General features: G+C 62.6%; 110 protein-coding genes, 3 tRNA genes, 1 pseudogene and 1 riboswitch (2 of these 115 cut by a window edge). Of the genes and pseudogenes, 50 read left to right on the top strand and 64 right to left on the bottom strand.

Going from position 1 to position 112778, the window contains the following annotated elements; all coding sequences use genetic code 11:
- The 6 genes from rnr to rpmG form a co-directional block, all read left to right on the top strand.
- Positions 1–878, top strand: partial view of a ribonuclease R gene (gene rnr, locus EN850_RS19470; RefSeq protein ID WP_136092046.1) — the end only. Its footprint begins 1429 nt before the window's first position; the window shows 878 of its 2307 coding nt (coding positions 1430–2307); its start codon lies off the left edge, out of view; it ends in the stop codon at positions 876–878.
- Positions 878–1312: a DUF983 domain-containing protein gene (locus EN850_RS19465; RefSeq protein ID WP_135864396.1), complete on the top strand. Its 435-nt coding sequence runs from the start codon at positions 878–880 to the stop codon at positions 1310–1312. The genes rnr and EN850_RS19465 overlap by 1 nt, the downstream gene beginning before the upstream one ends.
- A gap of 73 nt (positions 1313–1385) precedes the next feature.
- Complete coding sequence (locus EN850_RS19460) at positions 1386–2126, top strand: NUDIX hydrolase (RefSeq protein WP_135864394.1); 741 nt, start codon at positions 1386–1388, stop codon at positions 2124–2126.
- Positions 2127–2228: 102 nt separating this feature from the next.
- Complete coding sequence (locus EN850_RS19455; RefSeq protein WP_135928627.1) at positions 2229–3407, top strand: MFS transporter; 1179 nt, start codon at positions 2229–2231, stop codon at positions 3405–3407.
- A 111-nt stretch (positions 3408–3518) separates the two neighbouring features.
- On the top strand, positions 3519–3977 hold the full coding sequence (locus tag EN850_RS19450) for a hypothetical protein (RefSeq protein ID WP_135928626.1): 459 nt from the start codon (positions 3519–3521) through the stop codon (positions 3975–3977).
- Between the two features lie 155 nt (positions 3978–4132).
- On the top strand, positions 4133–4300 hold the full coding sequence (gene rpmG, locus EN850_RS19445) for a 50S ribosomal protein L33 (protein WP_006201775.1): 168 nt from the start codon (positions 4133–4135) through the stop codon (positions 4298–4300).
- A gap of 122 nt (positions 4301–4422) precedes the next feature.
- Here the strand turns inward: rpmG and ugpC are convergent, their stop codons facing one another.
- From ugpC to EN850_RS19395, 9 genes are all read right to left on the bottom strand, one after another.
- Positions 4423–5490, bottom strand: a complete 1068-nt coding sequence (gene ugpC, locus EN850_RS19440; protein WP_135915806.1) for a sn-glycerol-3-phosphate ABC transporter ATP-binding protein UgpC — start codon at positions 5488–5490, stop codon at positions 4423–4425.
- 3 nt (positions 5491–5493) lie between these two features.
- Complete coding sequence (locus EN850_RS19435) at positions 5494–6342, bottom strand: carbohydrate ABC transporter permease (protein WP_135864390.1); 849 nt, start codon at positions 6340–6342, stop codon at positions 5494–5496.
- Positions 6342–7265, bottom strand: coding sequence for a sugar ABC transporter permease (locus EN850_RS19430; RefSeq protein ID WP_127872594.1), 924 nt, complete (start codon positions 7263–7265; stop codon positions 6342–6344). Before EN850_RS19430 ends, EN850_RS19435 begins: the two co-directional genes overlap by 1 nt.
- A gap of 185 nt (positions 7266–7450) precedes the next feature.
- Positions 7451–8728, bottom strand: coding sequence for a sugar ABC transporter substrate-binding protein (locus tag EN850_RS19425; protein WP_135880492.1), 1278 nt, complete (start codon positions 8726–8728; stop codon positions 7451–7453).
- Between the two features lie 29 nt (positions 8729–8757).
- Complete coding sequence (locus tag EN850_RS19420; RefSeq protein ID WP_135880493.1) at positions 8758–9945, bottom strand: PLP-dependent transferase; 1188 nt, start codon at positions 9943–9945, stop codon at positions 8758–8760.
- Positions 9942–10676 carry a FadR/GntR family transcriptional regulator gene (locus EN850_RS19415; protein WP_127872597.1) on the bottom strand — a complete coding sequence of 245 codons (735 nt, stop codon included), beginning with the start codon at positions 10674–10676 and terminating at the stop codon, positions 9942–9944. The genes EN850_RS19420 and EN850_RS19415 overlap by 4 nt, the downstream gene beginning before the upstream one ends.
- 105 nt (positions 10677–10781) lie before the next feature.
- Positions 10782–12320: an FAD-dependent monooxygenase gene (locus tag EN850_RS19410; RefSeq protein ID WP_127278637.1), complete on the bottom strand. Its 1539-nt coding sequence runs from the start codon at positions 12318–12320 to the stop codon at positions 10782–10784.
- Positions 12321–12873: 553 nt separating this feature from the next.
- The gene (locus EN850_RS19400) at positions 12874–14247 is read right to left on the bottom strand and encodes a PleD family two-component system response regulator (RefSeq protein WP_136092045.1); all 1374 of its coding nucleotides are present in this window, start codon (positions 14245–14247) and stop codon (positions 12874–12876) included.
- A 33-nt stretch (positions 14248–14280) separates the two neighbouring features.
- Entirely contained in the window at positions 14281–14652 is a 372-nt protein-coding gene (locus EN850_RS19395; RefSeq protein ID WP_006334976.1) for a response regulator, read from the bottom strand.
- A gap of 247 nt (positions 14653–14899) precedes the next feature.
- On the opposite strand from EN850_RS19395, the gene EN850_RS19390 reads away from it, so the two are divergent.
- Both EN850_RS19390 and EN850_RS19385 read left to right on the top strand, forming a co-directional pair.
- On the top strand, positions 14900–15199 hold the full coding sequence (locus tag EN850_RS19390; protein WP_135915802.1) for a DUF3572 domain-containing protein: 300 nt from the start codon (positions 14900–14902) through the stop codon (positions 15197–15199).
- Complete coding sequence (locus EN850_RS19385; RefSeq protein WP_136092044.1) at positions 15196–15858, top strand: hypothetical protein; 663 nt, start codon at positions 15196–15198, stop codon at positions 15856–15858. Before EN850_RS19390 ends, EN850_RS19385 begins: the two co-directional genes overlap by 4 nt.
- Positions 15859–15894: 36 nt before the next feature.
- Here EN850_RS19385 and EN850_RS19380 read toward each other — a convergent pair whose 3' ends face one another.
- The 3 genes from EN850_RS19380 to EN850_RS19370 all read right to left on the bottom strand — a co-directional run bounded on the left by EN850_RS19380 (position 15895) and on the right by EN850_RS19370 (position 19808).
- Positions 15895–17484 carry a hypothetical protein gene (locus EN850_RS19380; protein ID WP_136092184.1) on the bottom strand — a complete coding sequence of 530 codons (1590 nt, stop codon included), beginning with the start codon at positions 17482–17484 and terminating at the stop codon, positions 15895–15897.
- A gap of 190 nt (positions 17485–17674) precedes the next feature.
- Entirely contained in the window at positions 17675–19147 is a 1473-nt protein-coding gene (locus EN850_RS19375; RefSeq protein ID WP_136092043.1) for a hypothetical protein, read from the bottom strand.
- Between the two features lie 85 nt (positions 19148–19232).
- A complete protein-coding gene (locus EN850_RS19370; RefSeq protein WP_136092042.1) occupies positions 19233–19808 on the bottom strand; it encodes a GNAT family N-acetyltransferase in 576 nt (191 codons plus the stop codon).
- 65 nt (positions 19809–19873) lie between these two features.
- On the opposite strand from EN850_RS19370, the gene EN850_RS19365 reads away from it, so the two are divergent.
- A complete protein-coding gene (locus EN850_RS19365) occupies positions 19874–21202 on the top strand; it encodes a DNA polymerase IV (protein WP_136092041.1) in 1329 nt (442 codons plus the stop codon).
- Positions 21203–21208: 6 nt separating this feature from the next.
- On the opposite strand, the gene EN850_RS19360 is transcribed toward EN850_RS19365, so the two are convergent.
- Positions 21209–21715: a hypothetical protein gene (locus EN850_RS19360; protein WP_135864383.1), complete on the bottom strand. Its 507-nt coding sequence runs from the start codon at positions 21713–21715 to the stop codon at positions 21209–21211.
- A gap of 186 nt (positions 21716–21901) precedes the next feature.
- Between EN850_RS19360 and EN850_RS19355 the strand changes: the two genes are divergently transcribed.
- The gene (locus EN850_RS19355; protein WP_127872604.1) at positions 21902–22783 is read left to right on the top strand and encodes a DMT family transporter; all 882 of its coding nucleotides are present in this window, start codon (positions 21902–21904) and stop codon (positions 22781–22783) included.
- A gap of 12 nt (positions 22784–22795) precedes the next feature.
- On the opposite strand, the gene EN850_RS19350 is transcribed toward EN850_RS19355, so the two are convergent.
- The 3 genes from EN850_RS19350 to EN850_RS19340 all read right to left on the bottom strand — a co-directional run bounded on the left by EN850_RS19350 (position 22796) and on the right by EN850_RS19340 (position 29311).
- On the bottom strand, positions 22796–23599 hold the full coding sequence (locus EN850_RS19350; RefSeq protein WP_135880500.1) for a potassium channel family protein: 804 nt from the start codon (positions 23597–23599) through the stop codon (positions 22796–22798).
- 64 nt (positions 23600–23663) lie between these two features.
- Positions 23664–27191, bottom strand: a complete 3528-nt coding sequence (dnaE, locus tag EN850_RS19345; protein WP_135921494.1) for a DNA polymerase III subunit alpha — start codon at positions 27189–27191, stop codon at positions 23664–23666.
- A gap of 107 nt (positions 27192–27298) precedes the next feature.
- Positions 27299–29311 carry an acetyl/propionyl/methylcrotonyl-CoA carboxylase subunit alpha gene (locus EN850_RS19340; RefSeq protein ID WP_136092040.1) on the bottom strand — a complete coding sequence of 671 codons (2013 nt, stop codon included), beginning with the start codon at positions 29309–29311 and terminating at the stop codon, positions 27299–27301.
- 243 nt (positions 29312–29554) lie between these two features.
- Between EN850_RS19340 and EN850_RS19335 the strand changes: the two genes are divergently transcribed.
- The 8 genes from EN850_RS19335 (at position 29555) to EN850_RS19300 (ending at position 34977) form a co-directional block, all read left to right on the top strand.
- Positions 29555–30682, top strand: a complete 1128-nt coding sequence (locus tag EN850_RS19335; RefSeq protein ID WP_135880503.1) for an S-(hydroxymethyl)glutathione dehydrogenase/class III alcohol dehydrogenase — start codon at positions 29555–29557, stop codon at positions 30680–30682.
- The gene (locus EN850_RS19330; RefSeq protein WP_135919493.1) at positions 30679–30930 is read left to right on the top strand and encodes a hypothetical protein; all 252 of its coding nucleotides are present in this window, start codon (positions 30679–30681) and stop codon (positions 30928–30930) included. Before EN850_RS19335 ends, EN850_RS19330 begins: the two co-directional genes overlap by 4 nt.
- Before the next feature lie 27 nt (positions 30931–30957).
- Complete coding sequence (gene gfa / locus EN850_RS19325) at positions 30958–31527, top strand: S-(hydroxymethyl)glutathione synthase (RefSeq protein WP_136092039.1); 570 nt, start codon at positions 30958–30960, stop codon at positions 31525–31527.
- Between the two features lie 65 nt (positions 31528–31592).
- Entirely contained in the window at positions 31593–32060 is a 468-nt protein-coding gene (locus tag EN850_RS19320; protein WP_135928615.1) for a YaiI/YqxD family protein, read from the top strand.
- Positions 32061–32090: 30 nt separating this feature from the next.
- Positions 32091–32768 carry a DUF1345 domain-containing protein gene (locus tag EN850_RS19315; protein ID WP_136092038.1) on the top strand — a complete coding sequence of 226 codons (678 nt, stop codon included), beginning with the start codon at positions 32091–32093 and terminating at the stop codon, positions 32766–32768.
- A gap of 97 nt (positions 32769–32865) precedes the next feature.
- Complete coding sequence (locus EN850_RS19310) at positions 32866–33747, top strand: cytochrome b/b6 domain-containing protein (RefSeq protein ID WP_136092037.1); 882 nt, start codon at positions 32866–32868, stop codon at positions 33745–33747.
- 1 nt (position 33748) lies between these two features.
- Positions 33749–34540 (top strand): molybdopterin-binding protein, encoded by a 792-nt coding sequence (locus tag EN850_RS19305; protein WP_135915793.1) that lies wholly within the window; start codon positions 33749–33751, stop codon positions 34538–34540.
- Entirely contained in the window at positions 34540–34977 is a 438-nt protein-coding gene (locus EN850_RS19300; protein ID WP_189591173.1) for a GNAT family N-acetyltransferase, read from the top strand. The genes EN850_RS19305 and EN850_RS19300 overlap by 1 nt, the downstream gene beginning before the upstream one ends.
- Here EN850_RS19300 and EN850_RS19295 read toward each other — a convergent pair.
- Positions 34974–35975, bottom strand: coding sequence for a hypothetical protein (locus EN850_RS19295; RefSeq protein WP_136092036.1), 1002 nt, complete (start codon positions 35973–35975; stop codon positions 34974–34976). The two genes, EN850_RS19300 and EN850_RS19295, sit on opposite strands and share 4 nt — an antisense overlap.
- A gap of 249 nt (positions 35976–36224) precedes the next feature.
- Positions 36225–36311, top strand: a riboswitch (glycine riboswitch).
- A gap of 149 nt (positions 36312–36460) precedes the next feature.
- Between EN850_RS19295 and gcvT the strand changes: the two genes are divergently transcribed.
- The 3 genes from gcvT to gcvP are packed head-to-tail and all read left to right on the top strand — an operon-like array spanning position 36461 to position 40761.
- Positions 36461–37558 carry a glycine cleavage system aminomethyltransferase GcvT gene (gcvT, locus tag EN850_RS19290; protein ID WP_136092035.1) on the top strand — a complete coding sequence of 366 codons (1098 nt, stop codon included), beginning with the start codon at positions 36461–36463 and terminating at the stop codon, positions 37556–37558.
- A gap of 5 nt (positions 37559–37563) precedes the next feature.
- Complete coding sequence (gene gcvH, locus EN850_RS19285; protein WP_135915790.1) at positions 37564–37932, top strand: glycine cleavage system protein GcvH; 369 nt, start codon at positions 37564–37566, stop codon at positions 37930–37932.
- An 18-nt stretch (positions 37933–37950) separates the two neighbouring features.
- On the top strand, positions 37951–40761 hold the full coding sequence (gcvP, locus tag EN850_RS19280; protein ID WP_136092034.1) for an aminomethyl-transferring glycine dehydrogenase: 2811 nt from the start codon (positions 37951–37953) through the stop codon (positions 40759–40761).
- Here gcvP and EN850_RS19275 read toward each other — a convergent pair whose 3' ends face one another.
- The 10 genes from EN850_RS19275 to cpaB form a co-directional block, all read right to left on the bottom strand.
- Positions 40762–41937 carry a GGDEF domain-containing protein gene (locus EN850_RS19275; RefSeq protein ID WP_136092033.1) on the bottom strand — a complete coding sequence of 392 codons (1176 nt, stop codon included), beginning with the start codon at positions 41935–41937 and terminating at the stop codon, positions 40762–40764.
- Positions 41938–42110: 173 nt separating this feature from the next.
- Positions 42111–42584, bottom strand: a complete 474-nt coding sequence (locus EN850_RS19270) for a hypothetical protein (RefSeq protein WP_127279842.1) — start codon at positions 42582–42584, stop codon at positions 42111–42113.
- A gap of 152 nt (positions 42585–42736) precedes the next feature.
- Positions 42737–43570: a hypothetical protein gene (locus EN850_RS19265; protein ID WP_189591171.1), complete on the bottom strand. Its 834-nt coding sequence runs from the start codon at positions 43568–43570 to the stop codon at positions 42737–42739.
- A gap of 76 nt (positions 43571–43646) precedes the next feature.
- A complete protein-coding gene (locus EN850_RS19260; protein ID WP_127279841.1) occupies positions 43647–44609 on the bottom strand; it encodes a type II secretion system F family protein in 963 nt (320 codons plus the stop codon).
- Between the two features lies 1 nt (position 44610).
- Positions 44611–45576: a type II secretion system F family protein gene (locus tag EN850_RS19255; RefSeq protein WP_127279840.1), complete on the bottom strand. Its 966-nt coding sequence runs from the start codon at positions 45574–45576 to the stop codon at positions 44611–44613.
- A 5-nt stretch (positions 45577–45581) separates the two neighbouring features.
- Positions 45582–47003, bottom strand: a complete 1422-nt coding sequence (locus EN850_RS19250) for a CpaF family protein (RefSeq protein WP_127872618.1) — start codon at positions 47001–47003, stop codon at positions 45582–45584.
- A complete protein-coding gene (locus EN850_RS19245; RefSeq protein WP_127280813.1) occupies positions 47000–48208 on the bottom strand; it encodes a response regulator in 1209 nt (402 codons plus the stop codon). The genes EN850_RS19250 and EN850_RS19245 overlap by 4 nt, the downstream gene beginning before the upstream one ends.
- A 33-nt stretch (positions 48209–48241) precedes the next feature.
- The gene (locus EN850_RS19240; RefSeq protein WP_127280814.1) at positions 48242–48511 is read right to left on the bottom strand and encodes a hypothetical protein; all 270 of its coding nucleotides are present in this window, start codon (positions 48509–48511) and stop codon (positions 48242–48244) included.
- A 4-nt stretch (positions 48512–48515) separates the two neighbouring features.
- Complete coding sequence (locus EN850_RS19235) at positions 48516–49901, bottom strand: type II and III secretion system protein family protein (RefSeq protein ID WP_245512062.1); 1386 nt, start codon at positions 49899–49901, stop codon at positions 48516–48518.
- Positions 49902–49991: 90 nt separating this feature from the next.
- On the bottom strand, positions 49992–50897 hold the full coding sequence (gene cpaB, locus EN850_RS19230; RefSeq protein WP_127872724.1) for a Flp pilus assembly protein CpaB: 906 nt from the start codon (positions 50895–50897) through the stop codon (positions 49992–49994).
- Between the two features lie 259 nt (positions 50898–51156).
- On the opposite strand from cpaB, the gene parE reads away from it, so the two are divergent.
- Positions 51157–53214: a DNA topoisomerase IV subunit B gene (gene parE, locus EN850_RS19225; protein WP_127872620.1), complete on the top strand. Its 2058-nt coding sequence runs from the start codon at positions 51157–51159 to the stop codon at positions 53212–53214.
- Between the two features lie 44 nt (positions 53215–53258).
- On the top strand, positions 53259–55328 hold the full coding sequence (locus EN850_RS19220) for an FUSC family protein (protein WP_136092032.1): 2070 nt from the start codon (positions 53259–53261) through the stop codon (positions 55326–55328).
- On the opposite strand, the gene EN850_RS19215 is transcribed toward EN850_RS19220, so the two are convergent.
- Positions 55325–56449 (bottom strand): DUF2336 domain-containing protein, encoded by a 1125-nt coding sequence (locus EN850_RS19215; protein WP_136092031.1) that lies wholly within the window; start codon positions 56447–56449, stop codon positions 55325–55327. The genes EN850_RS19220 and EN850_RS19215 overlap by 4 nt on opposite strands.
- A gap of 151 nt (positions 56450–56600) precedes the next feature.
- On the opposite strand from EN850_RS19215, the gene EN850_RS19210 reads away from it, so the two are divergent.
- Positions 56601–57053, top strand: coding sequence for a MaoC family dehydratase (locus EN850_RS19210; RefSeq protein ID WP_056572267.1), 453 nt, complete (start codon positions 56601–56603; stop codon positions 57051–57053).
- Positions 57053–57934 carry a CoA ester lyase gene (locus EN850_RS19205; protein WP_135880658.1) on the top strand — a complete coding sequence of 294 codons (882 nt, stop codon included), beginning with the start codon at positions 57053–57055 and terminating at the stop codon, positions 57932–57934. The genes EN850_RS19210 and EN850_RS19205 overlap by 1 nt, the downstream gene beginning before the upstream one ends.
- A gap of 3 nt (positions 57935–57937) precedes the next feature.
- Here the strand turns inward: EN850_RS19205 and EN850_RS19200 are convergent, their stop codons facing one another.
- Complete coding sequence (locus EN850_RS19200; protein WP_127277448.1) at positions 57938–58546, bottom strand: flavin reductase family protein; 609 nt, start codon at positions 58544–58546, stop codon at positions 57938–57940.
- The gene (locus EN850_RS19195) at positions 58546–59130 is read right to left on the bottom strand and encodes a nitroreductase (protein WP_127277445.1); all 585 of its coding nucleotides are present in this window, start codon (positions 59128–59130) and stop codon (positions 58546–58548) included. The genes EN850_RS19200 and EN850_RS19195 overlap by 1 nt, the downstream gene beginning before the upstream one ends.
- A gap of 154 nt (positions 59131–59284) precedes the next feature.
- Between EN850_RS19195 and EN850_RS19190 the strand changes: the two genes are divergently transcribed.
- Positions 59285–60247 (top strand): hypothetical protein, encoded by a 963-nt coding sequence (locus tag EN850_RS19190; protein WP_127277443.1) that lies wholly within the window; start codon positions 59285–59287, stop codon positions 60245–60247.
- A 102-nt stretch (positions 60248–60349) separates the two neighbouring features.
- Here EN850_RS19190 and EN850_RS19185 read toward each other — a convergent pair whose 3' ends face one another.
- Together EN850_RS19185 and thrS are read right to left on the bottom strand one after the other, a co-directional pair.
- Entirely contained in the window at positions 60350–61288 is a 939-nt protein-coding gene (locus tag EN850_RS19185; RefSeq protein ID WP_136092030.1) for a GNAT family N-acetyltransferase, read from the bottom strand.
- An 85-nt stretch (positions 61289–61373) separates the two neighbouring features.
- Positions 61374–63350, bottom strand: coding sequence for a threonine--tRNA ligase (gene thrS / locus EN850_RS19180; protein ID WP_135864357.1), 1977 nt, complete (start codon positions 63348–63350; stop codon positions 61374–61376).
- Positions 63351–63436: 86 nt separating this feature from the next.
- On the opposite strand from thrS, the gene EN850_RS19175 reads away from it, so the two are divergent.
- Positions 63437–64456 (top strand): SAM-dependent methyltransferase, encoded by a 1020-nt coding sequence (locus tag EN850_RS19175; protein WP_246689251.1) that lies wholly within the window; start codon positions 63437–63439, stop codon positions 64454–64456.
- Between the two features lie 81 nt (positions 64457–64537).
- Here EN850_RS19175 and blaOXA read toward each other — a convergent pair whose 3' ends face one another.
- Together blaOXA and yidD are read right to left on the bottom strand one after the other, a co-directional pair.
- Positions 64538–65356, bottom strand: a complete 819-nt coding sequence (gene blaOXA / locus EN850_RS19170; protein WP_136092029.1) for a class D beta-lactamase — start codon at positions 65354–65356, stop codon at positions 64538–64540.
- 147 nt (positions 65357–65503) lie between these two features.
- Complete coding sequence (gene yidD, locus EN850_RS19165) at positions 65504–65878, bottom strand: membrane protein insertion efficiency factor YidD (RefSeq protein WP_127872627.1); 375 nt, start codon at positions 65876–65878, stop codon at positions 65504–65506.
- Between the two features lie 325 nt (positions 65879–66203).
- On the opposite strand from yidD, the gene EN850_RS19160 reads away from it, so the two are divergent.
- Entirely contained in the window at positions 66204–67121 is a 918-nt protein-coding gene (locus EN850_RS19160; protein WP_136092028.1) for a LysR substrate-binding domain-containing protein, read from the top strand.
- A gap of 22 nt (positions 67122–67143) precedes the next feature.
- Here EN850_RS19160 and EN850_RS19155 read toward each other — a convergent pair whose 3' ends face one another.
- Both EN850_RS19155 and EN850_RS19150 read right to left on the bottom strand, forming a co-directional pair.
- Positions 67144–67557 carry a cell envelope integrity protein TolA gene (locus EN850_RS19155; protein ID WP_136092027.1) on the bottom strand — a complete coding sequence of 138 codons (414 nt, stop codon included), beginning with the start codon at positions 67555–67557 and terminating at the stop codon, positions 67144–67146.
- Positions 67558–67628: 71 nt separating this feature from the next.
- A complete protein-coding gene (locus EN850_RS19150; RefSeq protein ID WP_127277427.1) occupies positions 67629–68075 on the bottom strand; it encodes an iron-sulfur cluster assembly scaffold protein in 447 nt (148 codons plus the stop codon).
- 240 nt (positions 68076–68315) lie between these two features.
- On the opposite strand from EN850_RS19150, the gene folE reads away from it, so the two are divergent.
- From folE to EN850_RS19130, 4 genes are all read left to right on the top strand, one after another.
- On the top strand, positions 68316–68951 hold the full coding sequence (gene folE / locus EN850_RS19145) for a GTP cyclohydrolase I FolE (RefSeq protein ID WP_127277424.1): 636 nt from the start codon (positions 68316–68318) through the stop codon (positions 68949–68951).
- A 42-nt stretch (positions 68952–68993) separates the two neighbouring features.
- Positions 68994–69455 carry a phosphoribosyl-AMP cyclohydrolase gene (gene hisI, locus EN850_RS19140; RefSeq protein WP_127277422.1) on the top strand — a complete coding sequence of 154 codons (462 nt, stop codon included), beginning with the start codon at positions 68994–68996 and terminating at the stop codon, positions 69453–69455.
- Between the two features lie 84 nt (positions 69456–69539).
- Complete coding sequence (locus EN850_RS19135) at positions 69540–70511, top strand: patatin family protein (protein WP_136092026.1); 972 nt, start codon at positions 69540–69542, stop codon at positions 70509–70511.
- An 87-nt stretch (positions 70512–70598) separates the two neighbouring features.
- Positions 70599–71081, top strand: a complete 483-nt coding sequence (locus EN850_RS19130; protein ID WP_246689250.1) for a dihydrofolate reductase family protein — start codon at positions 70599–70601, stop codon at positions 71079–71081.
- 94 nt (positions 71082–71175) lie between these two features.
- On the opposite strand, the gene recJ is transcribed toward EN850_RS19130, so the two are convergent.
- The 8 genes from recJ to EN850_RS19090 form a co-directional block, all read right to left on the bottom strand.
- Complete coding sequence (recJ, locus tag EN850_RS19125) at positions 71176–72957, bottom strand: single-stranded-DNA-specific exonuclease RecJ (protein WP_135864349.1); 1782 nt, start codon at positions 72955–72957, stop codon at positions 71176–71178.
- Positions 72958–73137: 180 nt separating this feature from the next.
- Positions 73138–73359 (bottom strand): DUF6434 domain-containing protein, encoded by a 222-nt coding sequence (locus tag EN850_RS19120; protein WP_127872633.1) that lies wholly within the window; start codon positions 73357–73359, stop codon positions 73138–73140.
- Between the two features lie 72 nt (positions 73360–73431).
- Positions 73432–74415, bottom strand: coding sequence for a class II fructose-bisphosphatase (glpX, locus tag EN850_RS19115; protein ID WP_136092025.1), 984 nt, complete (start codon positions 74413–74415; stop codon positions 73432–73434).
- Positions 74416–74617: 202 nt separating this feature from the next.
- Positions 74618–74785 (bottom strand): Thivi_2564 family membrane protein, encoded by a 168-nt coding sequence (locus tag EN850_RS19110; protein ID WP_081295122.1) that lies wholly within the window; start codon positions 74783–74785, stop codon positions 74618–74620.
- A gap of 66 nt (positions 74786–74851) precedes the next feature.
- On the bottom strand, positions 74852–75208 hold the full coding sequence (locus EN850_RS19105; RefSeq protein ID WP_127280821.1) for a hypothetical protein: 357 nt from the start codon (positions 75206–75208) through the stop codon (positions 74852–74854).
- Between the two features lie 118 nt (positions 75209–75326).
- Positions 75327–76640 (bottom strand): homoserine dehydrogenase, encoded by a 1314-nt coding sequence (locus EN850_RS19100; protein WP_127280820.1) that lies wholly within the window; start codon positions 76638–76640, stop codon positions 75327–75329.
- A gap of 37 nt (positions 76641–76677) precedes the next feature.
- Entirely contained in the window at positions 76678–77895 is a 1218-nt protein-coding gene (locus EN850_RS19095; RefSeq protein WP_127872635.1) for an LL-diaminopimelate aminotransferase, read from the bottom strand.
- A 62-nt stretch (positions 77896–77957) separates the two neighbouring features.
- Entirely contained in the window at positions 77958–78350 is a 393-nt protein-coding gene (locus EN850_RS19090) for a hypothetical protein (RefSeq protein ID WP_135880520.1), read from the bottom strand.
- A 98-nt stretch (positions 78351–78448) separates the two neighbouring features.
- Between EN850_RS19090 and phaC the strand changes: the two genes are divergently transcribed.
- From phaC to EN850_RS19065, 5 genes are all read left to right on the top strand, one after another.
- Entirely contained in the window at positions 78449–80284 is a 1836-nt protein-coding gene (gene phaC, locus EN850_RS19085) for a class I poly(R)-hydroxyalkanoic acid synthase (RefSeq protein ID WP_127279868.1), read from the top strand.
- 215 nt (positions 80285–80499) lie between these two features.
- Complete coding sequence (locus EN850_RS19080; RefSeq protein ID WP_136092024.1) at positions 80500–81744, top strand: YcbK family protein; 1245 nt, start codon at positions 80500–80502, stop codon at positions 81742–81744.
- A 285-nt stretch (positions 81745–82029) separates the two neighbouring features.
- Positions 82030–82104: transfer RNA gene (locus EN850_RS19075), tRNA-Glu, on the top strand.
- 626 nt (positions 82105–82730) lie between these two features.
- On the top strand, positions 82731–83552 hold the full coding sequence (locus EN850_RS19070; protein ID WP_245520682.1) for a sterol desaturase family protein: 822 nt from the start codon (positions 82731–82733) through the stop codon (positions 83550–83552).
- Positions 83553–84079: 527 nt separating this feature from the next.
- Complete coding sequence (locus EN850_RS19065) at positions 84080–85219, top strand: hypothetical protein (RefSeq protein WP_136092023.1); 1140 nt, start codon at positions 84080–84082, stop codon at positions 85217–85219.
- A gap of 97 nt (positions 85220–85316) precedes the next feature.
- Here EN850_RS19065 and EN850_RS19060 read toward each other — a convergent pair.
- The 8 genes from EN850_RS19060 to EN850_RS19025 all read right to left on the bottom strand — a co-directional run bounded on the left by EN850_RS19060 (position 85317) and on the right by EN850_RS19025 (position 89640).
- Positions 85317–85392 (bottom strand) — tRNA-Cys (locus EN850_RS19060).
- 133 nt (positions 85393–85525) lie between these two features.
- Positions 85526–85930 (bottom strand): TadE/TadG family type IV pilus assembly protein, encoded by a 405-nt coding sequence (locus EN850_RS19055; protein WP_135921474.1) that lies wholly within the window; start codon positions 85928–85930, stop codon positions 85526–85528.
- Positions 85920–86369 carry a TadE/TadG family type IV pilus assembly protein gene (locus EN850_RS19050; protein WP_127276692.1) on the bottom strand — a complete coding sequence of 150 codons (450 nt, stop codon included), beginning with the start codon at positions 86367–86369 and terminating at the stop codon, positions 85920–85922. Before EN850_RS19050 ends, EN850_RS19055 begins: the two co-directional genes overlap by 11 nt.
- Positions 86366–87604 (bottom strand): pilus assembly protein TadG-related protein, encoded by a 1239-nt coding sequence (locus EN850_RS19045; protein ID WP_167531455.1) that lies wholly within the window; start codon positions 87602–87604, stop codon positions 86366–86368. Before EN850_RS19045 ends, EN850_RS19050 begins: the two co-directional genes overlap by 4 nt.
- 344 nt (positions 87605–87948) lie before the next feature.
- The gene (locus tag EN850_RS19040; protein ID WP_127276698.1) at positions 87949–88212 is read right to left on the bottom strand and encodes a DUF6074 family protein; all 264 of its coding nucleotides are present in this window, start codon (positions 88210–88212) and stop codon (positions 87949–87951) included.
- 166 nt (positions 88213–88378) lie between these two features.
- Entirely contained in the window at positions 88379–88675 is a 297-nt protein-coding gene (locus EN850_RS19035; protein ID WP_127276690.1) for a DUF982 domain-containing protein, read from the bottom strand.
- A gap of 191 nt (positions 88676–88866) precedes the next feature.
- Positions 88867–89106, bottom strand: a complete 240-nt coding sequence (locus EN850_RS19030; protein ID WP_136092022.1) for a hypothetical protein — start codon at positions 89104–89106, stop codon at positions 88867–88869.
- A 111-nt stretch (positions 89107–89217) separates the two neighbouring features.
- Positions 89218–89640 (bottom strand): hypothetical protein, encoded by a 423-nt coding sequence (locus tag EN850_RS19025; RefSeq protein WP_127872641.1) that lies wholly within the window; start codon positions 89638–89640, stop codon positions 89218–89220.
- A 200-nt stretch (positions 89641–89840) separates the two neighbouring features.
- On the opposite strand from EN850_RS19025, the gene map reads away from it, so the two are divergent.
- The 8 genes from map (at position 89841) to EN850_RS18985 (ending at position 97196) form a co-directional block, all read left to right on the top strand.
- A complete protein-coding gene (map, locus tag EN850_RS19020; protein WP_136092021.1) occupies positions 89841–90668 on the top strand; it encodes a type I methionyl aminopeptidase in 828 nt (275 codons plus the stop codon).
- Between the two features lie 445 nt (positions 90669–91113).
- Positions 91114–91875, top strand: a complete 762-nt coding sequence (gene radC, locus EN850_RS19015; protein WP_127276682.1) for a DNA repair protein RadC — start codon at positions 91114–91116, stop codon at positions 91873–91875.
- 151 nt (positions 91876–92026) lie between these two features.
- The gene (locus tag EN850_RS19010; RefSeq protein ID WP_136092020.1) at positions 92027–92905 is read left to right on the top strand and encodes a cytochrome c oxidase subunit II; all 879 of its coding nucleotides are present in this window, start codon (positions 92027–92029) and stop codon (positions 92903–92905) included.
- Between the two features lie 20 nt (positions 92906–92925).
- Positions 92926–94695 carry a cytochrome c oxidase subunit I gene (locus tag EN850_RS19005; protein ID WP_136092019.1) on the top strand — a complete coding sequence of 590 codons (1770 nt, stop codon included), beginning with the start codon at positions 92926–92928 and terminating at the stop codon, positions 94693–94695.
- Entirely contained in the window at positions 94692–95396 is a 705-nt protein-coding gene (locus EN850_RS19000; RefSeq protein WP_136092018.1) for a cytochrome c oxidase subunit 3, read from the top strand. Before EN850_RS19005 ends, EN850_RS19000 begins: the two co-directional genes overlap by 4 nt.
- A gap of 13 nt (positions 95397–95409) precedes the next feature.
- Positions 95410–96129 (top strand): heme-copper oxidase subunit III family protein, encoded by a 720-nt coding sequence (locus EN850_RS18995; protein WP_136092017.1) that lies wholly within the window; start codon positions 95410–95412, stop codon positions 96127–96129.
- A gap of 9 nt (positions 96130–96138) precedes the next feature.
- Entirely contained in the window at positions 96139–96540 is a 402-nt protein-coding gene (locus EN850_RS18990; protein WP_136092016.1) for a cytochrome C oxidase subunit IV family protein, read from the top strand.
- A gap of 182 nt (positions 96541–96722) precedes the next feature.
- Positions 96723–97196, top strand: coding sequence for an aminoacyl-tRNA deacylase (locus tag EN850_RS18985; RefSeq protein ID WP_127276669.1), 474 nt, complete (start codon positions 96723–96725; stop codon positions 97194–97196).
- A 55-nt stretch (positions 97197–97251) separates the two neighbouring features.
- Here the strand turns inward: EN850_RS18985 and EN850_RS18980 are convergent, their stop codons facing one another.
- From EN850_RS18980 to tig, 5 genes are all read right to left on the bottom strand, one after another.
- Positions 97252–98064: a DUF2189 domain-containing protein gene (locus tag EN850_RS18980; protein WP_127276667.1), complete on the bottom strand. Its 813-nt coding sequence runs from the start codon at positions 98062–98064 to the stop codon at positions 97252–97254.
- Between the two features lie 481 nt (positions 98065–98545).
- Positions 98546–99481 (bottom strand): heme o synthase, encoded by a 936-nt coding sequence (locus EN850_RS18975; RefSeq protein ID WP_136092015.1) that lies wholly within the window; start codon positions 99479–99481, stop codon positions 98546–98548.
- Between the two features lie 22 nt (positions 99482–99503).
- Positions 99504–99884, bottom strand: a complete 381-nt coding sequence (locus EN850_RS18970) for a cytochrome c family protein (protein ID WP_135880525.1) — start codon at positions 99882–99884, stop codon at positions 99504–99506.
- A 285-nt stretch (positions 99885–100169) separates the two neighbouring features.
- Positions 100170–100694: a hypothetical protein gene (locus tag EN850_RS18965; RefSeq protein ID WP_167531454.1), complete on the bottom strand. Its 525-nt coding sequence runs from the start codon at positions 100692–100694 to the stop codon at positions 100170–100172.
- A gap of 151 nt (positions 100695–100845) precedes the next feature.
- The gene (gene tig / locus EN850_RS18960) at positions 100846–102321 is read right to left on the bottom strand and encodes a trigger factor (RefSeq protein WP_127872647.1); all 1476 of its coding nucleotides are present in this window, start codon (positions 102319–102321) and stop codon (positions 100846–100848) included.
- A 359-nt stretch (positions 102322–102680) separates the two neighbouring features.
- Between tig and EN850_RS18955 the strand changes: the two genes are divergently transcribed.
- Positions 102681–102763: transfer RNA gene (locus EN850_RS18955), tRNA-Leu, on the top strand.
- A 110-nt stretch (positions 102764–102873) separates the two neighbouring features.
- On the opposite strand, the gene EN850_RS18950 is transcribed toward EN850_RS18955, so the two are convergent.
- Together EN850_RS18950 and EN850_RS18945 are read right to left on the bottom strand one after the other, a co-directional pair.
- Positions 102874–103458: a GDYXXLXY domain-containing protein gene (locus tag EN850_RS18950; protein ID WP_135880526.1), complete on the bottom strand. Its 585-nt coding sequence runs from the start codon at positions 103456–103458 to the stop codon at positions 102874–102876.
- Positions 103455–104573: a DUF2157 domain-containing protein gene (locus tag EN850_RS18945; RefSeq protein ID WP_135880527.1), complete on the bottom strand. Its 1119-nt coding sequence runs from the start codon at positions 104571–104573 to the stop codon at positions 103455–103457. The genes EN850_RS18950 and EN850_RS18945 overlap by 4 nt, the downstream gene beginning before the upstream one ends.
- A 234-nt stretch (positions 104574–104807) precedes the next feature.
- Here EN850_RS18945 and EN850_RS18940 point away from each other — a divergent pair, with 234 nt between their 5' ends.
- From EN850_RS18940 to trmFO, 3 genes are all read left to right on the top strand, one after another.
- Entirely contained in the window at positions 104808–104948 is a 141-nt protein-coding gene (locus tag EN850_RS18940) for a DUF1127 domain-containing protein (RefSeq protein ID WP_136092014.1), read from the top strand.
- 49 nt (positions 104949–104997) lie between these two features.
- Positions 104998–105138: a DUF1127 domain-containing protein gene (locus tag EN850_RS18935; protein WP_135904405.1), complete on the top strand. Its 141-nt coding sequence runs from the start codon at positions 104998–105000 to the stop codon at positions 105136–105138.
- A 570-nt stretch (positions 105139–105708) separates the two neighbouring features.
- Positions 105709–107121 carry a methylenetetrahydrofolate--tRNA-(uracil(54)-C(5))-methyltransferase (FADH(2)-oxidizing) TrmFO gene (gene trmFO / locus EN850_RS18930; RefSeq protein ID WP_136092013.1) on the top strand — a complete coding sequence of 471 codons (1413 nt, stop codon included), beginning with the start codon at positions 105709–105711 and terminating at the stop codon, positions 107119–107121.
- A 29-nt stretch (positions 107122–107150) separates the two neighbouring features.
- Here the strand turns inward: trmFO and EN850_RS18925 are convergent.
- The 5 genes and pseudogenes from EN850_RS18925 to yajC form a co-directional block, all read right to left on the bottom strand.
- A pseudogene (locus EN850_RS18925) lies at positions 107151–107459 on the bottom strand (sterol desaturase family protein); the annotation flags it as partial.
- Between the two features lie 130 nt (positions 107460–107589).
- Positions 107590–108438, bottom strand: coding sequence for a phytoene/squalene synthase family protein (locus EN850_RS18920; RefSeq protein ID WP_189591169.1), 849 nt, complete (start codon positions 108436–108438; stop codon positions 107590–107592).
- 1 nt (position 108439) lies between these two features.
- The gene (locus tag EN850_RS18915) at positions 108440–108832 is read right to left on the bottom strand and encodes an Mth938-like domain-containing protein (RefSeq protein ID WP_127872650.1); all 393 of its coding nucleotides are present in this window, start codon (positions 108830–108832) and stop codon (positions 108440–108442) included.
- A gap of 26 nt (positions 108833–108858) precedes the next feature.
- Complete coding sequence (gene secDF / locus EN850_RS18910) at positions 108859–111408, bottom strand: protein translocase subunit SecDF (RefSeq protein ID WP_135866843.1); 2550 nt, start codon at positions 111406–111408, stop codon at positions 108859–108861.
- Between the two features lie 51 nt (positions 111409–111459).
- On the bottom strand, positions 111460–111801 hold the full coding sequence (gene yajC / locus EN850_RS18905; protein WP_010909882.1) for a preprotein translocase subunit YajC: 342 nt from the start codon (positions 111799–111801) through the stop codon (positions 111460–111462).
- Between the two features lie 289 nt (positions 111802–112090).
- Between yajC and EN850_RS18900 the strand changes: the two genes are divergently transcribed.
- A protein-coding gene (locus EN850_RS18900) for an ATP-binding protein (RefSeq protein WP_127872652.1) crosses the window boundary here: on the top strand, positions 112091–112778 show its 5' portion. It continues 203 nt past the right edge of the window; only the first 688 of its 891 coding nucleotides appear in the window; its start codon is at positions 112091–112093; the stop codon falls past the right edge of the window.

Below are 112778 nucleotides of genomic sequence, written 5' to 3'. Positions count from 1 at the left end.
AAGAGTTCATGATCCAGGCCAATGTCGCCGCGGCCGAAACGCTGGAGGGCAAAAAGCAGGCGCTGGTCTACCGCATTCACGACGCGCCGTCGCTGGCCAAGCAGGAATCGCTGCGCGAATTCCTGCAGACGCTTAGCCTGTCGCTGGCACGCGGCGCCCAGATGCGGCCCAGCCAGTTCAACGGCATCCTGGACCGCGTACGCGGCGCCGACAATGAGGCGCTGGTCAACGAAGTGGTGCTGCGCTCGCAGAGCCAGGCCGAATATTCACCCAAGAACATCGGCCATTTCGGCCTCAACCTCAGGCGCTACGCGCATTTCACCTCGCCGATCCGCCGCTACGCGGACCTGATCGTCCATCGTGGGCTTATTGCCGCACTCGGTCTTGGACCCGGAGGACTGACGCAAGACGAGGAGGCGCGCCTCGAAGACGTTGCGGTGCTGATCTCCGGCACGGAACGGCGCGCAATGGCTGCCGAGCGCGACACGGTCGACCGGCTGATCTCCGCCTACCTCGCGGAGCGCATCGACGACCGCTTCGACGCCCGCATCTCCGGCGTCACCAAATCAGGACTTTTTGTCCAATTGCCGCAATATGGCGCCGATGGTTTCATCCCGGTGTCAACTCTGGGCGGCGATTACTATATATACGACGAAACGGCCCGCTCCCTGTTCGGAGAACGCTCGGGCAAAGGCTACCAACTCGCTGATCGTGTCGAGGTCCGGCTCGTCGAGGTGGCGCCAATGGCCGGAGCGATGCGCTTCGAGATGTTGACCGACCCAAAGCCCCTGCCAGGCTCCAGCAGGTCGTTTCACAAGGCTAAGGGCCGCGCCCGTGCGTCGCAATCGCGACCGGGGTCGCGCGGCAGGAGACGATGATGGAACAACAGGTTTTTGGCGGCGAACATCACTCGGGCCGGATTGCCCGGCCATTGTGGACGGCGATGAAGCGCGGCCTCTTGGGCCGCTGCCCGAATTGCGGCGAAGGCAAGCTGTTCCGCGGCTTCACCAAGACCGTCGAAACCTGCAGTGTCTGCGGCGAGGAGATTCATCACCATCGCGCCGACGATTTGCCCGCCTATCTCGTCATCGTCATCGTCGGCCACATCGTGCTCGGCGCCTTCATGGGTGTCGAGGCGACCTCGACGCTCTCCACCTGGCAACACATCCTCATCTGGGTGCCCTTGACCATCCTTCTCTCGATCGCGTTGCTGCAGCCTGTCAAAGGCGCCGTCATCGGATTGCAATGGGCGTTCTATATGCACGGATTTGGTGGCGAAAAGGATGTGATCGAGCCGCATCCCGGGGCCTGAGGTGTTGGCTGGCGCAACATGCCAATCGTTAAGGCCACTTTCGCATGCAAGAAGTTTCCGCTAGGTCCCGCGCATGGAAGCTATGACCAAGGCGGACGTCGACAAGATCGACAAGGGCCTGGCCGTGCATGACGGCCGGCCCCTGCGTCCGCGTGATGCCGCGACGCTCATCCTGCTCGACCGCAAAGGCGACGACGTCCTGGTGCTGATGGGACGCCGCCACGCCGCGCACGCCTTCATGCCAGGGAAATTCGTTTTCCCGGGCGGCCGTACCGACCCTGCCGACAGCCGCATCCCGACGGCGACCGCCCTTAACCAGCACGAAGAAGCCAAGCTGACGGCCGGCCCCGGCCGCACCAGCCACGCCCGAGCCCGTGCCATCGCTTTGTCGGCGGTCCGCGAAACCTATGAGGAAGCCGGCCTGCTGATCGGCCGCAAAGGCGCCTTTGCGACGACCAGGCGCGACTGGCAGGGTTTCGTCGAACATGGCGTGGCACCGTCGCTGGAGGCGTTGCGCTTCGTCGCGCGCGCCATCACGCCGCCGAACCGGGTGCGCCGATTCGACACCCGCTTCTTCAGCGCCTGGCGTGGCGACGTCGCCATCGAATTGCCCGATGGCGGCCCGACCAACGAGCTGGAGGAACTGGTCTGGCTGCCGCTCGCCAAGGCCAAGCAGGCTGATATACCCGACATCACCCGAATGATCCTGGACGAGTTGGAAAGGCGGCTCGCCCACGATCCGCTGCTGCGTCCGGGTGGCCCCGTCCCCTTCTACCGGCTTGTCCGCAACCGCTTCACCCGCGAACTTCTCTAGAGCAATTCCAGGAAAAGTGTGACCCGGTTTTCCCGGGACAAGAGCGAAGCACTTGCCCTTGGGAATTGCGTAAGATCAAACAGACAGAGTATTCAGCATCTCATGACGGTCGATACCCAACCACAGGGCGACGAACGCGTACACTGGCTGCCGATGGTGGCGGCGATCTCGTCGATCAGCGTCGTCGGCATTGCCATCGGCCTCGGCATGCCGCTGCTCAGCGTCATCCTGGAAACACGCGGCCATTCGGCCTCGATGATCGGCCTCAACACGGCCGTCGCCGGCCTGGCCTCGATCGCCGGGGCGCCGCTCGCCACGCCGCTCGCCATGCGCTTTGGCGTCGCCTGGACCATGATCGCCATGATTGCTACCGGCGCGCTGGCTTTCGTCGGTTTCCATTTCGCGCCTGATTTCTGGATGTGGTTTCCGCTGCGCGTCGTGCTGCACATCGCGCTGACGGTGCTGTTCATCCTGTCGGAATTCTGGATCAGCACATCAGCACCGCCGCACCGGCGCGGCCTTGTGCTTGGCATCTACGCCACCGTCCTGTCGCTCGGCTTTGCCGCAGGGCCGTGGCTGTTCGCCCATCTCGGCAGTTCCGGCTTCAGGCCGTTTGGCGTCATCATCGCCCTGGTGACGCTCGCCGCCATACCGGTTCTGGCCGCCCGCAACGAAAGCCCTACCATCGTGGCGGAGAGCGAGACCAGCCACTTCCTGCGCTACATCTGGCTGGTGCCGACCGCGACTTTCGCCGTGCTGGTGTTCGGCGCGGTCGAGACCGGCGGCTTCGCGCTGTTCCCGGTCTATGGCAACCGCATCGGATATTCCGAGGCCGACGCGGCGTTGCTGCTGACCATGATCGGCCTTGGCAATGTGCTGTTGCAGATCCCGATCGGCATGATCAGCGACCGCGTCTCGGACCGGCGCTATCTGCTGCTCGCCTGTGCCACGGTTGGTCTCGTCGGCACGATATTCATGCCGTTCTTTGCCGCGAACTGGCATTTGATGGCAGCGCTTCTCTTCGTCTGGGGCGGTGTCGTTGCTGCCATGTACACGATCGGTCTTGCCCATCTCGGTTCGCAGCTCTCCGGCCACGAACTGGCGTCGGCCAATGCTGCTTTCGTGCTGTGCTATGGCGTCGGCATGGTGCTTGGGCCGCAGGCGATCGGCATCGGCATGGACAGTTTCGGGCCTTCCGGCTTCGGCTGGTCGCTCGGCCTTTTCTTCGCCGCCTACATCGCCCTGGTCTGCTTCAGGCTCGTTCGCAAGATCCTGCTGTAGAGCCCAACCCGTCGCTTATCGGCACCGCCCAGCGACAGGCTGCTGACAGAACCGTGTCAGCAGCCACCGGTTAAAAGGGTGTCCTAAAACACCTGAACCGAGGACACTCCGATGATCGACAGCGGCTTTGAAACCACTTCGCTGCGAATGACCCTCCTGCTGCTCGTCAGCTTCCAGGCTCCGGCTGCCGACGTCGACCGCATCATGGACGCGGTTGTGGCGATCGCACCGCTTGCCATGGGCAAGTATGACCGCAATGCCTATCAGTCGGCGCACGGCATCGAGCGCTACAGGCCCCTTGAAGGGGCAGCGGCCGGCGCCGAAACCGAATTGCGCCGCCGTCCGGGCACGGTCGAGGTTTCCTTCGAATTGCCCGACGACCAGGCGCTGGCGGCCCGCGTCGTCGAGGCGATTTTCCAGGCCCATTCCTATCAGGAGCCGGTGATCCGCATCCAGCCGATCCTTGCCAGCCGCTCCAAGGGGCTGGACGACCGCGCCAATCCGAATCGCTGGTGGAACACGACCGGAGACTGGAAGAAGGTCGCGGTATCGGAGGCGCAAACCGTCTGATTTATGCATACCGGGCAGCTTGAGCGGGCCACATCGGGTCCACCGGGCTTGACTTTCCAGGCACGTTCTTTATGTGTCGCGCCAAGTTTCCCGCGTCCGGGTGTTTTCCCCGTGCTCCAGCGGCCAAAACTCCACGAACATAACGGACTGAGATCATGGCCAAAGCCGCAAACATCAAGATCAAGCTTCTGTCGACCGCCGACACCGGTTTCTTCTACGTCACCAGCAAGAACAGCCGTACCAAGACCGACAAGCTGTCGTTCCGCAAGTACGACCCGGTCGCCAAGAAGCACGTCGAATTCAAGGAAACCAAGATCAAGTAATCTGGGTTTCCCTCTGGAATGCAAAAACGCCGCCCGATGGGCGGCGTTTTTGTTTGCAAGGCGGAAGGCTACGGCTGGGTGCGCTCAGCCCGGCTGAATTCATTCAGCCTGACTGAATTCATTCAGCCGATACGGTCGCCGCTTTCCCTGTCAAACAGATGCAGCGACGCCGGATCGGCCGCCAGCCGCACGACGTCGCCGGGTTTCACGCCCGCGCGGCCCATGGCAAAGACGCAAAGCTGCTGGCCGGCCAGCTTGACATAGAACTGCGTCGACAGGCCGAGCGGCTCCACCACACCGACTTCGCCTTGCAGCGCACCGTCATCGGCCAGCCTTATATGCTCGGGCCGCAGGCCGACGGTGATGACGTCGCCATCCCCGAGCGGCAATCCGTCCGGCAACCGAAGCTTCTGGCCATCGGACAATACGGCGTCCATCTTGCCGCCCTTCTCCACCACCGCCGGCAGGAAATTCATGCCCGGCGAGCCGATGAAGCCGGCGACGAACATGTTGGCCGGCCGGTCATAGAGATCGAGCGGCGCGCCGACCTGCTGGATCAGCCCGTCATGCATGACGACGATGCGGTCGGCCATGGTCATCGCCTCGATCTGGTCGTGGGTGACGTAGACCGAAGTGGTCTTCAATTGCTGGTGCAGGGCCTTGATCTCGGCGCGCATGTGGACGCGCAGCTTGGCGTCGAGGTTCGACAGCGGCTCGTCGAAGAGAAAAACCTTGGGATCGCGCACGATGGCGCGGCCCATGGCGACACGCTGCCGCTGGCCACCTGACAATTGCCTGGGCAGGCGTTGCAGGAACGTATCCAGCCCCAGCCGCTTGGCAGCACCATCGACGCGAGCATCGATCGCCGGCTTCTCGGCCTTTCGCAACATCAGGCTGAAGCCCATGTTCTTCGATACGTCCATATGCGGATAGAGCGCATAGGACTGGAACACCATGGCGATGTCGCGATCCTTCGGCGCGACATCGTTGACCAGCCGCTCGCCGATGCGGATTTCGCCGCCGGAGGCCTCCTCCAGCCCGGCGATCATCCGCAAAAGCGTGGACTTGCCGCAACCTGACGGTCCGACCAGCACGACGAACTCGCCGTCGGCGATCTCGAGATCGACCGCATGCAGGACGCGCACGGCGCCGTAATCCTTGCGAACCTTTTCGAGCGTGACAGAGGCCATCGATCATCCTTTGACGGCGCCGGCGGTCAGGCCGGTGACGAGATAGCGTTGCAGGAAGGCGAAGAAGATGCAGACCGGGATCAGCGCCAGGATCGACGCCGCCATCATCTGCCCCCAGTCGACGGCAAACTTGCCGATGAAGGTGAGCAGGCCGACGGCGAAGGTCTTCTGGTCGTCGCTGGAAATCAGCATCAGCGCGAACAGAAGCTCGCTCCATGCCGCGGTGAAGACGAAGCCCAGTGTCGCGCCCATGCCTGGCAGGGTCAGCGGCACGATCACCCGGCGCATTGCCTGCGCACGCGTGCAGCCGTCGATCATCGCCGCCTCTTCGAGGTCCTTCGGGATGCCGTCGAAGAAGGACTGCATCAGGAAGGTGGCGAAGGCAGTGTTGAAGGCGGTGTAGATGATGATCAGCCCGGTCAGACTGTTGATCAGGCCGATCTGGCCCATCACGCGGTAGATCGGCGGAATGACCATCACCAGCGGAAAGGTCTGGGTCAAAAGCAGCATCAGCGCCAGCGCCGCCTTGCCGCGAAAGGTGAAGCGCGACATGGCGTAGCCGGCAAGCGTGGCGATCACCGTCACCAGGGCAGCCGTCGACACCGAGACGATGACGCTGTTGATGAAATAGCGCGGGAAATCGGTGGCTTCGAGCACGGTGATGAAGTTCTGTAGCGTCATGTGCGACGGCCAGAAGGTTATGCCTTCGGAATAGAGAAGCCGCTCCGGCGTGACCGAGATCTTCAGCGTCCAGTAGATCGGGAACAGTGCGAAGACCACATAGGCCGCGATTGCCGCGTAGAGACCGACGCCGCCGAAAAACCGTTGTGAAGCAGAGCGTCCCGCGATCATCAGACGTGCCTCACAAGCGAGCGGCGGATGGCGATCAGCGCAATCGCATAGGCGATAAGCAGGACGAGCAGCAGCACGGCCACAGCCGAGGCATAGCCCTTGTCCAGCGACTTGAAGGCGCTGACATAGATGTAGACCGGCACCGTGTTGGTCGAGCCGGCCGGCCCGCCCTCGGTCATGACGAAGATCAGGTCGGCGAAGGTGGCGATCCAGATCGTGCGCAGCATCACCGTGATGGCTATGGTCGGCGCCAGGAACGGCAGCGTCACCTTGGTGAAGCGTTGCCAGGGCGAAGCGCCGTCGATCGCCGCCGCCTCATGCAGCTCCGAGGGAATCGACTTCAGCGCCGCCAGCAGCGTGATGGCGAAGAACGGAATGCCGAACCAGACATTGGCGACGATCGGCCCCCACATGGCGGTGGCCGGATCGGAAAGCACGTTGGTCGGCTCGGCTTTCAGCCCCAAGGCGAACAGCCAGTGCGGCAGCGGACCGATGATCGGGTTGAACAGCCAGGCCCAGGTCAGGCCCGACAGGAAGGACGGCACCGCCCAGGGCAGGAAGACCAGCGCCTGCACCGCCTTGCGGCCTGGGAACGGCTTGTCGAGCAGCAGCGCCAGGCCAAGGCCGAGGAAGAATTGGAAGAACAGGCTGGCGACCGTCCACCACAGCGTGTTGACCAGCGCCTGCCCCAGCACCTGGTCCGAAAACATCGCCTGATACTGCCCGAGCCCGACATATTCCGACTTGAAGGCGGAGAACTTGCGGAAGGAATAGCTGATGCCGATGACCAGCGGCACGAGCAGCACCACGACCAGCAGGATGATCGCCGGGCTGAGATAGAGCCAGGGCTCGATGGCAGCGTGTGTGAGCCACTTACGTCGCGGCTTGCCGACAGATCGTATTTCGGACACGGCATAGGTCATTGGCTGTGGAACGTCCTTTGGGAGCGCGGCGTTGGCGACAAGCGTCCTTCTCCCCGTTCAACGGGGAGAAGATGCCGGCAGGCAGATCACGGGCGGCGCCAGCTTCTGAGAACTCAGCGCTGCCCCTCATCTGGCCCTGTCGGGCCACCTTCTCCCCGTGAACGGGGAGAAGGAAAAGCCTGCGCTTACTTCTTGTTCTTCGCCAGCCAGTCCTGCTGCTCCTTGGTCAGGAAGGCAGCCCACTGGTCGGCGACGTCCTTGGCCGTCTTCTGGCCGAGCAGCACTTCCTGGAAGTTCTTGATCGCCACCTGGTCGACGAAGTTGCCAAGGTTTTCGAGGTGCGTCGGCGGCGTCACCATCTCATATTTGGCGCCGTCGCTCAGTTCGGTGAACCAGCCCTTGAACTGCTCGGTCTTGAAGTGGGCGTCCTGGTCGGCGCCCTTGTGGATCGGGATGACGCCGACTTCCTTGGCCCATTCCAGATTGTCCTTCGGCGAGAGCAGCGTCGCCATCAACTTCCAGGCATCATCCTTGTGCTGCGAGTTGGCGAACATCGCCCAGCCGGCATAGCCCAGCGTCGGATAGGACTTGCCGCTCGGCCCGGTCGGCATCGGCGCCACGGCGAAGTCGTCGGCGCTCATCTTGTCGGCGATGCCGAGCAGCGCGTCCGGATCCTGGTTGAGCATGGCGCAGGTGCCGGAATAGAAGCCGGTGACCGTTTCGTTGAAACCCCAGCTCACGGCATCCTTCGGCGCCAGGCCGTCCTTGTACATGTCGGCCAGCATCTGCAGGCCCTTGACCGAGCCCTCTTCATTGATGGTCGAGGTGCCGGCCTCGTTGAAATAGCCACCCTTGCCGGCGGCGATGTTCATGAACATGTGCATGCCGTTGAAGGCGCCCGGCCCGCCGCGCAGGCAGTAGCCGTATTTGCCGGGAATGGCCGAGATTTTCTTGGAATCGGCGACGAATTCGTCAAGCGTCGCCGGCGGACCGTCGAGGCCGGCTTGCTTGAACAGCTTCTTGTTCCAGAACAGCGCGTTCACATAGTAGCCGTAGGGGATCATGAACTGGGTGTTGTTGACCGTCGAGCCGAACTGCTTGGCGCGGTCGCCGAGCGTCTTGGCGTCGTCCCACTTGGCCATATAGGGGCCGAGATCCTCGAGCTGAGCGTTGTTGGCGTAAAGCCCCATCCAGCGTTCCGGCATCTCGACCACATCGGGCGTATCGCCGGCCTGCACCATGGTCAGGAATTTTTCAAATGCCTGCCCCCAGGGCAGCGAGACCAGCTCGACCTTGACGCCCGGATTGGCCGCCTCGAACTCGGCAATCTGCTTTTTCAGGAACTCCGTGCGCGGCGGGCTGGTGATGACCTCGACCATTTTCAGGGTCGAATCGGCGAGCGCGCCCCCGGCGGAAATTGCCAGCCCCGCGACGGTGGCAAGCATGACGGTCAGTTTTTTCATGTTCAAGACTCCCATTTTGAACCCGCTTGTTATTTTCTGGCTTTTTCGAAGGCCTGGGCGACATCCGCCCAAAGATCCTCGACACTTTCCAATCCGACATTGAAGCGGATGGTTCGGGGGCTGACGCCGAAGCGCGCCATCGAATTCAGTCCCGGCGTCTGCTCCAGCGACGCCTTGGCCGGCACGACCAGGCTCTCATGCCCACCCCAGCTGACGCCGATGCGGAAATATTTCAACGCGTCGACGAAGACGGGAATGTCGATATCCTCGGTAACTTCGAACGAGAACAACCCGCCATAGCCGGCAAGCGTCGCCTTGCCCGGATGGTTCGAATAGACGGGGTGGTTGACCCGCTCGACATTGCCATGCGCCTTCAGCCGTTCGGCGATGGCGAGCCCGCTCTTCATGTGGTGCGGCAGGCGCAGCGGCAGCGTGCGCAGGCCGCGCAGCAAGAGCCAGGCCTCGAACGGTGACAGCTTGCCGCCGAGATAGGAATAGGTCTGCTCGTTGATGTGTTTGATGTGCGCGGCCGAGCCCGCCACCACGCCGGCAACGGTGTCGCTGTGGCCGCCGAGATATTTCGAGGCCGAGTGCAGCACGAGATCGACGCCGTGCGAGATCGGCTTCTGGAACACCGGCGTCGCCCAGGAATTGTCGATGGTGGTGATGATGCCCTGCTCCTTGGCCAGCCGGGTCAGATGCGGCAGGTCCTGAAGCTCGAACATCATCGAGGTCGGGCTTTCCAGATAAAGCAGCTTTGCGCCGGGCAATGCCGCCGCCACCGCATCCGGGTCCGAGCCGTCGACATAATCGACCTTGATGTTGAGCCGCGGCAGGAGCCGCTCGAACAGCCGGTAGGCATCGCCATAGCAATTGCGTACCGCGACGATGCGCTCGCCCGCCCCGACGAAGGCAAGCACGGTGGCGCTGATCGCTGCCATGCCGCTTGAAAAGCCGCGCGCGGCCTCGGCGCCTTCGAGCGCCGCGACACGCGCCTCGAACTCCATGACCGTCGGATTGTCGCCGCGCGAATAGATCGGCTGCTTTCGCTTGCCGGCAAAGGTATCGGCCATTTCGGCGTAATTGGCGAAGGTGAACAGCGACGTCTGGTAGATAGGCGGCACGACGGCGCCGCCGGGGAACGGTTCATCATGCGCCAAAAGCGTCGCCGCCTCGGCGAGATAGTCTTGATCGAAACCGGCTGGGTGCTCGTTCATCTCAGGTCCGAAAGTTTGAGTTTGGCCGCACCGCGCTTCAGGTCGTCCTCGACGGTGGCGATGAGCTTCAGCGCCTCGCCGCGGGCGCCTTGCGGATCACGCGCGGCGATGCACTCGTAGATGGTGCGGTGATAGGGAAAGCTGGCATGGCCGAAATCGCGCACGCCGAGTGGATGTTCCCAGAAACGGTGGAACAGTTCGTGCATGGCCGCGATGATCTGTTCGAACAGCGGATTGCCGGAGACCCGGTAGATCGCCTGGTGGAATTCCCAGTCCTCTTCCGATGACATGCCGTCTAGGGTGCGAAACGCCTGCTCCATGATATCGAGCTTGCGTTCGATCTCGGCAATGTCGGCGGGGCTTGCCCGCTCGGCGCACAGTGCCGCCGCTTCCGCTTCCAGTGCGCGGCGGATTTCCAGCGTCTGCATCAGGCTGGTGAAATCATTGCCGCCCGCCAGCGTCAGCGGCAGATGCAGCATATCGGGCGATACGGCCGCCTTGAGATAGGTGCCGCTGCCTTGCCGGCGCTCGACCAGGCCCAATCCCTCCCACCGCGTCAGCGCCTCGCGCACCGTGTTGCGGCTGACCTTGAGCCGTTCGGCCAGGATGCGCTCGGTCGGCAGTCGCTCACCAGGCTGCAAGGCCTCGGCGCGGACGAAGCCCACCAATGCCTTCAGCACGGCGTCGTCGCGCGCCGTCGTCTGAATGGGTGGCAGGCTGTTCTGGTCCACACTTCCTCCAAGTGGTCCAATGGTCCAACCAATTTCTGCATAGATGGAGCCTCCTGTCAATCGCTTGTCAGGAGGCAGCCGCCTTCAGCCTGTGGAAGCCAGCCTTCAGTCCGTGGAAGAGTGTGACGCGCTGCGTTCGGAAGGACACCCGGCTGCGGCAGCCGGTCCGAACCATCTGGTCAGCGCATCGGCCAATCCCTGTGGAGTCCCAACTCCTACCCAGGCCACATATCCATCGGGCCGGATCAAAACCGCGTCGGGCGCAGCGACCGTTCCGAGTACGGGAAGCTCCCAGGCACCGGCATACCTGGCGTCGATCTGCCGGATCCGGCCGGCCGAAGGCGCACTGTCCAGTCTGCCTGGTTCACCGAAATGGAGGAGCACCGGCCGCGCGTCGTGCAGCAAGGTAAACAGCCGCAACGGCCCGTTGGCGGTGAGCAGATCGAGGTCGGGCATTCGCCGCCCAAGCAGCGCGTGCCCTTCCCCGAGGTCGTAGTGGACACCCAGGCCGGACATCTCGGCGGCGATTCGTTTGCGTGGCCCGTCCATGGCGAGCAGTTCGGCAAACGTGTCGCCCAGAGCCTTGGTGCGGTCGTCCCTGCGACGAAGCGCGACCTGCGCCATCGCATTGCGCAGCACGCGGGCGGCAACCGGATGGCGTTCGGCATGGTAGCTGTCGAGCAGGCTTTCAGGGGACGTCGCCTTGACCACCTGGGCCAGCTTCCATCCCAGGTTCACCGCGTCCTGCACGCCGATATTGAGGCCCTGTCCGCCCATTGGGGGATGGATGTGCGCAGCATCGCCGGCGAGCAGAATACGTTTGTTGCGGTAAGACGCGGCCTGGCGTGTCATGTCGGTGAACCGGGAAATCCAGGTCGGATTGTGGACCCCGTAATCGGTGCCGTAAACCGCGACAAGCGCCTCGCTGAGATCGCGCAGCGTAGGTTCGCCGCCAATGGTCAGATGCCTCTCGGTCAACACCACACCCACGCGGTCGCTTTCTTCAATCTTGCCTATCGCATGAATACCGTAGGCGTCGCTGCGAAAGCCCCATGCAGGTTCCTCAGACATCTCGACGTCGGCGATCATCCAGCTCATCGTCGGATCCCACCCGTCGAACGCGATGCCCGCCGCCTTGCGGATGATGCTGCGTCCTCCGTCGCAGCCGACGAGATATTGCGCTCTCAGGCACCGACCACCGGACAGTTCGACGTCGACGCCATCGTCATCCTGTGCGAGGCCCGTGACGTCCTGTCCGCGATAGATCGGCACCCCCAACTGGCTGATCCAGTCGGCCAACAGCCGCTCGATATGGTTTTGCCGCAGCGCCAGCAGATAATTGTGCCGCGTGGGAAAATCGCTGATGTCCAACCGGATCATGTGGAAGCCCACGGACGGCGATAGCTGTCCCTGTGATAAGAACCGGTCGGCAATTCCACGCTGGTCGAGTACCTCGATGGTGCGTGCGTGCAGGCCACCCGCTCGCGAGCCGATGAGTTCCTGGTTGGGCCGCCGCTCGACAATGGCCACATCGACGCCCGCCAATGCGAGTTCGCCACCCAGCATCAACCCGGTCGGACCGCCTCCGGCGATCACCACTGCACGGTCCCGACCTACTTGGCCTCTTGGCAACAATTCCGGCATTCGCCACTCCCGTTTCGGTTAACTTGGGTCGTGGTTTTACGGGAACAGCCAGGTCTTGCCGCAAGCCCCTTGTACGCCATATGTATGAAATGGAGGGGGTAGCCTCTCGCCTTCCCCTCTGCATACGGCAGTGAAAAGGTCGCGCGTTGCGAAGCGATAGAGCGCGAGGTGCCGTTAGAACCCAGGAAAGCGTTCTTCAGATCCTGCCGCGCACAAAAAAGCCCCGGCACTTCCGGGGCTTGGCGCGGAATCCTGATGTCATGTCGGACAAGAGGGGGCCGGTCGGCGTTTGGCAGCGGTACGAGGAGGCCACTATGTGCCAGCGCCGGCCGGCCGACCCCACGGACCCAGGAGATGCGGCGGACCTGAGCATCATGGGGTATTCCTGAGGGACCGAGCCGGCTGTCTACCCTCGTGCCGGCTTCGTCTTGGCCTGCACATTTGCGCAAGAGCTTATGAAAATCAACAGTTTCTTAACCAAGGCTCGCGAATCGCTTGGATTAAGGTAAATGGGTAACCCTGTTGGGTTGACCGGATAATCGGGCCCGGACCGTCAGGCCGCCTTGGCAACGACGCGGTTGCGGCCGCCGCTCTTGGCTTCGTAGAGCGCGAGATCGGCGCGCTTCATCAGCGCGGTCGCCGTATCCACGCCCTTCAGCACCGATGACACGCCAACGCTGACGGTGACCTCGATCGTCTTGCCGTCGGCGCCGATGGCGAAAGGCTTCTGGGCGATTTCGGCACGGATGCGTTCGGCCACCTTCTCGGCCACGGTGCCGTCGGTGTCCGGCATCACCACCACGAACTCCTCGCCGCCGAACCGGCAGGCAAGGTCGATACCCCTGACGTTCTTGCGCAGCCGCCGCGCGAATTCGCGCAGCACCTCGTCGCCGCCATCATGGCCGTGCGCGTCATTGATGGACTTGAAGCGGTCGAGATCGGTGATCATCACCGACAGTGGCCGGCGCCGCGCCACTGCGCGGTCGAACAGCGTCTGCAGATGGCTGTCGAGATAGCGGCGGTTGTGCAGCCCGGTCAGGCCGTCGGTCACGGCCATTTCGATGGTCTGGGTGACGCTGGCGCGCAATTGGTCGTTGTAGCGCTTGCGGCGCACCTGGGTGCGCAGCCGCGCCGTCAGTTCCTGCTGGTCGATCGGCCGCATCAGATAGTCGTTGATGCCGAGTTCGAGCCCTCGGATGAGGCGCTCTTCCTCGCCCTCCTCCGCCAAAAGGATGATCGGCACAAAACGGGTGCGGTCGAGCGAGCGCAGTTGCGAGCAGAGCCTGAGCGGATCGAAATCGGCGAAGGTGGTCGAGATCATCACGCATTCATAGGGCGTTTCGGCGGCCTGGAAGAACCCGGCATGCGGATCACCGGTGACGTCGAGATCGGCACGGTCGCGCAACATCTTCTGGATGCGCTCGACCGACGATTTGCGCTCATCGATCAAAAGTACTTTCGGCGTCGTGTCCTCGGACGCGAAATTGCGGCTCAAAAGTTCCTCGATGCCTATGTTGCGTGTGGTCGAGGCGCGTAGCCGAAGCTCGTCGGTCAGCGACTTCAGGCGGACCAGGCTCTTGACGCGCGTCATCAGTTGCAGGTCGTTGACCGGCTTGGTCAGGAAATCGTCGGCACCGGCCTCCAGCCCGCGCACGCGGTCTGAGACCTGGTCGAGCGCGGTGATCATCACCACCGGAATGTGCGACGTCGCCGGATCGCTCTTCAGCCGCCGGCAGACCTCGAACCCGTCCATATCGGGCATCATCACGTCGAGCAGCACGACATCGACCTTGCCGTTCTCGCAGGTCTCGATCGCGTCGGGCCCGTTGGTGGCGGTCAGCACCTCGAAATATTCGGCCAGCAGCCGGACTTCCAGCAGCCTCACATTGGCAGGGATGTCGTCGACGACGAGGATCCGCGCGGTCATTTCACAAGGCTCCGGCTCGGCTGGAAGGGCACATCAGGCATCGCCCAGATAGGATTTGATGGTTTCGATGAAGCGCGGCACCGAGATCGGCTTCGAAATATAGGCCTCGCAGCCACCCTGGCGGATGCGCTCCTCATCGCCTTTCATCGCGAAGGCAGTCACCGCAATGACCGGGATGACGTGTAAATCATCGTCCTCCTTCAGCCATTTGGTCACTTCCAGCCCCGACACTTCGGGCAGTTGGATATCCATCAGGATAAGGTCCGGCCGGTGCTGGCGCGCCAGGTCGAGCGCCTCGAGACCGTTGCGGGTGCGCACCGTCTCGTAGCCGCTTGCTTCGATGAGGTCCCGAAAGAGCTTCATATTGAGCTCGTTGTCCTCGACGATCATGACCTTCTTAGGCATCGACATCCCGTCCCGGCCGTCCTCCGCCCGGAGGTGGCCGTCATGCGCTCTTTCCTTGAACGCACCAAACCCTGCTTCACTATACGGCAATATGATTGACGAAACGGAAACCCGCGGCCTGCAAAGCAGCACGAATTCCGCCTCGCCTCCCTGCGCGTCCAAAAGGCGCGCCACACTCTAATGGCTTGCCGCAAGCAACTCTTGCCATTACTGCGGGAGAGACTCATTCCACACGCCGAAGGTAGTGATGGCAAACGCAGCGTCAATGCGCGAAGAGGCGGAAACCATTGCCGTGAAGGCATTGGGCTTCGTTGCCGCCGATCCTGAGCTTCTACCGCGTTTTCTGGCGATCACGGGAATAGAGGCGCATTCGATCCGCCGGGCGGCCGGCGAGCCGGGTTTCCTGGCCGGCGTCCTGCAGTTCATTCTCGCCCACGAGCCGACCTTGATGCGTTTTGCCGAGGAAACCGGCACCCCGCCGGCGGCCGTTGGCAAGGCGTTGCGCGCCTTGCCGCTCGGCGATGACAGTCACGAGCGTTCCACATGAGCGACGATCCCGAAACCGCGCGCCAGATCGAGGAGCTGGCGACCGACGACCGGCCGTTGCTGGTGCTCGACGTTGACGACGTCGTGCTCGAATTCATCCGCCCGTTTCCGCATTTCCTCAAGGCACGCGGCTATGGCCTGACACTGGCTTCCTTCCGGCTGACCGGCAACATTGCCGAAACGGCCAGCGGCCGCCTGATCGAACAACCCGAAGTCACTGCACTCCTGGGCGATTTCTTCGACGCGCAAGCTGATTGGCAAAGCATCACCGATGGCGCCGCGGAGGCCCTGACGGGACTTGGAGGTCGCGCGGAAATCATATTGCTGACGGCCATGCCGCACAGGCATCGCGCCGCGCGCCGCGCCCATCTCGATGCGCTGGGACTAGCCTATCCGCTGCTGACCACCGAGATGGCCAAGGGCCCGGCGGTGGCCAGGCTGCGCGGCAAGACCGGGCGGCCCGTGGTCTTCGTCGACGACCAGCCACACAATCTGGCGTCGGTGCGGGAATCGATCGCCGATGCAAATCTCTTCCACCTGATGGCCGACAATTCGCTGCGCGCGTTCCTGCCCCCGGTCTCGGACGATGTCATCGTCGTCCAGGACTGGCACGAAGCCGCGCCGAAGATCGCGAGCGCTCTGGGACTACAGGCGCTTTGACGCAATTCCGGGGGGAATTGCTGGAGGGCTACCCCCTCAAGGGTTCAGCTTGGCCCCTGCTCCGCCATCATCGGTGCCGCCGCTATTGCTGCCTTCGTTAGCGCTACCGCTGTTAGCGCCACCGCCATTGTCATCGCCGCTCTCATCGTCCGTGCCGCCACCATCATCGACACTGTCATCCACCGCCGGATCGGCGGGCTTCAGCATGACGCCGTTGACAGTGACCGAACCGTCGGCCTTGGTGTTGATAGCCCATTCCAGCTTGCCGTCCGGCAGCGTCTTGGCAAAACCCTTCGCCATGAGAGCGACAGGCACGTACTGCCCGACCTCCGGCTCCGCCTTCGCCGCTTCCTGCAGGTGCTCCATGATCTTGTCGAAACCGGCGACATCGACGGTCAGATTTGCATCGGGCTTCTGGCCGAAGGTCGTCATCTCGCCTTCGAGCGCGATCTCCATGTCCTTGTTCTTCACGGTGCTGTGGCCGATGACCACCTTCGGCGTCTTGGCCAGGAAGTCGGCCTTGAGCTGGTCGCCAAACTCGGCCGGCAGCGGCGGATCCTGATTGAGATCAAAGGCTTCGATCGCCTTCTTCGCCATACTGTCGAGATCGATGCTGGCGCCGCCGAAGTTCAGGTCGATATCGGTAGGCAGCAGTGCCACGCTCCAGCTCGGCAAGAGCTGCTGCGGCACGGTCAGCCCCGAAGCCTTGATGCCATAGCTGATCTTGCCATTCTGGGCGACGCCGTCGGAGCCGAACGCTATGCCGAGCTGGGTTGCCCCGAACGTGCCGATCGGGCTGTCGACCGCGAAATCCTTGAAGCCATAGGTTCCGTCGATACGCTCCCACACCGGAAGCGCGGCGAGCAGAAGCGACTTGAGTTGCGCCTGGTTTGCCTTCAGCGTCTTCTCGTCCTCATTGGCCACGGCAAACGCCAGGAGATCGAGCAGGGGCTTGGTTTGGACGCCCTTGCCGCTGGCCTCCACCGACAATTCCGGCGACTTCACGGTAACGGGAAAATTCAACCCGCTCTCGGGATCATTGAATTTTATCGCTTCGACGAAGTTCGCAATCTTTTGCGTCGTCGTGAAATCGACGCCGCCATTGGCTGCCTTGGCCGCGGACAGGGTCGCGGTGCCGGCACCGGCGCTCGCATCCATCTGCTGCTTGGCGTCCTGCGACGACATCGTCATCCCGGCAATCGAACTGGTGGCGCTGCTGAACGCCGCCAGCTTGGGGTCGTAGACGCCGCTGCCCTTGCCGTCCTTGATCGAAAACCGCGTGCTCTGCTTTCCCTCGGGACCGTTGAACTCGAATGAGGCGCTCTGCGAAAAGTCCATCGAGACATCCCAGGACCCGTCGCTGCGCGGCTTGACCAGCAGGGCGTAGGGCGCAAAGTCGAATTTCACCATCTTCTGGTCGGGGAAGGTCGCGGCAAGCGCCTTGAAATCAAACACGATCTTGTAGGCGTCGCCTTCGGCCGAAACCTTCAGGATACCCTTGTCGAGCGCCTGTTTGCCAACATAGCGCGACAGGTCATCGGACAATTGCTTGGCGCCCTGGTTGTCGACGGTCTGGCCGAAAGCAGGTGCGCTGAGCAGAAGCGCGGTAAACGCAATTGGCAACATAGGGTTCACGGGAATTCTCCGTTCGGTCGAAGGCAAAAATCGTTTCGCATCTCTGGTAGGGAAATACCATCCCGACTGCAAGACGATGACAGTCAGGCAATCGGCTTCAACGTCAGCCGCATCAGCGGCCGGCGGATGGTTTCGTCGACGACCAGCCGCACACTCTGGCATCGCTGCAATAATCCAATAATCAAGGATTCAGTTTCGCCCCGCCCTTGCCGCTATCGTCCACGGCCGGATCGGCGGGCTTCAACATACCGCCATTGACCATCACGGAGCCATCAGACCTGGCGTTGATCACCCATTCCATCCGCCCATCCGGCAACATCTTGGCAAATCCTTTGACGGCCAATGCGAAAGGAAAATATCGTGCCGCTTCCGGTTCGGTCTTGGCCGCAGCCTGCAGTGCCGCCACGATCTTGTCATAGCCCGCGACGTCGACGGTCATGGTTGCATCTGGCCGCTGGCCGGGAAAGGTCGCCTCGCCCTCCAGCGCGATCTCGGTGCCGCCATTTTTGATGACGCTGTGGCCCATGATGAATTTTGGCGTGTTGGCCATGAAGTCGGACTTGATCTGATCGCGGAACCCCGCCGGCAGCGGCGGGTTCTTGCTGAGATCGAATGTCTCGATCATCTTTCTGGCCATGCCGTCGAGGTCGATGTTGGCCCCGCCGAATCTCAGATCAAGCTCGGTAGGGAGCACTGCGGCGATCCAGCTCGGTATGACCTCAGGAAAGGTCAAGCCGGAGACCTTGATGGCATAATCGACCTTACCGTTCTGGGCGATGCCATCAGCCCCGAATGCAGTGCTCAGTTCCGCTGCACCCCAATTGCCTGCGTAGGTATCAAACGCAACGTTCTTGAATGTATAGGTCCCGGCCACCCGATCCCACAGCGGCAGCGCGGCGAGCAGAAGCGCTTTGAGCTCGGCTTGGTCGGCTTTCAACCGGGCCTCGTCTTCATGGGCTACGGCGAATGCCAACAGGTCCAGCAACGGCTTCGTCCGCATAGCTTTGGCGGTTACATCCACGACGAGATCCGTCGTCTTGATCGCTCCGACGGCCCGGCCGTCGATTTTGACCGTTTCGACGAAGTCGGCCATCGCTTGTGTCAGATTAAGGTCGACCCCACCGCTCGCCGACTTGCTGGCGCCGAACTTGGAAGTGCCCGCGCCGACGCTGAGGTCCGTTACTTGCCTGGGCATGCGCGAGGTCATCGTCATGCCGGCTATCGAACTGGCACCGCTGGTAAATGCCGCCAGTTCAGGATAATAGGCGCCCGTGAACTTGCCATGCTTGATGACGATCTGCGCGCTTGTCTGGCCACTCGGATCATTTACCTGGACTGACCCGCTGGTCGAAAAATCCGAGGAGACGTCCCAGCCGCCGTCGCCGCGCGGTTTGACCAGCAGCGTGTAAGGCGGGAAATCGAACTTCGGCAGATCCTTCTTCGGTAAGCCCGCTGCGATCGCCTTCAAATCGACGGTGATCTTGTAGGCATCGCCTGCGGTCGAAACCTTCAAAATGCCTTCGTTGAGCAACTGTTTGCCGACATAGCGCGACAGCTCATCGGAGAGCTGCTTTGCGCCCCGATTGTCAACCGCCTGCCCCCAAGCGGGCACGATCACCGCAAAAACAAGCACAACTGGCAGAATACGCCTCACTTCAACTCTCCCTCTTCAGCCCCGATGAGCAGAATCGCTTCACCGCTAGTAAAATACCGGTGCAATCGCAAGATGAGGTTCTCCTCTACAGCATCAGCCGCATCAGCGGCCGACCGGCCTTGCGCTCCACGAGCCTCTCGAACCCGGCCTTCTCGAACACCCCGGATGAGCCGACGAACAGGCCGATCGAGCGCGAATCGCGGGACAGGTCGATCGGACAGGCATCGACAAGCCGTGCCCCGTTCCTGCGGGCGAAATCGATGCCGCCTTCGACGAGGCGGTGCGTAATGCCTCTGCCACGGGCCTTGGCGCGGATGAAAAAGCAGGAGATCGCCCAAACGGCCGGATCGGAGGCGTCGGCGGGTTCGATCGGCGCCGAACCCCTGCCCTTGTTGTTCCATTCGGGCACGTCGGCGCGTGGCCCGATCTGCATCCAGCCAACCGCCTTGCCGTCCTCGAAGGCCAGCAGCCCGGGCGGCGGGCCGGCCTCGATGCGCGCCTTGATGTGATCCTTGTTGCGTTCGCGGCTGCTCTCGCGCCGCGCCGCCGGCGCCAGCCGGAAATGCGTGCACCAGCAGCCGTAGCAGGCGCCCTGCTTGCCGAAAAGGTCCTCGAAATCAGGCCAGAGCTCTGGCGCCAGCGGCACTATGGTCGTGCTCATGCGTTCTCCCCAGGCCAGGCTTGTCGCTGGCCCTGCGCTGTCGTACCATTGCATTTGTTCTCTTTATGTTCGCAGTGATGGCGGCTCCTGTCAACAATCCCGATCACGGTTTTTGTCGTGACTGCCTGACGTTTCAGCGTGGCGAAACGCGCCGCTGCGAACGCTGCGGCAGCCCTCGCCTTGCCCGCCATCCCGAGCTTTACCGGCTGCACCTCGCCCATATCGATTGCGATGCCTTCTACGCGGCGATCGAAAAGCGCGACAATCCCGCGCTCAAGGACAAGCCGCTGATCATCGGCGGCGGCAAACGCGGGGTCGTCTCCACCGCCTGCTATATAGCGCGCATTCGCGGCGTGCGTTCCGCCATGCCGATGTTCAAGGCGCTCGAGGCCTGCCCCGAGGCGGTGGTGATCGCACCCAACATGGAAAAATATGTGCGTGTCGGCCACGAGGTGCGCGCCATGATGCAGGCGTTGACGCCGTTGGTCGAGCCGCTGTCGATCGATGAGGCGTTCCTCGATCTCGCCGGCACCGAGCGGCTGCACGGCCTGCCGCCGGCGGTGGTGCTGGCGCGCTTCGCGCTAGCCGTGGAGAAGGAAATCGGCATCACCGTGTCGGCCGGCCTGTCCTATTGCAAGTTCCTCGCCAAGATTGCATCGGACTTCCGCAAGCCGCGCGGCTTTTCGGTAATTGGCGAGGCCGAGGCGGTCGGCTTCCTGGCAACGCAGCCGGTGACCATGATCTGGGGCGTCGGCAAGGCGTTCAACGCCACGCTGGAACAGGATGGCATCCGCACCATCGGTCAGCTCCAGAAGATGGAGCGTAGCGACCTGATGCGTCGCTACGGGGTGATGGGCGAACGGCTCTACCGGCTTTCGCGCGGTGAGGATGTCCGCCGCGTCGACCCCGACCAGGATGCCAAGAGCGTATCGGCCGAAACCACTTTCGACACCGACATCGCCTCGCTGGACGAGCTGACCTCGGTGCTGAGGGGCCTTTCTGAAAAAGTCTCGGCGCGGCTGAAGAAGTCAGGCATTGCGGGTCGCACCGTGGTGCTGAAGCTGAAGACCCAGGATTTCAAGCTGCGCACGCGCAACCGTCAGCTTGGCGACCCGACCCGGCTCGCGGACCGCATCTTTTCGACCGGCGTGGAGCTTCTTCGCAAGGAGACGGACGGGACAAAATTTCGATTGCTTGGCATCGGCGTCAGCGACCTTTCGGATGACGACAAGGCCGACCCACCGGATCTGGTCGATGTCCAGTCGCGCAAGCGCGCCATGGCCGAAGGCGCCATCGATGCGTTGCGCGACAAATTCGGGCGCAAGGCGGTGCAAACCGGCTACACCTTCGGCAAGGGCCGCGACGCCCATCCGCCGGAGCCGCTTGAGGATTGAACCAGATCAGCTGCGTCGAAGGTCGATGCGGCTGGTCACGACGCTCTTTCCGGTCTTGGGATCACGGTCGACCACGGTCAAAACAATGCCGTCCGCCCCGTTTTTCTGTACGGTAAGCTGCGCGGTGCGGTCGCCATTGACCTCCTTGGCCCAGCGGATGGCGAGGTTTATGGCATTGCCAGAACGATTTCCGTTCAGCTGCGCCGGTCCGGTGCGCGATCCCACATAGACGCCGCTGTATTTGGCGCCGCTGGTCTTCAGACGGGCGCTGATGGCGCGTGTCACCAGGATCAGGCCGCGGCAGTTGCCGTCGAGCGACAGCGAAGACGATGTCGCATCCGATTTGAATGTGCAGGAAACGCTGACCGTCGGCGCCTGCGTCGTCACCTGAACAGTTCCCTTGCCGGCGAAACTGCCCTGGAAGGACTGGAGAAATTTGCTGTCGTCGGCACGCGCGGCAGTGGCCGCGACGAGCAGGCATCCAGCAAGCGCAAACCGCGTGAGTGATGTCATCGAAGGTCTCCTTGTGACTGGGTGGAGGGGCAATCGGCGATGCTCAGGCGGGATCCAGCGACTCAACGCACCTTGCCATGTCAGGTTCCGACAAGACTGTTTTGCAGCAGCGCGCAAAGTCTCTGGCCCAGTCAAATGGGGCGGCTAGTGGTTGCGGCAAAAACCCCGGCTTGCGACATAGCGGACATGGCACCCACCCCTTCGATCCCCAAGGCAGCGTTCTGGATGGCGCTGTCGATCACGTCGTTCCTAGCGATGTCCGTCGCCGGCCGCGCCACCACGGCCGAACTCAACGTCTTCCAGGTGCTGGAACTGCGCTCGGTGATCGGCTTCTTTATCCTCTTGCCGCTGGTGTTTGCGAGCGGCGGGTTTGCGGCGATGCGCACGCAACGTCCCCTCGCCCATCTCGCCCGAAACGTCATCCACTATACCGGGCAGGCGGCATGGCTCTACGCCTTGACCTTGATTCCGCTGGCCGTGCTGATTTCGATCGAATTCACCACACCGATCTGGACGGCTATCCTGGCGGTGACTTTTCTTGGTGAAAGGCTGTCCAGGCCAAAGCTTGCCGCGATCGTGCTGGGCCTGATCGGCGTGGTGGTCATCGTTCGGCCCGGTGTGGGCTCGGTCGATCCGGGCCATCTCGTCGTGCTCGGCGCCGCGGTCTGCTTCGGCATCTCGGTGGTCATGGTCAAATCGCTGACGCGGACGGACAGCGTCGTACGCATCATCTTCTGGATGCTGATCATCCAGTCGGTGGTCGGCCTCGTTCCAGCCCTTTACGAGTGGCGCAACCCGCCACTGCAACTGTGGCCGTGGATCGTGCTGATTGCCTTCACCGGCATGTCGTCCCACTTCTGCATGGCCCGCGCGCTTGGCTATGCCGACGCCACCGTCATTTCGCCGATGGATTTCCTGCGCGTGCCGTTGTCGGCGCTGATCGGCTGGCTGCTCTACAGCGAACAGATCGACGCTTTCACCGCCGGCGGCGCACTGCTCATCCTGATGGGCAACCTGCTCAATCTACAGCGGAAACCGGCAAGGCCGGCGGAAGTGGCCGCTTCGTAAAACCGCCGCCGATCAGTCGCCCTCGTTCGGTATGTTGAGGACGTGTCCGCAGGCCTTGCAGTGCACGGCGTCCGGTTCATGCCGCTGCAACCCGCACTGCGGGCATGGAAAGAACACCTTGGCCGGCCGAAAGATCGCCTGCGCCAGCCTGACGAACAGCGATATGCCGATGATCATGGTGACGATCGCCGTCAGCTTGCCGGCGATGCCCGGCAGCACGATGTCGCCGAAGCCGGTCGTCGTCACGGTCGCGACGGTGAAGTAGAGCGCGTCGATGTAGTTTTCCAGCCCGGCTCCGTTGCGGAAGAAGAACGTGTAGACGAAGCCCGTGATGACAAAGAGAAAGGTCAAAAGATTGATGACCGCGTGGCTTGCCTCGCGCCAGGGTCTCAGGCCGCGCATCTCGAAATGCCGCCAGATCGAACCGCTGCGCGATAGCGACCACAGCCGCAGAATGCGCAGAAAGCCTAGATTTGCGAGCGCCGTCGGCATCAGCAACGTCAGAAGGATGAAGGCATCCACCCAGAAGGTCGGCTGCTTCATCAGGCGCAGCATGTCGTTCGAGGCCAGCAGCCTGGCGCCCAGATCGGCGGCGACGAGGGCCGCCACGGCATAGTCCAGCCACAGAAACGAGGCCGATTGCTGGATGACCGGCGTGGCGATGAAGAAGGCGATGATGGCGAGGTCGATGATGACAGCGACCAGTTGGAACCGGAACGCGGCGGGCGAGCGTCCATGATAGAGCCTGCGCAGCGTGTCGCGCAGCTGTGCCGTCACGGAGAGACCCTGCGGTGCCTTGCTGTCGGCGCCTGTCATGCCGATCGCGACAGCGTGAGCAGCGGATGCCTTCCCTGGGATTGCCGTCCGGCAAGCGCGCAGATCACACCAGTTCCACTTCGACCACGCCCGGCACGGCGCGCATCGCCGAGGCGATCTGCGGCGAGACGCGATAGCCGCCCTGCAAGGCAATTTCGACCTCGCCCTGCGCCTCTTCCTTGATCACGATGATGCTCACCTGGCTTTCACCGCGCTGGGTGAGCTGGGATTGGATGATCGAGGCAGGCCCATCGTTCCGGACGAAAATGCGCAGCGCCTTCTGGATGCGGCTTGCTTCGTCTTCCAGCGATTGGACGGAGTTGATGCGCAGGTTGACACCCTCGGGCCTGTCTTCCGCCGCGACGGTGATGACAACGGAGCGGCCGGCTTCGAGGAGATCGCGGTACTGGGCCAATCCTTCTGAAAACAACACGGCCTCGTACTGGCCGGAGGTGTCGGAAAAGGCCACCACGCCCATCTTGTTGCCGGTGCGCGTCTTGCGCTCCTGCTTGCTGGTAACGGTGCCGGCAAGCCTGCCGGCGGAAGCGCCGCGCTTGACGGCAGCGGAGAACTCCGCCCAGTTCTGCACCCGCATCTTCTGCAGCGCCGCCTTGTACTCGTCGAGCGGATGCGCCGAGAGATAGAAGCCGACGACCTGGAATTCGCGGTGCAGCCGGTCGGCGGCGAGCCACGGATCGGTCGGCGGCAGGTTGAGCGCCTGCGACTGGGCGCCGAGCGAGGCGCCGAAAATATCGGCCTGGCCGGAAACGGCGTTCTGCTGGGCGAGTGACGCCAGCCCCATCATCCGCTCGACGCCAGCCAACATCTGGGCGCGATCGTGGCCGAAGCAGTCGAGCGCGCCGGCCATGATCAGGCTCTCGAAAACCCGCTTGCCGACGATCTTCGGGTCGACCCTCTCGCAGAAATCGGCCAGGCTCTTGAACGGCTTTTCTCCGCGAACGGCGACGATGTGCTCCACCGCGGCGTCGCCGACGCCCTTGAGGGCAGCCATCGAGTAATAGATGCGGTTCTCGCCGACCTCGAAGGCACGAAAACTGGTCATCACCGACGGCGCCAGGACCTCGATGCCGAGGCGCAGCGCATCCTGGCGAAAGTCGGCGAGCTTGTCGGTGTTGCCCATGTCGAGCGTCATCGACGCTGCCAGGAACTCGACCGGATAATGCGCCTTGAGATAGGCGGTCTGGTACGAGACGACAGCGTAGGCGGCCGCGTGCGACTTGTTGAAACCATAGTCGGCGAACTTGGCCAGCAGGTCGAAAATGAAGTCGGCTTGCGGCTTGGCGACGCCGCGCTCGACCGCGCCGGAGACAAAGCGCTCGCGTTGCTTGTCCATCTCGGCGCGGATCTTCTTGCCCATGGCGCGGCGCAGAAGGTCGGCTTCGCCGAGCGAATAGCCGGACAGCTCCTGCGCGATCTGCATCACCTGTTCCTGGTAGACGATGACGCCTTGCGTCTCCTTCACCAGATGGTCGATCTTGGGATGGATCGAGGCCATCTCCTCCTCGCCATGCTTTCTGGCGTTGTAGGTCGGGATGTTTTCCATCGGGCCCGGCCGGTAGAGCGCGACCAGCGCGATGATGTCCTCGATGCAGTCGGGCCGCATGCCGATCAGCGCCTTGCGCATGCCGGCGCTTTCCACCTGGAACACGCCAACCACCTCGCCGCGCGAGAGCATCGCGTAGGTCTCGGGATCGTCGAGCGGGATGGTCGCGAGATCGATGTCGATGCCGCGGCGACGGATCAGCTTTACGGCGGTCTCCAGCACCGTCAGCGTCTTCAGGCCGAGGAAGTCGAACTTCACCAGCCCGGCCTGCTCGACATATTTCATGTTGAACTGGGTGACAGGCATGTCCGAGCGCGGATCGCGGTACATCGGCACCAGTTCCGACAATGGTCGGTCGCCGATGACGATGCCGGCGGCATGCGTTGAGGCATGGCGGTAGAGGCCTTCCAGCTTCTGCGCCATGTCGAGCAGCGTCTGGACGATCGGCTCCTTCTCGGCCTCCTCGGCAAAGCGTGGCTCGTTGGCGATGGCATCGGCGAGCTTGACCGGATTGGCAGGGTTCTGAGGTACCATTTTTGAGAGCTTGTCGACCTGGCCATAGGGCATCTGCAGAACACGGCCGACGTCGCGCAGCACCGCGCGCGCCTGCAGCGTACCGAAGGTGATGATCTGGCCGACCTGGTCGCGGCCGTATTTCTGCTGGACGTAGCGGATCACCTCCTCGCGGCGATCCTGGCAGAAGTCGATGTCGAAATCGGGCATCGACACGCGGTCCGGATTGAGGAAGCGTTCGAACAGCAGTGAGAAACGCAGCGGATCGATGTCGGTGATGGTCGTCGAATAGGCGACCAGCGAACCGGCACCCGAACCACGCCCCGGCCCGACCGGAATGCCTTGTGCCTTCGCCCATTTGATGAAGTCGGCGACGATCAGGAAATAGCCGGGGAATTTCATCTTCTCGATGATGCCAAGCTCGAATTCGAGCCGCTCACGATATTGCTCGACCGTGTAGCCCGGTGTCGGTCCGTGCAGGGCAAGCCGGGCATCGAGCCCTTGGCGCGCCTGGCGGGCCAGTTCCTCGGCCTCGGCCTTTTCGGCGGCGTCCTTGTCGGAGGCATCGCCGCCCGTGAAACGCGGCAGGATCGGGCTACGGGTTTTCGGATAGTAGGAGCAGCGCAACGCGATCTCGACCGTGTTGTCGATCGCTTCCGGCAGGTCGGCGAACAATTTCGCCATGTCGGCCTGGCTGCGCAGAAAATTGTCCGGCGATAGCCGGCGGCGGGTGTCGACGGCGACGACCGAACCTTCGGCGATGGCGATCAACGCATCGTGCGCCTCATACTCGTCGCGCGACGAGAAGAAGGCCTCGTTGGTGGCAACCAGCGGCAATTCATGGGAATAGGCGAGATCGATCGAGGATTTCTCGATCATGCGATCATAACCCGAAACCCGGTCCAGTTCGACATAGAGGCGGTCGCCGAACATCGTCTTGAGCGTGAGCAGGCGTGCCTCGGCGAGATCGCGGCGGTCTTCCTTCAGGGCTATGCCGATCGGACCGCGCGGCCCGCCACTGAGGCAAATCAGGCCGTCACATTGGCCGTCCATCATTTCGGTGGTCAGGTGCACCGCTTCACCGGGCGGTGTTTCGAGGTATACGCGGCTGACCAGCCGGACCAGATTGGAATAGCCGGCTTCGGTGGCCGCGATCAGCACCACCGGCCGCATGTCGGGACCTTGCCGACGGCGATCACGCTGGCCATCGCTGTTTTCGCCGGAGAAGGCGAGAGCGATCTGGCAGCCGATGATCGGCTGGATGCCGTCCTTCACCGCCTTCTGCGCGAACTCCAGCGCGCCGAACAGATTGTTGGTATCGGTGACGGCGATGGCCGGCGCTTCGTCCTTGACGGCATGGCCGACGATCTTGCCGAGTTGCAGCGCGCCTTCCAACAGCGAATAGGCCGAATGCACGCGCAGATGGACGAACGGCCGCGCCGGTATCTCAGGCCGCGCCGCCGCGATCGCGGCTTCGCGCTTCAGGGGGTCGCGTGGAAGTCTGTCATCCGCCATGGTTTTTCGCGCTGCCGAAGGTCTTTGAGTCGATGAGAATGTATTGTCCGGGACCGGGCGATACCAGTCCAGCACAAACGACTACTGACCACAGGCTTCCAGCCCGCTCAGGCGAATTCCATGATCACCGCGTCGACAGCCAGGCTGTCGCCCGGCTTGGCGTTGAGTTTCGACACGACAAGATCGCGCTCGGCGCGCAGAACGTTTTCCATCTTCATGGCCTCGACAACGGCCAAGGTCTCGCCGGCCTTGACCTCCTGGCCCTCGGCAACGGCGATCGACACCACAAGCCCGGGCATCGGGCAAAGCAGCAGTTTCGACGTGTCCGGTGCCACCTTTTCCGGCATCAGCCGTTCAAGCTCGGCGATGCGCGGCAGCATGGCTCGCGCCGTCACCGACATGCCTTTCCAGGCGATGCGCAGGCCATTGGCGACAGGCCGGATCTGGGCGGCGACCCTGTGCTTGCCGACCGTACCGCGCCAGATCAGGTCGCCCGGTCGCCAATCGGACGAAACGGTCAGCGCCTTGCCGCCGTCGATCGACAGGTCGATTTCCATCGGGATGGAAATCATGCCCTCGAGGATCGACGCCGACAAATAGTCTTCGCCGATCTTCACCACCCAATCGCGCTTGAGCGCTCCCGAATGCGGCGCCAGCCGCCCGCCCAGCCGGTCGAGACGGTCGCGGCGCAGCAGTTCCACCGCGGTGGCGATCGACGCCAGCACGGCCTTTTCCTCGCTGTTCGGCACGACGGGGGCAAAACCGTCGGGATATTCCTCAGCTATGAAACCGGTCGATATCGCCCCTTCCCGCCAGCGCGGATGCTGCATCAGTGCCGCCAGGAACGGAATGTTGTGCTCGATGCCGTCGACCACAAAGCTGTCGAGCGCTTCCGACATGGCATCGATTGCCTCGAGCCGGGTCGGTGCCCAGGTACACAGCTTGGCGAGCATCGGGTCGTAGAACATCGAAATCTCCGAGCCTTCGGTGACGCCGGTGTCGTTGCGGATGACGACATCGCCGAACTGCCCCTCCTCCGGCGGCCGATAGCGGGTCAGCCGGCCGATCGATGGCAGAAAATTGCGATAGGGATCCTCGGCATAGAGCCGGCTTTCCACCGCCCAGCCGTTCAGCTTGATGTCGCCCTGCTTCAAGGTCAGCTTTTCGCCGGCGGCGACGCGGATCATCTGCTCGACCAGATCGATGCCGGTGACCAGCTCCGTCACGGGGTGCTCGACCTGCAATCGTGTATTCATTTCAAGGAAATAGAAGTTCTTGTCCTTGTCGACGATGAACTCGACGGTGCCGGCGCTCTGGTAGTCGACGGCCCTGGCCAGCGCCACCGACTGTTCGCCCATGGCCTTGCGCGTCTTGGCATCGAGGAAGGGCGATGGCGCCTCCTCGGCGACCTTCTGGTTGCGCCGCTGAATCGAGCATTCGCGCTCGCCGAGATAGAGGGCGTTGCCATGCGCGTCGGCCAGCACCTGGATCTCGATATGGCGCGGATCGACGACGAATTTCTCGATGAACACCCGGTCGTCCCCGAACGAACTCTTGGCCTCGGAGCGTGCCCGGTCGAACCCGTCGCGTACTTCAGACTGGTCCCAGGCGATGCGCATGCCCTTGCCGCCGCCGCCGGCCGAGGCTTTGATCATGACGGGATAGCCGATCTCGCCAGCGATCTTTTCGGCATGGTCGGCATTTTCTATGACACCGAGCCAGCCGGGCACGGTGGAAACCTTGGCGGCGTTGGCGAACTTCTTCGATTCGATCTTGTCGCCCATCGCCTTGATGGCCTTGGGCTTGGGGCCGATGAATATGATGCCTTCCGCTTCAAGTGCTTCGCAGAACGCGGCTCGCTCGGACAGGAAGCCATAGCCCGGATGCACCGCCTGAGCGCCGGTCGCCTTGCAGGCGGCGATGATCTTTTCCGGCACGAGATAGCTCTGCGCCGCCGGCGATGGCCCGATATGCACCGCCTCGTCGGCCATCTCGACATGCACGGCATTGCGATCGGCATCGGAATAGACGGCGACCGTGGCAATGCCCATCTTGCGCGCCGTCCTGATGACGCGGCAGGCGATCTCGCCACGGTTGGCGATCAGGATCTTGGTGAACATGCGGGCAGAATTCCCCTCCGGCGAACGGTTCAGTTCTATGGACTATGTCGCCATGTCTCAAGTACCGCGATGGACGACATGAAAGCCGCGCCAGCGACGCGCCATTGCGCTCTCTGCCGAACCGGTTGTCGAATGGTGTGCTATCTGCGTCAACAAAGCCGACATTTCGTCTCATCTGACAGTTGATGAGCAGCCCAAAACCTGAAAACTTGGACACAAAAATCGCCTTGGAGGAATTGCCCGATGAAAACCCGCGCCGCAGTCGCTGTCGCCGCCGGAAAGCCGCTGGAGATCATGGAGGTCGACCTCGAGGGACCGCGCGATGGCGAGGTGCTGGTCGAGATCAAGGCGACCGGCATCTGCCACACCGACGAATTCACGCTGTCTGGCGCCGATCCCGAAGGCATTTTCCCGGCCATTCTCGGCCATGAAGGCGCCGGCGTGGTGGTCGATGTCGGCAAGGGCGTCACCTCCGTCAAGAAGGGCGACCATGTCATCCCGCTCTACACGCCCGAATGCCGGCAGTGCCCGTCCTGCCTGTCGCGCAAGACCAATCTGTGCACCGCCATCCGCGCCACGCAGGGGCAAGGCCTGATGCCCGACGGCTCGTCGCGCTTCTCGATCGGCAAGGACAAGATCTTCCACTATATGGGCTGCTCGACCTTCTCCAACTTCACCGTGCTGCCCGAGATCGCGGTCGCCAAGGTCAACCCCGACGCTCCTTTCGACAAGATCTGCTACATCGGCTGTGGCGTGACCACAGGCATCGGTGCGGTCATCAACACCGCCAAGGTCGAGCAAGGGGCCACCGCCGTCGTCTTCGGCCTCGGCGGTATTGGCCTCAATGTCATCCAGGGCCTGAAGCTTGCCGGCGCCGACATGATCATCGGTGTCGATTTGAACAACGACAAGAAGGCCTGGGGCGAGCGCTTCGGCATGACGCATTTCGTCAATCCGAAGGAGATCGAGGGCGACATCGTCCCCCACCTCGTCAACATGACCAAGCGCGGTGCCGACCAGATTGGCGGCGCCGACTATACCTTCGACTGCACCGGCAACACCAAGGTGATGCGCCAGGCGCTGGAGGCTTCGCATCGCGGCTGGGGCAAGTCGGTCGTCATCGGCGTCGCCGGCGCCGGCCAGGAAATCTCGACCAGGCCGTTCCAGCTGGTCACCGGACGCTCCTGGATGGGCACCGCCTTCGGCGGCGCGCGCGGCCGCACCGACGTGCCAAAAATCGTCGACTGGTACATGGACGGCAAGATCCAGATCGATCCGATGATCACCCACACGCTGAAGCTCGAGGACATCAACAGGGGTTTCGACCTCATGCATGAGGGCAAGTCGATCAGGAGCGTGGTGGTTTATTGAAGGAGGTTCGAATTCGCTTCGTCGACCCTGAGAAGTCGACGATCCATCGAATACGGAACTTTGGTGAGGATCTTTGGCGCAGCTTTCGGGAAGAAAAGCGCGTCACGATCAATCTGGAGGAGATCGATCGGGCGCATGATCAGGTCGCTTACCTCGTGCATGGACATTTTCTAAGGAGGAGTCTCACCGAAGTACATCGCCTGCTGAAGGTGCACTTCATGGAAAATGAGGTCGTCATCGAGACATAGTCGAGATGACAAACAGGGAGGAATGAAATGCCTGAGAAACTGCATCACTCGATCGACAACGGCCTGCCAAAGGAGAGCGCATCCTTCTCCGGCGGCACGCTGGTCTGCGCCTGCACCAGCAAGCCGGTGAAGGTTAAGGTGAAGGGCCAGATCGCCCACAACCACGCCTGCGGCTGCACCAAATGCTGGAAGCCCGACGGCGCGATATTCTCCGTGGTTGCGGTGGCCGGCACGGGCGACGTCACGGTCACCGAGAATGGTGACAAGCTCAAAGTGGTCGACCCCTCTGCGCTGATCCAGCGCCATGCCTGCACCGGCTGCGGCGTCCACATGCATGGGCCGGTCGAGCGCGACCATCCGTTCAAGGGCCTGTCCTTCATCCATCCCGAGCGCTTCGAGGAGGACGGCTGGTCGCCTCCGGGCTTCACCGCCTTCGTCTCGTCGATCATCGAATCCGGAGTTGATCCCAAGCGTATGGACGGCATCCGGGCCCGGCTGAAGACAATCGGGCTGGAGCCTTATGACTGCCTCAATCCGGGCCTGATGGATTACGTCGCCACTTGGACGGCCAAGAAGTCCGGCGCGCTGCCCGCCTGACAACTGTGACATTTCAGGTATGGGGCCGGATGCGTTTCCGGCCCCTGCTTGTTTCTGGAGAGACGATGCCCGCACCCGCCATCTACGTCGACGCCGATGCCTGCCCGGTCAAGGCCGAGGTCGAAAAGGTCGCCGGACGCCATGGCGTCATCGTCACTTACGTTTCCAATGGCGGGCTGCGTCCCTCCCGCGACCCGATGATCCGCAATGTCGTGGTGTCCAAGGGCGCCGACGCCGCCGACGACTGGATCGTCGAGAACGCGAAGCCTAACGACATCGTGGTGACGGCGGACATTCCGCTTGCCGCCCGCACGGTGGCGCTCGGCGCGCATGTGCTGGGACCGACCGGGCGGCCCTTCACACCGGAAACGATCGGCATGGCGGTAGCGATGCGGGACCTCAAGCAGCATCTGCGCGAAACCGGCGAAAGCAAGGGCTACAATGCCGCCTTCGCGCCGCAGGACCGCTCGCGGTTCCTCGGCGAACTCGACCGTATCTTGCGGCGCGCGCTGAAATCCGCCACACCGGACTAGCAACAAAGCGCCATCCAGGTGGAGACCGCCATGGCCGCCGAAACCCCGATCGAGAAACCCATGCAGCGCCACATGCTGTTTGCGGTATCGGCGTGTCTCGGTGCGTTTGCGCTGCTTGTGGCGTTGCTGCTGCACGCCCCGCTCGCCTATTCGATCGGCGCCAACGCATTTTTCGCCGCTTACGTCATTCTTGTCGTTAGCCAGATGCCCAAACTCACCGGCAAGTATCTCAGCAAGAATGCACGCGCCACCGATCAGCCGGTGCTGGTCATCTTCGCGGTGACGCTCGTTGTCGTCGGCTTTGCCGTTGTCTCCTTGTTCCTGCTGATCAATCGGAAAGATGGGGATCACCCGATCCAACTCGGCTTCGCGCTGCTGTCGATCCCGCTCGGCTGGTTCACCATCCATGCCATGGCGGCGCTCCACTATGCCCATGTCTACTGGATGGACGGCGATGCGGTCGACGCCGAAACCAAGAAGAAAATCCCGGTCGGCGGCCTGCTGTTTCCGGGCGACAAACGCCCCGAGGGTTGGGACTTCCTCTATTTCTCGACCGTCATCGGCATGACGGCACAGACGGCCGACACAAACATCTCGACGACGCATATGCGTTGTGTCGTGCTTGTCCACTCGGTCCTGTCGTTCTTCTTCAACACCGTCATCGTCGCCGCGGCCGTCAATCTCGCCGTCAGCCTGGGCGGTCCGTAATAAATCCGTGATCGGATGAAACATCGGTTTGGATCGCGACGTATCAGGAGGACAATGAACACGTAGACCAAGCCGAAGGGCCGGGAGACCAGACAAGATGGAATCGGTTGCCAGAAGCCAATCCGAAATTGGACCGGGTGTCCCCGCTTCAAAAGAGAAAACCTTGATCTACCGGCAGTCGCGCTGGACGCGGCTGACACACTGGCTCTGGGCCATCTCATTGTTTTTCATGCTGCTGTCCGGCCTGCAGATTTTCAATGCCCGGCCGCAGCTCTACATCGGCAAGCAATCCGGCTTCGACTACAGCAACACCATTTTCGCCATAGGCGCCGAAAACACCAATGCCGGTCCGCGCGGTTACACCGAAATCTTCGGGCACCGCTTCGACACGACAGGCGTCCTCGGTTGGTCGGGCCCTGCCGGTAACGAGACGGCGCGCGGTTTCCCATCCTGGGCGACGATCCCCTCCTATTATGACCTCGGCACAGCCCGCGTGATCCATTTCTTCTTTGCCTGGATCCTGACCACGACTTTGCTGGTCTGGCTGGTCGCCAGCCTGATCAACGGCCACATTCGCCGCGATCTGGCGCCGCGCCTGGATGACCTCAAACGCTTGCCACAGGACATCGCCAATCACGCCAGGCTCAAATTCCACCACGCGCGCGAATACAACACACTGCAGAAAATGGCCTATGGCGGCGTGCTGTTCGTGCTCTTGCCGCTGATGATCATCACTGGCCTGGCCATGTCGCCGAGCATGGATTCGGTGCTGCCCTTCCTCAACGATCTGCTCGGCGGGCGGCAGACGGCGCGCACTATTCATTTCACCGTCATGGTTCTGCTGGTTGCCTTCTTCATCATTCACATCCTGATGATTCTGGCCGCCGGCCCGATCAATGAGCTGCGTTCAATCATCACCGGCTGGTACCGCACCGATCCTCCCGCGCCTGACAACAACACACCCGAGAGGAGTGCCTGACATGGCAAAATTTGAGATCAGCCGCCGGAAATTCCTCACCGCCGCCAGCCTCGGCGCTTCCGGCATCATGCTGTCGGGTTGCGACGCCTTCGACAGCCAGCTCAGCATCGGCAGCGGCCTGCGCAGTTTCCTCGAAAACGCCAATGGCCTCACTCACAGGGCACAACGGTTGCTCGGCGGCGGCAATTCGCTGGCGCCGGAATTCACCGAAGCCGATATCCGTCAGCCAATGCGGCCGAACGGCGTCACCGCGCCGGATGACGACGCATACAAGGCCCTGCTCGCCAACAACTTCGCCGATTGGCGCCTGGAGGTGTCGGGCCTCGTCGAAAAGCCGCTGTCGCTCACCCGCGAGCAGCTCATGAACATGCCGAGCCGCACCCAGATCACCCGCCATGACTGCGTCGAGGGCTGGAGCTGCATCGCCAAATGGACGGGCACGCCGCTGTCGCTGCTTCTTGACCAGGCGGTGGTCAAGCCGCAGGCGCGCTATGTCATGTTCCACTGCCTCGACACGATCGACCGCAGCCTGTCGGGCGACATCAAATATTACGGGACGATCGACCTGATCGATGCCCGCCATCCCCAGACGATCCTTGCCTATGGCCTGAACGGCAAGCCGCTGCCGGTCGAGAACGGCGCGCCGCTGCGCGTCCGTGTCGAGCGCCAGCTCGGCTACAAGATGCCGAAATATCTCTACAAGATCGAACTGGTCGACGGCTTTGCCAATATTGGCGGCGGCCGCGGCGGCTATTGGGAGGACAACGGCTACGACTGGTACGGCGGGATTTGATGGCCGTCCGCATAGAGGCCGAGCACGATCTGTCGCCCATCGAGTTGAGTTCGCTCGAGGAGCGTCTCCATCGCGACAACCGGCGTATGACGGACCGCGACGACGACCGGGAACTGGCCTTTGTCATCCGTGATGATGCGGGACACGCGATCGGAGTAGCCGCCGGCTATTCCTGGGCGGGCACGTGCGAGCTCACATTGATGTGGATTGACGAGGCTCACCGAGCCCGCGGCCACGCAAGGCGATTGCTCGACGCTTTTGTCGCCGAGGCGGCCGATCGCGGCGTCAAGAAGATCTGGGTCGCCAGCCACGACTTCCAGGCACCAGGCCTGTATGAAAAGGCCGGCTTCGAGCGCATGGCCGAACTGGCGGGATGGCCCGAAGGCCATTCCAACATCATCCTTTGTAAAACGGTAGCGGCGGCCGGCGCGGCTTAGGCAACCTTGTCGAGCAACGGCTTCAGCGCCGGATGGATTTCCGGCGAGGCATGCTTGATCAAAGTCAGCAGTGCACGCTCATTCTCGTACAGAGGCCGGTTCACCCCGATATGTCCGACCAGCCAGCCGGCTTCACCGGCATCGATCGTCTCGGCGCGTCGGGCCAGCGCCTCGGTGGCCCTGTTCTTCGCCTCCCACTCGGTCTCTATGTCGTCAGGTGACCGATAGGCCTCGATAATGCCGGCAAGACCACCGGAGACCATGCGGCTGAAGAAACCGCCGATTTCCGGACCCGCGTGATCGAGGAAGGTTTCGTGGCGCAGCGCCACCTCGCGGGTGGGCGCCTCGTAACCGGCCGAGCACATGACGAAATTGGCGATCGCCTTGACGAACAAGTCGTTCCAGGACGGATCGTTGTTGGCTTGGGCTGTCCGCTCGTTGATCCTGAACAGCACCTCGGCCTCGGCCCGGGTGATGGCGATGTTGCCATCGCCGCCATGGGCATGGAGGATACGGCGAAGAAGCTCGACTTCCGTTTTGGCGATCAGTCCGGGCACCAGCACACCGCCGATCATCAGCGGCCCCTTGCCGTCGACGACCGCGTGGGCGACTTGCTCCAGCGCGTAGACGCAAAGCCGGCTCGGCGATGATTTCGCCTCTTCCAGCACGTGGACCAGCAATTCGAGTTCGGTCCGGCTGTCGACCATGCCGTCGCGCGAAATCGTGCGGACCAGCCAATCGGCATTTTCCTGCGAAATATAGCCCGAGGGCTTTTCCTGGTGGACGATGTAGCCGGTGACCGCCTCGACGAAGAACGGTGCCCATTCCGCGCATTTGTCTCGCGCCGTCTGATCGAGCGCGAACAAGGCCTCGGCTTCGCCCCGGGTCACCACGCCGTCTGCGAACACGTCGCGGCGCAGCATCACGACATCCTCCGCAGCAATCCGGTTCTTCGACGTCAGCCCCGCCACCGGAGCGCTCATGATCAATTCGCCCATCTGTCGTCCCCGTCCGCCCAACGCGTCACATCGGCCTGCTATATCAGGAGTGTCTTGAAAAACCGCCAAATGGCGTGGTTAGCGAAGACTTGTGAGATCAATGTCGACCAAAAGTGTGCAGCGGTTTTGGGAGAACGACATGCATCAACAAAGATCTAAAGCGCGGGACGCGCTTAGATGTCGCTGGGAGGTGACAAGGTGTCGCCGACGGGCTATGGATGGCGCGTCGAGGGCTCAGGGTTTGAGTCCTACCTGTTTGCGGGAGAGAGCAGCGAGAGCTGCCGCCGAAGGGGAAATCGCCCGAAATCTCTCAGGCAAAAGAACCGTAGACGGGAAAGACACTCTGGAAAGTCGGGGCTTGCCCCCGCGCCGAAGGTGTAAGCGCCGCTGACAGAGTTCCGGCTGCGCGAGTCTCTCAGGCTTCAGACAGAGGGGCACGGACTGGTCGCCATCAGCGACCGATTGCGTGCGACTCTGGAGACGACATGACGGGCGACGACAAACACCTTCCCCTCGAAGACATCCATACAGCCGCCGGTGCGCGCTTCGGCGCCTTTGCCGGCTGGTCGATGCCGTTGACCTATCCGGCCGGCGTCATGAAGGAGCATCTTCACACCCGCGAACATGTGGGGCTGTTCGACATCTCGCATATGAAGCTGTTCGAGGTCGGCGGGCCGGAAGCGGCTGCGCTGTTGAGCCGCGCTTGCCCGCTAGACGCCGGCACGCTCGAAATCTCGCAATCCAAGCTGACCTTCTTCCTCAATGAAGCAGCCGGCATTCTGGACGACCTCATCGTGACCAGGCTCGGAGAAGAGCGTTTCATGGTCGTCGCCAATGCCGGCAACGCCATCGCCGATGAAAAGCATCTGCGCGCGCTGGCGGCTGATTTCGATGTGCAGGTCGAGCCGCTCGACCGTGTCTTCCTGGCCATCCAGGGCCCTGAAGCATGGGCCGCCCTTTCCCGCGCAGGCATCGAGACCGGCTCGCTGCTGTTCATGCACGGCGTCGAGCCACGGAAAAACTGGTTCATGAGCCGGTCGGGCTATACCGGCGAGGACGGTTTCGAGATCGGCCTGCCGGAGGCGGACGCACGGGACCTGGTCGCCAAACTGCTCGAGGACGAGCGCGTGCTCTGGATCGGCCTTGCCGCGCGCGACAGCCTTCGGCTCGAAGCCGGCCTCTGCCTGCACGGCCAGGACATCACGCCGGAGACCGACCCGGCCGCGGCGGCGCTGATGTGGGCAATCCCAAGGGATACCAGGGCTTCCGGCGCCTTTATCGGTGCCGACGCCTTGCGCGCCGCCGTGGAGCGGGGCCCGGCGCAAAAGCGCGTTGGGTTGAAGCCCGAAGGCCGCCAGCCGGTACGCGCGGGCGCGGCGCTATTCGACGCCGACGGCAACCCGGTCGGCCATGTCACCTCGGGCGGCTTCGGCCCGTCCGCCGGCCATCCCGTGGCCATGGGCTATGTCACCACATCGTTGGCAAAGACGGGAACGCGAGTTTTCGCCGATGTGCGCGGCACGAAGATCCCAGTCGAAATCAGTTCCCTGCCCTTCACCCCTCATCGCTACCGCAAAGGATGAATTCCATGGCAACAACCTATTTCACATCAGACCACGAATGGCTCCGCGTCGAAGGCGGCACCGCTACCGTCGGCATCACCGATTATGCGCAGGAGCAGCTCGGCGACCTCGTCTTCGTGGAACTGCCGGAAACGGGAAAGAAGCTCGCCAAGGGCGATACCGCCGTCGTGGTCGAATCCGTCAAGGCGGCCTCCGACGTCTACGCGCCGGTCGACGGTGAAGTCACCGAGGCCAACGGCACGCTGTCTTCCGACCCATCACTGGTCAATTCGGCGGCGACCGGCGCCGGCTGGCTGTGGAAGATGAAGCTCGCCAACGAAAGCCAGCTCGCCAGCCTCATGGATGAGGCCGCCTACAAAGCCCATATCGCCTGACATCAGGAACTTGTTGACATGACCGCTGCCCCCTACCCGTTCTCGGCCCGCCACATCGGACCCGGCCTTGCCGACGTTCGAGCCATGCTCACCGTCATCGGTGTTCCCTCGGTGGAGACGCTGATCAGTCAGGCCGTGCCGAGATCGATCCGCCTCGACCAGCCGCTGGGCCTGCCAGCGCCAGCCAGCGAAGCCGAAGCGCTTGCCGAATTGTCCGCGACCATGGCGAAGAACAAAGTGCTGAAGAGCTTCATCGGCGCCGGTTACCACGGCGTCCATGTGCCGCCGGTCATCCAGCGCAATCTGTTCGAGAATCCGGCCTGGTACACCGCCTACACGCCTTACCAGGCCGAGATCAGCCAGGGCCGGCTCGAAATGCTGTTCAACTTCCAGACGCTGGTCACGGAACTGACCGGCCTGCCGGTGGCATCGGCCTCACTGCTCGACGAGGCAACAGCGGTCGCCGAAGCGGTCGGCATTGCGCTGCGCCACCATCGCGACAAGCGCACCAAGGTGGCGCTCGCCGGCAGGCCGCACCCGCAGACACTGGACGTGGTGCGCACCCGCGCCGAGCCGCTCGGCATCGAGATCGACGGCGAGGAGATCGACGACAATACCGCAGCCCTTCTCGTCTCCTGGCCTGACACCTTTGGCGTCTATGGCGACCATAAGGTCGCGATCTCCAAGGCTCGCGCTGCCGGCGCGCTGGTGGTTTTCATCGCCGATCCGCTTGGGCTGACGCTGACCGACGCGCCGGCAAAGCTCGGCGCCGACATTGCGGTCGGCCCGATGCAGCGCTTTGGCGTGCCGATGGGTTTTGGCGGCCCGCACGCCGCCTATTGCGCCGTCTCCGACAAGCTGACGCGGCTGATGCCCGGTCGCCTGGTCGGCCAGTCGACCGACAGCAAGGGCCGGCCGGGCTACCGCCTCGCCTTGCAGACGCGCGAACAGCATATCCGCCGCGACAAGGCGACCTCCAACATCTGCACCGCGCAGGCGCTGCTTGCCAATATGGCGACCGCCTACGCCATCTGGCATGGTCCGGCCGGCTTGCAGGCGATCGCCGGGCGCATCCACGCGCTGGCCAACCGCCTGGCAAGCGGCCTCGAGGCCGCGGGTGTATCGGTGCTCGGCTCCAGCCGTTTCGACACGGTGACGGTGGAGACCAAAGGCAAGGCCGCCCAGATCGCCGCCGCCGCCGAAAAGACCCACCGGCTGCTGCGTGTGCTCGACGCCGACCATGTGGGCATCAGTTTCGACGAAACCTCGACCGATGCCGATCTCGAGGTGATCGCGGCCCTGTTCGACGCCAAGGCTGCTTCGTCCGCCGACAGCACGGTGCCCGGCAAGCCGCGCGGCAACGAGTTTTTGACCCAGCCGGTCTTCCACGAGAACAAGTCGGAAACCGAGATGATGCGCTTCCTGCGCCGGCTGGCCGACAAGGACCTGGCGCTCGACCGCGCCATGATCCCGCTGGGCTCCTGCACCATGAAGCTCAACGCCGCGGCGGAGATGATGCCGGTGAGCTGGCCGGAAATCGCCAACCTGCATCCCTTCGCGCCGGCAGCGCATTCGGCCGGCTACCGCGCCATGATCGGCGAGCTGGAAGGCTGGCTGGCGGAGATCACCGGCTTCGACGCCGTGACCTTGCAGCCCAACGCCGGCAGCCAGGGCGAATATGCCGGGCTGCTGGCCATCCGCGCCTATCACCGCTCGCGCGGTGAGGGTCATCGCACCGTCTGTCTGATCCCCTCTTCCGCGCATGGCACCAATCCGGCGAGTGCCGCGATGGCCGGCATGAGCGTCGTCGTCGTGCGCTGCCTGGAAGACGGCAACATCGACATGGACGATATGCGCGCCAAGGCCAATGAGCATTCCAGGAATCTCGCGGCGCTGATGTTCACCTATCCCTCCACGCATGGCGTCTACGAGGAAGGCGCGCGCCACCTCTGCGCGCTCATCCATGAGCATGGCGGCCAGGTCTATTTCGACGGCGCCAACCTCAACGCGCTGGTCGGACTTGCCCGTCCCGGCGACATTGGCGCCGACGTCTGCCACATGAACCTGCACAAGACCTTCTGCATCCCGCATGGCGGCGGCGGACCGGGCGTCGGTCCGATCGGCGTCAGGGCGCATCTGAAACCCTACCTGCCCGGCCATGTCAGCGAAGGCTCGGCGCATGCCGTGGCCGCCGCCCCGTTCGGCAGCGCTTCCATCCTGCCGATCACCTGGATGTACATCCGCATGATGGGCGCTTCCGGCCTCAAGCAGGCGACCGAGGCGGCGATCGTTTCGGCCAACTACGTGGCGACGCGGCTCGCCCCGCACTTCCCGCTGCTTTACAAGGGCAGGAGCGGTCGTGTCGCCCATGAATGCATCCTCGATACCCGCGTGCTCAAGGAGAGCGCCGGCATCAGTGTCGAGGACATCGCCAAGCGCCTGATCGACTATGGTTTCCACGCGCCGACCATGTCGTTCCCGGTCGCCGGCACGTTGATGGTCGAGCCTACCGAGTCCGAGCCCAAGCGCGAACTCGACCGTTTCTGCGAGGCCATGATCGCCATAGCCGGCGAAGCGGCGAAAGTGGCCAAAGGCGAATGGCCCTTGGCCGACAATCCGCTGGTCAACGCACCGCATACGTCAGCCGAGGCGCTGGCCGGTCAATGGACCCACCCTTACTCGCGCCTGGAGGCGGCCTATCCCGCCGGCGACGCCGACTCAGCGGCAAAGTACTGGCCGCCGGTATCGCGCATCGACAATGTCGCGGGAGACCGCAACCTGGTCTGCTCCTGCCCGCCGCTGTCTGACTATCTGGGCGCGGCCGAATAGCTACGCGGAGCGCAAGGCCGGCTTGACCGGGTCGGCCTTGCCCGTTCTTTTGCGGCTGATGACGCAATTTCGCCCCGCGCGCTTGGCGGCATAGAGCGTGGAGTCTGCCCTGGCCAGCACCTCGTCGAGGGTGTTGCCGTCGGCCTCGCCGAACCCGATCCCGCCGCTGACCGTGCTGCGCAAGGGGCCGAGCGGCGTGGGCACGACTTCCGTGCCGAAAGCGACACCGATCTTGCTGGCAAGATCATAGGCGCGCTCTTCCGTCATGCGCGACATGACGATCGCGAACTCCTCGCCGCCCAGGCGAAAGGCGTCGACCCCGGTCCTGGCATATTTCCTGATGACGGCACCGAAACGGCACAGGACCTGATCCCCGACGGGGTGTCCATAGATGTCGTTCGTCCGTTTGAAGTGATCGAGATCAAACATGACGATCGCCATGAACGGGCCGAAGGTGCGCTCGCCATAAAGCGACGTAAGGCCCCGGCGGTTCATCAGCCCGGTCAACGGATCGGTCATGGTCTCGGCCTTCAGCTCGATCTGCGCCTGCAAATGATGGAGCGAAAGCGTCAACGCGCCGAGGCCGGTCATACAGGCCACCGCCACGACAGAGTTTAGGCGTTCGGCCCAATTGTCGGGCGCGACACCGAGCGTCCATTGCCCTTTGGCCATCAGAACCACGCCGCAAAGGGCAAACGACAGCGCACAGGTGCCGCTCAGGAATGAAACCACCAGCAGGATGCGGCGATCATGACTGCCATTGATCCAGAACATGGCCCCGATCGTCGAGAGCAGAACGGTAACCGTCGCGTAGGTGATCACGAAACCGATACCGTCAAGGCCGATGAAGGTCACGGCCGCACAGACGGCCATGGCTGCAAATGTCGGAGCAATCACACGCCTGTGGTCCGGCACACCGAGATATTGCATGGCCGAAATGCAGATGATCAGAAAACCCAGGCTGAGCAGCGCCAGCGCGATCTGGCAAAGCAGCGGATCGGGCTCCCTGGTATAGCGCCAAAACAGGATCACATGCGCGACGAGCACGAGAATGCCGCATGCCACCGTCAGCACGAATCCGGCCCGCGGCGCGGTCGCCCAGATCGCGAACATGGTGACGCTGAGACAGATGCCCGACAGCGCGGCTGCGAGCAGGAGCGAACTGAAATCCAGCATATCGGGCGGGGGCCTCTCGAGCGTCGGCGGTTGCGCCGCATTCTAGGTCAGCGGCAGCCCTCGGACATGGTTTTCAGGCGATCTCTCGACCCAACCTGCGGATAGGGTTTACAAAGCGTCGATGTCACCTGTGCCGAAACCGCACCCCTGGCCGGCGCGAGGATCAACCGGCATCAGCCCTTGTTGAGCAAGGCAAGGTTGGCGTCGACAACGGTGGGATCGGCCATGCCGGCCTTCGCTTCCAGCAGCAGTGCCCTGGCCTTCGTCTTGTTGCCGCGCAACAATTGCGAATAGCCCATATTGTTGACGATCCGCGGTTTGCGGCCGGCGACTTTCAAAAGCTGGCCATACGCGCGGTCGGCGAAGTCGAAGCGGCCGAGTTCGTCATAGGAAGCGGCAAGCCCCATCCAGGCCTCCGCATTGTCGGCCTTCAATTCGACAGCCTTGCGGAAATGCTGTTCGGCAAGACCATAATTGGCGTCGCGAAACTGTGCCTTGCCTTCCGCCAGGTCGGATGTGTCGACATCTTTGGCAGTCGGCTGGATGGCGGTTGTCTTGGTCGTGTCGACGTTGGTGTTCGTCGTGCACCCGGTGATCATCAGGACGGTTGCCATCGTGGCCACCGCCGCAAATTTTATCTGACGCATGCCCTGCCCCGTCGCCCGATTTGCCGGGTCGTTCTTCAGGGAAAGACACTACAGCACAGCGATTAAGCTTCGGTGCCGAAATGCGGCTAACTTTTAGTGTCCTGAATACCAGCCATTAACCACGGGTCGCGACGCCTCGATACCGCAGGTTCTTACGGCTGGATGGCCCTGAGCTTGCCCGGAACCGGATAGCGGCTGCCGTCATAGCGCAGCCGGTAGGTTCGGTTCACAGGCTTGCCGGGATGAGACTGGCACTCGCCATCCTTGTCGGGGGACGGCTCGTCGGTATCCGTCCGTTCGACCGCGGTGATGTCGCGATAGCCGTAATGTCTCGCCGCACCCATCGCCAGGCTGACCCGACTGGAATGAAAGGATCCCGCGCAATTGGTATCGCCTTCGCCACCATTACCGGCAACGACAAGACCATCGAGCACCATGCGCAGTGCATCGCCGGCGACGGCATAGAGCCGCAGGTCGGTTTCGCTGAAGGGATCGGCCTGCGAATGATTGGCCATCTCGATACGCAGGCCAAAGGCGGTGACACCGGGCGCCAACCCATAGCGGCCGGTATCGAATTCGATCTTGCGGATAGCGATGGCATCGTCGGTTATCAGCCCGGGCTGGAGCAAGCGCTGGCGCACTTGCTTGCTGTTCCTGTCGACGACCAGAAGCTCGATATCGCCAACATGCCCGTCGTCCCTGGATTGGGCGCTGTCGGTCAGCGGCACCGCGACCAGCAGCAGATCGTCATGGGCGGGCCAGATCTTGCAGATCAGGCGGAATGGCGAATCGCTGTCCTGAGGCGCCAAGGCGATGCTGGTGTGGGGCTCGAGCGTGAATGAGGCACCATCGGCGCTCTTGAGAGCCTTCGGATAGGCCTGCTGCACCAACGCGGCGGCATCGCCGCAATCGCCAGCCGCGGCCTGGGCGGGTGACAAGCCCGCCGCGGCGAGGCCCAGCAACAGGGTGGGCAACAGTATTCGCATGGACTTCTCGCTGATTACGGACGTTACAGGTCCCGATTGCGTGCATCTCGCGCGAATCGGTCGCGACCGGCGCGCTTTAGTGACCCGTCATTTTGACGATGATGGGAATGACGGCGATCATCAGCACCACCGGCAGGATGCAGACCACGACCGGCACGGACATCTTTGCCGGCAAGGCGTGCGCCTTCTCCTCGGCCAGCGACATGCGCTTGTGGCGCATTTCATCTGAAAACACCCTGAGCGCGCCCGACAGGCTGGTGCCGAGTTCCTTCGACTGCTGCAGGAGCGTGGCGAAGGAGCGCACCTCGTCCAGGCTGAGGCGATCGGCGAGCGCCTTCAGCGCGTCGTCGAGGCTGCGTCCCGCCCGAAGCTCCAGCGACACGAGCTGCAAATTCTGGCTGAGCGACGGATAGGTCTTGGCGAGTTCTTTCGAAACGCGCTCGACGCCCGCTTCCATGCTCATGCCGGCATCGGAGCAGACGATCATCAGGTCCATGAAATCGGGGAAGCCGTTGCGGTATTCGCGCATCTTTTCCCGAACCTTCTGGGTCAGCACCAGACCCGGCAAGAAATAGCCGGCAGCGCCCGACAGGATGATGAAGGTCCACCGGCTGGTCATGGTAGCGTCCGGGCTGGCCATCCACCGGTTGAGCACGAAGACGGCGAACGTCGTGCCGATCATTGCCGTGAACCGGATGAGGAAGAACATGCCGACGGCGCGCGGCTCCATGTAACCGGCCTGGATGAGCTTCAAACGCAGGCGGGCGACATTTTCCGGGTCGCTCTTGGCGTAGAATTCCTGCGCCCTCTTCACCGCCTTCTCGCGCACGACGCCGCTATTCTTCTTCTGCACCGGTTCGGGCTTGGCCGCCACCGGACCGTGGTCGACCTTGAGCCGGCGCTTAACTTCATTGCGGTCACCCTTCGCCGCCACCATCGGCCAGGCGACCGCGGCGACTCCGACGAGCAGCAAGAGGACCGCAACCGGCATCAGCGAGGCCGGCGCGAGCGAGGCGAGGAATTCGATGACGCTCTGCATGTCAGAACCTGAAGTTCGACATCTTGAACATGATCAGATTGCCCAGCATCAGCCAGGTAACCGAGCCGCCGATCATGTACCACGTCTTCGGCACGCCCCAGACATCGCTGTAATATCCCGGCATCATGGCCATGATGGCGGTGAACAGCAGCGCCGGCACGGCAGTCAAAATGTAGGCCGACAAGCGACCTTCCGTCGAAATCGCGCGCACCTTGCGGCGCAGCTTGCCGCGTTCGCGGATCGTCGTCGACAACCCATCGAGGATTTCGCGCAGATTGCCGCCCGAACTGGTCTGGATCGACACGGCGGTGACGAACAACGGCAGGTCCTCGTGGCCGACCCGGTCGAAAAGCGAGTTCAGCGCCGAGACCAGGTCGGAACCATAGGTGACTTCGTCGGCAATGACGCCGAATTCCGTACCGATCGGATCGGGCATCTCGCGCGACACCATGGCAATCGCCACCGGAACCGGATGACCTGCCTTGAGGCCCCGCGTGATCAGTTCCAGCGCCTCCGGCAACTGCATGCCGAAACGTTTCAGCCGGCGCTTGCGCATGGAGCGCATCGCCATGACCGGCAGCAGCGGCACCAGCACGACGAACAGAATGAGCCCCATCAACAGCGGCAAGCCGCGCGAGATGGCGAACAGAGTCATGGCCATCGCCACGCCGCAGGTGATCATCAGGAATTTCGAGAGTGGCATCACCATGCCCGACTGCGTGCGCAAGGCACGGAACCGGTCCGGCGAGAACAGCGACGTTCCCGCGTCGAGACCGCGCTCCTTGCGCAGTTGGATCAGCACCTGCTCCTGGCTGATCTTGTTTTCCTGAAGTTTCATGCGCCGGTTGATGGCGGTGCGCTTGTCGCTGCGGCCGGCATAGAGCAGGTAGACCGCCTCGGCGACCATGATGCCGGTCAGTGCGGCCCCGGCATAGACGACATAGATCGCGCTGAACCCGTCGAACACCCCGGCTACTCCTGCGGCCGGCCGGGTTCGAAATAGCGTCCCGGAAAGTCGATGCCCATGGCGCGCAGGTCCTCGAGGAAGCGCGGCCGGATCCCGGTTGCCTCGAAGTAGCCGAGAATGCTGCCGTCGGCATCCATGCCGGTGCGCACGAAGCGGAAGATTTCCTGCATCTGGATGACATCACCCTCCATGCCGGTCACCTCGGCGACGCTCGTCACCTTGCGCTTGCCGTCGGAAAGCCGGGTCAATTGGACGATGATGTCGATGGCGCTGGCGATCTGGCTGCGGATCGACTGCACCGTCATCGGCATGCCGGTCATGCCCAGCATCTGCTCGAGGCGTGAAATGGCATCGCGAGGCGTGTTGGCATGGATGGTCGCCATCGACCCTTCATGGCCGGTGTTCATCGCCTGAAGCATGTCGAATGCCTCCTCGCCGCGGCACTCGCCGAGGATGACGCGGTCGGGACGCATGCGCAGCGCGTTCTTGACCAGGTCGCGCTGTTTGAGCTCGCCATGGCCTTCGATGTTGGCCGGGCGCGTTTCCATGCGCGCGACGTGCGGCTGCTGCAATTGAAGCTCCGCCGCGTCCTCGATGGTGATCAGCCGCTCGTCTTCCGGAATGAAGGCCGACAGCGCGTTGAGCATCGTCGTCTTGCCTGTGCCGGTGCCACCCGAAATGATCGTCGTCTTGCGGGCATGCACGGCCGCGGCCAGCACTTCGGCCATGTTCTGCGTGATGGCGCCGAATTCGACCAGCCTGTGCAGGCCAAGCTTGTTCTTGGAGAACTTGCGGATCGACACCAGCGGACCGTCGACGGCCACCGGGCGGATAGCTGCGTTGAAGCGCGAGCCGTCCAGCATGCGTGCGTCGACCATCGGCTGCGATTCGTCGACGCGGCGGCCGACGGCGGCCACGATCTTGTTGACGATTCTGAGCAGATGCGCCTCGTCCTTGAACGGGATGTGGACCTGCTGCAGCTTGCCTTTCTTTTCGACGAAACAGTTCTGGTGGCCGTTGATCAGGATATCGTTGATGTCGGGGTCCTTGAGCAACGGCTCGAGCGGGCCGAGGCCGACCATCTCGTCGACGATATCGTCGACCAGCGCGTCGAGTTCGGCGGTATTGATCGCCATCCGCTCCTGGCGGGTTTTTTCCGATACGAAATCATGCACTTGCCGGCGCATCTCGTCCTTGGGCAAGCGCTCCAGCGCGACGAGGTTGATCTCCTCGAGCAGCATCCGATGGATGCGCACCCGGGCATCGAGCACCTTGTTGGCATTCTTTGCCGGTGCCGCTTCCGGTTTCGCCGGCAAAGCCTTTCGGCTGGTCGGGATAACGACGGCATGATGCGCGACCGGTGTCGATTCCGCCGGTCGCTGCGGGCGGGCGTCGCGATTCTGCAGGGTGGAAAAACGGCTGGTCATCCAGCTTTCCTTTTCAACAGGCCCCTGCCGAAACCGAATAGCGACTTCGACTTGCTCGCGGTCGCCACCGACTCTTCCGGAAGGATGATCTTCTTCAGGTCGTTGACGACATTGGCGTTGGGATCGATCTCGTGCAGCGGCACGCCGCGGTCGACCGCCTCGCGCACCAGCCGGTAGTTGTTGGCGATGCCGCCGACAAAATGCTCGCCAAGGATTTCCTGGACATCCGCCTGCTTGATGCCGTTGTCGAACATCTTCTGCTCGAAACGGTTGACGATCACGTTCGGCTTCACTTCCTTGCCGGCGGTCTCATAGACGGCCTGGATCAGCCGCTGCGTATGGCGCAGGCACGGCACCGTCATTTCAGCAACGATGTAGAGCTTGTTGGAACCGAGCAGCACCGTTTCCGTCCACGGAAACCAGGTGCGCGGCATGTCGATGACGACATTGTCGAAATAGGCCGAGACGAGGTCCAGCATGCGCACCACGACATCGGTCTTGAACGAGCGCATTTCGGCCGGATGGGTCGGCGCCGCCAGCACGCAAAGTCCGCTGGCGTGCTTGGACAGCATCACATCGAGCAGCTGCCGGTCGAGGCGCTCGGGTTGGTTCTCGATTTCGGTGATGTCGAAACGCGGCTCCAGATCGAGATATTCGGCGCAGGCACCTTGCTGGAAATTGAGGTCGACCACACAGGTCGAGGCGCCGCGCGTCACCGAATGATGCAGCTGGAACGCGGTCTGCAGCGCCAGTGTCGTGGTGCCGACGCCGCCGGCGGCGGGCATGAAGGTGTAGATTTGCGACTCGGTGTTTTCCTCGCGGCCGGGTCCCTGCAACGCTCGCACGACCGAACGCACGAGGTCGGCCGTGGTGATCGGCTTGACCAGGAAGTCGGCGACCTTGAGTTGGACCAGGATGCGGACAGCGGCGGCGTTGAACTCCTGCGTGACCACGACCACCGGTGCCTTGCCCTCGAGCCGGCGCATCACACGTTGCAGTGACTCGATTTCTTCCAGCTTCGCCGCATCCATGTCGACGATAACGACGCCGAACTCGGCCTCCTGAACCTCGCCGCGCAGTTCGGTGACGTTCTTCTCGACCGTCATGAGCTGGATGATCTCGGAGGCGGCAAAGGCCGTCTTCGTGTCCTGCGCGAAGGTCCGGTCTGTCGATACGAGCAGGATCTTCTTGGTGCTGTTTGCCATTCTCGCCGCCTGTGAGGTCGATCGCCGTCTGGATCAGTTGCCGGTGGTCGTTTGCGCTGCCTTGGCACCGGCCGCCTGGTCGGGCGTGGCGGCCCCGGCATCGCCACGCTTGGCAGGCACGAGAAGCCTCGTGTTCTGGACGCCGTACTTCCACGGGTCAACCATCTGCATGACGGTGTTGGCGGCCTGCGCCTCACCGGCGGCTGTCGTCACGCCTTCGCTGCGCACATAGTCGTCGCTGGTACAGCCGCTTGCCAAACCGGCAAGAAGCAGTGCGATGCTCGATCTCAGGACCAGACGCATGGCTTCAGTCCTTCGGCAGGTCGAGGAAATGGCCGACTTTGGTCGCGGAAGCGCCCCGCGCAGCGCTGCCGTCAGCCAGCGCCAGCGCACGGTTGGTGTCCGGCGCCTTCACTTCCTCGGTGTTGTTGAGGAAATAGTCGACATTGCTGGCGGGCTGTGTGCCATCGGTCGGCTCAGCCATTTTCTTCGACGGATCGACCGGCTTGACCAGATAGGGCGTGACGATGATGACCAGGTCGGTCTCGCGCCGCTGATAGGATTTCGACGAGAACAGCGACCCCAGCACCGGCATCTTGCCGAGACCGGGTATGCGAGACGTGATGATGTCGTTCTGGGACTGCAGCAGCCCGGCGATCATGAAGCTCTGGCCGTTCTTCAGGTCGACCGAAGTCTTGGCGCGGCGCACGATGAACCCCGGCACCGAAATGTTGCCGATATTGTACGATGCCGACGCATCGATCGAGGAGACTTCCGGCGCGATGTCGAGGCTGACCAATCCGTCCTTCAGCACGGTCGGCGTAAAGTCCAGGCTGACGCCGTAGTTCTTGTAGCTGACGGAGATATTGCCATTGTCTTCGGAAACCGGGATGGGAAATTCGCCGCCGGCGAGAAAGCTCGCCGTTTCGCCGGAGCGAGCAATCAGGTTCGGTTCGGCCAACCTTCGGGCAAGGCCGCGCTCCTCCAGCGCCTTGATGGCGATATCGATCGAGACGCCATTGGACAGCAGCCGGCCGATGATCTCGCCGGTGCCGGCCGCCGGGACCGGGCCTGGATTGATCGAGACGTCGCGACCGCCGAAGCCGTAAGCGAAATTGGCGCTGTATTTCGCGCCCAGATCCTGCCCGGCCTGGCGATTGATCTCGACGAAGCGGACATTGAGCTGGACCTGCTGCGACGAGGAGATATTGACCGAATTGATCACCTCCTCGTTGCCGGAGAAGCGGGTGGCGATCTTGTTTGCCTTTTCGGCGGCGACCGCGTCATCCGCCTCGCCCGAAAGCACCACGCGGCCATTGGCCGAGCCGACCTTGATCTTGGCGTCCGGCACGCTGGCGCGGATGGTGCTCGCCAATTGGTCGGTGTCGAGCGTCACTTCGATGTCGATGGTGCCGACGAGCTGCTTGTTCTCGTCGAACAGCGCAATGCCGGTGGTGCCGAGATTGTTGCCCAGCACATAGAAGGATTTGTCGGTCAGCGGATTGACGTTGGCGATCTCCGGATCGCCGATGACGATCTGGTAGAAGGCCGCGCTCGTCATGATCGTCTTGGGCTTGCCCTTGGCGACCTTGATCGACGCATTCCTGGTCGACGAGACATGGACGATGTCGTTGTCCGCGTTGGCCGCGCCGACGAAGGCGAGCATGCCGCTCGCGGCCAGTGAAGCCGCCATCGCCAAGGCGCGCACCAAACGCAACCGATCCGTCATTCGATATAGGGTATGCATCGCCATTATCCCGTCCCGCCCGGTCCCCACCGGTCTTTACTTCTGATCCCGCGAAGGAACCTTGTATTCCTCGGCCTGCGTGCCGCGTGTCACGATGACCGTCTTGAACTTCGGCTTCTCCGGCTCCTTTGCGACGGCATCGAACAGGGAGCCGGCCGCCGCCTGGGCCTTGGAAGCCACAGATCCGCCGAAGGAAGAGATGGTGGTGACGCCGTTCTTGCCGTCGCCGCCTTCGCTGGCGGAGCGCAGCGAAAGCGACAGCGTGCCGACGGTGCGGGCCAGCGCCACTTTCTGCGCGCCGTCGCTCGTCACCTCGATGGTCACGGAATTGGCCACCTGCGGCGTCGTCTGGCGCTCGTCGGCGCCCTGCCCGACGCTCAGCACCTTGGCGTCGGCAACGACGATTTCCGAGGTGATGGTCGAACCGGCCGCGCCTTGCGCGTTCTTGGCGACTTCCTGGATTTCGCCGGCATCGCGGGTCAGCACGACATCGACCCGGTCGCCCGGCGTGACGAAGCCGCCGACGCCGGCGATCTCGTCGGTGCGGATGGTGACCGCCCGCATTCCGGGCGTCAGCATATTGGACAGCGTCGCGCGGCCGTTCGGTCCGGACAGCTTGGTGAGCAGCACCGGCTCGTTGACCTCGATCGGCGACAGCACGACCCGGCCACCTTCGCCGAGCAACCCGTCGATGGTCGCAAAGGCGCCCTGCGGCAGGGAATCCTGCGGCCACGGGATTTCGCTGAGTTTGGTGCGATCGAGCTCCATGCCATAACGCAATGGCGCGGTCGCCACCACGATCGTCTTGAATTCGATCCTGGGTGAGGCCGGAGCGGCGATCGAGGCCGTCTTTTCCTGGGCATCGGCCTGGGCCTGGCTCTTGACCCAGAAATCCGCGGCAAAGATCGAGATCGCGCCGAAAACGGCGGCGATGCCGATCATCGTTATGGCCTTGCCCCTCACACCTAAACCCCTGACGCCCGCAGTTTCTTGTTATGTTGGGCTCACGCTAGTCGGCATTGTTAAAGAATCAGGAATCTTGTGCGGTGGCATTCGACCTATTTCCGCCCGCTTGGTTATCGAATGGTTTTAGGGTAAGAGGGGTTAAATCCCCGAACGTAACAGGAACCTCCGTCGCTTGGCGCCGAAAAGCGTGGCAGTATCGACGGGTGATTCGCAGCACCGGACCCTTATGGTTGGCATGGACGACAACAACGATCTCTTCGGCAACATCGACAAGCAGCCGCAGCCGGTTCGCGCGCCGGCGCGCCCAGCGGATCCGCTGGTGCAAGCGGCCGCCAGGCGCCCGGCCGCGGCCAAGGATGGCAGCGAGGGTTACAGCGCCGCCGACATCGAGGTGCTCGAAGGCCTGGAGCCGGTGCGCCGCCGGCCTGGCATGTATATCGGCGGTACCGACGACAAGGCGATGCACCATTTGTTCGCCGAGGTCATCGACAATTCGATGGACGAAGCGGTTGCCGGCCACGCCACCTTCATCGATGTCGAGCTTTCGGCCGACGGCTATCTCACCGTCACCGACAATGGCCGCGGCATCCCGGTCGATCCGCATCCGAAATTCAAGAAGCCGGCGCTCGAAGTGATCATGACGACGCTGCATTCGGGCGGCAAGTTCGATTCCAAGGTCTACGAGACCTCCGGTGGCCTGCACGGCGTCGGCGTTTCCGTCGTCAACGCCCTGTCGGACCATCTCGAGGTCGAAGTCGCGCGCGGCCGCCAGCTTTATCGCCAACGGTTTTCACGCGGCATTCCGGTAAGCGGTCTGGAGCACCTCGGCGAGGTGCACAACCGCCGCGGCACCAGGACGCGTTTCCATCCCGACGAGCAGATCTTCGGCAAGGGTGCGGCCTTCGAGCCGGCACGGCTCTACCGCATGACGCGCTCCAAGGCCTATCTATTCGGCGGCGTCGAAATCCGCTGGACCTGCGATCCTTCCCTCATCAAGGAAAAGGATCAGACGCCGGCCAAGGCGGAATTCCATTTTCCCGGCGGCCTCAAGGATTATCTGAAAGCGTCGCTAGGCGACGAATTCCAGGTGACGCGCGAAATCTTCGCCGGCAAGAGCGACAGGCAAGGCGGCCATGGTTCGCTCGAGTGGGCGGTGACCTGGTTCGGCGGCGACGGCTTCATCAATTCCTACTGCAACACCATTCCGACCGGTGAAGGCGGCACGCACGAGGCCGGCTTCCGCAATGTCCTGACGCGCGGCCTGCGGGCCTATGCCGACCTCGTCGGCAACAAGCGCGCCTCGATCGTCACGTCGGAAGACGTCATGATCTCGGCCGCCGGCATGCTGTCGGTGTTCATCCGCGAGCCGGAATTCGTCGGCCAGACCAAGGACAGGCTGGCGACGATCGAAGCGATACGCATCGTCGAGACCGCGATACGCGACCCGTTCGACCATTGGCTGGCAGACAATCCGCAAGAAGCCTCGAAACTGCTCGACTGGGTGATCGCGCGCGCTGACGAACGGGTGCGCCGCCGCCAGGAAAAAGAGGTGTCGCGCAAGAGTGCGGTGCGCAAGCTGCGCTTGCCGGGCAAGCTCGCCGACTGCACGCAGAACGCGGCGGCAGGTGCCGAACTCTTCATCGTCGAAGGCGATTCCGCCGGCGGCTCCGCCAAGCAAGCGCGCGACCGTGCCAGCCAGGCCGTCTTGCCGCTGCGCGGAAAAATCCTCAACGTCGCCAGCGCCGGCAATGACAAGCTGGCCGCCAACCAGCAGATATCGGACCTGATCCAGGCGCTTGGCTGCGGCACGCGGTCAAAGTATCGCGACGAGGATTTGCGCTACGACCGCGTGATCATCATGACCGACGCCGACGTCGACGGCGCCCACATCGCTTCGCTGCTGATCACCTTTTTCTACCAAGAGATGCCGGCGCTGGTACGCGGCGGCCATCTTTATCTGGCCGTGCCGCCGCTTTACTCGATCAGGCAAGGCGGCAAGGTCGCCTATGCCCGCGACGATGCGCACAAGGACGAGCTTCTGCGCACCGAATTCACCGGGCGCGGCAAGGTCGAGCTCGGCCGCTTCAAGGGCCTGGGCGAAATGATGGCCTCGCAGCTCAAGGAGACCACCATGGACCCGAGGAAGCGCACGTTGCTCAGGGTCGATGTGATCGACGCCGAGGCGGCGACCAAGGATGCGGTCGATGCACTGATGGGCACCAAGCCCGAAGCCCGTTTCCGCTTCATCCAGGAACGCGCCGAATTCGCCGAGACGGAAGTGCTGGATATCTAGCCGCTGGCGAGTTTAGCTTGCGTCCCTGACATGGAGACCGGCTTGTGACCTGGGCGCGGCTGAAAACCTGTTTCGAGACGAGCCTGGCCGGCCTGACGCAACCGACGCGCTCGGATTGGATCTTTGCCCTGCGCACCGTTTCGGCCGGCATGATCGCGCTTCTCGTCGCCTATGCGCTGAAGCTCGACCATCCGCAATGGGCGATGATGACGGTGTTCATCGTTGCCCAGCCGGTTGCCGGCATGGTGCTGGCGAAAGGCTTCTACCGGCTGCTCGGCACGCTTGCCGGGGGTGTCGCGGCAATCGACATCACCACGGCGTTCGGCACCGGTCCCTGGATTCTGGTGACGGTGCTTGCCGTCTGGATTGGCATCTGCACCTTCGTCTCGTCGCTGCTGCGCAATCCCGAAGCCTATGGCGCCGCCCTTGCCGGCTACACCGCCATGATCATCGGCCTGCCCGCTTTCGGACAACCGCATCTGGTCGTTGACCTAGCGGTCGCGCGTTGCGCCGAGATCGTGCTCGGCATCGTTTGCGCCGGCCTCACCAGCCGGCTGATCCTGCCCAAACTAGCCAGCGACGCCATCATCTCGCGGCTGAAACGCTGCATTCTCGACCTCGCCACCTACGCCGGCGGAGCGTTTTCCGGCGGGGATCGGGCAACGCTGATCGGCCTGCACCGGAAGCTTGTCGCCGACACCCAGACGCTTGGCGAGATGCGCGCCTATGCCAGGCTCGAAGCGCCGAGCTTCGCGCCGCGCGCGCATCCGGTGCGACGCACGATCGGACAACTGCTCTCGGCTCTTTCGGCGGCGCGCGCGCTCTATTCGCATGCCGCTCCGAAAAACGCGGCCCTCATCCCGGTGCGCTCGGAGCTGCAAGCCCTTGTCAGCGAACTGGCAACCAAGCCGGGAGCGCTGGACGATACCTCGCCCTGGTTGGCGCGGCTCGACGCGATCTCAACCAAGGCCCGGCAAATGCCCGATGCCTCGGTCGACCAGGGCGAGGACAGGGTCGGAACCATCACCCGCCTCACCATAGCGGCCGATTTCGCCGAGGCGCTGAAACAGGTGCTTCGTGGCCTGGACGCGCTGCGCGCGCCGGTGACCCGCCGACCAGGTCCTGGCAGCCAGCAGCCGGCCCTGGTGGTGCATCGCGACTATCCCGGTGCCGCGCGCAACGCCATCCGCGCGGCCGTTGCCACGCTGCTGGTCGCGGCTTTCTGGCTGACGACGAAGTGGTCGGAGGCGGCTGGCACCGTCATCCTCGTTGCCGTCGTGTCGAGCCTGTTTGCCGCTCGCCCCGATCCCGTGCAGGTATCCTGGGGTTTCTTCAAGGGAACGCTGCTCGCTTTGCCCTTTGCCTTTCTCGTCGGCCAGATCGCGCTTCCCGCCCTGCCGGGCTTCGGCTGGTTCATGCTGTTCGTCGTGCCGATCATGGTGCCGGCGGCACTCGCCATGGCCAATCCGCGCTATGTCGGCGTGGCGACGGCCTTCGCCATCAATTTCCTGGCCTTCCTCAACCCGCATCAGGCGATGACCTATGATCCCGGCCCCTTCTTCGCCGGTTCGGCATCGATCCTGGTCGGCATCCTGCTGGCGATCGGCGTCTTCATCGTCGTGTTGCCGGCGGATCCATGGCTCGCGGCCGACCGCATCGTGCGGGCCATGCGAGAGGATCTGGCGCGGCTTTGCCTGCATGAGCGCGTGCCGAGGCGTTCGGCCTTCGAGAGCCTCGCTTATGACCGGGTCAATCAGTTGATGCCGCTGGTGCAGAATTCCGGCAGGAAGGGCGAGGCGGTGCTGGGCGGCGGCGTCGCCTCCGTCACGGTCGGCCTAGAAATCCTGCGGCTGCGCCTTGCCAGTCAAAACCACGCCATCCCATCGGAAACGGCGCTTTCAATCGCCAACTTCCTGAGGGGATTGGCGCGCGAGCTGCTTTTCCGTGCCCCTGGCGATCCGCAAACAGCGACCGTCGCCGTCGCCCGGCAGTATGCGGCGGGCATCGCCCAGCGAAACGCCACCGGCGACATGCTGCAAATCGCGGCGTCCCTGCGCATCATCGCCGCGGCGATGGAGGATTTCCCGGATTTCTTCGCGAGGGATAAAACCTAGGCTGCGGCGATCGCCAGCGCGTGGCCGCGCGCGTTCTCGCGCAGGGCATCGAGATGGATCGACTTGACCAGAGCGGCAAGATCGCCTTCGGCGGATTGCCCCCCCAATTCCTTGAGCATCAGCCAGCTGACCTCCTGAACGCCGGCGACGCGCTTGCCGTTGGCAACCTCACGCCAGATCTTCAGGGCGCGCAGGATGACCGCATGCGTGGCGGCAGCCAGGCCGGCACTGCGGAACAGCGCCTGCAGGGCCACGTCGTGCCCGCCGGCCAGCAGCGCCCTCACCCGTGGCTCGGACTGCTGGCTGAGCGCGACCAGCGCCGAGCCAAAGAAATCGACCTTGCCGTGCGCGATGGTGCGGATCAGGAAGCTCGCGGTCAGGTCGCCGCGCAGCCTGAGATGCTCGATCAACGCCGCATGCTCTTCCTGGCGCGTGCCTTCGATCAGCGTCACCGAGGCCTTGACGCAGGCCTCCCGCATGACGCGGTCGGCACGCGCGGCTCCCATCAACGCCATGACCAGCGGCGATGTCTTCAATGTCTCGCCAAGCTTGATGAGCAGCATGTGCCGGCAGTCGGCAGGCAACCTGATATCCGATATCAGGGCCTCGCGCACCAAAGGCAGATGCCCATGGCGCTCCGCCATGCGGCGGAAACTCATCGAAGCAATGGCGGCACCGGTGTTGGCCAGAAGCACGGCGCAGGCCTCCGCCTCGCCGATCTCGGCGATGGCCGCCGACAGCGCCATCGAGACGAGCGGCCGGTCGGCGATCAGTTTCTGCGTTGCCTTCTGGCTCGCCGCCACGCGGTTGATCAGATCGGCGTCGGTGAGCAGCGGCGAGCGCGCCAGCACGACACCGGCGACTTCCGGCTGGTCGGCGGCAAGCACGCTTATGATCTGCAGCGGCGCGTGGTGGCTCATCGAGAGCGCTTCCGCCATCGCCAGGCGCACCTTCGAGGAGGCGTCGTCGAGCAGCAGCGTCAGCGCCGCTTCGGCGGCGCAGCGGTCCTCGAACGGCAATTCGGCATTTACATAGGCCCGGGCCAGCGCATTGGCCGCGGCGGCGCGCTCCGACACCCTGGCCGTGTAGATCCATTTCAGGAAATGCGAAACAACAACCATGCCCGTCTGCTTACGCCCCTAGCCGGAAGGTTTCCGGCCCCGTGAGGACGGTAGGCAGAAATGGTTTACGAACGGTTCACCATGTTCATTAACTGGCTTGCGAGCGCCGGATGCAGCGCCTATCAACCGTCAGACAGCGCAGGAGACGGAAATGGCCGGGCTATATCTCGAGGAGTTTGTTGTCGGCCATGTCTTCCAGCACACGCTGCGCAAGACCGTCACCGAGAGTGACAACATGCTGTTTTCGGTGATGACGCTGAACCCGCAGCCGCTGCACATCGACTTCGATTTCGCCGCCAAGAGCGAATGGGGCAAGCCGCTGGTCAACTCGCTGTTCACGCTCGGCCTGATGATCGGCATCTCGGTCAACGACATCACGGTCGGCACCACGGTCGCCAATCTCGGCATGAAGGAAACCGTGTTTCCGCACCCGGTCTTCCATGGCGACACCATCCGTGTCGAAACATCGGTCGTCTCGGTGCGCGAGTCCAAGTCGAAGCCCGACCGTGGCATCGTCGAATTCGAGCACCGCGCCTACAACCAGCATGGCGATCTGGTCGCCAAATGCACCAGGCAAGCGATGATGCTGAAGAAGGCGGCCTGATGCGCTCGCTGCTGTTCGTTCCCGGCGATTCCGAGCGGAAGCTGGAAAAGGGATTCGGCGCCGGCGCCGACGTGGTCATCGTCGATCTCGAGGATTCCGTGGCGCCGCGGAACAAGGCGCAGGCGCGCGAGATAGCGGCGCGCTTCATCCTCGAACGCAGGGGGCAAACCAACCCGGCGATCTATGTCAGGGTCAATGACCTCTCGACCGGGCTGACGGACGATGATCTTGCCAAGCTCGTTCCGGCAAGGCCGGACGGCATCATGCTGCCAAAATCGAACAGCGGCCAGGATATGCAGCAGCTCGCAGCCAAGCTCAGGGTTCGCGAGGCCGAGAACGATCTGCCCGACGGTTCGATAAAAATCCTGCCGATCATCACCGAAACTCCGGCGGGCCTGCTGGCGGCCGCGACCTATGCCGGCGCAAGCGTGCGGCTTGCCGGCCTGACCTGGGGCGCGGAAGACCTGTCGGCCGCGGTCGGCGCGCGTGCGGCCCGCGACGAGCGCGGCCACTACACCGACCTCTTCCGTCACGCCCGCCTGACAACCATCCTCGCGGCCGGGGCCGCGGAGGTCGCCGCGATCGACACCGTGTTTCCGAATTTTCGCGACATGGCGGCCTTCGCCGTGGAATGCACCGAGGCCGTACGCGACGGCTTCACCGGCAAGATGGCGATCCACCCGGATCAGGTGCCCGTCATCAACACCGCCTTCACGCCCTCGGCCGCGGCGGTGAAACAGTCGGCGGCCATCGTTGCGGCGTTCGAGGCAGCGGGAAATCCCGGCGTCGTCGGCATCGACGGCAAGATGTTCGACCGCCCGCATCTGCGGCTGGCCGAACGGCTTCTGGCGCGCGCAAGGGCGGCCGGTATACACGTCTGACAGCTACTTTTGTTCCCAGCGCGGTCGGCGCATCGAAAAGACCTCGTCGACGCTGGCATAGTCCATATAGCCGAGACGAGCGACATTGCCGGCCTTGGTGATGTCGAACAGGCCATCCTTCAGGAAGGCATCGTCGATGTGCACGCCGATCACTTCACCTGCGACGACGACGGCGCTCGTCGGCGATCCGTCGAGCGCCTTTGGGCGAAACACTTCCGTCACCCGGCATTCGAGCGCCGCGGGTGCCGCCGCCACGCGCGGCGGCCTGACGAGACGCGACGGCGCCATGGCGAGATCGGCATAGACGAACTCGTTGACCCCGCGCGGCGCGGCGACGGACGTGTAATTCATCTTCTCCGCAAGGTCGCGGCTGACCAGATTGGCGACGAACTCGCCGGTTTCCTGCGCGAACGAGGCGCTGTCCTTCTCGCCCTCGGAGGAAAACCAGACGATGAAAGGCCGGGTCGAGACGGCGTTGAAGAAGGAGTATGGCGCGAGATTGACCTCGCCGGCCTTGTTCAGCGTCGATATCCAGCCGATCGGCCTCGGCGCCACGATCGCCTTCGAAGGATCATGCGGCAGTCCGTGCCCCTTGGACGGCTCGTAGAACATCAGTCCGCCCAAGGTCCGGCGTAATCGGCGTAGAGCTTGGCCGGATCGGGCCGTGGCCGCTCCGGCGCCGGACCCGCATAAGAGCCGATATGGATGAAACCAACGACGCGCTCCTGCGGCGCCAGTCCGAGGATCGCCCTGCCCTCCGGCACGTCGGAATACCAGTTGCTGATCATGTTGGTGCCGTAGCCAAGCGCATTGGCAGATATCATCAGATTCAGCGCCGCCATGCCTCCGGACAGGAACATCTCCCATTGCGGGATTTTCGGGTTCTCCCTGGGAATTGACACGACACCGATCACCAGCGGCGCGCGCGAGAACCGCGCCAGTTCCTGGTTGCGGCGGCCTTCCGTCAACGGTCCTTCACGTTGTTCAGCCAGCGCCGCCAGTTGTCTGCCGATCTCGATGCGGGCCTCGCCGCGATAGAGGATGAAGCGCCAGGGTTCAAGCCGTCCATGGTCGGGCACGCGTGTGGCGGCGGCAATCATCGTGGCGATATCGGCGTCGCTGGGCGCAGGCTCCTTGAGATCGGGAATCGGCGCTGAATTTCGGGTCAGCAGGAAGTCGATGATCGGCGACGCCATGGGCGCAAGTCTCCTGGACATTCTGTTTTGAGCTGAAGCGCACCATCGGGAATTCGGGCGGCTCGGGCAAAGGCGCGCTAGCGCCGGGCTGAAGAGTCACGGATCGGACTCTTAAGCCTTGAAATTGCCACCGCCATGGGCTTCAACGCAAGGCATGTTTGAGGGGCGACTGCGTCTTTTCCTGGTCCGGCTCTGCGCCGCGCTGTTCCTGCTGCCGGTCTCCATGGCTGTCGCGCAGGAAAAGGATGGCGTTGGCGACCTGAAACTTCCCGGAATTTCGAGCTATGCGACGCCCAAGAGCGGGACCCCGCTGGCGCTTGGCGGCGGTGGCGCCATCACCCTGTCGGCCCAGTTGACCGACAAGGGCACCGACATCACCCGCGGTCTCGTCTGGCGCGTCTTCAAGCCTGAAGCCGTCAACGGCAAATTGCCGATGGTCGCCTCCGCGCATGGCGGCAGCGCCGTCTTTCAGCTCGAACCCGGCAGCTATCTGGTCCACGCCTCTTATGGCCGCGCCGGCGCCACCAAACGCATCACCGTCGGCAAGGAAGCCAAGCGAGAAAGCCTGGTGCTCGATGCCGGCGGCCTGAAGCTCGACGCGGTCCTGTCCGGCGGCGTGCGCATTCCGCCGAAAAAACTGCGCTTCTCGATCTATGAGGGCACCGCCGAGGCCAATGGCGACCGCGCACTGATCATTCCCGATGTCGAACCCAATAGCGTCGTGCGACTCAATGCCGGCATCTACCACGTCGTCTCAACCTACGGCGCGGTCAATGCCGTCATCCGCTCCGACATCCGCGTCGAGGCCGGCAAGCTGACCGAAGCCACCGTCGAGCATCACGCGGCCGAAATCACGATGAAGCTGGTGCGCGAAGCGGGTGGCGAAGCGATCGCCGACACATCCTGGTCACTGCTCAACGAATCCGGCGATCCGATCAAGGAAACCGTCGGCGCTTTCGCCTCGATGGTGCTTGCGGAAGGCGACTACACCATCATCGCCAAGAACCGCGACCGGATCTATCAGAAGGATTTCACGGTCGTGGGCGGGCAGAACCAGGAAATCGAGGTTCTCGCCACCGAAGCAGCGGCCATGGATCCGGAAGAAGGCGCGGACTAAAGCAATTCCAGCAAAGGTGCGAAGCGGTTTGGCGTCCGGAATTGCGTAAAAGCAAAGAGACGGCGCATTGGAGGCGATCTCGTTTTCGCCGGAGATACTCCTTTAGGCCGCCAGTTTCGTTCGAGCCGGCAGGAAAGGAATGCGCCGACGCGGCAGCTCTGGCGCCAGGTCGAACACGCCGCGATAAAGGCGATCGAGCAACGCTTTGCGGTCGCGCAAAGGCTCCAGTTCGCTCCAGCTGAGTACATCGCCGACGCGCACCTCGATCGCCTTGCCGGACAACCGCGCGAATTCACGGATGAGCAGCGAGGTGCGCAAGGTCAGCGAGGCCTTGCCGACGAATTTGGCCACACGCCCGTCGCGCTCGGCCATGTTCATCGGCCCGCTGACCAGATGGAAAAGCCTGCCGTTCTGCCCGGAGAAATGCATGGGAATGACCGATGCCTTGGCTTCCTGGACGAGACGGGCCGGAAACATCTTCCATGGCAGGTCGCGCGCGCGGCCAAAACCCTTTGGCGCGGTGGCGACGCCGCCGGCCGGAAACACCACGATGGTGACACCTTCCTTGAGCAGCCGCACCGCTTCATGGCGCACCGCCATGTTGTTCTTCACCGCTTCCTTGGTCTCGGAAAAGTCGATTGGCAGCGAATAGGAACCCATCTCGCGAATCCTGAGCAGATCCTTGTGGATCATCACTCGAAAAGGTCGCCCGAGTTGCTCTGCCAGTGACAGCACGGCGATGCCGTCGCCAATGCCGAAGGGATGGTTGGCAATGATCACCAGCGGCGTGTCGGGCAATTGCGCGGGCGGCCATTGGTCGGGCGTTCGCACGCCTACATCGATGAGGTCCAGCATGCGGCTGAACACACGCTCACCGGTCGGCACAACCTGATGGCGCCAGAATTCATAGAGCGCTGCGAACCGGTCGCGGCCCGAAAGGCCTTCCACCGAATGAATGAACCAGCGCGCCAGAGCCGGCTGGTGCGGGTTGGCATAGGAAAGCTCGGGAAATGGTCGTTCGCGCGATTTCAGCTTGAGCATAGCGTTTCGGTACAACATCGCCGTGACAGGGATATGAAAATGGCGGTGGATCGCTCCACCGCCATTCGATCGAAAACAGTCCGAATCAAGCAGCGCGCTTGCGTCGGCGATCAGGTGTGACCGCTTCTTCGGTCAGCCGTTCGATCGCTTCGGCAAGGCCAAGCGATTCCTGGTCGCGCGAACCGAGCCGGCGGATATTGACGGTCTGCTCCTCCGCCTCGCGCTTGCCGCAGACGAGGATGACCGGCACCTTGGCCAGGCTGTGCTCACGGACCTTGTAGTTGATCTTCTCGTTGCGCAGATCGGCTTCCGCCAACAGCCCGGCGGCTTTCAGCTTCGCCACGACCTCGTTCGCATAGCTGTCGGCGTCCGACGTGATGGTCGCCACCACCACCTGCAGCGGTGCGAACCACAGCGGGAAATGGCCGGAATAGTTCTCGATCAGGATGCCGAGGAACCGCTCCATCGAGCCGCAGATGGCGCGATGCACCATGACAGGCTGCTTCTTCTCGGAATCCGAGCCGATGTAGAAGGCGCCAAAACGCTCCGGCAGGTTGAAGTCGACCTGCGTCGTGCCGCATTGCCATTCGCGGCCGATCGCATCCTTCAGCACATATTCGAACTTCGGCCCGTAGAAGGCGCCCTCGCCCGGATTGATCGAGGTCTTGATCCGATTGCCGGAGCGCGTCCTGATCGTTTCCAGCACGCTGCCCATGATCGCCTCGGCATGATCCCATGCCTCGTCGGTGCCGACGCGCTTGTCCGGCCGCGTCGACAGCTTGACGCTGATTTCGTCGAAACCGAAATCGGCGTAGGTCGACAGGATCAGGTCGTTGATGCGCAAGCACTCGGAAGCCAGCTGTTCCTCGGTGCAGAAGATATGCGCATCGTCCTGCGTGAAGCCGCGCACGCGCATCAGCCCGTGCAGCGCGCCCGATGGCTCGTAGCGATGCACATTGCCGAATTCCGCAAGCTTTACGGGTAGATCTCGGTATGACTTCAACCCATGCTTGAAAATCTGCACGTGACCCGGGCAGTTCATCGGCTTCAGCGCGAAGACGCGGTCATCGTCGGTTTCATCGCCCGCGACCGTCACCTTGAACATGGCGTCGCGGTACCAGCCCCAGTGGCCCGACGTCTCCCACAGGCTCTTGTCGAGTACCTGCGGCGCATTGACCTCCTGATAGCCCTGCTCGTCGAGGCGTCGACGCATGTAGTTGACCAGGTTCTGGAACATCTTCCAGCCCTTGGCGTGCCAGAAAACCACGCCCGGCCCCTCTTCCTGAAAATGGAACAGGTCCATTTCGCGGCCAAGCTTGCGGTGGTCGCGCTTCTCGGCCTCCTCCAGCATCGTCTGGTAGCCTTCGAGCTGCGCCTGGTCGGCCCAGGCCGTGCCATAGATGCGTGTCAGCATCGGGTTGTTCGAATCGCCGCGCCAATAGGCGCCGGCCACCTTCATCAGCTTGAAGGCGTTGCCGATCTGGCCGGTCGAGGCCATGTGCGGACCACGGCAAAGGTCGAACCAGTCGCCCTGCGCATAGATCTTGAGATCCTGATCCTCGGGAATGGCGTCGATCAGTTCGAGCTTGTAGCGCTCGCCCTTGTCGGCAAAGACCTTTTTTGCCCTGTCGCGCGACCAGACCTCTTTGGTGAACGGCTTGTTGCGCGCGATGATCTCGCGCATCTTCTTCTCGATCACCGGGAAATCGTCCGGGGTGAACGGCTCGTTGCGGGCAAAGTCGTAATAGAATCCGTTCTCGATCACCGGCCCGATGGTCACCTGCGTGCCCGGCCACAATTCCTGCACGGCTTCTGCCAGCACATGCGCGGTGTCATGGCGGATGAGTTCCAGCGCACGCGGGTCTTCGCGGGTGATGATCTCGACCTTGCCGGATTTGCCCACGGGATCACTGAGGTCGCGCACGGTGCCGTCGATGGCATAGGCCACGGCCTTCTTGGCCAGCGACTTGGAGATCGACTCGGCCAAGCCCGCACCGGTCATCGCCGCGTCGTAGTCGCGGACGGAACCATCGGGAAATGTCAGGGAAACGGAATTCAGCATATGGTTCTCCTATCCAGTCCCGCAAACGAGCGCGGGTGGTTGAAATGCATGTCGCCCAAAAATGTATGGCGGTCCTGGATTACGACATGCACAAGATAAAGCCGGAAGCGCCAATCACATGGACAAACGGCAGCGCGCGGGTTTTAGAGGCAGTGCCGGGCCAGGTAAAGAGTGCTGACTGGCCCGGCCGTCAGGAAATGTCGGCAGAGATGTCGCAGACACGTCGCCCAGGCTTGCGCACATCCCCGCAATCGTCTGGAATTGTGGATATGGAAAACGCAACACCCAGCCGAACCGCCCTTGGCGTCGCCCGCATGAGGGCTCTGCATCAATTTTCACCGCAGGCAGGGTTGTTTCGCGATGCCTACGCGATCGCGATTCTGGGTGAAGCCGCTCCCGCGGCGCAGGAGCTTGAGCAGGAAGACGAGCGCCGCCTGCGCATGCGCCTGTTCGTAGCAGCGCGCGCCCGCTTCGCCGAGGACTGGCTGGCGGCGGCAGTGCGTCGCGGTGTCCGCCAACTCGTCGTACTTGGCGCCGGCCTCGATACGTTTTCGCTGCGCAATCCGTATCCGGACCTCAGCGTGTTCGAAGTCGATCACCCGGCCACGCAAGCCTGGAAACGCAAATGCATTGCCGATAGCGGTCTTGCCGAGCCAGCCGCCACCAGATTCGTGCCGGTCGATTTCGAGCGGCAAAACCTGTCTGCGGAACTGGCCGAGGCCGGTTTGCAGTCGACCGCGCCGGCCTTCTTCATCTGGCTGGGGGTCGTACCCTACCTGACGAAGGAAGCGATCTTCAACACATTGTCCTGGATCGCCGGTATCCCCGGCTCGGAGGTCGTGTTCGACTACAGCGAGCCGACCGAGAACCGCGATGCGGCGGGACAGGCGGCCCAGGCCTTCCATGCGGCGCGCGTCGCGTCTGTCGGGGAGCCTTGGATAAGCTTCTTTGTTCCGGCAGAGCTGGCGAAATCCCTGACCGAACTCGGCTTCGACGAGATCGAAGATCTCAAGAGCGGCGATATCGCCGCTCGCTTTTCCGGAGCACCGAAGGCAATGACGAGCAATTCCGGCGGCCACATCATCCGCGCCCGCCGAAGCGCTTAAGCAAATCCAGGAAAAGCGTGCTGCGGTTTTCCCGGGAGAAGCGCGTAGCGCTTCCCCTTGGGAATTGTGTGGAAATCAAACTCATTTCACCAGCTGCGGCAGGTCCTTCAGGAACGCGGCCCGTGTCGCCAACCCCTTCGGCATGTCGGTCCGCTTCGCATCGACGACGAGCCGGGCGAACACGATCTGGCGGCCGTCTTTCCGCGCCCAGCCGACAAACCAGCCGAGCGAGCGCTTGTCCTTGCCGCCCTCGCCGAGCCTGGTGCTGCCGGTCTTGCCCTGAACGGCCCAATCGCCGGCCTTGAAGCTCGGTATGATAGCCCGTGTCATTTCATGCGCCTTGGCCGACACTGGCATAGTGCCGGCGAGCAGTTGCCGCAGGAAGGCGACCTGTTCGACCGGCGTGATCTCGAGCGAGGAGTTCACCCAGGAATGGGTCAGTCCGTCATCCATGCCGGGTTTGCCGGAAACGTCGCCGTTGCCGTAGTTGAGCTTCGATACGTAGCCGGCAAACTTCTCGGCTCCAAGCCTGCGGGTGATCTCGCGTGAGAACCAGATGATGGAATCACGTTCCCAGATCGTCGGATCGACGGTTTTCTGGTCGCGCTTCACCGCCTTGAACTCAGGCTTGTAGTCCCATGCCGGAGTGTGTTGATCGGTGAGGATGCCTGCGTCGTAGCCGATCAGCGAAAGCGGCACCTTGAACGTCGATGCCGGGCTGAAGCGCTGGTCGCAGGTACCGTCCTGGTAAAGCGTCTTGCCGCTCTGGGCGTCGGCGATGAGCGTGCAGTGCACAGCCGCGAGCGGCGCCGATTGAGCGCGCATCGGAAACCCCAACAGCCAGGCAAGCAGGAACAGGATTCCGGCAAAGATGAAGGGAAGACGGTCGATGTTGCGCATGGGATGCTCGCTCCAGGAGGGGTTCGCGAGCGGGCTTAGCGAGGGCTCTTGTCTCGATTTTGTCTCAAATGCGCAGTTGTTGTGCAGGCTTGCGTTAACCCTACCGGATCGTAAACCGGCGCGGCTGGCGCCGCGTGAGCAGCTTCCTCATCCCTGCGCTTCGCCTCGCTTACGGCCGATCCCCCAGTACCGCCATGGCATGAACCAGGCATAACGGGGCGCCAGAACCTCCGGCACGAGGTCGATGCCGTGCGTGCCGAATGGACCGCAGCGCAGCACGCGGAACAACCCCATCCAGCCACCGGCCCAAAGACCATGACGGGCGATTGCCTCATGCGCATATTCCGAACAGGTCGGCAGATGCCGGCAGGAATTGCCGACAAAGCCGGACAGCGTCAGTTGGTAAAGCCGCACGAGCGAGGTGCCGAGCACGCGGCCGGGCGTCTTGCGCCAAGGGCCGGGCCAATTGCGCCCGCGCCTCGACGCTCCGGCTGTATGCGCATGCCCGTGCTGGTCGCCCACTGCGATCTCCGCGTTTCCAGCTGATAGATGTGCGCTTGCGCCGGAGAACGCAATCCCGCTCGCCCCGCCGTCACGGGCGGTAACGGCGAAATGGCTGCCGGTCGACCGGAGGTGCCCACCGGCCAGGGTGGTGGGGCCACTCTTCGTGATGCCTTGCATCGCGTCTTTCGTCACGCCATTGAAACGTCGCGATCCGCATGACATCGCCAAGGATGTTCAGAAACTGGACCATGGCCGTGTCTCCTTTGACCGGATTAGACCGCTGCTGGCCTTCGCCTTCAAACGAGTATAATTTCCCCTTCGGATAATCCTGGGTTATGCGAAAATGAAGCGTGGACGCCTGCCTCTGACGGCATTGAGGAGCTTCGAGGCGGCTGGGCGGCATTTGAGCTTCAGCAAGGCCGCCGAGGAGCTTTTCGTCTCGCAGGCGGCGATCAGCCGGCAGATCCGCGAACTCGAAACCTTCCTGCGCCAACCGCTTTTCGAACGGCACCATCGCCGCGTCGAACTGACGGATGCGGGCCGCCGGCTGCTTGCTCAACTGGTGAGGAGTTTCGATGCGATTGACCGCCTGGTCGGCGATCTGGCCGCCAGCCCGGCCCAGTTCGTGGTTCGCGTCAGCGTCGAACCTTCGCTCGCAGCGGTGTGGCTGGTGCCGAGGCTCAACCGGTTCCGGCAGTTGCGGCCCGACATCGACGTTTCCCTCGAAGTCGACCCAAGGCTGATCGAGTTCCGCAGCGACCAGCCCGAACTTGCCTTGCGTTTCAGCTCACGCTCGACGTCATGGCCCCGTAGCGAGGCCGAACGGCTGGCTTCAACAGTCGATTCGCCGGTTCTGTCGCCGGCGCTGCTTTCATCGGGCCCAACCCTCGAGAAGCCGGCCGATCTTGCTCGCTTCACGCTTTTGCACGAGGAAAACCGCCAGGGTTGGGCGCGCTGGTTCGAGGCGGCGGGCGTGCCTGCCGATGCGGTGCCCGCGCGCGGGCCGATGCTTGCGGACGCCTCGCTCTCGAAGCAGGCCGCGCTGCTTGGACATGGGGTGGCGCTGGGCGATATCCTGCAGATTGGCGAAGAATTGGCGACCGGGGCACTGGTCAAGCCGTTCGACATCGATGTCGCGTCCGGCGCTTATTGGCTGGTGGCCAGGAGTTTGCACGATCTCTCCGAACCGGCCGCGGCCTTCGCCGAATGGCTGAGGGGCGAGTTTGCCGACAGCAGGAAGGCGGTGAAAGCGCCGGACTGAGACGCTGCCTGGCAAGAATCCGCTACTTTGCTTTGTATTTTTCGAGACGTTTATCGAGGTCGTTGACGTTCACGGGAGGATGTAACGCCGCTGGGTCGTCTGCCGGGTTGAACGTGACGACGATGTCGCGCCACAAATCATAGTGGGCGGCGTAGGATGCCAGCCCGGGAAACGGCGCGCAGCGTGTGATTGCCCGAATGGCGGCTTCGGCAACCTTATCCCGTGGCGGTGTCACGGGGCCGACGATTTTTGGCGGGCCGGCGAGCGATCCGTCCTTGTTCAGGCTGATCCGAACGCGTGCAATGCTTGTGGGCATGCTCCAACAGGCTTGGATAGCCTTCATGAGATAGTCGCCGATATCGCGCTGGACCGCTGGTTCCGCCCCGCACGAGCCGCCGCTCGACACAAGTGAAGCCGCAAGAATGCCGGCGAACATGAGGTTATTGCATGAATGACCGGCTGTGCCCTGGCTGGACCCGCCCGCCGCCGTAAGGCCAAAGCCCACGCTCAGGCCGCTTCGTCGGCGCGCTTCTTTTCGATCTGGCCGATCGCGTCGACCACCGCGTCGAAGGTCAGCATGGTGGACGCATGGCGCGCCTTGTAGTCGCGCACCGGCTCCAAATAGCTGAGGTCGGCGAAGCGGCCTTCCGGCGGCGCGCCGTTTTCCTTCAGCATCTTGAGCATGGTTTCGCGCACCGCCCGCAATTCCTCGGCGCTGGCACCGACGACATGTTGCGCCATGATCGAGGACGATGCCTGGCCGAGCGCGCAGGCCTTCACGTCGTGGGCGAAGTCGGTAACCACGCCGTCCTCCATCTTGAGGTCGACGGTAACGGTCGAACCGCACAGCTTGGAATGCGCCTTCGCGGTCGCGTCTGGATGATCGAGCCGGCCGATGCGGGCGATGTTTCCGGCAAAACCGAGAATTTTCGCGTTGTAGACGTCGTTGATCATTATTTTCCAATCCGTCGCCGCCAAGCGAACAGCGATTGCCGTTGTTGCGTCTTTCATTCGCTCGGCACGACCATATATAATGCTGGCAGTCCGGTATCGACAAGGCGGCGAACGCCACCGTCCTTGCCGGGAAGTTCACGCCGCTTACGGGGCTGGAAACGGGGCGAGTTTCCGACACCGAAAGGTCGTGGTCCGTTCAACTCGTTCCTCCTGAGAGAGGAACTACGGGAGACGCCTTTTATGGATGCCGTCATCAAGAAGCTCATGCCCCAGTCCGCCTACATGGAAAAGCCGGTCACCGACCGCCCGAGCGAAGCCGAAGTCGAGGCTGCCGTGCACACCTTGCTACGTTGGACCGGCGACAATCCGGATCGCGAGGGTTTGATCGACACCCCCAAGCGCGTGGCCAAGGCCTACCGTGAAATGTTCGGCGGCTACGACATGTGCCCGGCGGACGAGCTCGGCCGCACCTTCGAGGAGGTCGCCGGCTACGATGACCTGGTCATCGTCAAGGACATCCAGTTCCATTCGCATTGCGAGCATCACATGGTGCCGATCATCGGCAAGGCGCATGTCGGCTATCTGCCCGACGGCAAGGTGGTCGGCCTGTCGAAGATCGCCCGCGTCGTCGATATCTTCGCCCATCGCCTGCAGACGCAGGAAGCGTTGACCGCGCAGATTGCCGGTGTCATCCAGGACGTACTCAACCCGCGCGGCGTCGCCGTCATGATCGAGGCCGAGCACATGTGCATGGCCATGCGCGGCATCCGCAAGCAGGGCTCAACCACGCTGACCTCAACCTTCACCGGCGTCTTCAAGGATACGCCTGAAGAGCAGGTTCGTTTTGTCACCATGGTGCGCGGCGGCGGGGCGTGAGCCCCTTGCCGACGTCACGGTCAACAGGAAAATAGACCTGATATGTCGGCACTGGAATTCCCGAAAGCTCCGTCAGACAAGAAGACCCTGGAAGAAGGCGCGGTGTTCTCGCCGCGCTTCGACGCCAACGGCCTGGTCACCGTCGTCGTCAGCGATGCCGCCGACGGCATGCTGCTGATGGTCGCGCATATGAATGCGCAAGCGCTGGCACTGACGCTGGAGACAGGCATCGCCCACTACTGGTCGCGCTCGCGCAACACGCTCTGGAAGAAGGGCGAAACCTCTGGCAATTTCCAGCATGTCGTCGAGATGCTCACGGATTGTGACCAGGATGCGTTGTGGTTGCGCGTGAAAGTGTTGGGCCACGACGCAACTTGTCACACTGGCCGACGTTCATGCTTTTATCGGACGGTGGGGCTGATCGACGGCAAGGGGACGCTTGCCGACGACGGCAGCAAGCCGCTGTTCGATGCGGAAAACACGTATCGGAAGCCATCAGCTTGAACCTTCTGCCTCACATCAACCACACAGATTCATCATTTCGATACGGCCCATCCGTATATTAGCTTTGGGACAAGGGAGATCATGATGCTCGAATGGGCGTCATTGCGTAGCAGACCAGACGTCAGGGAGGCCAACGGCCTGTCCTCGACCGGCGGCGCATCCGAAACAAAATCCCTCAAGAAAACAGGTATTTCGCTGGCGCTCGGCGGCGGTTGCGCCAGAGGCTGGGCGCATATCGGCGTGCTGCGCGCGCTCGATGAAGCCGGCATCGAAGTTTCGATGATTGCCGGTACCTCGATCGGTGCTCTGGTCGGCGGCTGTTATCTTGCCGGCAAACTGGATGAGCTGGAAGAGTTCGCCCGCAGCCTCACCAGACGGCGCATCTTCGGCCTGCTCGATCTCAACCTGCGCGGCAGCGGCCTCTTCGGCGGCATGAAACTGGACGCGCGCCTGCGCGAGCACGTGGCCGGTATCCGCTTCGACGATCTGCCAAAGCCGTTTGTCTGCGTCGCATCGGAAATCCGCACCGGCCACGAGATCTGGCTGTCGAGCGGTTCGCTGATCACCGCCATGCGCGCATCCTACGCACTGCCCGGCGTGTTCGAGCCGGTCGATTGCAACGGTCGTGTGCTGGTCGACGGCGCGCTGGTCAATCCGGTGCCCGTTTCGGTCTGCCGCGCCTACGAGCAGCCGCTCGTCGTGGCGGTCAACCTGCACTACGACCTGTTCGGCCGCGCCGCCGTGATCAAGCACAGTGCCGGCGAACTGGTTATCGAAAAGGACGCCCCAAGGCCCGGCCAGGTCAACGCCCAGCACCAATCGCACCAGACGCGTCTGGGCATCACCGGCGTGATGGTCGAAGCCTTCAACATCATCCAGGACCGCATTTCGCGCGCCAGGCTTGCCGGGGATCCGCCCGACATGTCGCTGCAGCCCAAGCTCAGCCATATCGGCCTGACCGAATTCCACCGGGCCGACGAAGCGATCCAGCTCGGTTACCAGGCGACGATGGCGCAGATCGGCGAACTGACGCGGCTGCAGACGGTTCTCGCCTAGATCATCTAACTCTATTCGCTTGCGCACAAACTGATTGCAAGATGCAATTGGTCATGGTGATCTGCGCCAATTGAAGCGGAGGTGCCGATGGCCAGGATTGTCTATTCCATGCTGACGTCGTTGGACGGCTACATCGCCCGATCGGACGAGGACATCGGCTTGCCGGTACCCGAAGCAGAGCTGCACCAGCATTTCAACGACATGATGAGACAGGCCTCCGCCGTGCTCGCGGGACGGCGCATGTACGAGACCATGCGCTTCTGGGACAACCCTGAGCGCGAGACCGGCGCCACCGAGGTCGAGCGGGATTTTGCCCGTGCATGGCGGGAGACGCCGAAGATCGTCTTCTCGACCACGCTTCAGCAAGTCGGGGCCAATGCCCGGCTGGTGGATGACGATGCCGAGAACACGGTAAAGTCTCTCAAGGCACGGGCCGATGGCCTCGTCATCCTCGGCGGCGCCGATCTTGCGGCGTCCCTGGCACGAGCCGGTCTCATTGATGAATACCGGCTCTACATGAATCCTGTGGTGGTGGGTGGCGGCAAGCCATACTTCCAATTTTGTCGCTGACGCTGAAACCGCTCGGCACGGAAAGTCTTACCCAGGGCGTGACGTTGCTGCGTTATGCACCGGCCAGCTGAATTGCCAGGTTTCCGCCGCGCGGCTATGCCCGCGCAGCATCGATGATGCGAAACTGCACCGTGCGGTTGCCGTTCCAGTGATTGCCCGACAGCGAGCCGGCGACATGCACGGTCTTGCCTCGGTTCTTGAACAGGAATTCGCCGAGCACGGTGTCGACGGCGCGAAAGGCGATCGCCTGGATGCGGCCGCCGCTCTCCGACTGCAAATCAGCCCGAATATGGTTGGTGCCGACCGGCCTGATATCGACCAGCCGATGGCGCGGCAGCACGAAAACCGGCGCGACATGCCCGGCGCCGAAAGGGCCTGCCTTTTCCAGCGCGTCGAGCAGGCCGAGCGTCGCGCCTTCCGCGGCAAGCGCGCCGTCGATCGCCAGGCTTTCCTCATCCTGCAACCGGAAAACGTCGGCAGCCGCGCGCTCCTCGAAGAAGGCCCTGAGTTCGCCCAGCCTTGCGCGCTCGACGGTGATGCCGGCGGCCATGCCATGGCCGCCGCCCTTGACGATGAGCCCGGCAATGGCCGCCTCGCGTACCAGCCGGCCAAGATCGAAACCCGACACCGAACGGCCCGAACCGGTACCGATGCCCACAGCGTTGAAGGCGATGGCGAAAGCCGGCCGGCGCGCATGATCCTTCAATCGCGAGGCCAGCAGGCCGACAATGCCGGGATGCCAGTTGTTGCTGGCGGTGACGACGATCGCCGGGCCGCTACCGCCCGCCAGCTCGGCATCGGCCTCGGCGCGCGCGGCGGCAAGCATCTCCTGCTCCATCAGCTGCCGCTCCTGGTTCAGCCGGTCGAGCGTCTCGGCGATGGTCTGCGCCTCGACCGGATCGTCCGTTGCAAGCAGCCGGCTGCCGAGCGCCGCATCGCCGATGCGTCCGCCCGCATTGATGCGCGGGCCGATCAGATAGGCGAGATGGAAGGTGCTGATCGGCTCGCCGATGCGCGACACCCGCGCAAGGGCAGCCATCCCTTCATTCTTCTGCTGCCGCGCCATTTGCAGGCCCTTGACGACGAAGGCGCGATTGACGCCGGTGAGCGGCACCACGTCGCAGACGGTCGCAAGCGCCACGAGATCGAGCAGGGAAAGCAGGTCCGGCGGCGCGGCGTCGGTCATCGCGCGCAGCACCTTCGCAGTCTGCACCAGAGCGAGAAAGACCACGCCGGCGGCACAGAGATGGCCCTGCCCGGAAAGGTCGTCGTCGCGATTGGGATTGACGACGGCATGCGCCGCCGGTAGCGCGCCGCCAACCTGGTGGTGGTCCAGCACCACGACATCGGCGCCCGCCTCCTTGGCTGCCTCGACGGAAGCGGCGCTGTTGGTGCCGCAATCGACGGTGACGATCAGCGTCGCGCCGCGCGAGACCAGTTCGCGCATGGCATCGGGATTGGGACCGTAGCCTTCGAAAATACGATCCGGGATATAGATTTCCGACGGCACCGAGAAATGCGCGAGAAACCGCTTCAGCAAGGCCGACGAGGCCGCGCCATCGACGTCGTAGTCACCGAAGATCGCTATTTTTTCCCGGGCCACGACGGCGGCGGCGATGCGGATGGCGGCCTTGTCCATGTCGGTCAATGAGGCCGGGTTCGGCAACAGGTCGCGGATCGTCGGGTCGAGAAACCGCTCGGTCTCATCAGCGGTCACGCCGCGTCCGGCAAGAACGCGCGCGACGATGTCCGGCACGCCATGGCCTTGCGCGATGGCGAGCGCGATCATGTCCTGCCGTTCGGTCAGCCGGTGCTCCCAGGAGAGACCCGTAGCCGACTGCCTGACATCGAGGAAGAGGCGCCTTTCGCCTGTCATGCGCTTTGCCAACTCATGGTTGGCCGCAGAATAATGCATGTCGCCAAAAAGTGTGCAGCGGTTTTGGGATAACCACATGCACAAACAACACCCGAAAGCGCGTCGCGTTAACGCGACGCGCTTTAGGGCCAAAGGCCGGCAAAGCCAAGCGGTTCGCGGCAGTAGGCGTCGCAGAAGAATTCAAGAACAACTACGCTTTCCGCTTTTCAGCCTGTCGTCGGCTGCATCTCCCTTCGTCTTTTCCCGACCGTCCTTGAGCCAGGCCATGAAGGGTCGATCGAACCTGAACGTGACGCCGCATTCACGGGTGAGAAAGCGGCGCGCGTTCTGGGTGTTGCGATAGGATTTTGTGATGGGAGTGGCACGCAGGATCGGATCCGCGTGCCAGTCAAACGCCTTCATCGTCAATCCTTGCGCGGCCAGGTTCAGATGCCGCCAATGGCTAACAACTGCGACCCGGCTCCGCAAGCAGGTCTAGAACTTATCCAGATCCTGGTGCCGGGCCTTGATCTCCCGCACGGTGCGCGACGAGGAGCGCAGCACGATCGTATGCGTGGTGATGTAGGTGCGGCCGAACCTGACGCCGGCCAGCATGTTGCCGTCGGTGACGCCGGTGGCCGCGAACAGCACGTCGCCGCGCGCCATGTCCTCGGCCCGATAAACCCGCTTCGGATCGGCAATGCCCATCTTTGCCGCACGGGCGATCTTCTCCGGCGTATCGAGGATCAGCCTGCCTTGCATCTGGGCGCCGGTGCAGCGCAGCGCGGCCGCGGCCAGAACGCCTTCCGGCGCGCCTCCGGTACCGAGATAGATGTCGATGCCGGTTTCTTCCGGGTCGGTGGTGTGAATGACGCCGGCGACGTCGCCGTCGCCGATCAGGCGGATCGCGGCGCCGGTGGCACGCACGGCGTCGATCAGCTTGGCGTGGCGCGGCCGGTCGAGGATGCAGGCCGTGATGTCGGATACGGCGGCGCCCTTCGCCCGGGCGACACTGGCGATGTTGTCGGCCGGCGATGCATCGATGTCGATGACGCCTTCTGCATAGCCAGGGCCGATCGCGATCTTGTCCATGTAGACGTCGGGTGCGAACAGCAGGCTGCCCTTCTCGGCGATCGCGATCACGGCGAGCGCGTTCGGCAGGTTCTTGGCGCAAATCGTCGTGCCTTCGAGCGGATCAAGCGCGATATCGACCGCCGGGCCTTTGCCGGTACCGACCTCTTCGCCGATATAGAGCATCGGCGCCTCGTCCCGCTCGCCCTCGCCGATCACCACCGTGCCCTTGATGGCAAGGCGGTTGAGCTCCTCGCGCATGGCGTCGACTGCGACCTGGTCGGCAGCCTTTTCGTCGCCGCGGCCGCGCAGCCTGGCGGCCGCGACGGCGGCTCGTTCGGTGACGCGCACCAGTTCCATGGTGAGTATCCGGTCAAGGCCGGCGACGATATTCTGGGCCACATTCATTTCGGCAAATCCTCGTTTGACGGCGCCTCCCGCCGGAGGCGCGCCTGTTTTGTCAAACGAGCATGACAACGGCAAGACCTGCCGGGAGTTTTATCGAAAGGATAGCAATATCAATCGATTGAACCTTATTCTTGAAACAATGCCGGCCCGGTTCGAGACGAAACGGGCCGGCAGGAAACAGGAAGTTGCCGCCCTTGGTTGCCTAGAAAACCGCGAGGTATTTGAGCAGCGAAATAATGCCGATGATGATGACGATGATCTGCACGATCTGCCTCATCCTGGCGTCGAGCGGCAGCCGCTGCACCAGATAGAGAACGAGAATGATGACGAGAAACGTGATCAGGATGCCGATCAACACGGACGAAGCCATGGTGCCCTCCTTCAATGATGTCCTGAAAAGAAACGAGCCGGCATAGCCGGCTCAATACCGACGCGCTCAGTACCAGCGGCGCGACGTGTCGTTCATCGACTGGCCGACGGCGATCCCGGCCAGAAAGCCGAGCAGGCCGATAAGGCCAACCACGGCGGTCGTCGTGCCCGGATTTTCGCGCGCGACGTCCGAAACCGCCTGGGCCTGGCTGCGCAACTGTTGTGCCGTCCGCGAGGCACGCGAAGCGGCTGTCTCGTAGAAATCCGATGCCTGTTCGCTGGCATCATCGAGCATTTCCGCGCTGCGCGCCGAAATGCTCTTGTTGATCTTGGTGATCTCCTTGCGCAGGTCTGCGATCTGCTTTTCCAGCGTCTTCTGGATGTCGCCGATGTCAGGGCTGTCGGATTTGTTGGTATCGGCCATGAAGCGGCTCCCTTGGTTGCTGACCAAGAGAACGGCGCCGACGCCAATTCGTTCCGGGATATCCTCATCGAACCGAAATGCGCCGGCAGTGGTTATGCCCAGAGATTCCGGGGGCCTGCTACCCTGCCCGCTCGATGCGGATGACCTGCGGCTTGTCGGTCAGATGGCCGTCCTTGGTGATGCCGTCGACGGCCTTGCGCACGGCGGCCTCGGTGGTCTCGTGGGTGACGAGGATCACTGTCTTCTGCGCCGCCGCCTCGCCGCTGACCGCATGCTGGACGATCGATTCCAGCGAAATATCATTGTCGGCCATACGCTTTGCGATCGCCGCGAACACGCCGATGCGGTCATGCACGGTCAGCCGGATGAAGTAGCCGCCGGCATGGCTGCGCATCTGCGCCTTCCTGTAGGGTTTCAACTCCTTCGCCGGCCGACCGAAGACAGGACCATGCTGGAAGCCGGGCCGGCTCTTGGCGATGTCGGCGACGTCGCCGATGACCGCCGAGGCGGTGGCATTGCCGCCGGCGCCGGGGCCGGAGAGCAGCAACTCGCCCAGAATATCGGTCTCGATGGCCACCGCATTGGTGACGCCGTGCACCTGCGCGATGACGGAAGCCGTCGGCACCATGGTCGGATGGACGCGCTGCTCGATGCCGCTCTCTGTGCGCTGGGCGACGCCGAGCAGCTTGATCCGGTAGCCGAGATCGCCTGCCGCACGGATGTCGGCCTGGGTAATGTTGGAAATGCCTTCCATGTAGATGTCGTTCGCCGCGATCCTGGTGCCGAAGGCTAGGCTGGTCAGAATCGACAGCTTGTGCGCGGTGTCATGGCCCTCGATGTCGAAGGTCGGATCGGCTTCGGCATAGCCCAGCCGCTGCGCGTCCTTCAGCACGACGTCGAAGGAGACGCCCTCGGCCTCCATGCGGGTCAGGATATAGTTGCAGGTGCCGTTGAGAATGCCGAACACACGGTTGACCGAGTTGCCGGCCATCGCTTCACGCATCGTCTTAATGACGGGAATGCCACCGGCTACAGCGGCCTCGTAGTTGAGCAGCACGCCCTTCTTCTCGGCGATTTCGGCAAGCGCCACGCCATGCTTGGCAAGCAGCGCCTTGTTGGCGGTGACGACATGACGGCCGGCTTCGAGCGCGGCTTTCACCGAGGCCCGCGCCGGCCCCTCATCGCCGCCGATCAGCTCGACGAAAACGTCGAGCTCGGCGGTCTGCGCCATCTTAACCGGATCGTCGAACCAGTTCGCGGCGCTTAGATCGATGCCACGGTCGCGTTTCCGGTCGCGCGCCGAAACCGCCGACACGATGATGTCGCGCCCGCATTGGCGGGTCAGTTCCGTCGCCTTGTCGCGCAACACGCGCGCCACCGATGCGCCGACCGTGCCGAGTCCGGCAATTCCAACACGCAGTGCTTCAGCCATGGAAGGCGACGCCCCTCAAATCAGATCGAATTTGTATTTACCGGTGGGCGGAAAGCGGCACCACATTGTTGGGCTGCTTGGCGCTGGTCGACAGGAAGCGCTTGATGTTGCGCGCCGCCTGGCGGATCCGGTGCTCGTTCTCGACTAGCGCCACGCGCACGAAATCATCGCCATGCTCGCCGAAACCGACACCGGGCGCCACCGCCACATCGGCGTGTTCGATGAGCAGCTTGGAGAATTCGAGCGAGCCGAGATGACGGAACGGCTCCGGGATCGGCGCCCAGGCGAACATCGAAGCCGCTGGTGCGGGAACGGTCCATCCGGCGCGGCCGAAGGCATCGACCATCACGTCGCGGCGCTTGTGATAGATGTCACGCACCTCGGCGATATCGGCGCCGTCGCCATTGAGCGCGTGCGCGGCCGCCACCTGGATCGGCGTGAAGGCACCGTAATCGAGATAGGATTTGACCCGGGTCAGCGCCGAGATCAGCCGCTCATTGCCGACGGCGAAGCCCATGCGCCAACCGGGCATGGAGAAGGTCTTCGACATCGAGGTGAACTCGACGCAGACGTCCATGGCGCCCGGCACCTGCAGCACGGAAGGCGGCGGATTGCCGTCGAAGTAGATTTCCGAATAGGCAAGGTCGGACAGGATGATGATGTCGTTCTTCTTGGCGAAGGCCACCACGTCCTTGTAGAAATCGAGCGAGGCCACCAGCGCCGTCGGGTTCGACGGATAGTTGAGGATCAGCGCCAGCGGCTTCGGGATCGAATGGCGGACGCCGCGCTCGAGCGCCGGGATGAAGCCGTCATCGGGCTCGACCTGCAGCGAACGGATGACGCCGCCCGACATGATGAAGCCGAAGGCGTGTATCGGATAGGTCGGATTGGGGCACAGGATCACGTCGCCGGGCGCGGTGATCGCCTGCGCCATGTTGGCGAAGCCTTCCTTCGAGCCAAGCGTGGCCACCACCTGGGTGTCGGGGTTGAGCTTCACGCCGAAGCGGCGGGCATAGTAGTTTGCCTGGGCGCGGCGCAGGCCGGGAATGCCGCGCGATGAGGAATAGCGGTGCGTGCGCGGATCGCGCACGACCTCGCATAATTTGTCGACGATGGCCTTGGGCGTCGGCAGGTCCGGATTGCCCATGCCGAGGTCGACGATGTCGGCGCCGCGCGAACGGGCGCTGGCCTTGAGCCGGTTGACCTGCTCGAACACATAAGGCGGAAGCCGGCGGACCTTGTGAAATTCTTCCATGGCAGTTCCAGACAGCAAAGGGAGCCCCGGATATGTTAGGGCATTGGGCGCGCGCTATATACTCATTTGCAGGTAGGGTCGAGGGCGGGGTCGCATTTGCCTTCGATCTGCGTCAGCGTCTGCGGACCATGTTTCTTCGCGAGATCGGTCAGCGCCGCCTGGTTGGTGACGGCAGCGCCGCCTCTTTTGGCACGCTGCGCGTTCTCGTCGGCCTTCAACTGGGCCAGCTTGGCGTTCTTCTCGGCCTCGGTGAACTGTTTCGCCGCCACTTGCGGCGGGATGTTGAGGTTCGGAAAGGTGCCGGTATCCTTCGGCCCCGCCTCGGTGGCCATCGGCACCGGACCGCCGGTATTCGTGCTCGAGCATCCGGCGATGGCCACGAACATGATCGCCGCGCCGATGCGGAAAAAATGGCCGGCACCGAAAAAAACAGTCTCGCCAAACTTAATCGTCATATTGTTTCCTTGGCAGCCGGGGTAGAGCGAGATTGGACCCTGTCGGATGTCCCATGTTAATATGTCAAGAAAACGCTTCCGGAGGAACCCCGCGAACCATGTCCAAAACACCCGATTCGGGCAAAGCGGAAGATGGCGGACCTTCGACGGTCGAGCAATATCTGGTGAAGGACCCGGAACGCTTCGCGCTGAACATGGCGCGGATGATCGAACAGGCCGGCAAGGCGGCGTCCGCCTGGGCTGAACCGCGCGAAAAGGGTGAGGTGCGCGACCACGTCGCCGAGCCTGTCGTCGACATGGTCAAGACTTTCTCCAAGCTCAGTGAATACTGGCTTGCCGATCCGCAGCGCGCGCTCGAAGCGCAGACGCGGCTGTTCGCCGGCTATATGACGGTTTGGGCGAACGCCATCCAGCGCGTCAGCCCCAACGCCGAGGGTGCCGACGATGCCGTCAAGCCGGAGCGCGGCGACAAGCGCTTCCAGGATCCGGAATGGGGCCGCAACGCCTTCTTCGATTTCCTCAAGCAAGCCTATCTCGTCACCTCGCGCTGGGCGTCCGAACTGGTCGACCACGCCGAAGGCCTGGACGAGCATACCCGCCACAAGGCGAGCTTCTACGTCAAGCAGGTATCCAACGCCATCTCGCCGTCCAATTTCATCCTGACCAATCCCGAATTGTTTCGCGAAACCGTCGCCTCCAACGGCGAGAACCTGGTGCGCGGCATGAAGATGCTGGCCGAGGACATCGCCGCAGGCAAGGGCGACCTGAAATTGCGCCAGGCCGACTATTCGCCCTTCGAGATCGGCAGGAACATCGCCACCACGCCCGGCAAGGTGGTCGGGCGCAGCGATGTCGCCGAGATCATCCAGTATGATGCGGCGACCGAGACGGTGCTGAAGCGCCCACTGCTGATCTGCCCGCCCTGGATCAACAAGTTCTACATCCTCGATCTCAACCCGCAGAAATCCTTCATCCGCTGGGCGATCGAGCAAGGCCACACCGTTTTCGTCATCTCCTGGATCAATCCGGACGAACGTCACGGCGCCAAGAACTGGGAAGCCTATATCCGGGAGGGCCTGCAATACGGCCTCGACACGATCGAGAAGGCGACCGGCGAACGCGACGTCAACGCGATCGGCTACTGCGTCGGCGGCACGCTGCTGGCGGCGGCACTGGCGCTGATGGCTGGGGAAGGCGACGACCGCATCAAGTCGGCGACCTTTTTCACCACGCAGGTCGACTTCACCCATGCCGGCGATTTGAAAGTGTTCGTCGACGAGGAACAGGTCGCGGCGGTGGAAAAGTCGATGAACGAAAAAGGCTATCTCGACGGCACCAAGATGGCCACCGCCTTCAACATGCTGCGCTCGGGTGACCTGATCTGGCCCTATGTCGTCAACAACTACATGCGCGGCAAGGATCCCCTGCCCTTCGACCTGCTCTACTGGAACGCCGATTCGACCCGCATGGCGGCGGCCAACCATTCCTTCTACCTGCGCAACTGCTATCTCGAGAACAACCTCTCGCGCGGCACGATGGAGCTGGCGGGCCACACGGTCTCGCTCGGCGATGTCACCATCCCGGTCTACAATCTCGCCTCCCGGGAAGATCACATCGCGCCGGCGCTGTCCGTCTTCCTCGGCTCGAAATATTTCGGCGGCCCGGTCGAGTACGTGATGGCGGGATCGGGACATATAGCGGGCGTCGTCAATCCGCCCGCATCCAACAAGTACCAGTACTGGACCGGCGGCCCGCCGAAAGGCGACTTCGATCAGTGGATAGAAAGGGCCACGGACCATCCCGGATCCTGGTGGCCGCATTGGCAAAGCTGGATAGAGGCCAAGGACAACACCCGCGTACCTGCCCGCAAACCCGGCAAGCATATGAAAACCTTGGGCGATGCTCCCGGTACCTATGTCAAGGTGCGTGTGTAACGGACTGTAATGTGTGGTGAGTTGACGGCCCCCTAAAAGCGGGCGAAATGGTGTCGTCAACCATCAAGCAGCCGCAATTCGGCAATCGCTGCAAAAATACTTACAGGCTTGCTGATTTGACACAGGTCTCGTTTCCGGATCGGAGACAAAGGTCACCCTGACGCGGACATGCCAGTCAGCGACACGGATGTACCGACCGGACGTCGAGGGGGAATTTGACTTTGAAATCAGCAGGATGGAGCCTCGCGAAGGGAGAACGCCGCGCCATTGTGGCAGCGCTCTGCTCCGTGCTTCTGGCCTCCTGCACATCGGCTGGCGACCCGACGATGTCGGTTGGAATGCCGGGCTATAATGCTTCCGCATCGGACATCCACGCCGCCTCCACGGGCAAGCCCCCAGCCGCCACCGATTCGTCGTCGCAGGTGGCGACGGAGCAGACGACCGTGATGAGCGAAAGCGACGCGGCACTCCCCGAGACAGTTGCCTACGTACCCGTGGCCAAGCCCCAGGCCGCTTTCCCGCTCCCCGCGCCGGCCGGCGCGGAAACGATCGCGGGACAGACGCCGCAGGCCCTGCAGCAGCCGGTACAGACGGCGCAGCAGACCGACGCGGTCGCCCAGAAGATCGCCGCCGCCGATGCCGCCGCGACAGCGCCGAAGCCGGCCGCGGCACCGGTGATGAACAATCCGGTCTATGTGACCGCCGGCGAGGCGCCGCAAGCCGAGGCTCCGAAGAAGAAAGGCTTCCTGGCCTCGATGTTCGGCGCCACCCCCGCTTCGGCGACGCCCGCGCCGCTGCTCAACCCACGATCGGGCGAACAGCCGACCGTGCAGGCCAAGCCCGCTCCGGCAAAGCCGATCATCACTTTGGCCTCGGCCGATTCCACGGCAAAGCCGATACAGTTGGCTTCGACCGGTGACGAAGCCGGTCACATCACCGGTAGCGATGCCTTGCCCGGCGTGCGCCAGACGGCCCTGTTCGAGATCAAGCGCAAATCCGGCCTCGACGACGAAAGCGACGTCGACCTCAACGAGGACGAAGGCTCGGGTGGCAGCTATCAGGTTGCGTCGGCCGCCGGCATGGCCCGCCTGGCGCCCAACGGTCTCCTGAAGCAGAATGAGAGCGTGGACGTCGCCTGCCTGAAGCCGTCCCTCGTGCGCGTGCTGAAGACGATCGAAGGCCACTACGGCCGCAAGATGATGGTGACCTCCGGCTATCGCGACCCGGCCCGCAACCGCCGCGCCAACGGCGCCAAGAATTCGCTGCACATGTATTGCGCCGCCGCCGACATCCAGGTGCCCGGCGTCTCCAAATGGGAGCTGGCGAACTACATCAGGACCATGCCAGGCCGCGGCGGCGTCGGCACTTATTGCCACACCGAATCGGTCCATGTCGACGTCGGCCCCGAGCGCGACTGGAACTGGCGCTGCCGCCGGCGCAGTGGCGGTGGCGACGGCTGACAGCGTCAATGGACCTGAGCCTGTTGGGCTCCGCCAATAGCGCTCCCGTGAACCTTCAAGATTGGCCGAAGCCGGCTCGACTTCGTCACTCCTGTGCGAAGCAGGCGCGAAGCCTTGTTCGCGACGGCCCGAGGACGACGAAGCGACTGACGTCACCGCAAATTGCCAGGCCCTGCCAACCCTCGCGAAATCGCTGATCTGGCGGGCCGGAAAAAAGTTGTCCAAGGCGGCACCTAACGGGTTGCCGGTTGCGCGCAACGTCAGTATAAGCCGCTTCGTCTGAGCGCGCCCATCGTCTAGCGGTTAGGACACCGCCCTTTCACGGCGGTAACAGGGGTTCGATTCCCCTTGGGCGTACCAGATCTTTCAAGCACTGAGCTCCGTTTTGAGACGATGCGTCGAATATCCGACGAATAACGCCAGTGAATTTGCTTGAACAGTTCGGCTGCGGACGGAGGAATACCGGCGCCGGCTTTCCATGGTGTCCAGCCCTTGGTCGGCGGTCCTTCAGTCCGTGGTCGCGCACGCAGTGCCTCCAATTCGAACGTCTGGTAATCGCGCTGATTATCCATGAAAGCCGTGCAAAGAGAGGTTGACGTTTGCGAGGGACCGTTCAGCGGACCGCTCGTTCATGCTTTGTTGGGACTATTTGCTCATCATCCCTGGCGGCAGAGGGGACCGGTGCCGATGGAACGACTATCTTTTGGACGAGTCTGCGGTGTAACGACCGTCGTGCTGATCGCCATTTGGGGCGTGCAGAAAGCCGGCGATCATATATGGCCGAGGCATCCAGCCGCCGTCGTAAACTCGGCATTGGTGCCGGAATACGAACTGAGGCGTCAAAGAGACGAGGCATGGATAAAGCGTTACGCGCTTTGGCTGACCTAGCGCCGAACAGGAATTAACCTCCTATACACCTTCCGCCTTGCACGGCAGTGATCGCGGTGCTTTGGATATCCTCTCTGTCCGTTGGGAGGGTTGGGGGCGTGGATGCGATACAGCAGATCGCCGACCTGTTCGGCCTGAAGGCGGTCGCGATCGGCCTGCTGATCTTCATTCCGCTGGAACGGCTGTTTCCGTTGCGGCGGCTGCAACGGATTTTTCGCAAGGGCTTTTTCAACGACCTGTCCTACGCGGCCTTCAACGGCTTCGTCGTCAACTTCGTCGGCGGCCTGATCTTCGTGCCGATCTTCAGCGCGCTCGCCTTGCTGGTGCCGGACAGGGTGACGACGGGGGTGGCGGGCCAGCAGACCTGGATGCAGGTACTGGAAATCATCGTGCTGACCGACCTTGGCGTCTACGCCGCGCACCGCACCTTTCATGCCGTCCCGATCCTCTGGCGCTTCCATGCCATCCATCACAGCGTCGAGGAAATGGACTGCCTCGCCGCCTTCCACGTCCACCCCGTCGACCAGATCGTCACCAAGGCAACGGCGCTGCTGCCGGTGTTCCTGCTCGGCTTCAGCGGCGAGGCCATCGCGCTCTATTCGGTGATTTATATGGGGCACACGATGCTGGTCCATTCCAACACCAAGATCGGCTTCGGGCCGCTGACCTGGCTGATCGCCGGTCCGCAGTTCCATCACTGGCACCATGCCGGCGAGCGAGCCGCCTATGACCGCAACTTCGCCGGCCAACTGGCGCTCATCGACCTGGTGTTTGGCACCTATCGCGTGCCTACAGCCTCAATGCCGGCCAAGTACGGCGTCGACGATCCGATCCCCTCAAACATCTTTGGCCAGATCGGTTATCCCCTGGTACCGCGCAAGGCGGTCACGACCGGGGATAGACCGCGGTCGGAACCGTGAAGCTTGCGCTACGGTTAGATGATTGCGCACTCCTAATTTAGACGATGCTTGCGCTCCTGCCGTGATTACGCGATGCTCAGTTGGGGCAAATGGGGGCGGGTTTTGCGTAGATACCGACATTTCGTGTACGTCGCGCACCGCGACGGTGCATGACCACAGACCTATTTCTCACTGGCGTCGCGGCTTTTTCCATCCTCATCCCAATCTACTTCATCCTCAAATGACAACCCGGGTCTCGGCTCTTTCGCTCGTGGCGGGATGGTCGATCGGCGCGGCAAAAACGAGCTTGCGAGGCCGCAACGGCGCGCTCCTCATGGCCACCAACGCCAGTCTATCAGACCTCGGTCTCTCTCCCGATCCTACGCGGCGAATGCCTGGCCGATGCGATTTGGCGGGGGCGGCACCATGTCGATAATATCGCGGGTTACGACGTCGGCTGCAGCCATGCCTTCGCGCTGACCGCTCGGCTCCTCTATCTTGTCGAGCGGACGGGCCGGTGATTAAATGGATGCGAAAGGAGCGCTCATATGACGGTTCACCTTTCGGCCGATGTACGCGCTTCCGCGGCAACGCCCCCAAAATATCTCTTTGGTCCGCTCGCGGATTTTCTGATGCTTGGCGGCAGCGCATTCCTGATATTGCCGGCGCTGTACTTCGTGCCACTGAGGTACGAAAGTCTGGTGGCGGCGACGATGCTCTTCCTGGCTTATGTGATCAACTATCCGCACTTCGCCCACTCATACCAACTCTTCTACCGCAATTTCGGACGGAAGCTGCGCGGCGACGGCTACGACAGGAACCTCCAGCTCCGCTACATCTTCGCCGGCATCGTCGTTCCCCTGCTCATGGGCGCATTTTTTGCCTACGGCTCGATCACGGCGAACGCCCGGCTGCTGGGAAACGCAACCAACGCGATGTTCTTTTTCGTCGGCTGGCACTACGTCAAGCAAGGCTACGGCATGTTGATGGTGGATGCCGTCCTGAAGCGCAGGTTCTTCACCGATCCGGACAAGAAAATCCTGCTGATCAACAGCTATGCCGTCTGGCTGTTCGCATGGCTTCAGACCAACACGGCGGTCAGCCGGGGAAAGTACCTGGGACTGGAGTATTATACGTTTGCCACCCCTGCATGGCTCAATGCGATTGCGCTGTCGGCCGCGGCCGCGTCAACGGCCGCCACTGCCGTGATGCTGATCAATCGTTGGGGCAGGAATGGCGGCAGCCTGCCATATAACGGCGTCATCGCCTACGTCGCGTCGCTCTATCTCTGGATTCTGATTGTAAGGACAAATCCGCTCTGGCTGCTCGTGGTGCCGGCGCTCCATTCCTTGCAGTACCTGGCGGTGGTATGGCGCTACCAGAGCAATGTCGAGCGTGACGGGCGCGATGCCGAGAAAGTTCCGCCGTCCGGAATCCTGTCCATTCTTGGTCCGGCCTACAGGGTGCGGCTTCTGGAGTTCATCAGTGCTGGCCTCCTCCTCGGCGGTCTGGGTTTCTGGCTGATTCCGACCGCGCTGACGGCCCTTATCCCCTATGACCAGGAGGTGCTGGGATCGTCGCTGTTCTTCTTCATCGTGTTGATTTTCATCAACGTGCACCACTATTTCCTGGACAATGTGATGTGGCGCCGCGGCAATCCCGAGGTCTCGAAATATCTGTTCCGATAGAGCTTTTTGCGGCCACGCGGAATCGCTCGGCGTGACGCGGAAATGAACCGGGAATGGGATTTACTTCCGCCCGAGCCAGTCCATTGCTTCGGAATTTTGGAGGCCTCGCCTCGGAATCGAACCGAGGCTTCCGAGATTTGCAGTCTCTAGCGTAGCCGCTCCGCCACGAGGCCATGCGTGCTTTGGTAACGTGCAGAAGTTTAAAGATTCTTCATGTCTTGGGTAAAAGTTTCGGCAACACCCCATTGCGGAAAAGAGCCTGACCACGGGGCTCGAGGCCAGCAGCTTCGTGGTCAGACTGCGTGTCTAACTGCCGACCAGCGGCACGGTCACCGTCGTCGCGTAATTGATCGGGAAGTCGTCGAAGTATGGGAAGTCTATGACGAAGGCATAGGTGGCGGTCAGATGCGCCATGCGAAAGCCGCCGCTCGCCGGATCGATGGCGATCGTGACGTTGACATCGTGAAGGCCCAGGGCCTGCAATTTCTGCGTCGCGATCGACTGGAGGGCAGTTTGGGACAACGTGTTGTTAAGTTGCAGGGACCGTGCGGACGCCTCCAGCGTGTAGCGAACGCTGGAGGCCGAATTCATCGACCAGCCGAAGGCGAAGATTCCGAATAGCAGCATGATAAGGAACGGTGCGATGAGCGCGAATTCGAGCGCGGCTCCGCCCGATCGATCGGCCTTGAAGCCTCCCGCATTACCGAACACGGATCAGCTCCTGCTGGCCGATCGTGCTGGGGGCGGAAAAGACGCCGAAGGTGAAGGGAGGTGTCCATGTCGCCGATGCGTCGATCTGGACAAAGACCGACGGTGCCTTCGGCCCGCTGCACAAGGTCGAAGCGTCGACCACGGTCGTTCCGCATTTGTAGATCCGGCTCAGCGTGACCTGACCGTCGTCCGGCATCCTCTCCCAGTTCGCCAGTGCTGCGGCCTGCGTCGCGCTGTCGTCGGCCGAGCCCGCCAAGAGCATGTTCGCTGCCGTCTTCACGCTGGCGCGCATCGACAGCGAACTCGTGACGTATGACCAGCCGTCGGCTATGCCGAGCAGTACCAGACACAGGATGGGCAAGACCATCGCGAACTCAACCGCGGCAGTGCCCGCGTCTTCGCGAATGGCTGGAATCAATCGATAGGCCCCGGGCTTCATTCGACAATCGCGACTGACGCCGCCGCCGGGAGGTCCTTCATTCCCAGACTCGAGCAGTCCTGATTGATCGTGGAATTGCCGGACCACTGGATAGTGTCGGCGACAACCTGTGTGCAGCCATTCTTGCCTGAGAAGTTGCCCAGGTAGTTGACTTGCTGCTTGGAGAAATAGATGGCGCCTGTCAGCAAGGAATCTGCAGTACCGTTGAAGGTGCTCTGCGCCGCCATGCCTGTCCTGTCACCGTAGAACAGCATACCGGAATAGGTGCCCGACTGAGGCGCGCTGAGCGTCACGGTCGCATTCCCGTTCATGCTGACGGTGCTGCTGCCCGCCATGAAGATGGTGACGCCGCTGCCCGTGACGACTGCCCCCGCGTTGATCTTCAAATTCCCCTGAACGACATAGACGCCGGGCGAAAGCGTGACATTTCCGGAGAGGTCCATGCCACTGCAATAAGTCCCGGGCTGGATTGTTTGCGTCGTCTTATTATTTTTGAGAGTCTGGCATGGGTTGCTGGCGGCAGGCGCTGGCACGCTGGCGAACGGATCGGGTATGGGCAAGGCCTGGGTGATCGGCGCCTTGCAGATCGTGGTCACCGGATTGTTCAGCACGACGCCGCCCGCCGAGATCAGGCAGTCGGCCTGGAGAGCCGCCGATCCCTGCACCTTAATGGCGTCTTGGGCGATCGAATTCGTCATGATGACGCAGCCGGTGAGCTTCATGCTGGCGCTGCCGGAGACGAGCACCGACTGCGAGGCCGAGGGATCGAGCGCCCGGAGGCAGGCCTTGGATGCGTCAGTGATGAGCGCCACCGCCCTCGCCTGTTCTGGAACCTGACTCTGGGTGAAGATCAGGGTGAACATACGATTGAGCTTTTGGCCGACGATAACTTCAACCGCTTTCTTGGCTGTGTTCGGCCCGGATGCCGGCGGTGTATTGACGACGATCGTGCCGGCGCCAAGACCATTCGTTGCAGCAGACTGGGTCGCGGCAGCGACGATCGTCGGCGTATCCGAACCCGAGATCTGCTCCAGTGCGCCGGCATAGGCTGCGGCATCCGCCGTGGCCTGCAGTCTCAAGCTGTTATAGTACCAATAGGAGGTTTCCACGCCAAAACCCGCCGCACCGACAACGATCGGCAAGGTGAGGGCAAAGATGGTGGCGACATTCGCCGATCTGCTGCGGCGCATGCTGGCCGCCATGAGCCGGATTCGGGTGAAGCAGTTGAACACCATAATCCATTAGAAAACACGCATGTATGAATGAACGCTAAAAACTTTGGCTCATTTTTGATGAAGGCCGCCATTCTTAATGGGTGCACGCGGCCATCTGGACGAACAGGGGGCCAACGGACGGGGCGCCGGCTGTTTACCGTTCCCGGACGAAACGACCACGCCGCGCTGCATGGGGGAGCCGGTATGGGGACAGGATCAAGCGGCCCGGCTTAGGACCTATCACCGCGAACTGGGATCAGCGCCGTCTGGCCCCAACAACATGCGACGGCACCGGCAGTGGCCGACTCGAAGGATGAGCCAAGAAAACTCGAACCAGTAGCGCGATCTTTGGGATGATATCTGCTTCAGGCGGAAAGAACTGGAGCTGGCTCAGCAACCGACCCAGCCAACAGTTCTCTTTGTACGGCAACGAAAAACCTGCGTACTTCGTCACTGGCCGCCGTTCTGTCCCTGCCCGTCCCGACAACGAGATCGAGCAACTCCGCCGCTTTTGCCTTCCAGAACGAGGTGGCGGTCTCGCCATGCAGATTGCCGAGCCTGGCGGCAACTTCCCTGACCAAGAATAACTGACGATCGATCGGGAACGCACGGACTTTTTCTGGGGACATCTTCCGAACCATGAAACTGACGCAACGAATCAACCATTGCCGAACAAGCAATGGCTAACCGCGAAAGTGGAAACGGAAGCTTAACGGCGCCGGCCAATGCATTCCCCGCACGCGAATTGTCATACGCACTCGAAGCTGAACTGGTTTACGCCATTCGGCGCGGCTCTCAAGCCTGCAGTGCTCGCGCCTCACCGCCGCGCTTGCGTGGCGCCATCATGTCGCCCGCCATAAGTCCGGTGACGCGGCAGAACGCCATGAACGCCCGGCAGGCGTCTTCGGTCTTGACCACATCGACGGTCGCGCCAAAACAGGCATTGAAGGCTTTCTGATACACGGGCCCCTGCCGGCGTGCCGGCCAGTCCTGCAGAAAATCGAGCGCCTGCTCGACGCCGTAGATTTCCTCGACGGGCAAGCCGGGACCTGGTGCAATGCGCACCGGCACCTCGAATTGCAATCTGTCCATCCGACATCTCCCGAACCGGCATCGCCCAAGCAACGCCGCTCGTCGTAAAAAGTTGCTCGCCATCTTATGTCGTGAGAATGTGTCGCCACTGCGGAAGCGGACGATTTGCCGCAGTCAACCGCGACCGTTTGCTGCGGCAAGGACCAGCAGACGTCCGTGAACTTTCGAACACGGACGTCTTGAACCCTCGGTCACTGGTTGGCCGGATCGGTCTCCGCGTCGAAGGCCATCCGCGCCACCGTCAGCAGAACGTAGGCTGACGGCAAGGCGAACAGGGCGCCGAGGACGAGCGCTCCGGTTCTCGACAAAAAGAGCGTCTCGGCGATCGCCCAATAAACGGTTCCGATACCGATGAGCGCCTGGACGGAAAGAAATGAAGCAGCCGAGGCCGCGCGTGACAGGCTTTTGAATGTCTTGATACGCTGTTGCATTGCAATGATCCGAAAATGACGCGCCGCGCCACCAATGCGCGGCTCTCGGCGGCCGCACGGGTTGCGACGCGAATGGCTTGGAATGGAGGTGAACGTGCGGTCCCGGACCGCTCAGGCTCGCGTGGAGGGAGGCGCACGCGGCTGGTTGGTGCTGACACGGGGCGCGCAGACCGGCCCATGGCCGGCGACAAACATCTCCGGCGACGTCGGGGCGGGGCGACGGAAGACAGCCTGCGGAACCGGGAGGGCCGGATGGCCGCCGGCGAACTTCGCAAGCACCGGCCGGGCGCCGCGAACCTCCAGCGCCTGGGCCTTGTTGGCGACACGCAGCAGCGCTGCGACCTCACCCGACCGTTCAAGGCCAACGCTGGCACCGCCTTGCGCGGCATCCCAGGAAATGGGCGTGTCCGGCCGGCCGAGACACAGCATCGCCAGCAGCACCAGGCCCATCAGACATGAGCAGGCTGCCGTCAGTGGCGATTCAAGGGACTTGATGCGCCGGACCGCCGGGAACGGATGCGACCTCCAAAACATCACCCCGCCTAACGCACGATGGCCACAATGGAAAGCGAACGCCATGCAAAACCGGGAAAAGGATCGCCTCGGCATGCGAATATCCCGGCGCTGGAGCCGCATCAGGCAGTTCTTCCTTGAACCTTTCGCCCCCAAGTGCCAAATCTGGTGACATCTTAGCGCCAGCACTCCTGCGGCGCGCCACCTTCTATACGGACAAAATGGTCACCTATCTCGACGCCGCCACGGCACCGCTCAGAAACACCGGCCAGATCCGCCTTTATGGCGAGGAAGGCTTTGCCGGCATGCGCAAGGCATGCGACCTCACCGCGCGCTGCCTTGACGAACTGGTGCCGATGGTCGACCCCGGCGTCACCACCGACACGATCGACCGTTTCGTCTTCGAGTTCGGCATGGACCACGGCGCACTGCCGGCCACGCTCAACTATCGCGGCTATACGAAATCGTCCTGCACCTCGATCAACCACGTCGTCTGTCACGGCATTCCCGACAACAAGCCGCTGAAGGATGGCGATATCGTTAACATCGACGTGACCTACATCCTCGATGGCTGGCACGGCGATTCCTCGCGCATGTATCCGGTCGGCACGATCAAGCGGGCGGCCGAACGCCTTCTCGAGGTCACCCACGAATGCCTGATGCGCGGCATCGCCGCCGTCAGGCCAGGCGCGCGTACCGGCGCCATCGGCGCCGCCATCCAGACTTATGCCGAAGCCGAGCGCTGCTCGGTGGTGCGCGATTTCTGCGGCCACGGAGTCGGCCAGCTGTTCCACGACGCCCCCAACATCCTGCACTACGGCAATGCCAATGAAGGCGTGGAAATGCGCCCCGGCATGATCTTCACCATCGAGCCGATGATCAACCTCGGCCGGCCGCATGTGAAGGTGCTGTCGGATGGCTGGACGGCGGTGACACGCGACCGCTCGTTGTCGGCGCAATATGAGCACACTGTCGGCGTGACCGACACCGGCTGCGAGATCTTCACGCTGTCGCCCAAAAAGCTCGACCGCCCCGGCTTGCCAGCCTAGGAGGCCGCCGCCCTCCATCATCTGGTTTGTTTCGCGCCTATTTCCAGTGTTAGCGTGGCCGCCAGTCTTCGTCCTCGTCCTGGTCTCGGAACCAGCGCATTATTTCCCGGCAACTGCGCGGACGGCCATCGCTGACCCTGCCATCGGTGCATGGATCGTAGCGTTCGCGCGGGTAATAGTCGTGCCTTTCCCGATAACGCTCGCGGCGATCCAGCATGCGCAGGATCTCCCGGCTTGCGCGCCCCCCATTGCCGCAACATTGCGCGAAAGTTGGAGACTACTCATTCCTTGCCGCCGACTGGGGAGCAATTCCGGCTGCTCGACGGCTGTGGGCTGATTGACGGCGTTGAAAAGACAAAAGACCTCGACCGCCCCTGTCCGCCGTCCTAGTATTTCGTGGGGATCAGCGATCATTACTCAGCTGCGGGCTGGATATGGGCGGCACATGGCGACACAAGGCGACGACGATGAGCGGAGTTTCTTCTCCGAGGTGCCGGTGCGGTCGGCGGCGAGAGCCAAGGCGGCAGCCGATGAAAAGCCGCATTATCTCGGCCATCGCGATCGTCTGCGCGAGCGCTTTGCGTCGGCCGGTCCGGATGCCTTGCCCGACTATGAGCTTCTGGAACTCCTGCTCTTCCGCCTGATCCCGCGCGCCGACACCAAACCGGTGGCCAAGGCGCTGCTCGCCCGCTTCGGCACCTTGGCCGAGGTGCTCGGCGCGCCCGTCGGCCTGTTGCAGGAGGTCAAGGGCATCGGCCCGGCCGTGGCGCTCGAACTGAAGGTCGTCGCGGCGACCGCCCAGCGCATGGCGCGCGGCGAGATCCACGGCCGCGAAGTCCTGGCCTCATGGCAGCAGCTTCTCGACTATTGCCGCTCGGCCATGGCGTTCGAGGCGCGCGAGCAATTCCGCATCCTGTTCCTCGACAAGAAGAACGCGCTGATATCAGACGAAGTGCAGCAGACCGGCACGGTCGACCACACGCCCGTCTATCCCAGGGAAGTGGTCAAGCGCGCGCTCGAACTGTCCGCCACGGCGATCATCCTGGTCCACAACCACCCTTCCGGCGATCCGACGCCGTCACGCGCCGATATCGAGATGACGAAAGAGATCATCGAAGCGGCCAAGCGGCTGGGCATCTCAGTCCACGACCACATCATCATCGGGCGAAAAGGCTATTCCAGCATGAAGGGCCTGCTGCTGATCTAGACGGCGGGACTGGCGCCAGGCCAAGGGCAAGAGCCGGGATTTTTCAATCAACATAGTCGGCTCTAGAATTGCGACCCCAAAATAAGCTATAATGGGCCAGGTATTTCCCTGGACGGCTTCGCGCCTCTCGGAATGCCTGGAGGAACGGGACATGGCCGTAGCGCTTGTACTCGTTTTGATCGTCGTGGGCTCAGTGTTGTTTCACCTGCTGAGCCCATGGTGGTGGACGCCGATTGCCTCGAACTGGGCCTATATCGACAATACCATCATCATCACCTTCTGGATCACCGGCATCGTGTTCGCCGCAGTGGTTCTATTCATGGCCTATTGCGTCTTCCGTTTCCGTCATCGGGAAGGCAACCGGGCTGCCTACGAACCTGAAAACAAGCGGCTCGAATCGTGGCTGACGATCGTCACCGCGGTCGGGGTCACTGCGTTGCTGGTTCCCGGCCTGTTCGTCTGGAGCCGGTTTGTCAACGTCCCAAGCGACGCAACCGACGTCGAAGTCGTCGGCCAGCAGTGGCAGTGGAGTTTCCGTCTGCCCGGCAAGGACGGCAAGCTTGGCACATCCGACACCCGCGACGTCTCCGCCGACAATCCACTGGGCGTGATCGGCGGCGATCCCAATGGTCAGGACGATGTCGTGGTCGAAGCGGCCGATCTGCATCTGCCGGTCGGCAAGCCGGTCAAGATGCTGCTCCGCTCCATCGACGTGCTTCATGATTTCTATATCCCGGAATTCCGCGCCAAGATGGACATGATCCCGGGCTCGGTCACCTATTTCTGGTTCACTCCGACCAGGACCGGGACCTTTCAGGTCTTGTGCGCCGAACTCTGCGGCCAAGGGCATCCCTTGATGCATGGCGTGGTCGTGGTCGACACGCAGCAGGACTACGTGGCCTGGCTTGGCCAGCAGCAGACTTTCGCGCAGTTGTCGGCGCCACTGCAAACCGGTTCGGTAGAGCAGGCGCCGGGCAAGACGACGGGTTTGAAAATTGCAGCAAAGCTCGAAACGGCCGGAGCTCGCTGAGAAGGACCGGAGGTGTTCCTATGGTCGACATCACCCCTGCGGACGGCATCCCGCCCGCCGAAGTCGCGGAAGTGGAACTCTATCATCCGCGCAGCTGGTGGACGAAATACGTTTTCTCGCAGGACGCCAAGGTCATCGCGATCCAGTATTCGGCGACAGCAACGGGCATCGGTCTGGTCGCTCTGGTGCTGTCCTGGCTGATGCGGCTGCAGCTCGGCTTCCCCGGCACGTTCGACTTCATCACTCCGGAGGCCTACTACCAGTTCATCACCATGCACGGCATGATCATGGTGATCTACCTGCTTACCGCCCTCTTCCTCGGCGGCTTTGGCAACTACCTGATCCCGTTGATGGTCGGCGCCCGCGACATGGTCTTTCCCTATGTCAACATGCTGAGCTACTGGATCTACCTGCTCGCCGTGCTGGTTCTGGTGTCGGGCTTCTTTGCGCCCGGCGGACCGACGGGGGCCGGCTGGACGCTGTACCCGCCACAAGCCATTTTGAGCGGCACACCGGGGGGCCAGGGCTGGGGCATCATCCTGATGCTCTCGTCGCTGATCCTGTTCATCATCGGCTTCACGATGGGCGGCCTGAACTATGTGGTGACGGTGTTGCAGGGCCGCACGCGCGGAATGACGATGATGCGCCTGCCGCTGACCGTCTGGGGCATCTTCACCGCGACCGTCATGGCGCTGCTTGCCTTTCCGGCGCTGTTCGTCGCCAGCGTGATGATGCTGCTCGACCGCGCGCTCGGCACCAGCTTCTTCATGCCGGCGATCTCCGAGATGGGCGAGCAATTGCCGCACAATGGCGGCAGCCCGATCCTGTTCCAGCACCTGTTCTGGTTCTTCGGCCATCCCGAGGTCTACATCGTGGCGCTGCCGGCCTTCGGCATCGTATCCGACCTGATCAGCACCCATGCCCGCAAGAACATCTTCGGCTACCGGATGATGGTCTGGGCCATCGTCGGCATCGGCGCGCTGAGCTTCGTGGTCTGGGCACACCACATGTATGTCAGCGGCATGCACCCCTATTTTGGGTTCTTCTTCGCCACCACGACACTGATCATCGCCATTCCGACGGCCATCAAGGTCTACAATTGGGTGCTGACACTGTGGCGCGGTGACATCCATCTCACCATACCGATGCTGTTTGCCCTGGCCTTCATCGTCACCTTCGTCAACGGCGGGCTGACCGGGCTGTTTCTCGGCAATGTCGTCGTCGATGTCCCGCTGTCCGACACCATGTTCGTCGTTGCCCACTTCCATATGGTCATGGGTGTCGCCCCGATCCTCGTGGTTTTTGGCGCGATCTACCATTGGTACCCGAAGGTCACCGGCCGGATGCTCAACGAGATGCTGGGCCGGTTCCATTTCTGGGTCACCTTCCTCGGCGCCTACCTGATCTTCTTTCCCATGCACTATCTCGGCCTGATGGGCGTGCCGCGGCGCTATGCCGAACTGACCGACATGACGATCATGACGGAGTCGGCCCACCACCTGAACTCGTTCATCAGCATCATGGCGTTCATCGTCGGCTTTGCCCAAATGGTGTTCCTGTTCAATCTGATCTGGAGCATCCGCCATGGCCGCGAGGCCGGCGGCAATCCGTGGCGGGCCACGACCCTCGAATGGCAGACGCCGCATACACCGCCGGCCCACGCCAATTTCGGCAAGGATCTGCCGATCGTCTACCGCTGGGCCTATGACTACAGCGTACCGGGTGCAAAGGAGGACTTCATCCCGCAGAACATGCCGGGCTCCTTCGGCCCCTCGAGGGAACCGGCATGAGCGTCATCCTGGTCTTCCTGCTCGTCATTGCCGGTTTTGCCGGATGGTGGCTTTCACACCAGAGGCTGATGGGCAAGCCATGGCTCGAGCAAGGCCTGGCCAGCGATTTTGTCGCCTTCGACAGGTCGGCGCTGCCCACCGCCAAGATCGGCCTCGGCGTCTTCCTCGCCGTTGTCGGCTGCCTGTTCGCGCTCTTCACCAGCGCCTATTTCATGCGGATGACGGTGTCGGACTGGCAGCCGCTGCCGCTGCCGCGGCTGCTCTGGTTCAACACCGGCGTGCTGATCCTGAGCAGCGTAGCCCTGCAATGCGCCTCGGTGGCGGCGCGCAGGGGCCAAGTCGACATGGTCAGGCTCGGTCTTGTCACCGCCGGGCTCACGGCGCTCGCCTTCCTGATCGGACAGCTCATGGCATGGCGGCAACTGACCGACGACGGCTATCTCCTGAGCTCCAATCCGGCCAACAGCTTTTTCTACCTGATCACCGGCATGCATGGCCTGCACATATTGGGCGGGCTTGTGGGCCTCGGCAGAACCACCGCCGGCGCCTGGAATGGAGCGCGGCCGGAGCGGCTTCGCCTCAGCGTCGAACTGTGCGCCATGTACTGGCATTTCCTGCTCTTCGTCTGGCTCGCCATCTTCGCGCTGCTGGCCGGCTGGGCCGCGACATTCGACGACATTTGCCAACGATTGCTGACCTGAGAGGATCAAGCGGATGGCAGAGACACTGACACATATCGGCCAGACGGAACCACGGCCCACGGGCTGGCAAGGCATTGCCGCCGACTGGTCCTCAGATCAGCGTGCGTTCAAGAACGTGTCCTGGGGCAAGGCCATGATGTGGATCTTCCTGCTCAGCGACACCTTCATCTTCGGCTGCTTCCTGCTCTCCTACATGACCGCGCGCATTTCGACGCGTGTGCCGTGGCCCAATCCGAGTGAGGTTTTTGCGCTTCGCATCGGTGGCTCCGATATCCCGCTGATCCTTATTGCCATCATGACCTTCGTGCTGATCTCAAGCAGCGGAACGATGGCCATGGCGGTCAATTTCGGCTATCGCCGCGACCGCCGCAAGACGGCGATCCTCATGCTTGTAACCGCGGCACTCGGCGCGACCTTCGTCGGCATGCAAGCCTTCGAATGGACCAAGCTTATCACCGAAGGGGTGCGGCCCTGGAGCAATCCCTGGGGCGCCGCGCAATTCGGCTCATGCTTCTTCATGATCACCGGTTTCCACGGGACCCATGTGACGATCGGGGTGATCTTCCTGATCATCGTGGCCCGCAAGGTCTGGCGTGGCGACTACGACACCGGCCGGCGCGGATTCTTCACCAGCCGCACGGGCCGCTACGAGAATGTCGAGATCATGGGGCTGTACTGGCACTTCGTCGATCTGGTCTGGGTGTTCATCTTCGCATTCTTCTATCTTTGGTGAGAGGCAGATATGGCTGAAGCAACCGCAAACGGCCTGGGGCAACACGCACTTCACACTGGCCATGCACATGAAGCGCCGGCGGCCATCGTACATGCCGACTTGCAACAGGAACATCCGATCAAGCTCTATCTGGTGGTCTGGGCATGGCTGTTCATCCTCAGCACCTGCTCCTACCTGGTCGATTATTTCGGCCTTCACGGCTATCTCAGATGGTCGCTGATCCTGATCTTCATGATCCTCAAGGCAGGGCTGATCGTCGCTGTCTTCATGCACATGGCCTGGGAACGGCTGGCGCTGGCCTATGCGATCATTCTGCCGCCGATACTGGTGCTGGTGTTCGTGACCATGATGGTCTTTGAGGCCGACTACACGCTTTTCACCCGGCTGTCGTTTTTCGGAGCCGGCCCCTGACGCGCACACCAGATTTGCCCTTGGCATTTCCGGGCAGAACCCACGGATCTCGCATGCGTGCAGCCCTCTTGCCGGCGCCTTGAAACTATCGGCCGCTGGTCCAGTTTTCCTAAAAATGGACTCAGGCTTGCCGTGCTGATCTTCGGTTCGGAAAAGAACATGCTCAAACAAGGGAGGCCAGGATGACGATCGCAAACAAATTGAAGGACTTCATCGACGGCAAGGGAATTTCCTACGACACCGTCGCTCACCATCGCACGTCGACAAGCCGGCAGGCGGCACTAGCCGCGCATGTGCCCGGCAGCATCATGGCGAAATCCGTGGTCGTTCACCACGAGCTTGGCTATACGCTGGCCGTGGTTCCGAGCACCCACAGGATCGAACTTGGCAGGTTGCAAGACGTCATGGACAAGCGTCTTGGCCTTGCTTCCGAAGACGAGGTGATTTTGCTCTTCGATGATTGCGACACTGGCGCCATCCCGCCGATCGGCGCCGCCTACGATGTGCCGGTGATCGTCGATGAAAGCCTTGGCGACGCCGCCGACGTCTACTTCGAAGGCGGCGACCATCGAACGCTGGTGCATGTCAGCGGCAAGGATTTCCGCAATCTGACCATGGGCGCATACCAGGGCCGCTTCAGTCACCCGGCTTCCTGACGGCTTCGATCAGCCCTGCACCGGCACCTCGCCGATGCAGGGAGGCGCAAGGTCCTCAACTCGCCGACCCGGCTGGCGGCTCCACGACCTTGCGGTAGACATGCCAGGTGGCGTGACCGAGGATCGGCAACACGACGGCCAGCCCGACGAACACCGGCAGCGACCCGATGATCAGGGCGACGGCGACAATCAGTCCCCAGACAGCCATGGTGATCGGGTTCGCCAGCACCGCACGCACCGAGGTGTGAATGGCTTCGTAGGCGCCGACGTCGCGATCGAGCAGCAATGGGAAGGCGACAACCGTTGTGCACAAAACCACCACTGCGAAGACGAAGCCTATGGCATGCCCCAGGACAATCAGCGACCAGCCGCGTCCGGTGGCGAATATCTCATTGATGAAGCTGGATATCGATTCCGGCGGAGCGGGACCGAAGAGATATTCGTAGAAGAGTTTCGCCGTCAAAAGCCAGGTGATGAAGATTGCCAGAAGCATGATCCCGACCGCCGCGATGGCGGGGAGCGCCGGAGAATTTCTGACTTCGAATGCGTGCCGCCAGGAAGTGTCGAGCCCGGCTTCCCGTCTGCGGCTGATTTCATAGAGGCCTATCGCCGCGAACGGGCCAACCAGCGCGAAACCCGAGACCAGTGGAAACAACAACGGCAAAGCATTGGCGCCGGAAGTCCAGGCGGCGAGCACGACTCCCACCAGCGGATAGATCAGGCAGAGAAAAACGATGTGCGATGGTTTGACCATGAAATCGTCGACGCCCCGCTTGAGCGCGTCGAAAAGGTCGGAAACACCGATTTTTCGAATTCCGATATGTTCCAGCGTCTCGCTGGAACCTGCAATCACGTGAAAGCTTGCCATGACCGTTCCTCCAGACCTGGTCCGGTAAGGTCGCGGTTTCGTGGTGCTGCCGTTCTGTGTGACTGGCCACGCAAAACCGCGACCTGCACCGCAAACAACATACTCTCTTGCCGGAGACTTGTCGCGCTTTGTCAGAGGGAGACCCGCCGGTCTGGCTAGCTCCGGCGGGGTTTTTTCGATATTCTGGTACAGCGACGCGCGCCCTTTTTAGACACGCGAAGGGCGCCGTACCACGTTGATTGACGCATGGTTCCTGCTGAAGATCGATTTCGATTTTCAGGCTCATGCGCCGGGTCAAAGGTGAAGGTCATGGACGGAAGGACGCTTCTCATACTCGGCCTTGGCATAGTCGCTTTGCTGATCCTGGGATTTTGGGCAATACCATCTTGATCTCGGAGCCGATCCTGGTCTGCTCGCAGGGTCTTCAACGCAACAATTGCGGACTGGCGGTGTCGAGCCGGCGGGTGTGGCAACAACGGCGTCAACCTCCGGCTGACATGAACGCCCGTGTTGCGACGGTGTCGGCAAGCAGTGTGGCAAAGATCGCGAAAAGATAGAAAATCGAGAAGGCAAACAACGCTTTCGCAGGCTTCGTCTCCTTGTCTGCAACGACCAGAACCTTCCAGGCGTGCCAGATAAAACCCGCGCCCAATGCAGCCGACGCAATCCCATAAAACGCGCTCGCGAATCCGAGCATCCAGGGCAGCACGCCGATCGGCGCCAACAACAGTGAATAGGCGAATATCTGTTTTCTGGTCGAGGCCTGGCCGGCCACGTTCGGCATCATCGGAATGCCGGCAGCCGCGTAGTCGCCGACCTTGAACAGCGCCAGTGCCCAGAAATGCGGCGGCGTCCACAGGAAGATGATCAGAAACAGGATCAAGCTCTCAATGCCGACGGCGCCAGTCGCGGCCGCCCAGCCAATGACCGGAGGAAGGGCACCCGCCGCGCCGCCGATGACGATGTTCTGCGGCGTCGAGCGCTTCAGCCACATCGTATAGATGACGATGTAGAAGAAGATGGTGAAGGCCAGCAGCAGCGCGGCAAGCCACCCCACCAGCACGCCGAGCGTCATGACCGAAAGCGCCGAAAGCACCAGGCCGAAGCCGAGAGCTTCGCCTGGCGTGACGCGGCCCGACGGAACGGGCCGCTTTGATGTGCGAGACATCAGCGCGTCGATGTCGGCGTCGTACCACATGTTGAGGGCCCCGGCCGCCCCTGCCCCGACTGCAATCGCACCGATTGCAATCACGGCAATGACCGGATTCATCGCGCCGGGCGCCACCATCAGGCCGACGAAAGCGGTGAATACGGCCAGCGCCATCACTCGCGGCTTCAAGAGCGCGAAGAAGTCGCCCGCTGTCGCTTCCGAGAGGCGGATGCCGGTATCCTTGAGGCGGCCTTCCTGGGTCGACATTTCAGCCGGTGAAAAAACAGGGTTACGGAGAGAATTGTTTCAGATAGGCAATGACGTTGGCCACGTCCGCATCGGTCTTGAGGCCGGGAAACGTCATCTTGGTCCCCTTGACCATGGCCTTGGGGTCATGAAGGTAGGTCGTCAATGTCGGTTCGTCCCATTTGACGCCGGATTTGCCGGCGGCGATCATGGCATCGGAATATTTGAAATCCGGATGCGTACCGGCGGTGCGGCCGATGACGCCATGCAGCGATGGACCGATCTTGTTCTTGTCCTCGTCCGCGATGTGGCAAACCTTGCATTTGGTAAAGACCTTCTCACCGGCCGCAGCGTCCTGAGCTTGCGATGGATTGGCGATGAAGGTTGCAACAGAGGCGACGGCGAAAAACGCGATCAAGCGCATGGCATTTCCTCCTGATCGTCAAATGTCCCTGAGACGATCTGCGCGCATGTCGGTACCATGCGCCTTGCACGGGAGAACAGATTATCCGCTTCTCCCCATATGGAATTGCGGCATCTGTATACCACAGAATCTGGCTGGCAGGTAGAAGAGGTCGACCGTACGAAGGTTTGATGCATGTCGCCCAAAATTGATTACGGTTTCGGGAACAACGAGATGCATGGAAGCAAAGGCCAAAAGCGCGTCAAACCGTTGCGACGCGACGCGCTTTAGGCGGTCTGCGGTGGCTCAGGGCACTTCCGTCTGACAAGTCGCGGCAATCTGGCTGACCGCCTCACCGAAGCCGGCCAGGTCGAAATCGGCCTGACCGCGCCCGGACAGCAGTCCGAAACGCCACGACAGCAGCAGGCGATTTGCCGGAACGAGGCGCTTTATGCCGTCGGCGCCATCGCGCATCAGCATCCTGGCGCGTGTGCCGACCGACCAGCTCTCGTCGAATTTGCTGTCCCTGTCGATCGTGACCGACATGGTGATTTTCCGGCTGGCGGAGACCGCGTCGTTCAACTGCAGCCATTCGGTCCAGGCGGGCTCGCCGTCCGCCCGGCAGGCAATTGTCAGCACCGGGCTGTAGCTCAGCGCGCCGCCCCCGGTGATCAACTTGTTAGTGGCATAGAGAGAGGCGGTGACGAGGCCGTCATTGCCGGTATCGAAACGCCAATTGTCCGTGCCGGCCCCGGCAGCGCCGCAGGCCAAGGCCAGGAAAAACACGGTGGCGGCAGCGCGCCTCAGTTCCACGAACACCCGCAACGACATTGCCAACTACCTCTGGTCTTCCAACCAACCAGATAATGATCAAGGCTTCGCACCGCCACCGGTGCCCACCAGGAACGAATCCGATGTTGCAATTTCGCAACGAAAAAGGCCGCCCGGAGGCGGCCTTTCGGAATTCGTTGGAATGTCCGGTCTATTCGGCGTCCTTGGCCGCCTTTTTCTTCGGTGCGGCCTTCTTCTTCGGCTCTTCCGCGTCGTCGGCTTTCTTGTCGTCAGCCTTCTTCGCGGCGGCCTTCTTGGCCGGCTTCGCCTTGGTCGCGGTTTCGGCCTCCTCGTCGTCGGCCATCAGCTCTTCCTTGCTGACCTTGACGTCGGTGACCGAGATCTGTTCGAGCAGGTGGTCGACAACCTTCTCCTCGAACATCGGCGCCCTGAGCGCGTTGAGCGCCTCGGGGTTGCTGCGATAGAACTCGAAAGCTTCCTGCTGCTGGTTGGCCGGGAAGCGACGAACCTGCTCGAACAGGCCGCGCTGCAGTTCCTCGTCCGACACGGTGACGCCGGCCTTCTCGCCGATCTCGGCCAGCACCAGGCCAAGGCGCACGCGGCGCTCGGCCAGACGCATGTACTCGGCGCGCGCCTCTTCCTCGGTCGTCTCTTCGTCGGCGAAGGTGCGGCCTGCGGCCTCCAGGTCGCGGTTGACCTGTGCCCAGATGTTGTTGAACTCCGCCTCGACGAGCTTCGACGGTGCTTCGAACGAATAGGCCGCATCGAGCTGGTCGAGTAGCTGGCGCTTGACCTTCTGGCGCGTCATCGAGCCGAACTGGTTCTCGATCTGGCCGCGCACGATGTCACGCAGGCGCTCAAGCGATTCCAGGCCAAGGTTCTTGGCGGTCTCGTCATTGATTTCCAGTTCGCCCGGCTTCGACACTTCCTTGACGGTGACGTCGAAGGTCGCCTCCTTGCCGGCCAGATGCGCCGCCTGGTAGTTTTCCGGGAAGGTTACGGTGACCTGCTTCTCGTCGCCGGCCTTGGTGCCGATCAGCTGTTCCTCGAAGCCCGGAATGAACTCCTTGGAGCCCAGCACCAGCGGCTGGTCGTTGCCGGCGCCGCCGGCGAAAGCCTCGCCGTCGATCTTGCCGACATAGTCGATGCTGACCCGGTCGCCCTCGGCGGCCTTGCCGGCCTTCGGCTCGTAGCTGCGTGCCGATTCGGCGACGCGCTTGACCTGGTCGTCGATTTCCGAATCGGGAACGTCGAACACCTGCCGCGTCACCTTGATGTCGGAGAAATCCTTGATCTCTATCGCCGGAATGACCTCATAGTTGAGGCGGAATTCGAAGTCGGCGCCGCCGGCCAGGATCTTCTCGGCTTCCTTCTCGTCCTCGGTCATGATGACCTCGGGCTGCATGGCGGCTTTTTCGCCGCGCCCGGTGATGATGGAACGGGTCGAGTCGTTGAGGATCTCGTTGACCACTTCGGCCATGAACGACTTGCCATAGACCTTGCGCAGGTGCTGCACCGGCACCTTGCCCGGACGGAAGCCGTTGATGCGGACCTTGTCGCGGGCATCCGACAGCCGGGCCATCAGCTTGGCTTCCATATCACCGGCCGGCACGGTGATCTTGATCTCGCGCTTGAGACCGGAATTGAGTGTTTCGGTGACCTGCATCGTAAAACCTTTGTTTTCACCAATGAGACTGCCAAACGGCTCCCTGCCGTTCACAGCCTGCCGGTAATTCTTGCCGGGAATGGCTTTTGGTACGGAACCTGGCGATTTGACCGGAAATGCGGCTCAAACTCTCCCAAACTGCGTTCCAAAATGTGAATAAGTTCTTGTTTTTCCTACTTCTTATCACATTCTGCAGAAGCGGATCGTCGCGTCCCGTCACATTTGACACGCCTTTTGTCACAGGCGAGCCTAATTTTCAACAGTCTTCGCGTTTAGGCGAATAACCACATTTCGGTCCTGACCCGACATGTTGTCTCCGACATTGACAGAATGATGGCTACATGGGATTGCCGGGCCACGCGGGTATGGCGGAACTGGTAGACGCACCAGATTTAGGTTCTGGCGAGAGATCGTGGGGGTTCGAGTCCCTCTACCCGCACCACCCTTCGCTCTTCGAACTTTGGGTGGCAGGCCACACGAAGCTCGTTAGACGAAGGAGTGTCCTCCGAAGCCTTGGCGAACGAGGACCGGCGTTATCGTGCCTCCCACGACCTAGTAAAGCGACTCCTCGAACAGCGTCTTGTCGCCATCCACCAGCGCCTTGATCTGCGCCGTGCCATCGGCGGCGAGCGCCAGCTTGATCCCGAATGGCCGCACCCGCATGTCGGTCTGGATCGCCAGTCCCTCGCCTTCGGGCAGATAGAAGCGTTCGATGCCGTAATCCGGCGCGATTGTCATGCCTTCGCCACGCAGGTCCCAACCGGCGGCGACATGGCCCGAAATGTCGGCCTCCTCTGCGGCGGCCGGCGTCGGCGCCTTGCCGAACCAGGCGATGGTCGGTGTCCAGTAGCCATCGGCGCCCTTTTTCAGCCGGACCACGATCGAGGTATCGTCGCTGGAGAATTTGTCGGCCGGAATGTTGGCGATCATCTTCACCGGTATGCGCGAGATGTCGTAGCCGAGGATGATATAGTCGCCGCGCAGCAGATCGCGTGGGTCGACGGGCTCGATCTTCAGCAGCACTTCCTTGCCATTGCGCAGGATCGCCGCCCGTCCAGCGATGATCCAGCTCAGGAATCCGATCTGGACGAGCGCCAGCACCAGCGCCGAGATGACAAGCCTCTTTCCGGTCATCATGCCGTGGCTCCCCCGCTGACTGGACCCTTCATGCGTTTTTCGACGCGGATGATGACGATCGCAAGCACGCCGAGCAGTACCGCGGCAGCAAGGAAGAAGCCGGCCGTATCGAGCATCGACTGCAAGGTCACGACGTAGATGATGGCGAGTTCGAAGGCGAAACCGAGATAGGCAAGCCAGCGCAGGCCCCGGCTCTCGCGCCCTGCGAGCACGATAGCCGCGACGATGCCGGCCAGCGCGACGACCGAAGCGATGGCGAAGCCGCTGTTGTAGGTACTTTCGTCGGCCAGTTCGAACTGGATGATGGCCAGGCCGGTGAGGAAGCCGAGCAATGCGTGCAGCGGCAAGCGGCCGCCGAGCTGCACGATCCTGTCGACAGGGTCCGGCGCAAAGACCGAACCCGCGAAAAGCAGCGCCGAAACGATGACCAGCGGGATCGCTACCGGCAGCGTCGCATGATCCATCGCCAGCAATATGAGATAGAAGAGCAGCGACAGGATGATCAGGTGCCGCGCCGGCTGGCTGCGGGTCCAGAACGAGATGGCAAACAGCACGATTGCCATGACGACGAAGGCATGCGGAAAGCCGCTGCGGCTGTAATAATCGAACCCTTTCAGGAATAGCCAGGCGTCGGCGATGCCAACTGCTGCCACGGTCAGCGGGTTTGAGCGCAGCGCCACCGCCGCCAACGCCGTGCCGGCGCCCCAGGTGACCAGAGCCGAAGCCTCGTCGCCAGACAAATGGTACATCTGGCCGATCAGCGCGATCGAGCCGCCGAACGCGGCCGCCGCCACGATCCACAGCGCTTCGCCGATTGCCGCGTGGTCGCGCGTCTTCAGCACCGCGCCGCCGACATAGCCGCCGAGGATAATGGCAAATAGCGCCGCCACCCGCGCCAGGCGCGGAATCGCATCCCAGTTGGCGGCGACGAAGATCAGGATGGCGGCTCCAAAGAGAAGGGCCGCCATCATTGCGAGGATCGAGCCGAAGCTGAGCGACTGGCGGGCGTTGACCTCGACGTCGCGCCTCAGCACGTCTGCCGTCGAGGCGTCGATCAGTCCTGCCTGCCGCCACCGCTCGATGTCGGCCCTGATCCGTGTCGAGTACCCCGCCATGTCCTCTCTCCCCACCCGGTCGTCATTTTAACCGACGCACCCAAACCGTTGACGTCACGGCACTTTCTGATTCTGGCTTCTTTGTGTCAGGTCCGTGAAGGCGCGTTAATGTTGCATTGCACAATTTGCATTGCTGCCATGCAGCCATAGCGCTTTTAAATCGATATGGGTCCCCCTATTTATGGTTCGTACACAAACGGAATGATCCGCAAGAAAGACGAAACGAGAACTACCATGAACTTGATCCGCAACTACCGCAACTGGCGCCGCTACCGGGACACCGTTTCCGAGCTGAGCTGCCTGAGCAACCGTGAACTGACCGACCTCGGCATCAGCCGCAGCGACATTCCTTACGTCGCTCGCAAGGCGGTCTAATTCTTCGGACCGCGAATGGTCCGAACCAGTTTTGAAAAAGAGAACGACAATGAACCTGATCCGCAACTATCGTAACTGGCGCGTTTATCGCGAGACGGTTACCGAGCTGGGTCGCCTTTCGAACCGCCAGCTGCATGATCTCGGTATCGTCCGCGACGAAATCAAGATCGTCGCCCGCAAGGCGATCTAAACGACGGAATTTCGTCTAGGTCGACCTCCTCCCCGACCTCGACGAATACGGTCAGCCCTTACCTCCTCCCAAGGGTTGACCACCAAAACGGCGCCCGCCGCACCTCCTCCCGCGGCGGGCGTTGTTTCCCAGGGACAAAACGAATTTTGCCCCAGAGGTTTCGCCCTCTTTAAAAATGCGAAAAGAATTTCGTCAAAGCCGACCTCCTCCCCGGCGATGACGAATAGGCCCAACCTTCACCTCCTCCCGAGGGTTGGCCACCCAAACGGCGCCCGCCGCACCTCCTCCCGCGGCGGGCGTTGTTTCCCCGGGGCAAAACGAATGTGCCCCAGAGGTTTCGCCCTCTTTAAAAATGCGAAAGGAATTTCGTCCGAGCCGACCTCCTCCCCGGCGATGACGAATACGGTCGGCCTTCACCTCCTCCCGAGGGTCGACCCCAAAAAACGACACCCGCCGGACCTCCTCCCCCGGCGGGTGTTGTTGTTTTCAAGGGCAGGCTTTCCCGACCGCATTCGCCTTACCGTCGCACGACAATTGCAATCGCGACGGCAAGCGATTATTCCGGCGGCCATGAGCAAAAATCCAATCCACATCATCGGCGGTGGCCTCGCCGGTTCCGAAGCGGCATGGCAGGCGGCGCAAGCCGGCGTGCCCGTCATGCTGCATGAAATGCGCCCGGTTCGCGGCACCGACGCCCACAAGACAGACGGCCTGGCCGAACTGGTCTGTTCCAATTCCTTCCGCTCCGACGATGCCGAAAACAACGCCGTTGGCCTTCTGCACGCCGAAATGCGGCTGGCGGGCTCCTTGATCATGAGTGCCGGCGACGCCAACCAGGTGCCGGCCGGGGGCGCGCTGGCCGTCGACCGCGACGGTTTCTCCGAGGCGGTGACCAAAAAGCTCGAGGCGCATCCGCTGATCACGATACAGCGTGAGGAAGTGCCAGGGCTGCCGCCGGCGGAGTGGGACCAGGCGATCATCGCCACCGGGCCGCTGACCGCACCGTCGCTTGCCCAATCAATCGCCGAGGCGACCGGCGCCGATGCGCTGGCCTTCTTCGACGCCATCGCGCCGATCATCCATTTCGACACGATCGATATGGATACCTGCTGGTTCCAGTCGCGCTACGACAAGGTCGGGCCTGGCGGCACCGGCAAGGACTACATCAACTGTCCGATGGACAAGGACCAATATCTCGCCTTCGTACAGGCGCTGATCGACGGCCAGAAGACCGAATTCAAGCAGTGGGAAGGCACGCCCTATTTCGACGGCTGCCTGCCGATCGAGATCATGGCCGAGCGCGGCGTCGAAACGCTGCGCTACGGACCGATGAAGCCGATGGGCTTGACCAACGCGCACAATCCGACCGTGAAGGCCTATGCCGTGGTGCAGTTGCGCCAGGACAATGCGCTGGGCACGCTCTACAACATGGTCGGCTTCCAGACCAAGCTGAAGCACGCCGAGCAGGTGCGTATTTTCCGCACTATTCCGGGCCTGGAAAACGCCGACTTCGCCCGCCTCGGCGGCCTGCACCGCAACACCTACATCAACTCGCCGACCTTGCTCGACGCCTCGCTGCAGCTGAAGTCGCGGCCCGGCCTGCGTTTTGCCGGCCAGATCACCGGCTGCGAAGGCTATGTCGAAAGTGCGGCCATCGGCCTGCTCGCCGGCCGCTTCGCCGCAGCCGAGCGGCTTGGCCACGCACCGTCCCTGCCGCCGCTCACGACGGCCTTCGGCGCGCTGCTCAACCACATCACCGGCGGCCATATCGTTTCCGACGACGAACCGGGCAAACGCTCCTTCCAGCCGATGAACGTCAATTTCGGCCTGTTCCCGCCCGTCGAAGCCCCGAAAATCGAGGGCAAGCGCATACGCGGCAAGGACAAGACCATAGCCAAACGGCATGCCATCACGTCGCGAGCGCGGAGTGACTGTCGACAATGGCTAGGGTTGCCGGCGGAGACGGCTCAGGCGGCGGAGTAGCGGACAGCCCGATCAGTCCTCAGGCGATATTATTCCGCGGCCTCGACACCTGCCGACGGCAGTCCGGGCTTGCCCGCCTCCCCCGGATTTCTTCGCAGATACGCTGCCTTCAGCGTCTCCGACGTGTCGCGCGACCCGTCATGGCTCCATCCTGGCGGCTTGATGAGGTAGTTCAGGCGCTCTCGAAGCGTCAGCCCAGGCGCGAACGCAACCCGGAACATGCCGATCCATTCATGAAACGCCACCTTCAGCGGGTTGAAGGTGCCCAGGTTCTTGACGATCCCGTAGCGCGGCCGATCTTCTTCCAGCTCCTCGACGAAGGTGCCGAACATGCGGTCCCGACAGCGCAATGCCGAGCACGACGATCGCAACCAGCACGGACAAGCTCATGGATTTCCTCCCGGCCGGCCTGTCGTCTTCGGCGACAGTTCTCGCCATGCAGACTCCTTAACACGATTGACGTTTACGTCAAAGTGCCGGCCAGCCCTTGCCTGCACGACGCAGCAGCAACCAATGCCGGCGCAACGCCGACAGCCGTGCCACGCCGCCGAGCGGTGAATGGCGCGAGCCTTCCATCTTGGCGAGATAGGCGCGTGACAGCGCCAGCGGCAGGAATGCCGAACGCAACGACCCCGGCAGCGCCGCAGCGCCTTGCTCGAAGGCCGACAGGTGTTCGCGCGCCAGCGCGATCATCGCCGCCACCGCGCGCCGGGCACCAGGCCCGCCATCGCCGGCAACAAATTCTTCCGGCGACGAGCCCGCCGCCGCCAGGATGTCGGCCGGGATAAAACACTGTCCACGCCTGCGGTGCAGCGGCAACAGAAGCAAAAGCCCCGTAATCGCCTGCGCACAACCCGCCCTACCCGCCAGTTCGGCAAACCCTGGCGCGTCGGCGGGATCGAGTACTATCGCCGCGAGTTGGATGAGGGCGGCCGCCGTCTCGCCGCAATAGCCCTCCAGATCGGTGCGCGATGGCATCGGGTCGTCGTAGAGATCGAAGATGCGCGCCTCGAGCATGTTCTCGAAGGCCAGTTTTGGCAGCTTGAATGCTGTAATGGTGAGGTTCAAGGCGTCGGCAACGGGATGGCCCGCGCCCGCCTCACCGCCGGCGGCAATGACATCGCGCCACCATTGCAGCCGCACCTCGCCGGGTAACGGCTCATGGATGCGGTCACGGATGCCGGCGATCTCGGCATTGAAGGCGTAGAGCGAAAACAGCGCGTCGCGCTTGTCGGCAGGCGCGTAGAGCGCGGTGAGATACCTGTCATGGTCGGCGGCGCGCACCGCGTCCATGACGATTTTGGCGTTCTGCAACATATCAATCGACGGCGATGAGCGCCGCGGCCACGGCGCGGTCTTCCGCCAGAAGGACATTGTAGGTCCGGACCGCGGCCCCGGTCGACATCGGGTCGGACGTTATGCCGGCCTCTTTCAGCGCCGCCCGCAGCGCCGCCGGCAAGGGCCGCAAATCCCTGCCCATGCCGACCAGCAGGATCTCGACCTTGTCGGCTTCCGCCAGAAGCTTGTCGAAATCCGCGACGGTCAGCGCCAGGGGATTTGCCGGCTCCCAGCCATGGATGCCCGTGGGCAAGCAGAGCAGCGAGCCGCGATGCGACATGTCGGCAAAGCGAAACCCGCCATTGCCATAGGCCTCGATCGGCGCGCGGCCGGGGAAATGCGCCTCGCGGATGACGATGCCTTTGCCGGTCACCACTCTGTCACCCTTCGGGCCGCGCGTCAGGTCGCGACGGCCTTGCCGCCGTTCACCGGCTTTTCCTCATCGGCCGAAGCCTGCGGCCGCAGCTTGAACAGGATCAGCAACGGCGCCGCGATGAAGATCGACGAATAGGTACCGAACACGACGCCGAACAGCATCGCCAAGGTAAAGGAGCGGATCACTTCGCCGCCAAACAACACCAGCGCCAGCAGCGCCAAGCTGGTCGTCACCGACGTCAGCGTCGTTCTCGACAACGTCTCGTTGATGGCGTTGTTCAGCAGCTGCGGTAGAGGCATTCGCTTGTATTTTCGCAGATCCTCACGGACGCGGTCATAGACGACGATCGTGTCGTTCAGCGAATAGCCGATGATGGTCAGGATCGCCGCCAACGACGACTGGTTGAACTCGAGCCCGGAGATGACGAAGAAGCCGAGCGTCATGACCACGTCGTGCACTGTCGCGATGATGGCGCCGACCGCGAACTGCCATTCGAAGCGGAACCAGACGTAGACCAGGATGCCGAGCAGCGCGACGATCATGGCGATGGTGCCTTGCTTGGCCAGTTCACCGGAAACCGTCGGTCCCACCACTTCGACGCGGCGGAAATCATACTGGTCCTGCAGCTCGCCGCGGACCTTGTCGATGACCGTCTGCTCGGCATTTTCGCCGCCATCCTGCGTGCCGACGCGGATCAGCACGTCGTTCGGCGCGCCGAACTGCTGAACCTGCACTTCGCCGATGTTGAGTTCCGACAGCCTACCGCGAATGTCGGCAAGATTGGCATCACCGGTCTTGGACTGAACCTCGATCAGCGAACCACCCTTGAAATCGATGCCGTAATTGATGCCGACACTCATGAACGCTACCACGGACAGTATCGACAAGGCGCTCGACAGCGCGAACGTCCACCGACGGATGCCCATGAACGGAATTTTCGTGCCGGGCGGTACGAAGGTTATCGGTGCGCGTGGCAACTCCTTCGGGCGGGCACGGCGCAGCCAGATCGACACCAGCAAGCGGGTGAAGGTGAAAGCGGTGAAGACCGTGGTCAGGATGCCGATGGCGTAAGTGATGGCAAAGCCCTTCACCGGTCCGGTACCGAGATAGAACAGCACCACTGTCGCAATCAGCGACGTGACGTTGGAATCGACGATGGTCGCCAGCGCCTTCGAGAAGCCGGTGTCGATCGCCTGGATCACCGAGCGGCCGGCTCGTCGCTCCTCGCGGATACGCTCGTAGATCAGCACGTTGGAATCGACCGCCATGCCGATGGTCAGCACGATACCGGCGATACCGGGCAAAGTCAGCGTCGCGCCAAGCAGCGACAGCAGCCCGACGATCATCGCCACGTGCACCGCCAGCGCGATGTTGGCGAGGAAGCCAAGGAAGCCGTAGGCGACGAACATGAACGCCACGACGAGGATCGAACCGATGATGCCGGCGACCTTGCCGGCATGGATCGAATCCTGGCCCAGGCCCGGACCGACGGTGCGTTCCTCGATGACGGTCAATGTCGCGGGCAGCGCGCCGGCGCGCAGCAGCACGGCGAGGTCGTTGGCGCTCTGGGCAGTGAAATTACCGGAGATCTGGCCGGTACCGCCAAGGATCGGCTCGCGAATCTGCGGCGCCGAGATCACCTGGTTGTCGAGGATGATGGCGAACAGCTTGCCGACATTCTGCGCGGTGGCCTGGCCGAAGCGGGCAGCGCCCTTCGAATCGAAGCGGAACGAAACCACCGGCTCGTTGTTCTGCGAATTGTATGTCGCCTGTGCGTCGACGAGGTTTTCACCCGATACGATGACGCGGTTCTCGATCAGGTATGGAACCGGCGGATCGTCCTGCGAATAGAGCACCGAAGAACCGGCCGGCGGGCGTCCCCTGAGCGCATCCTGCACCGGCATCGACTGGTCGACCATCTGGAAGGTCAGCTTCGCGGTCTGGCCGAGGATTTCCTTCAGCCGCTGCGGATCCTGCAGGCCGGGCACCTGGACAAGGATGCGGTCGTCGCCCTGCCGCTGCACGATGGGCTCGGTCGTGCCGAGTTCGTTGACGCGGCGCTCGACCACTTCGATCGACTGCGCCAATGCGGTCGATGTGCGGTACTTGATACCGGCGTCGGTGACGGTGAACTTGAGCAGCCCCGGCTCGGAATCGTCGAGCGACATTTCCTGGATGGAGCCGCCTGTGAACAAGCCGGCTGCGACAGGATCGGTCAAGCTCTTCAACGCTTTCTTGGCGGCATCGAGCTGAGCCGGATCGGTGATGCGGACCTGCAGGGTCTTGCCGGTACCGGCAAGACCCGTATAGCCGATCTTGGCATCGCGCAGCAGTGTGCGGATTTCATCGCGCGTCGTCTCGAGCCGATCCTTGATCAGATCGTTCTGGTTCATCTCCAGCAGGATGTGCGAGCCGCCCTGGAGATCGAGGCCGAGTGTCATCTGCCGCTTCGGCACCCAACTGGGGAGCTGGGCCAGCGTGCTGGCGGGGAACAGATTCGGCGCGGCGAGGACCACTGTGGCGGCCACGGCCAGCCAGATCAGGATCATCTTGAAGCGCGAGAAATAAAGCATATGGCGTCGTCCGTCAGAGCGTGTCCGCGGATCGCTCCGCCTGGAATTTGGTTATTTCTTGGCGTTCTGGTTGGCGACCGGTTCGCCCTTGACGCGCACGTCGGCAATCGTCGAGCGCAGCGCCGTCACCTTGGTGCCGCCACCAAGGTCGATCTCGAGTTCGTTGTCGTCGATCACCTTCGTCACCTTGCCGACGAAACCGCCGCCGGTGACGACCGTGTCGCCGCGGCGAACCGCCGCCAGCATCTCGCCGCGCTTCTTCAGCTGCGTGCGCTGCGGGCGGATGATCAGAAAATACATGATCACGAAAATCAGGACAAACGGCAAAATGCTGATGAACATATCGGGAGAGGCGCCGCCGATGCCTTGGGCGTATGCCGGTGTCACGAACATCGAGGTACTCCTGAATTTTGAAAACAGCCGCCAAACCGTCTTGTGGAATTTGGCGGCCCCTAGAAATTTGGCCGGAATATAGTCGGTAAAGTTGTCAATGCAACTGCGCGACCGGGCAAATCCGCCGCTTTTCCGGCCTGATTAGCCGTGTTAGAGCAGGATCGCGAAAAGCGCGAGCCGGTTTTCGGAAAAGATCACGTTCGAACAAATGGTTGCAACCGGTTTCGAAACCGCCGGAATCGAACCGGGTCCTCCTGCCACTGCAAAAACCAAAGCAAAAAGACCTGATATGACCGATACCAGCATCGATGCCTTGAACCAGAAACTCGACCGCCTGATCGAAGCGGTCGGCCGCCTCGCTCCGCCGCCGGTCCCTGAAACCGACCTCGACGTGGCCGACTGCTTCGTCTGGCAGGCCGATCCCGGCTATCTGGAGCCGGTGCGCAAGGTCAATCGCGTCGACATCGGCCTGATCCGCGGCGTCGACCGCGTCCGCGACATCCTCGTCGACAACACCGAGCGCTTCGCCGCCGGCTTCGCCGCCAATAACGTCCTGTTGTGGGGCGCGCGCGGCATGGGCAAATCGTCGCTGGTCAAGGCCGTGCATGCCGAGATCAATGCCAAGGCCAAATCACAAAAGCCCAAGTCCGACCTGCCGCTCAAGCTGATCGAAATCCACCGCGAGGACATCGACACGCTGCCGAAGCTGATGAGCTTGCTGAAGGCGGCCCCTTTCCGCGTCATCCTGTTTTGCGACGACCTCTCCTTCGATCATGATGATACGTCCTACAAGTCGCTGAAGGCGGCGCTTGAAGGTGGCGTCGAGGGACGCCCGGCCAACGTCATCTTCTACGCCACATCGAACCGCCGTCACCTGTTGCCGCGCGACATGATCGACAATGAGCGCTCGACCGCCATCAACCCGTCCGAAGCGGTCGAGGAAAAGGTCTCGCTATCCGACCGTTTCGGCCTCTGGC

The organism is Mesorhizobium sp. M8A.F.Ca.ET.207.01.1.1, assembly GCF_004794715.1.
In the GTDB taxonomy this organism is placed as follows: domain Bacteria; phylum Pseudomonadota; class Alphaproteobacteria; order Rhizobiales; family Rhizobiaceae; genus Mesorhizobium.
The sequence above is the reverse complement of the archived record's forward strand: the minus strand, read 5'-3'. Positions and strand labels throughout refer to the sequence as shown.

Excerpts from the sequence above, each read along its gene's own strand:
- EN850_RS19465 (WP_135864396.1), top strand. The coding sequence starts at position 878 with ATGGAACAACAGGTTTTTGGCGGCGAACATCACTCGGGCCGGATTGCC.
- EN850_RS19460 (WP_135864394.1), top strand. The coding sequence starts at position 1,386 with ATGGAAGCTATGACCAAGGCGGACGTCGACAAGATCGACAAGGGCCTG.
- EN850_RS19455 (WP_135928627.1), top strand. The coding sequence starts at position 2,229 with ATGACGGTCGATACCCAACCACAGGGCGACGAACGCGTACACTGGCTG.
- EN850_RS19450 (WP_135928626.1), top strand. The coding sequence starts at position 3,519 with ATGATCGACAGCGGCTTTGAAACCACTTCGCTGCGAATGACCCTCCTG.
- rpmG (WP_006201775.1), top strand. The coding sequence starts at position 4,133 with ATGGCCAAAGCCGCAAACATCAAGATCAAGCTTCTGTCGACCGCCGAC.
- ugpC (WP_135915806.1), bottom strand. The coding sequence starts at position 5,490 with ATGGCCTCTGTCACGCTCGAAAAGGTTCGCAAGGATTACGGCGCCGTG.
- EN850_RS19435 (WP_135864390.1), bottom strand. The coding sequence starts at position 6,342 with ATGATCGCGGGACGCTCTGCTTCACAACGGTTTTTCGGCGGCGTCGGT.
- EN850_RS19430 (WP_127872594.1), bottom strand. The coding sequence starts at position 7,265 with ATGACCTATGCCGTGTCCGAAATACGATCTGTCGGCAAGCCGCGACGT.
- EN850_RS19425 (WP_135880492.1), bottom strand. The coding sequence starts at position 8,728 with ATGAAAAAACTGACCGTCATGCTTGCCACCGTCGCGGGGCTGGCAATT.
- EN850_RS19420 (WP_135880493.1), bottom strand. The coding sequence starts at position 9,945 with ATGAACGAGCACCCAGCCGGTTTCGATCAAGACTATCTCGCCGAGGCG.
- EN850_RS19410 (WP_127278637.1), bottom strand. The coding sequence starts at position 12,320 with ATGCCGGAATTGTTGCCAAGAGGCCAAGTAGGTCGGGACCGTGCAGTG.
- EN850_RS19400 (WP_136092045.1), bottom strand. The coding sequence starts at position 14,247 with ATGACCGCGCGGATCCTCGTCGTCGACGACATCCCTGCCAATGTGAGG.
- EN850_RS19395 (WP_006334976.1), bottom strand. The coding sequence starts at position 14,652 with ATGCCTAAGAAGGTCATGATCGTCGAGGACAACGAGCTCAATATGAAG.
- EN850_RS19390 (WP_135915802.1), top strand. The coding sequence starts at position 14,900 with ATGGCAAACGCAGCGTCAATGCGCGAAGAGGCGGAAACCATTGCCGTG.
- EN850_RS19385 (WP_136092044.1), top strand. The coding sequence starts at position 15,196 with ATGAGCGACGATCCCGAAACCGCGCGCCAGATCGAGGAGCTGGCGACC.
- EN850_RS19380 (WP_136092184.1), bottom strand. The coding sequence starts at position 17,484 with ATGTTGCCAATTGCGTTTACCGCGCTTCTGCTCAGCGCACCTGCTTTC.
- EN850_RS19370 (WP_136092042.1), bottom strand. The coding sequence starts at position 19,808 with ATGAGCACGACCATAGTGCCGCTGGCGCCAGAGCTCTGGCCTGATTTC.
- EN850_RS19365 (WP_136092041.1), top strand. The coding sequence starts at position 19,874 with ATGTTCGCAGTGATGGCGGCTCCTGTCAACAATCCCGATCACGGTTTT.
- EN850_RS19360 (WP_135864383.1), bottom strand. The coding sequence starts at position 21,715 with ATGACATCACTCACGCGGTTTGCGCTTGCTGGATGCCTGCTCGTCGCG.
- EN850_RS19355 (WP_127872604.1), top strand. The coding sequence starts at position 21,902 with ATGGCACCCACCCCTTCGATCCCCAAGGCAGCGTTCTGGATGGCGCTG.
- EN850_RS19350 (WP_135880500.1), bottom strand. The coding sequence starts at position 23,599 with ATGACAGGCGCCGACAGCAAGGCACCGCAGGGTCTCTCCGTGACGGCA.
- dnaE (WP_135921494.1), bottom strand. The coding sequence starts at position 27,191 with ATGGCGGATGACAGACTTCCACGCGACCCCCTGAAGCGCGAAGCCGCG.
- EN850_RS19340 (WP_136092040.1), bottom strand. The coding sequence starts at position 29,311 with ATGTTCACCAAGATCCTGATCGCCAACCGTGGCGAGATCGCCTGCCGC.
- EN850_RS19335 (WP_135880503.1), top strand. The coding sequence starts at position 29,555 with ATGAAAACCCGCGCCGCAGTCGCTGTCGCCGCCGGAAAGCCGCTGGAG.
- gfa (WP_136092039.1), top strand. The coding sequence starts at position 30,958 with ATGCCTGAGAAACTGCATCACTCGATCGACAACGGCCTGCCAAAGGAG.
- EN850_RS19320 (WP_135928615.1), top strand. The coding sequence starts at position 31,593 with ATGCCCGCACCCGCCATCTACGTCGACGCCGATGCCTGCCCGGTCAAG.
- EN850_RS19315 (WP_136092038.1), top strand. The coding sequence starts at position 32,091 with ATGGCCGCCGAAACCCCGATCGAGAAACCCATGCAGCGCCACATGCTG.
- EN850_RS19310 (WP_136092037.1), top strand. The coding sequence starts at position 32,866 with ATGGAATCGGTTGCCAGAAGCCAATCCGAAATTGGACCGGGTGTCCCC.
- EN850_RS19305 (WP_135915793.1), top strand. The coding sequence starts at position 33,749 with ATGGCAAAATTTGAGATCAGCCGCCGGAAATTCCTCACCGCCGCCAGC.
- EN850_RS19300 (WP_189591173.1), top strand. The coding sequence starts at position 34,540 with ATGGCCGTCCGCATAGAGGCCGAGCACGATCTGTCGCCCATCGAGTTG.
- EN850_RS19295 (WP_136092036.1), bottom strand. The coding sequence starts at position 35,975 with ATGGGCGAATTGATCATGAGCGCTCCGGTGGCGGGGCTGACGTCGAAG.
- gcvT (WP_136092035.1), top strand. The coding sequence starts at position 36,461 with ATGACGGGCGACGACAAACACCTTCCCCTCGAAGACATCCATACAGCC.
- gcvH (WP_135915790.1), top strand. The coding sequence starts at position 37,564 with ATGGCAACAACCTATTTCACATCAGACCACGAATGGCTCCGCGTCGAA.
- gcvP (WP_136092034.1), top strand. The coding sequence starts at position 37,951 with ATGACCGCTGCCCCCTACCCGTTCTCGGCCCGCCACATCGGACCCGGC.
- EN850_RS19275 (WP_136092033.1), bottom strand. The coding sequence starts at position 41,937 with ATGCTGGATTTCAGTTCGCTCCTGCTCGCAGCCGCGCTGTCGGGCATC.
- EN850_RS19270 (WP_127279842.1), bottom strand. The coding sequence starts at position 42,584 with ATGCGTCAGATAAAATTTGCGGCGGTGGCCACGATGGCAACCGTCCTG.
- EN850_RS19265 (WP_189591171.1), bottom strand. The coding sequence starts at position 43,570 with ATGCGAATACTGTTGCCCACCCTGTTGCTGGGCCTCGCCGCGGCGGGC.
- EN850_RS19260 (WP_127279841.1), bottom strand. The coding sequence starts at position 44,609 with ATGCAGAGCGTCATCGAATTCCTCGCCTCGCTCGCGCCGGCCTCGCTG.
- EN850_RS19250 (WP_127872618.1), bottom strand. The coding sequence starts at position 47,003 with ATGACCAGCCGTTTTTCCACCCTGCAGAATCGCGACGCCCGCCCGCAG.
- EN850_RS19245 (WP_127280813.1), bottom strand. The coding sequence starts at position 48,208 with ATGGCAAACAGCACCAAGAAGATCCTGCTCGTATCGACAGACCGGACC.
- EN850_RS19240 (WP_127280814.1), bottom strand. The coding sequence starts at position 48,511 with ATGCGTCTGGTCCTGAGATCGAGCATCGCACTGCTTCTTGCCGGTTTG.
- EN850_RS19235 (WP_245512062.1), bottom strand. The coding sequence starts at position 49,901 with ATGGCGGCTTCACTGGCCGCGAGCGGCATGCTCGCCTTCGTCGGCGCG.
- cpaB (WP_127872724.1), bottom strand. The coding sequence starts at position 50,897 with ATGATCGGCATCGCCGCCGTTTTCGGCGCGATCTCGATCTTTGCCGCG.
- parE (WP_127872620.1), top strand. The coding sequence starts at position 51,157 with ATGGACGACAACAACGATCTCTTCGGCAACATCGACAAGCAGCCGCAG.
- EN850_RS19215 (WP_136092031.1), bottom strand. The coding sequence starts at position 56,449 with ATGGTTGTTGTTTCGCATTTCCTGAAATGGATCTACACGGCCAGGGTG.
- EN850_RS19210 (WP_056572267.1), top strand. The coding sequence starts at position 56,601 with ATGGCCGGGCTATATCTCGAGGAGTTTGTTGTCGGCCATGTCTTCCAG.
- EN850_RS19205 (WP_135880658.1), top strand. The coding sequence starts at position 57,053 with ATGCGCTCGCTGCTGTTCGTTCCCGGCGATTCCGAGCGGAAGCTGGAA.
- EN850_RS19200 (WP_127277448.1), bottom strand. The coding sequence starts at position 58,546 with ATGTTCTACGAGCCGTCCAAGGGGCACGGACTGCCGCATGATCCTTCG.
- EN850_RS19195 (WP_127277445.1), bottom strand. The coding sequence starts at position 59,130 with ATGGCGTCGCCGATCATCGACTTCCTGCTGACCCGAAATTCAGCGCCG.
- EN850_RS19190 (WP_127277443.1), top strand. The coding sequence starts at position 59,285 with ATGTTTGAGGGGCGACTGCGTCTTTTCCTGGTCCGGCTCTGCGCCGCG.
- EN850_RS19185 (WP_136092030.1), bottom strand. The coding sequence starts at position 61,288 with ATGCTCAAGCTGAAATCGCGCGAACGACCATTTCCCGAGCTTTCCTAT.
- thrS (WP_135864357.1), bottom strand. The coding sequence starts at position 63,350 with ATGCTGAATTCCGTTTCCCTGACATTTCCCGATGGTTCCGTCCGCGAC.
- EN850_RS19175 (WP_246689251.1), top strand. The coding sequence starts at position 63,437 with ATGCACAAGATAAAGCCGGAAGCGCCAATCACATGGACAAACGGCAGC.
- blaOXA (WP_136092029.1), bottom strand. The coding sequence starts at position 65,356 with ATGCGCAACATCGACCGTCTTCCCTTCATCTTTGCCGGAATCCTGTTC.
- EN850_RS19160 (WP_136092028.1), top strand. The coding sequence starts at position 66,204 with ATGAAGCGTGGACGCCTGCCTCTGACGGCATTGAGGAGCTTCGAGGCG.
- EN850_RS19155 (WP_136092027.1), bottom strand. The coding sequence starts at position 67,557 with ATGTTCGCCGGCATTCTTGCGGCTTCACTTGTGTCGAGCGGCGGCTCG.
- EN850_RS19150 (WP_127277427.1), bottom strand. The coding sequence starts at position 68,075 with ATGATCAACGACGTCTACAACGCGAAAATTCTCGGTTTTGCCGGAAAC.
- folE (WP_127277424.1), top strand. The coding sequence starts at position 68,316 with ATGGATGCCGTCATCAAGAAGCTCATGCCCCAGTCCGCCTACATGGAA.
- hisI (WP_127277422.1), top strand. The coding sequence starts at position 68,994 with ATGTCGGCACTGGAATTCCCGAAAGCTCCGTCAGACAAGAAGACCCTG.
- EN850_RS19135 (WP_136092026.1), top strand. The coding sequence starts at position 69,540 with ATGCTCGAATGGGCGTCATTGCGTAGCAGACCAGACGTCAGGGAGGCC.
- EN850_RS19130 (WP_246689250.1), top strand. The coding sequence starts at position 70,599 with ATGGCCAGGATTGTCTATTCCATGCTGACGTCGTTGGACGGCTACATC.
- recJ (WP_135864349.1), bottom strand. The coding sequence starts at position 72,957 with ATGACAGGCGAAAGGCGCCTCTTCCTCGATGTCAGGCAGTCGGCTACG.
- EN850_RS19120 (WP_127872633.1), bottom strand. The coding sequence starts at position 73,359 with ATGAAGGCGTTTGACTGGCACGCGGATCCGATCCTGCGTGCCACTCCC.
- glpX (WP_136092025.1), bottom strand. The coding sequence starts at position 74,415 with ATGAATGTGGCCCAGAATATCGTCGCCGGCCTTGACCGGATACTCACC.
- EN850_RS19110 (WP_081295122.1), bottom strand. The coding sequence starts at position 74,785 with ATGGCTTCGTCCGTGTTGATCGGCATCCTGATCACGTTTCTCGTCATC.
- EN850_RS19105 (WP_127280821.1), bottom strand. The coding sequence starts at position 75,208 with ATGGCCGATACCAACAAATCCGACAGCCCTGACATCGGCGACATCCAG.
- EN850_RS19100 (WP_127280820.1), bottom strand. The coding sequence starts at position 76,640 with ATGGCTGAAGCACTGCGTGTTGGAATTGCCGGACTCGGCACGGTCGGC.
- EN850_RS19095 (WP_127872635.1), bottom strand. The coding sequence starts at position 77,895 with ATGGAAGAATTTCACAAGGTCCGCCGGCTTCCGCCTTATGTGTTCGAG.
- EN850_RS19090 (WP_135880520.1), bottom strand. The coding sequence starts at position 78,350 with ATGACGATTAAGTTTGGCGAGACTGTTTTTTTCGGTGCCGGCCATTTT.
- phaC (WP_127279868.1), top strand. The coding sequence starts at position 78,449 with ATGTCCAAAACACCCGATTCGGGCAAAGCGGAAGATGGCGGACCTTCG.
- EN850_RS19065 (WP_136092023.1), top strand. The coding sequence starts at position 84,080 with ATGACGGTTCACCTTTCGGCCGATGTACGCGCTTCCGCGGCAACGCCC.
- EN850_RS19050 (WP_127276692.1), bottom strand. The coding sequence starts at position 86,369 with ATGAAGCCCGGGGCCTATCGATTGATTCCAGCCATTCGCGAAGACGCG.
- EN850_RS19045 (WP_167531455.1), bottom strand. The coding sequence starts at position 87,604 with ATGGTGTTCAACTGCTTCACCCGAATCCGGCTCATGGCGGCCAGCATG.
- EN850_RS19040 (WP_127276698.1), bottom strand. The coding sequence starts at position 88,212 with ATGTCCCCAGAAAAAGTCCGTGCGTTCCCGATCGATCGTCAGTTATTC.
- EN850_RS19035 (WP_127276690.1), bottom strand. The coding sequence starts at position 88,675 with ATGGACAGATTGCAATTCGAGGTGCCGGTGCGCATTGCACCAGGTCCC.
- EN850_RS19030 (WP_136092022.1), bottom strand. The coding sequence starts at position 89,106 with ATGCAACAGCGTATCAAGACATTCAAAAGCCTGTCACGCGCGGCCTCG.
- EN850_RS19025 (WP_127872641.1), bottom strand. The coding sequence starts at position 89,640 with ATGTTTTGGAGGTCGCATCCGTTCCCGGCGGTCCGGCGCATCAAGTCC.
- map (WP_136092021.1), top strand. The coding sequence starts at position 89,841 with ATGGTCACCTATCTCGACGCCGCCACGGCACCGCTCAGAAACACCGGC.
- radC (WP_127276682.1), top strand. The coding sequence starts at position 91,114 with ATGGCGACACAAGGCGACGACGATGAGCGGAGTTTCTTCTCCGAGGTG.
- EN850_RS19010 (WP_136092020.1), top strand. The coding sequence starts at position 92,027 with ATGGCCGTAGCGCTTGTACTCGTTTTGATCGTCGTGGGCTCAGTGTTG.
- EN850_RS19005 (WP_136092019.1), top strand. The coding sequence starts at position 92,926 with ATGGTCGACATCACCCCTGCGGACGGCATCCCGCCCGCCGAAGTCGCG.
- EN850_RS19000 (WP_136092018.1), top strand. The coding sequence starts at position 94,692 with ATGAGCGTCATCCTGGTCTTCCTGCTCGTCATTGCCGGTTTTGCCGGA.
- EN850_RS18995 (WP_136092017.1), top strand. The coding sequence starts at position 95,410 with ATGGCAGAGACACTGACACATATCGGCCAGACGGAACCACGGCCCACG.
- EN850_RS18990 (WP_136092016.1), top strand. The coding sequence starts at position 96,139 with ATGGCTGAAGCAACCGCAAACGGCCTGGGGCAACACGCACTTCACACT.
- EN850_RS18985 (WP_127276669.1), top strand. The coding sequence starts at position 96,723 with ATGACGATCGCAAACAAATTGAAGGACTTCATCGACGGCAAGGGAATT.
- EN850_RS18980 (WP_127276667.1), bottom strand. The coding sequence starts at position 98,064 with ATGGCAAGCTTTCACGTGATTGCAGGTTCCAGCGAGACGCTGGAACAT.
- EN850_RS18975 (WP_136092015.1), bottom strand. The coding sequence starts at position 99,481 with ATGTCGACCCAGGAAGGCCGCCTCAAGGATACCGGCATCCGCCTCTCG.
- EN850_RS18970 (WP_135880525.1), bottom strand. The coding sequence starts at position 99,884 with ATGCGCTTGATCGCGTTTTTCGCCGTCGCCTCTGTTGCAACCTTCATC.
- EN850_RS18965 (WP_167531454.1), bottom strand. The coding sequence starts at position 100,694 with ATGTCGTTGCGGGTGTTCGTGGAACTGAGGCGCGCTGCCGCCACCGTG.
- tig (WP_127872647.1), bottom strand. The coding sequence starts at position 102,321 with ATGCAGGTCACCGAAACACTCAATTCCGGTCTCAAGCGCGAGATCAAG.
- EN850_RS18950 (WP_135880526.1), bottom strand. The coding sequence starts at position 103,458 with ATGATGACCGGAAAGAGGCTTGTCATCTCGGCGCTGGTGCTGGCGCTC.
- EN850_RS18945 (WP_135880527.1), bottom strand. The coding sequence starts at position 104,573 with ATGGCGGGGTACTCGACACGGATCAGGGCCGACATCGAGCGGTGGCGG.
- EN850_RS18940 (WP_136092014.1), top strand. The coding sequence starts at position 104,808 with ATGAACTTGATCCGCAACTACCGCAACTGGCGCCGCTACCGGGACACC.
- EN850_RS18935 (WP_135904405.1), top strand. The coding sequence starts at position 104,998 with ATGAACCTGATCCGCAACTATCGTAACTGGCGCGTTTATCGCGAGACG.
- trmFO (WP_136092013.1), top strand. The coding sequence starts at position 105,709 with ATGAGCAAAAATCCAATCCACATCATCGGCGGTGGCCTCGCCGGTTCC.
- EN850_RS18920 (WP_189591169.1), bottom strand. The coding sequence starts at position 108,438 with ATGTTGCAGAACGCCAAAATCGTCATGGACGCGGTGCGCGCCGCCGAC.
- secDF (WP_135866843.1), bottom strand. The coding sequence starts at position 111,408 with ATGCTTTATTTCTCGCGCTTCAAGATGATCCTGATCTGGCTGGCCGTG.
- yajC (WP_010909882.1), bottom strand. The coding sequence starts at position 111,801 with ATGTTCGTGACACCGGCATACGCCCAAGGCATCGGCGGCGCCTCTCCC.